This window comes from Microlunatus aurantiacus, from assembly GCF_039536605.1.
Lineage (GTDB): Bacteria > Actinomycetota > Actinomycetes > Propionibacteriales > Propionibacteriaceae > Microlunatus > Microlunatus aurantiacus.
In genome coordinates this window covers 397843-512393 of record NZ_BAAAYX010000002.1, presented here as the reverse complement: position 1 = coordinate 512393, position 114551 = coordinate 397843, and the positions used below count along the sequence as shown (strand labels likewise).

110 protein-coding genes (2 of these 110 only partly in view) are annotated in these 114551 nt (G+C 71.4%); 60 read left to right on the top strand and 50 right to left on the bottom strand.

The window, feature by feature from the left end:
* Together ABD714_RS02530 and ABD714_RS02525 are read left to right on the top strand one after the other, a co-directional pair.
* Positions 1–618, top strand: partial view of a zinc-dependent alcohol dehydrogenase gene (locus ABD714_RS02530; RefSeq protein WP_344810690.1) — the 3' portion only. 432 nt of this gene lie to the left of the window's left edge; 618 of the gene's 1050 nt are visible here — the last part of the coding sequence; its start codon lies beyond the left edge, outside the window; the stop codon is at positions 616–618.
* Entirely contained in the window at positions 615–2405 is a 1791-nt protein-coding gene (locus tag ABD714_RS02525; RefSeq protein WP_344810689.1) for a glycoside hydrolase family 36 protein, read from the top strand. Before ABD714_RS02530 ends, ABD714_RS02525 begins: the two co-directional genes overlap by 4 nt.
* Before the next feature lie 23 nt (positions 2406–2428).
* Here the strand turns inward: ABD714_RS02525 and ABD714_RS02520 are convergent, their stop codons facing one another.
* Positions 2429–3193 (bottom strand): SDR family NAD(P)-dependent oxidoreductase, encoded by a 765-nt coding sequence (locus tag ABD714_RS02520; RefSeq protein ID WP_344810688.1) that lies wholly within the window; start codon positions 3191–3193, stop codon positions 2429–2431.
* 32 nt (positions 3194–3225) lie between these two features.
* On the opposite strand from ABD714_RS02520, the gene ABD714_RS02515 reads away from it, so the two are divergent.
* Entirely contained in the window at positions 3226–5037 is a 1812-nt protein-coding gene (locus tag ABD714_RS02515) for a glycoside hydrolase family 36 protein (RefSeq protein WP_344810687.1), read from the top strand.
* Positions 5038–5048: 11 nt separating this feature from the next.
* Here the strand turns inward: ABD714_RS02515 and ABD714_RS02510 are convergent, their stop codons facing one another.
* The 6 genes from ABD714_RS02510 to ABD714_RS02485 are packed head-to-tail and all read right to left on the bottom strand — an operon-like array spanning position 5049 to position 11047.
* Positions 5049–6410, bottom strand: coding sequence for an outer membrane protein assembly factor BamB family protein (locus ABD714_RS02510; RefSeq protein WP_344810686.1), 1362 nt, complete (start codon positions 6408–6410; stop codon positions 5049–5051).
* Between the two features lie 49 nt (positions 6411–6459).
* Positions 6460–7233, bottom strand: a complete 774-nt coding sequence (locus tag ABD714_RS02505) for an SDR family oxidoreductase (protein ID WP_344810685.1) — start codon at positions 7231–7233, stop codon at positions 6460–6462.
* Positions 7230–8213 carry a transketolase family protein gene (locus tag ABD714_RS02500; protein ID WP_344810684.1) on the bottom strand — a complete coding sequence of 328 codons (984 nt, stop codon included), beginning with the start codon at positions 8211–8213 and terminating at the stop codon, positions 7230–7232. Before ABD714_RS02500 ends, ABD714_RS02505 begins: the two co-directional genes overlap by 4 nt.
* A gap of 9 nt (positions 8214–8222) precedes the next feature.
* Positions 8223–9128 carry a transketolase gene (locus ABD714_RS02495; protein ID WP_344810683.1) on the bottom strand — a complete coding sequence of 302 codons (906 nt, stop codon included), beginning with the start codon at positions 9126–9128 and terminating at the stop codon, positions 8223–8225.
* On the bottom strand, positions 9125–10123 hold the full coding sequence (locus tag ABD714_RS02490; RefSeq protein WP_344810682.1) for a sugar phosphate isomerase/epimerase family protein: 999 nt from the start codon (positions 10121–10123) through the stop codon (positions 9125–9127). The genes ABD714_RS02495 and ABD714_RS02490 overlap by 4 nt, the downstream gene beginning before the upstream one ends.
* Positions 10124–10147: 24 nt before the next feature.
* Positions 10148–11047: a nucleoside hydrolase gene (locus tag ABD714_RS02485; protein ID WP_344810681.1), complete on the bottom strand. Its 900-nt coding sequence runs from the start codon at positions 11045–11047 to the stop codon at positions 10148–10150.
* Positions 11048–11153: 106 nt separating this feature from the next.
* Between ABD714_RS02485 and ABD714_RS02480 the strand changes: the two genes are divergently transcribed.
* The 4 genes from ABD714_RS02480 (at position 11154) to ABD714_RS02465 (ending at position 14830) form a co-directional block, all read left to right on the top strand.
* On the top strand, positions 11154–12608 hold the full coding sequence (locus ABD714_RS02480) for an FGGY-family carbohydrate kinase (protein ID WP_344810680.1): 1455 nt from the start codon (positions 11154–11156) through the stop codon (positions 12606–12608).
* Between the two features lie 72 nt (positions 12609–12680).
* Positions 12681–13661, top strand: a complete 981-nt coding sequence (locus ABD714_RS02475; protein WP_344810679.1) for a sugar-binding transcriptional regulator — start codon at positions 12681–12683, stop codon at positions 13659–13661.
* Positions 13658–14149 carry a GtrA family protein gene (locus tag ABD714_RS02470; RefSeq protein ID WP_344810678.1) on the top strand — a complete coding sequence of 164 codons (492 nt, stop codon included), beginning with the start codon at positions 13658–13660 and terminating at the stop codon, positions 14147–14149. Before ABD714_RS02475 ends, ABD714_RS02470 begins: the two co-directional genes overlap by 4 nt.
* Before the next feature lie 99 nt (positions 14150–14248).
* Complete coding sequence (locus ABD714_RS02465; protein WP_344810677.1) at positions 14249–14830, top strand: DUF1349 domain-containing protein; 582 nt, start codon at positions 14249–14251, stop codon at positions 14828–14830.
* A 13-nt stretch (positions 14831–14843) separates the two neighbouring features.
* Here ABD714_RS02465 and ABD714_RS02460 read toward each other — a convergent pair whose 3' ends face one another.
* The 3 genes from ABD714_RS02460 to ABD714_RS02450 all read right to left on the bottom strand — a co-directional run bounded on the left by ABD714_RS02460 (position 14844) and on the right by ABD714_RS02450 (position 16618).
* Entirely contained in the window at positions 14844–15230 is a 387-nt protein-coding gene (locus ABD714_RS02460) for a VOC family protein (RefSeq protein WP_344810676.1), read from the bottom strand.
* A gap of 4 nt (positions 15231–15234) precedes the next feature.
* Complete coding sequence (locus ABD714_RS02455; RefSeq protein WP_344810675.1) at positions 15235–15726, bottom strand: PH domain-containing protein; 492 nt, start codon at positions 15724–15726, stop codon at positions 15235–15237.
* Between the two features lie 97 nt (positions 15727–15823).
* Positions 15824–16618 carry a biotin--[acetyl-CoA-carboxylase] ligase gene (locus ABD714_RS02450; protein WP_344810674.1) on the bottom strand — a complete coding sequence of 265 codons (795 nt, stop codon included), beginning with the start codon at positions 16616–16618 and terminating at the stop codon, positions 15824–15826.
* Positions 16619–16655: 37 nt separating this feature from the next.
* On the opposite strand from ABD714_RS02450, the gene ABD714_RS02445 reads away from it, so the two are divergent.
* The 3 genes from ABD714_RS02445 to ABD714_RS02435 are packed head-to-tail and all read left to right on the top strand — an operon-like array spanning position 16656 to position 19088.
* A complete protein-coding gene (locus ABD714_RS02445; RefSeq protein WP_344810673.1) occupies positions 16656–18227 on the top strand; it encodes an acyl-CoA carboxylase subunit beta in 1572 nt (523 codons plus the stop codon).
* A complete protein-coding gene (locus tag ABD714_RS02440) occupies positions 18224–18481 on the top strand; it encodes an acyl-CoA carboxylase subunit epsilon (RefSeq protein WP_344810672.1) in 258 nt (85 codons plus the stop codon). The genes ABD714_RS02445 and ABD714_RS02440 overlap by 4 nt, the downstream gene beginning before the upstream one ends.
* 52 nt (positions 18482–18533) lie before the next feature.
* Positions 18534–19088 carry a DUF937 domain-containing protein gene (locus ABD714_RS02435; RefSeq protein WP_344810671.1) on the top strand — a complete coding sequence of 185 codons (555 nt, stop codon included), beginning with the start codon at positions 18534–18536 and terminating at the stop codon, positions 19086–19088.
* Positions 19089–19220: 132 nt separating this feature from the next.
* Here ABD714_RS02435 and ABD714_RS02430 read toward each other — a convergent pair whose 3' ends face one another.
* On the bottom strand, positions 19221–20921 hold the full coding sequence (locus tag ABD714_RS02430) for a glycoside hydrolase family 13 protein (protein WP_344810670.1): 1701 nt from the start codon (positions 20919–20921) through the stop codon (positions 19221–19223).
* Positions 20922–20938: 17 nt separating this feature from the next.
* On the opposite strand from ABD714_RS02430, the gene ABD714_RS02425 reads away from it, so the two are divergent.
* Positions 20939–21556: a Maf family protein gene (locus ABD714_RS02425; RefSeq protein WP_344810669.1), complete on the top strand. Its 618-nt coding sequence runs from the start codon at positions 20939–20941 to the stop codon at positions 21554–21556.
* Here the strand turns inward: ABD714_RS02425 and ABD714_RS02420 are convergent.
* On the bottom strand, positions 21553–22056 hold the full coding sequence (locus ABD714_RS02420) for a hypothetical protein (RefSeq protein WP_344810668.1): 504 nt from the start codon (positions 22054–22056) through the stop codon (positions 21553–21555). The two genes, ABD714_RS02425 and ABD714_RS02420, sit on opposite strands and share 4 nt — an antisense overlap.
* 220 nt (positions 22057–22276) lie before the next feature.
* On the opposite strand from ABD714_RS02420, the gene ABD714_RS02415 reads away from it, so the two are divergent.
* Genes ABD714_RS02415 through ABD714_RS02390 form a run of 6 tightly spaced genes read left to right on the top strand, consistent with a single transcriptional unit; the run spans position 22277 to position 26413 of the window.
* A complete protein-coding gene (locus ABD714_RS02415; RefSeq protein WP_344810667.1) occupies positions 22277–23170 on the top strand; it encodes a decaprenyl-phosphate phosphoribosyltransferase in 894 nt (297 codons plus the stop codon).
* Entirely contained in the window at positions 23167–24588 is a 1422-nt protein-coding gene (dprE1, locus tag ABD714_RS02410; protein ID WP_344810666.1) for a decaprenylphosphoryl-beta-D-ribose oxidase, read from the top strand. Before ABD714_RS02415 ends, dprE1 begins: the two co-directional genes overlap by 4 nt.
* Before the next feature lie 51 nt (positions 24589–24639).
* Positions 24640–25395, top strand: a complete 756-nt coding sequence (gene dprE2, locus ABD714_RS02405) for a decaprenylphospho-beta-D-erythro-pentofuranosid-2-ulose 2-reductase (RefSeq protein WP_344810665.1) — start codon at positions 24640–24642, stop codon at positions 25393–25395.
* A 9-nt stretch (positions 25396–25404) separates the two neighbouring features.
* Entirely contained in the window at positions 25405–25689 is a 285-nt protein-coding gene (locus ABD714_RS02400; RefSeq protein WP_344810664.1) for an antibiotic biosynthesis monooxygenase family protein, read from the top strand.
* Between the two features lie 25 nt (positions 25690–25714).
* Positions 25715–25945 carry a peptide methionine sulfoxide reductase gene (locus ABD714_RS02395; protein WP_344810663.1) on the top strand — a complete coding sequence of 77 codons (231 nt, stop codon included), beginning with the start codon at positions 25715–25717 and terminating at the stop codon, positions 25943–25945.
* 3 nt (positions 25946–25948) lie between these two features.
* Positions 25949–26413: a hypothetical protein gene (locus ABD714_RS02390; RefSeq protein ID WP_344810662.1), complete on the top strand. Its 465-nt coding sequence runs from the start codon at positions 25949–25951 to the stop codon at positions 26411–26413.
* A gap of 22 nt (positions 26414–26435) precedes the next feature.
* Here the strand turns inward: ABD714_RS02390 and ABD714_RS02385 are convergent, their stop codons facing one another.
* Genes ABD714_RS02385 through ABD714_RS02375 form a run of 3 tightly spaced genes read right to left on the bottom strand, consistent with a single transcriptional unit; the run spans position 26436 to position 28733 of the window.
* Positions 26436–26966, bottom strand: a complete 531-nt coding sequence (locus ABD714_RS02385; RefSeq protein ID WP_344810661.1) for a gluconokinase — start codon at positions 26964–26966, stop codon at positions 26436–26438.
* A 29-nt stretch (positions 26967–26995) separates the two neighbouring features.
* Complete coding sequence (locus tag ABD714_RS02380; protein WP_344810660.1) at positions 26996–28177, bottom strand: acyl-CoA dehydrogenase family protein; 1182 nt, start codon at positions 28175–28177, stop codon at positions 26996–26998.
* A 1-nt stretch (position 28178) separates the two neighbouring features.
* Positions 28179–28733, bottom strand: a complete 555-nt coding sequence (locus tag ABD714_RS02375) for a DinB family protein (protein WP_344810659.1) — start codon at positions 28731–28733, stop codon at positions 28179–28181.
* A 299-nt stretch (positions 28734–29032) separates the two neighbouring features.
* Between ABD714_RS02375 and ABD714_RS02370 the strand changes: the two genes are divergently transcribed.
* From ABD714_RS02370 to ABD714_RS02350, 5 genes are all read left to right on the top strand, one after another.
* Complete coding sequence (locus tag ABD714_RS02370; protein WP_425562323.1) at positions 29033–29800, top strand: LamB/YcsF family protein; 768 nt, start codon at positions 29033–29035, stop codon at positions 29798–29800.
* Positions 29797–30408 carry a 5-oxoprolinase subunit B family protein gene (locus ABD714_RS02365; RefSeq protein ID WP_344810657.1) on the top strand — a complete coding sequence of 204 codons (612 nt, stop codon included), beginning with the start codon at positions 29797–29799 and terminating at the stop codon, positions 30406–30408. Before ABD714_RS02370 ends, ABD714_RS02365 begins: the two co-directional genes overlap by 4 nt.
* Before the next feature lies 1 nt (position 30409).
* Entirely contained in the window at positions 30410–31303 is an 894-nt protein-coding gene (locus ABD714_RS02360; RefSeq protein WP_344810656.1) for a 5-oxoprolinase subunit C family protein, read from the top strand.
* Between the two features lie 21 nt (positions 31304–31324).
* Complete coding sequence (locus ABD714_RS02355) at positions 31325–33103, top strand: acetyl/propionyl/methylcrotonyl-CoA carboxylase subunit alpha (RefSeq protein WP_344810655.1); 1779 nt, start codon at positions 31325–31327, stop codon at positions 33101–33103.
* Positions 33104–33247: 144 nt separating this feature from the next.
* The gene (locus ABD714_RS02350; protein WP_344810654.1) at positions 33248–34045 is read left to right on the top strand and encodes a hypothetical protein; all 798 of its coding nucleotides are present in this window, start codon (positions 33248–33250) and stop codon (positions 34043–34045) included.
* 45 nt (positions 34046–34090) lie between these two features.
* On the opposite strand, the gene ABD714_RS02345 is transcribed toward ABD714_RS02350, so the two are convergent.
* From ABD714_RS02345 to ABD714_RS02335, 3 genes are all read right to left on the bottom strand, one after another.
* Positions 34091–34963, bottom strand: coding sequence for a Sir2 family NAD-dependent protein deacetylase (locus ABD714_RS02345; protein WP_344810653.1), 873 nt, complete (start codon positions 34961–34963; stop codon positions 34091–34093).
* A 122-nt stretch (positions 34964–35085) separates the two neighbouring features.
* Positions 35086–35922, bottom strand: coding sequence for an alpha/beta fold hydrolase (locus ABD714_RS02340; protein ID WP_344810652.1), 837 nt, complete (start codon positions 35920–35922; stop codon positions 35086–35088).
* Between the two features lies 1 nt (position 35923).
* Complete coding sequence (locus ABD714_RS02335; protein ID WP_344810651.1) at positions 35924–37351, bottom strand: NAD(P)H-quinone dehydrogenase; 1428 nt, start codon at positions 37349–37351, stop codon at positions 35924–35926.
* Positions 37352–37411: 60 nt separating this feature from the next.
* Here ABD714_RS02335 and ABD714_RS02330 point away from each other — a divergent pair, with 60 nt between their 5' ends.
* The 10 genes from ABD714_RS02330 (at position 37412) to ABD714_RS02285 (ending at position 51468) form a co-directional block, all read left to right on the top strand.
* On the top strand, positions 37412–37852 hold the full coding sequence (locus ABD714_RS02330; protein ID WP_344810650.1) for a gamma-glutamylcyclotransferase family protein: 441 nt from the start codon (positions 37412–37414) through the stop codon (positions 37850–37852).
* Between the two features lie 46 nt (positions 37853–37898).
* Positions 37899–38705 (top strand): purine-nucleoside phosphorylase, encoded by an 807-nt coding sequence (locus tag ABD714_RS02325; RefSeq protein ID WP_344810649.1) that lies wholly within the window; start codon positions 37899–37901, stop codon positions 38703–38705.
* Positions 38702–40363: a phospho-sugar mutase gene (locus ABD714_RS02320; RefSeq protein WP_344810648.1), complete on the top strand. Its 1662-nt coding sequence runs from the start codon at positions 38702–38704 to the stop codon at positions 40361–40363. The genes ABD714_RS02325 and ABD714_RS02320 overlap by 4 nt, the downstream gene beginning before the upstream one ends.
* A 117-nt stretch (positions 40364–40480) precedes the next feature.
* Positions 40481–42724 (top strand): RNA polymerase recycling motor ATPase HelR, encoded by a 2244-nt coding sequence (gene helR, locus ABD714_RS02315; protein ID WP_344810646.1) that lies wholly within the window; start codon positions 40481–40483, stop codon positions 42722–42724.
* A 215-nt stretch (positions 42725–42939) separates the two neighbouring features.
* Positions 42940–44319 carry an L-lysine 6-transaminase gene (lat, locus tag ABD714_RS02310; protein ID WP_344810645.1) on the top strand — a complete coding sequence of 460 codons (1380 nt, stop codon included), beginning with the start codon at positions 42940–42942 and terminating at the stop codon, positions 44317–44319.
* Entirely contained in the window at positions 44316–45869 is a 1554-nt protein-coding gene (locus tag ABD714_RS02305) for an aldehyde dehydrogenase family protein (RefSeq protein WP_344810644.1), read from the top strand. The genes lat and ABD714_RS02305 overlap by 4 nt, the downstream gene beginning before the upstream one ends.
* 13 nt (positions 45870–45882) lie before the next feature.
* Entirely contained in the window at positions 45883–48069 is a 2187-nt protein-coding gene (locus tag ABD714_RS02300; RefSeq protein ID WP_344810643.1) for a dehydrogenase E1 component subunit alpha/beta, read from the top strand.
* Entirely contained in the window at positions 48066–49250 is a 1185-nt protein-coding gene (locus ABD714_RS02295) for an acyl-CoA dehydrogenase family protein (RefSeq protein ID WP_344810642.1), read from the top strand. The genes ABD714_RS02300 and ABD714_RS02295 overlap by 4 nt, the downstream gene beginning before the upstream one ends.
* A gap of 152 nt (positions 49251–49402) precedes the next feature.
* On the top strand, positions 49403–50884 hold the full coding sequence (locus tag ABD714_RS02290; protein WP_344810641.1) for an HNH endonuclease: 1482 nt from the start codon (positions 49403–49405) through the stop codon (positions 50882–50884).
* A 2-nt stretch (positions 50885–50886) separates the two neighbouring features.
* Positions 50887–51468 carry a hypothetical protein gene (locus ABD714_RS02285; RefSeq protein ID WP_344810640.1) on the top strand — a complete coding sequence of 194 codons (582 nt, stop codon included), beginning with the start codon at positions 50887–50889 and terminating at the stop codon, positions 51466–51468.
* Positions 51469–51547: 79 nt separating this feature from the next.
* Here the strand turns inward: ABD714_RS02285 and ABD714_RS02280 are convergent, their stop codons facing one another.
* Genes ABD714_RS02280 through ABD714_RS02270 form a run of 3 tightly spaced genes read right to left on the bottom strand, consistent with a single transcriptional unit; the run spans position 51548 to position 54563 of the window.
* Positions 51548–52090, bottom strand: a complete 543-nt coding sequence (locus ABD714_RS02280) for a hypothetical protein (protein ID WP_344810639.1) — start codon at positions 52088–52090, stop codon at positions 51548–51550.
* A complete protein-coding gene (metX, locus tag ABD714_RS02275; RefSeq protein WP_344810638.1) occupies positions 52087–53220 on the bottom strand; it encodes a homoserine O-acetyltransferase MetX in 1134 nt (377 codons plus the stop codon). Before metX ends, ABD714_RS02280 begins: the two co-directional genes overlap by 4 nt.
* 26 nt (positions 53221–53246) lie before the next feature.
* A complete protein-coding gene (locus ABD714_RS02270) occupies positions 53247–54563 on the bottom strand; it encodes a bifunctional o-acetylhomoserine/o-acetylserine sulfhydrylase (protein WP_344810637.1) in 1317 nt (438 codons plus the stop codon).
* Positions 54564–54694: 131 nt separating this feature from the next.
* Between ABD714_RS02270 and deoC the strand changes: the two genes are divergently transcribed.
* From deoC to ABD714_RS02235, 7 genes are all read left to right on the top strand, one after another.
* Positions 54695–55651 carry a deoxyribose-phosphate aldolase gene (gene deoC / locus ABD714_RS02265; protein ID WP_344810636.1) on the top strand — a complete coding sequence of 319 codons (957 nt, stop codon included), beginning with the start codon at positions 54695–54697 and terminating at the stop codon, positions 55649–55651.
* A gap of 60 nt (positions 55652–55711) precedes the next feature.
* Positions 55712–57193, top strand: a complete 1482-nt coding sequence (locus ABD714_RS02260) for an aldehyde dehydrogenase family protein (RefSeq protein WP_344810635.1) — start codon at positions 55712–55714, stop codon at positions 57191–57193.
* Positions 57190–58074 carry an aldehyde dehydrogenase family protein gene (locus ABD714_RS02255; RefSeq protein ID WP_344810634.1) on the top strand — a complete coding sequence of 295 codons (885 nt, stop codon included), beginning with the start codon at positions 57190–57192 and terminating at the stop codon, positions 58072–58074. Before ABD714_RS02260 ends, ABD714_RS02255 begins: the two co-directional genes overlap by 4 nt.
* Position 58075: 1 nt before the next feature.
* The gene (locus ABD714_RS02250; protein ID WP_344810633.1) at positions 58076–58699 is read left to right on the top strand and encodes a hypothetical protein; all 624 of its coding nucleotides are present in this window, start codon (positions 58076–58078) and stop codon (positions 58697–58699) included.
* Complete coding sequence (locus ABD714_RS02245; RefSeq protein ID WP_344810632.1) at positions 58696–59550, top strand: prephenate dehydratase; 855 nt, start codon at positions 58696–58698, stop codon at positions 59548–59550. Before ABD714_RS02250 ends, ABD714_RS02245 begins: the two co-directional genes overlap by 4 nt.
* A gap of 79 nt (positions 59551–59629) precedes the next feature.
* Positions 59630–61060, top strand: a complete 1431-nt coding sequence (locus ABD714_RS02240) for an APC family permease (protein WP_344810631.1) — start codon at positions 59630–59632, stop codon at positions 61058–61060.
* A gap of 2 nt (positions 61061–61062) precedes the next feature.
* Positions 61063–61527, top strand: coding sequence for a universal stress protein (locus ABD714_RS02235; protein ID WP_344810630.1), 465 nt, complete (start codon positions 61063–61065; stop codon positions 61525–61527).
* Between the two features lie 31 nt (positions 61528–61558).
* On the opposite strand, the gene ABD714_RS02230 is transcribed toward ABD714_RS02235, so the two are convergent.
* Positions 61559–63823, bottom strand: coding sequence for a discoidin domain-containing protein (locus ABD714_RS02230; protein WP_344810629.1), 2265 nt, complete (start codon positions 63821–63823; stop codon positions 61559–61561).
* Between the two features lie 83 nt (positions 63824–63906).
* Here ABD714_RS02230 and ABD714_RS02225 point away from each other — a divergent pair, with 83 nt between their 5' ends.
* Positions 63907–65043, top strand: coding sequence for a PQQ-dependent sugar dehydrogenase (locus ABD714_RS02225; protein ID WP_344810628.1), 1137 nt, complete (start codon positions 63907–63909; stop codon positions 65041–65043).
* Positions 65044–65076: 33 nt separating this feature from the next.
* On the opposite strand, the gene ABD714_RS02220 is transcribed toward ABD714_RS02225, so the two are convergent.
* Together ABD714_RS02220 and metG are read right to left on the bottom strand one after the other, a co-directional pair.
* Complete coding sequence (locus tag ABD714_RS02220) at positions 65077–66309, bottom strand: MFS transporter (protein ID WP_344811266.1); 1233 nt, start codon at positions 66307–66309, stop codon at positions 65077–65079.
* 170 nt (positions 66310–66479) lie between these two features.
* Positions 66480–68264, bottom strand: coding sequence for a methionine--tRNA ligase (metG, locus tag ABD714_RS02215; protein ID WP_344810627.1), 1785 nt, complete (start codon positions 68262–68264; stop codon positions 66480–66482).
* Positions 68265–68430: 166 nt separating this feature from the next.
* On the opposite strand from metG, the gene ABD714_RS02210 reads away from it, so the two are divergent.
* From ABD714_RS02210 to ABD714_RS02200, 3 genes are read left to right on the top strand one after another with little or no spacing between them, the layout of a single operon-like run.
* A complete protein-coding gene (locus tag ABD714_RS02210; RefSeq protein ID WP_344810626.1) occupies positions 68431–69366 on the top strand; it encodes an ABC transporter permease in 936 nt (311 codons plus the stop codon).
* Complete coding sequence (locus ABD714_RS02205; protein WP_344810625.1) at positions 69363–70310, top strand: carbohydrate ABC transporter permease; 948 nt, start codon at positions 69363–69365, stop codon at positions 70308–70310. The genes ABD714_RS02210 and ABD714_RS02205 overlap by 4 nt, the downstream gene beginning before the upstream one ends.
* Positions 70307–71920, top strand: coding sequence for a type 2 periplasmic-binding domain-containing protein (locus ABD714_RS02200; RefSeq protein ID WP_344810624.1), 1614 nt, complete (start codon positions 70307–70309; stop codon positions 71918–71920). Before ABD714_RS02205 ends, ABD714_RS02200 begins: the two co-directional genes overlap by 4 nt.
* A gap of 30 nt (positions 71921–71950) precedes the next feature.
* On the opposite strand, the gene ABD714_RS02195 is transcribed toward ABD714_RS02200, so the two are convergent.
* The 10 genes from ABD714_RS02195 to ABD714_RS02150 form a co-directional block, all read right to left on the bottom strand.
* Positions 71951–72775, bottom strand: a complete 825-nt coding sequence (locus ABD714_RS02195; RefSeq protein WP_344810623.1) for a class I SAM-dependent methyltransferase — start codon at positions 72773–72775, stop codon at positions 71951–71953.
* A 446-nt stretch (positions 72776–73221) separates the two neighbouring features.
* Complete coding sequence (cls, locus tag ABD714_RS02190) at positions 73222–73959, bottom strand: cardiolipin synthase (protein WP_344810622.1); 738 nt, start codon at positions 73957–73959, stop codon at positions 73222–73224.
* Positions 73854–74705: a PLDc N-terminal domain-containing protein gene (locus ABD714_RS02185; RefSeq protein WP_344810621.1), complete on the bottom strand. Its 852-nt coding sequence runs from the start codon at positions 74703–74705 to the stop codon at positions 73854–73856. The genes cls and ABD714_RS02185 overlap by 106 nt, the downstream gene beginning before the upstream one ends.
* The gene (locus ABD714_RS02180; RefSeq protein ID WP_344810620.1) at positions 74702–75784 is read right to left on the bottom strand and encodes an adenosine deaminase; all 1083 of its coding nucleotides are present in this window, start codon (positions 75782–75784) and stop codon (positions 74702–74704) included. The genes ABD714_RS02185 and ABD714_RS02180 overlap by 4 nt, the downstream gene beginning before the upstream one ends.
* Positions 75781–76200: a cytidine deaminase gene (locus ABD714_RS02175; RefSeq protein WP_344810619.1), complete on the bottom strand. Its 420-nt coding sequence runs from the start codon at positions 76198–76200 to the stop codon at positions 75781–75783. The genes ABD714_RS02180 and ABD714_RS02175 overlap by 4 nt, the downstream gene beginning before the upstream one ends.
* A gap of 1 nt (position 76201) precedes the next feature.
* Positions 76202–77518 (bottom strand): ABC transporter permease, encoded by a 1317-nt coding sequence (locus ABD714_RS02170; protein WP_344810618.1) that lies wholly within the window; start codon positions 77516–77518, stop codon positions 76202–76204.
* Positions 77515–78768 (bottom strand): ABC transporter permease, encoded by a 1254-nt coding sequence (locus ABD714_RS02165; RefSeq protein ID WP_425562322.1) that lies wholly within the window; start codon positions 78766–78768, stop codon positions 77515–77517. Before ABD714_RS02165 ends, ABD714_RS02170 begins: the two co-directional genes overlap by 4 nt.
* Positions 78765–80402 carry an ABC transporter ATP-binding protein gene (locus tag ABD714_RS02160; RefSeq protein WP_344810617.1) on the bottom strand — a complete coding sequence of 546 codons (1638 nt, stop codon included), beginning with the start codon at positions 80400–80402 and terminating at the stop codon, positions 78765–78767. Before ABD714_RS02160 ends, ABD714_RS02165 begins: the two co-directional genes overlap by 4 nt.
* 133 nt (positions 80403–80535) lie before the next feature.
* The gene (locus ABD714_RS02155) at positions 80536–81654 is read right to left on the bottom strand and encodes a BMP family lipoprotein (protein WP_344810616.1); all 1119 of its coding nucleotides are present in this window, start codon (positions 81652–81654) and stop codon (positions 80536–80538) included.
* Positions 81655–81810: 156 nt separating this feature from the next.
* The gene (locus tag ABD714_RS02150) at positions 81811–83034 is read right to left on the bottom strand and encodes an amidohydrolase (RefSeq protein ID WP_344810615.1); all 1224 of its coding nucleotides are present in this window, start codon (positions 83032–83034) and stop codon (positions 81811–81813) included.
* A gap of 118 nt (positions 83035–83152) precedes the next feature.
* On the opposite strand from ABD714_RS02150, the gene ABD714_RS02145 reads away from it, so the two are divergent.
* Positions 83153–84043 carry a siderophore-interacting protein gene (locus ABD714_RS02145; RefSeq protein WP_344810614.1) on the top strand — a complete coding sequence of 297 codons (891 nt, stop codon included), beginning with the start codon at positions 83153–83155 and terminating at the stop codon, positions 84041–84043.
* 91 nt (positions 84044–84134) lie between these two features.
* Here ABD714_RS02145 and ABD714_RS02140 read toward each other — a convergent pair whose 3' ends face one another.
* The 4 genes from ABD714_RS02140 to ABD714_RS02125 are packed head-to-tail and all read right to left on the bottom strand — an operon-like array spanning position 84135 to position 88545.
* Positions 84135–84917, bottom strand: a complete 783-nt coding sequence (locus ABD714_RS02140; protein ID WP_344810613.1) for a hypothetical protein — start codon at positions 84915–84917, stop codon at positions 84135–84137.
* Positions 84914–85567 (bottom strand): hypothetical protein, encoded by a 654-nt coding sequence (locus tag ABD714_RS02135; protein WP_344810612.1) that lies wholly within the window; start codon positions 85565–85567, stop codon positions 84914–84916. The genes ABD714_RS02140 and ABD714_RS02135 overlap by 4 nt, the downstream gene beginning before the upstream one ends.
* 39 nt (positions 85568–85606) lie before the next feature.
* Positions 85607–86953, bottom strand: coding sequence for a flavin monoamine oxidase family protein (locus tag ABD714_RS02130; RefSeq protein WP_344810611.1), 1347 nt, complete (start codon positions 86951–86953; stop codon positions 85607–85609).
* Positions 86954–86964: 11 nt separating this feature from the next.
* On the bottom strand, positions 86965–88545 hold the full coding sequence (locus ABD714_RS02125; RefSeq protein ID WP_344810610.1) for an acyl-CoA mutase large subunit family protein: 1581 nt from the start codon (positions 88543–88545) through the stop codon (positions 86965–86967).
* A gap of 97 nt (positions 88546–88642) precedes the next feature.
* Between ABD714_RS02125 and ABD714_RS02120 the strand changes: the two genes are divergently transcribed.
* From ABD714_RS02120 to ABD714_RS02110, 3 genes are all read left to right on the top strand, one after another.
* The gene (locus ABD714_RS02120) at positions 88643–90277 is read left to right on the top strand and encodes a sensor histidine kinase (protein ID WP_344810609.1); all 1635 of its coding nucleotides are present in this window, start codon (positions 88643–88645) and stop codon (positions 90275–90277) included.
* Positions 90262–90921 carry a response regulator transcription factor gene (locus ABD714_RS02115; protein ID WP_344810608.1) on the top strand — a complete coding sequence of 220 codons (660 nt, stop codon included), beginning with the start codon at positions 90262–90264 and terminating at the stop codon, positions 90919–90921. Before ABD714_RS02120 ends, ABD714_RS02115 begins: the two co-directional genes overlap by 16 nt.
* A gap of 84 nt (positions 90922–91005) precedes the next feature.
* On the top strand, positions 91006–91224 hold the full coding sequence (locus ABD714_RS02110) for a hypothetical protein (protein WP_344810607.1): 219 nt from the start codon (positions 91006–91008) through the stop codon (positions 91222–91224).
* Positions 91225–91255: 31 nt separating this feature from the next.
* Here ABD714_RS02110 and ABD714_RS02105 read toward each other — a convergent pair whose 3' ends face one another.
* Both ABD714_RS02105 and ABD714_RS02100 read right to left on the bottom strand, forming a co-directional pair.
* Entirely contained in the window at positions 91256–91594 is a 339-nt protein-coding gene (locus ABD714_RS02105) for a hypothetical protein (RefSeq protein WP_344810606.1), read from the bottom strand.
* Between the two features lie 114 nt (positions 91595–91708).
* Positions 91709–92932, bottom strand: a complete 1224-nt coding sequence (locus ABD714_RS02100; RefSeq protein ID WP_344810605.1) for a phosphotransferase — start codon at positions 92930–92932, stop codon at positions 91709–91711.
* 203 nt (positions 92933–93135) lie between these two features.
* Here ABD714_RS02100 and ABD714_RS02095 point away from each other — a divergent pair, with 203 nt between their 5' ends.
* Genes ABD714_RS02095 through ABD714_RS02085 form a run of 3 tightly spaced genes read left to right on the top strand, consistent with a single transcriptional unit; the run spans position 93136 to position 94699 of the window.
* Positions 93136–93723: an RNA polymerase sigma factor gene (locus ABD714_RS02095; protein ID WP_344810604.1), complete on the top strand. Its 588-nt coding sequence runs from the start codon at positions 93136–93138 to the stop codon at positions 93721–93723.
* The gene (locus tag ABD714_RS02090) at positions 93723–94259 is read left to right on the top strand and encodes a hypothetical protein (RefSeq protein WP_344810603.1); all 537 of its coding nucleotides are present in this window, start codon (positions 93723–93725) and stop codon (positions 94257–94259) included. Before ABD714_RS02095 ends, ABD714_RS02090 begins: the two co-directional genes overlap by 1 nt.
* 44 nt (positions 94260–94303) lie before the next feature.
* On the top strand, positions 94304–94699 hold the full coding sequence (locus tag ABD714_RS02085) for a VOC family protein (protein WP_344810602.1): 396 nt from the start codon (positions 94304–94306) through the stop codon (positions 94697–94699).
* Between the two features lie 43 nt (positions 94700–94742).
* On the opposite strand, the gene trpS is transcribed toward ABD714_RS02085, so the two are convergent.
* Both trpS and ABD714_RS02075 read right to left on the bottom strand, forming a co-directional pair.
* Positions 94743–95768 carry a tryptophan--tRNA ligase gene (trpS, locus tag ABD714_RS02080; RefSeq protein WP_344811264.1) on the bottom strand — a complete coding sequence of 342 codons (1026 nt, stop codon included), beginning with the start codon at positions 95766–95768 and terminating at the stop codon, positions 94743–94745.
* A 22-nt stretch (positions 95769–95790) separates the two neighbouring features.
* On the bottom strand, positions 95791–97179 hold the full coding sequence (locus ABD714_RS02075) for a hemolysin family protein (RefSeq protein WP_344810601.1): 1389 nt from the start codon (positions 97177–97179) through the stop codon (positions 95791–95793).
* An 86-nt stretch (positions 97180–97265) separates the two neighbouring features.
* Between ABD714_RS02075 and ABD714_RS02070 the strand changes: the two genes are divergently transcribed.
* Positions 97266–98450 (top strand): GNAT family N-acetyltransferase, encoded by a 1185-nt coding sequence (locus ABD714_RS02070; protein ID WP_344810600.1) that lies wholly within the window; start codon positions 97266–97268, stop codon positions 98448–98450.
* Here the strand turns inward: ABD714_RS02070 and ABD714_RS02065 are convergent.
* Positions 98403–98573 (bottom strand): hypothetical protein, encoded by a 171-nt coding sequence (locus ABD714_RS02065; protein ID WP_344810599.1) that lies wholly within the window; start codon positions 98571–98573, stop codon positions 98403–98405. The genes ABD714_RS02070 and ABD714_RS02065 overlap by 48 nt on opposite strands.
* 256 nt (positions 98574–98829) lie before the next feature.
* On the opposite strand from ABD714_RS02065, the gene ABD714_RS02060 reads away from it, so the two are divergent.
* The 3 genes from ABD714_RS02060 to ABD714_RS02050 are packed head-to-tail and all read left to right on the top strand — an operon-like array spanning position 98830 to position 103207.
* Entirely contained in the window at positions 98830–100842 is a 2013-nt protein-coding gene (locus tag ABD714_RS02060; RefSeq protein WP_344810598.1) for an aldo/keto reductase, read from the top strand.
* Between the two features lie 9 nt (positions 100843–100851).
* A complete protein-coding gene (locus ABD714_RS02055; RefSeq protein ID WP_344810597.1) occupies positions 100852–101838 on the top strand; it encodes a LacI family DNA-binding transcriptional regulator in 987 nt (328 codons plus the stop codon).
* Between the two features lie 52 nt (positions 101839–101890).
* Positions 101891–103207, top strand: coding sequence for a UDP-glucose dehydrogenase family protein (locus tag ABD714_RS02050; RefSeq protein WP_344810596.1), 1317 nt, complete (start codon positions 101891–101893; stop codon positions 103205–103207).
* A 26-nt stretch (positions 103208–103233) separates the two neighbouring features.
* Here ABD714_RS02050 and ABD714_RS02045 read toward each other — a convergent pair whose 3' ends face one another.
* The 3 genes from ABD714_RS02045 to ABD714_RS02035 form a co-directional block, all read right to left on the bottom strand.
* The gene (locus ABD714_RS02045; RefSeq protein ID WP_344810595.1) at positions 103234–103941 is read right to left on the bottom strand and encodes a ZIP family metal transporter; all 708 of its coding nucleotides are present in this window, start codon (positions 103939–103941) and stop codon (positions 103234–103236) included.
* A gap of 9 nt (positions 103942–103950) precedes the next feature.
* Positions 103951–106173: an NADP-dependent isocitrate dehydrogenase gene (locus tag ABD714_RS02040; protein WP_344810594.1), complete on the bottom strand. Its 2223-nt coding sequence runs from the start codon at positions 106171–106173 to the stop codon at positions 103951–103953.
* 125 nt (positions 106174–106298) lie between these two features.
* Positions 106299–106901 (bottom strand): uridine kinase family protein, encoded by a 603-nt coding sequence (locus ABD714_RS02035; RefSeq protein WP_344810593.1) that lies wholly within the window; start codon positions 106899–106901, stop codon positions 106299–106301.
* Between the two features lie 127 nt (positions 106902–107028).
* Between ABD714_RS02035 and ABD714_RS02030 the strand changes: the two genes are divergently transcribed.
* The 4 genes from ABD714_RS02030 (at position 107029) to ABD714_RS02015 (ending at position 110745) form a co-directional block, all read left to right on the top strand.
* Positions 107029–108015, top strand: coding sequence for a malate dehydrogenase (locus ABD714_RS02030; RefSeq protein WP_344810592.1), 987 nt, complete (start codon positions 107029–107031; stop codon positions 108013–108015).
* A 118-nt stretch (positions 108016–108133) separates the two neighbouring features.
* Positions 108134–108874, top strand: a complete 741-nt coding sequence (locus ABD714_RS02025) for a DUF4190 domain-containing protein (RefSeq protein ID WP_344810591.1) — start codon at positions 108134–108136, stop codon at positions 108872–108874.
* Between the two features lie 42 nt (positions 108875–108916).
* Positions 108917–109525: a DUF4190 domain-containing protein gene (locus ABD714_RS02020; protein ID WP_344810590.1), complete on the top strand. Its 609-nt coding sequence runs from the start codon at positions 108917–108919 to the stop codon at positions 109523–109525.
* Positions 109526–109554: 29 nt separating this feature from the next.
* Positions 109555–110745, top strand: coding sequence for a M20 metallopeptidase family protein (locus tag ABD714_RS02015; protein WP_344810589.1), 1191 nt, complete (start codon positions 109555–109557; stop codon positions 110743–110745).
* A gap of 83 nt (positions 110746–110828) precedes the next feature.
* Here the strand turns inward: ABD714_RS02015 and ABD714_RS02010 are convergent, their stop codons facing one another.
* Positions 110829–111317 (bottom strand): AAA family ATPase, encoded by a 489-nt coding sequence (locus ABD714_RS02010; RefSeq protein ID WP_344810588.1) that lies wholly within the window; start codon positions 111315–111317, stop codon positions 110829–110831.
* A 116-nt stretch (positions 111318–111433) separates the two neighbouring features.
* On the opposite strand from ABD714_RS02010, the gene ABD714_RS02005 reads away from it, so the two are divergent.
* Positions 111434–112003 carry a mycothiol transferase gene (locus ABD714_RS02005; RefSeq protein WP_344810587.1) on the top strand — a complete coding sequence of 190 codons (570 nt, stop codon included), beginning with the start codon at positions 111434–111436 and terminating at the stop codon, positions 112001–112003.
* A 20-nt stretch (positions 112004–112023) separates the two neighbouring features.
* Here ABD714_RS02005 and ABD714_RS02000 read toward each other — a convergent pair whose 3' ends face one another.
* From ABD714_RS02000 to ABD714_RS01990, 3 genes are read right to left on the bottom strand one after another with little or no spacing between them, the layout of a single operon-like run.
* Positions 112024–112395, bottom strand: a complete 372-nt coding sequence (locus tag ABD714_RS02000) for a VOC family protein (protein WP_344810586.1) — start codon at positions 112393–112395, stop codon at positions 112024–112026.
* The gene (locus ABD714_RS01995; protein WP_344810585.1) at positions 112392–113042 is read right to left on the bottom strand and encodes a Pr6Pr family membrane protein; all 651 of its coding nucleotides are present in this window, start codon (positions 113040–113042) and stop codon (positions 112392–112394) included. Before ABD714_RS01995 ends, ABD714_RS02000 begins: the two co-directional genes overlap by 4 nt.
* A complete protein-coding gene (locus ABD714_RS01990) occupies positions 113039–113953 on the bottom strand; it encodes a LysR family transcriptional regulator (RefSeq protein WP_344810584.1) in 915 nt (304 codons plus the stop codon). Before ABD714_RS01990 ends, ABD714_RS01995 begins: the two co-directional genes overlap by 4 nt.
* 106 nt (positions 113954–114059) lie before the next feature.
* Here ABD714_RS01990 and ABD714_RS01985 point away from each other — a divergent pair, with 106 nt between their 5' ends.
* On the top strand, positions 114060–114551 hold the 5' portion of the coding sequence (locus ABD714_RS01985; protein WP_344810583.1) for a DMT family transporter. The gene runs 483 nt beyond the window's last position; 492 of the gene's 975 nt are visible here — the first part of the coding sequence; its start codon is at positions 114060–114062; the stop codon falls past the right edge of the window.

Below are 114551 nucleotides of genomic sequence, written 5' to 3'. Positions count from 1 at the left end.
GCCGAACCGACCGCCTGTGCGCTCCGCGCCGTCCGTCGGACCAGCGTCGGACCGGGCGGCTCGGCCCTGGTGCTGGGGGCCGGGCCGATCGGGCTGCTGCTGCTGGAAGCTCTGCGACGAAAGGGAGTCGAGGTGCTGCTCTTCACCGAGCGGATGGACGGACGGGTGCCGGCCGGTCGTGCCAGCGGAGGCGTACGGCTGCCCGACGGCGACGACGAGCTGCTGGACCTGGTCCGGGAGCGCACCGGCGGTCACGGGGTGGACGCCGTGTTCGATGCGGTCGGCAGCAGCCAGACCCGGCAGAGCGCGGTGCAGGCGGTCCGGGCCGGCGGTGACGTGTGCCTGGTCGGGCTGCACGCGGGCGAGTCGATGCTGCCGGTGCGGAATCTGATCCGGCGCGAGGTCGCGTGCGTGACCAGCTTCGCCTACACACCCACGGACTTCGCCGATGCGGTCGCGCTGCTGCAGTCCGGTGACGTCGACTTCCACGGCGAGATCGTGCACGCCGGTCTGGAGGCCGGGCAGTCATGGTACGAGAAGCTGGTGGCCGGGCATCCCGCCGGCAAGATCGTGCTGGAGCCGAGCCCGGCCACGGTGACGGCGGGGGCGGCGCGGTGAACGACGTCTATCGCGTGCTGCCGGCCGGCACCGGCGCTGCCCCGGAGCTCGTTCGCCGAGCCGGTTCGGGGGCGACCTGGGCGACGACCGTCACGGGACCCACCGACCCGGCCGGCACCAGCCCCGACCTGATGATCATCGAGCTGCCCGCCGTCCACGCGCTGTCCGGCTTCACCAGCTCGTGGGGGTTGGAGTTCGAGCCACGGTCACTGGTGGCCGACGAGCAGGTCGTCTGGGAGGTCACCAGCGGCCGTTCCAGCAACGGCGCCCTGCCCTGGCTGGCCGCCGAGACCGACGCGGGTGTCGTCGTGGTCACCGTCCACTGGAGTGGCAACTGGCGTTTCGTCATCACCCCCGGATCCGACGGCACGCAGATCGCGGTCGGCCTCCATCCCGAGGGACAGCTGGTGATCCTGGCCGAGGACGAACAACTCCGGTTGCCCGAGGTCAGCGTCGCCGTCGGTGAGACGCCTGCCGACGCCGGGGCAGCGTTGGCCGCCTTGCTCTCCGGGCAGGTGCCCCCGTCGGCGGCCGGCCTGCTGACGGAGTGGAACCACTGGTGGCCGTACGAGGACGCCGAGATCGACGAGGCAACCTTCCTGGCCGAGGCGACGGTCGCGGCGGACCTGGGACTCGAGGTGGCCGTCCTCGACGCCGGCTGGTTCGGCCGTCCCGAGGCGAACAGTGACTGGGTCGCGGAGCGGGGCGACTGGCACCGCGTCAACACCGCCCGTTTTCCGCACGGGTTGGCCTGGTTGGCCGCGGAGACCCGCCGGCGGGGCATCGCCTTCGGCATCTGGATCGAGGCCGAGGCCATCGGCCCGGGTGCGTCGGTCGCGACCGAGCACCCGGAGATCGTCGCCCGCACGGACGACGGCCCGCTCGGCTACGTCTGTCTGGGCTCCCCCGCCGGCCGGACGCACGTGCACGATCACGTCGCCCGGCTGATCGACGAGACGGGGGCCCGCTGGATCAAGTGGGACTTCAACCTCGACCCCGGCTCGGGCTGCCGGCGCGATGATCATGGGCACCACGCCGACGACGGCCTGCTCCGGCACTACCTCGGCTTGTACGCGGTGCTGGACCGACTCGCCGCCGCCCACCCGGACACGGTCTTCGAGGCGTGCTCCTCGGGTGGTCTGCGGATCGACGCGGGCCTGGCCGCCCATGTCGACGGCTTCTTCCTCTCCGACCCCGACTGGACCGAGCACCACCTGACCTGCCTGTGGGGTGCGGCCCGGCTGCTCCCACCGCGCCAGCTGCTGCACTGGCCGCAGAGCGAGTGGCGGGGTGAGCACCGGTTCCAGAAGGTCGACTACTCCGGCACCCTGATCACCCCGGCGGCGTTCGACACCAAGATCAGGGCCGCGATGCTGCACCGCTTCGGGATCTCGGTCCGACTGACCCAGCTGCGCCCCGACCTGCGGGAACGCCTGCGACACCACCTGCGGGTCTACGAGCGGTCCGTCCGACCGCTGCTGGTCGACGGACTGCTGCGGCCGCTGACCGACCAGCCGCTGCGGGAGGAGAAGGGCCACCGGCAACCAGCCTTCCAGCTGACCTCGGGGGACGAGCACGTCGTCGCCGCCTTCCTGCTGCCGCCGCAGTGGAGCTGGGCGCCGATCCTGCCGACCGATCTCGAGCCGCAGGCCCACTACGAGGTGCGGGACCTGGACACCGACCAGCCGCTCGGGGTCAGCACCGGCGCCGACCTCTCGTCGGTCGGGCTGCCCGCACCGGGCGGGTCAGGCACCTCGGGCTGGTGGTCGGTACGGCGGCAGCGGTGATCGAGGTAGGCGCTGGGCGCCGGTCACGTGGGGTACGGGTAGCAGCGGGCCGTCGCCCCGCCGTCCACGGTGATCGCCTCGCCGTTGACGAAGGACGCCTCGTCCGACAGCAGGAAGGCCACCACCCGGGCGACCTCCACCGGTTCGATCAGCCGACGGATCGGGTGCAGATCGGCGTACTCCGCGAGCAGCGCCGCCGGGTCGTCGGCGGCGTCCAGGAAGCTCTGGGTCAACGGAGTGCGCACCGCCCCGGGGCGAACGGCCGTGCAGCGGATGCCGTGCGGTCCCTCCTCGACAGCGAGCTGGCGGGTCAGGGCGTCGATGCCGCCCTTGGTCGCGGCGTACACGAACGACTCCGGAAAGCCCACCAGGGCGTGGATGCTGGACATGTTGACGATCGAGCCCCCGTGGTCGTGCATCACCTCGGTGGCGACCGCGCAACCCAGCAGGGTGCCGACGAGGTTGACCCCGACGACGGCGGCCAGATCGGACTCGACCAGAGCGCGGGCGGTGGTCGGTCGTTCGATCCCGGCGTTGTTCACCCAACCGGTGAGGCGACCCAGCCGCTGCGCCACGTCCCGGGCCCGTTCATGATCAGCTCGCTGGGTGACGTCTCCTGGCACCGGCGCGAACCGCGGCCCCAGCTCGACGGACAGCCGCTCCAGACCGCCGCCGTCCCGGTCGAGCCCAACGACCCACCAGCCCCGCTCGACCAGGACCCGGGCGATGGCTTCGCCGATGCCGCTGGCCGCCCCCGTGACCACCACCGCCTCGTCGCGCCCGTCCACACGCCCAACCTAGTCCTCGTTCGGAGTGCCTCGTGACCCCTCTGCCACCTGATGTCGAGCTCGGGCACGCCACACCGTCCGGCGAAGCGGCCGGCTTCGTCCGGCTAACCACCGACCTACGTGATCATGGTCCGGCCGGGACCTGCCTGGCCGAGCTCCGGCTTCCCGGCCGCCAGGTCGAGGTCGAGTGGCTCTATCCGTTCTCCTGGGACAGCGCCGACCGTGGCGTGGTCACGACCACGCGGCGACTCGTACCCGGCGATCGTCTGTGTCTGCACGCCGGTCCGTACGGAACGGCTGACGCCGCAGCCCACCGCGACGGCGTCGGGATGGAGTTCCCGCCCACCGGTGACGGCCACCGCTACCGCCCGGACTCCGTGCTGCCACCGCAGCCTGACGACGACCACCAGGACACCGCCGCCTGGCTGGTCGCGCGGGTCGCCGACCGGTACGTCTGTCTGGCCTGGGAGTACAGCGGTCACCTGATCATGACCGTGGAGGTCGACACCGATCAGGTGGTGATTCGCTCCGTGCTCCCCGCCGACACCTTCGCCCCCACCGCGGAGACGCGTTCGGCGCCTGGCCCGACGGGTTGGTTGAGCATCGCGGCCGGCGATCTGGAGACCGGGGCGGCTGCGCTGCGCCAGCTGATCATCGAGGAGATGATCACTCCCCCGGATCTCTCGGACTCACCGGGACGGCCCGGTTTTCCCTGCCTGGTGGCCAACTCGTGGGGTGTCCAGGAGAACACGTCGACGACGCGGATCCTGGCCATGATGGATGCCACCGCCGCCGTCGGCGCGGAGGTGTTCGTCGTCGACAAGGGCTGGGAGCGCTCGGTCGGCGACTGGTACCCGAACGACCGGTTCCCGTCCGGGTTGCGGGCCCTGTCGCAGGAGGCTCGTCGTCGCGGGATGGGGTTCGGGGTCTGGTGCGGCTGGGGCAACGCCGATCCCCGGTCCCCCGTGGCCCTGCAGCACCCTGACTGGTTGGCCACCTCGCGAGGGCACATCCCCGTGCTCAGCTTCGACAACCACGCGCTCTGCCTGGGACACGATCCGGCCCGCGACTGGGTGCTCGCCGAGCTGAGCCGGCTGGTCACCGACGACGCCCTCGACTGGCTGCTGCACGACTTCGAGACCATCGCACGCTGCGACGCCGCACATCACACCCACGATTCCGGCGCCGGCGAGCACGCCGCCGAGGCCGCCTTCCACCACATCCTGCGCACCCTCGCCCTGCGGTTCCCCCACCTGGTGCTCGAGAACTGCTGGAACGGCGTCCGACCGCTGGATCTGGCCATGATCAGGAGCCACCACACCACGATCACCGAGGACCACTGCCGGACCCACGAGAACACCCTGGCCAAGGTCGGACTCGGCCGCCATCTGCCGCTGGACTGGCAGAGCGCCTACATGGGGGCCGACGACCGGGACGGACGGGCCCGCTTCGCCCCGTACGTGATCGGCGGCCCGTGGGTGCTGATGGACGACCCGGACACGTGGACCCAGCAGAGCCGCGCGGACCTGGCACGCGCAGCGGACGTGTTCAAGGCCTGGCGCACCGACCTCCGCACGGCGACGATCAGCCGGATCACCGCCACGCCGTCCAGTGTCGACACCGTGCTGGCCACCCTGGCCGACGGCCGCGCCCTGATGGCGATCAGCGCCCCGCCCGGCGTCCGGCAGATCGAGCTGGAGCCCGGCTTCGTCGGGACCTACGTCGTGCGGGACGAGTGGTCCGGCACCGAGAGCGGACAGGACCTCGACGGCTCGCCGTGGCTGATCGACGTGGAGCCGACCGGCGACGGTCTGATCCTCAGCCTGACCCCTTCCTCGGGCTGAACCCGCTTTGATCACCCGATCGCGTAGACGCTGAACCCCTTCCGGTCCGTACCCTGCGGATTCCCACGGTGCAGCATCACCAGGTGCCTGTCGTCCACCGCACCGACCAGGAAGCTGGGCACGGTGTCCGAGCAGTCGTGCCCGCTCCGGTCGATCGCCGCGGTGCTGCCCTCCCCCAGTCCGCCGCACCAGAGGTAGCCGCGGTGGATCCGGCCGCCGATCAGGCTCGTGTTCTCGTTGGGCGGCCGCACACTCGCCACCGGCTCGCGCTCGGGAAGGGTCAGGGTGTGAACGGGTCCGCGCTGGCCCGACACCGTCCAGGCGGCCATCGGCTGCCCGGTGGCTGACGCCCCGAGGAGGACGGCAGCCACTCCGCCGGGCAGGGGGTCGGTGAGCGAGCGGCCGGTCGCGGGATCGAGCAGATGCTGACGTTGGTTGCCGCCGTCGGGCGTCGCCACCGCGAGGATGCCGGTCCGTGCAGACTGCCAGCGGACCTTGCCCAGGCTGTCGGCGGAGCTCCATCGTCGGCGTCCGGTCTGCAGATCGAGGGCAACCACGGGGACGTACGGGTCGCGGAGGTTCCCCAAGCGGCCGGTCGGCTCCAGGGCGATCACGACGTCGCCGGCGATCGCCAGTGGCAGGAGGTCGTCCACCGACCACCGGGGTCGCCCGGTGGACGCCTCGAGCACGACGGTGCGGCAACGCTTCTCCTCGTCGGCGGTGTACTGCCCACGGATGACCAGGCCCGACCCCACGGCGATCGCCACCGACGAGTCGTCGGCCGCCACCACGACGGCGGAGTCCCCGTCCGCGTCGACCCCGCGTTCCCAGGGGACGGCCGAGGAGACCAGCTGCGACCAGCGGACTGCGCCGTCGGCGGCCGCCAGGGCCACCACGCCTCGCTCGGCAGTCGTCTCCGGATCACTCGAGCCACACGATCCGGAGCCGTTCAGGCACGGAGACCGATAGGTGATGGTGAACACCGTCGCCGCGCTGCCCGATCCGGCGACCGTGGTGCCGGCCTCGAACAGCCGCGACCCCTTCGTCGCCTTCTCCACCGCGTCCGCCACCGTCGCCTCCGACCAGAGGACCCTGCCCGAGCTCACCTCGATCGCCTGGAGCCCGGCACTGGAGCCGTTGGGTTTCAGGCCCTCGGCGAACAGGATGCCGTCGACCAAGGTGGCGTCGAGGATGTCGGTCAGCCGGGTGCGTTGCGGCGCCGACCACAGCTTCCGCAGCGTGAGTCGAGGCAGCGGCGGGTCGTCGGCCACCGGCGGACCGGAGATCGTCGGGGTCGGCTCCGGTGCCGGGTCTGACCCCAGGGCGCACCCGGTCAGCGCCGCCGCCCCCAGCCCCGCGGCCGTCAGCAACACCGATCGTCTCGTCAGGGCTCGCACCGGGACAGGCTAGACACGATCCGGCTCACCAGCAGGTGAAGCCGCCGTCCACGAGCAGATCGACGCCGGTGCAGAAGGCGGCTGCGTCGCTGAGCAGGAACACCGTCGGGCCGACGATCTCCGCGACCGTCGCCATCCGACCCAACGGGGTCTCGGCCTCGAAGGTCTTCACCTGCTCGGCCACCTCCGGTCGGGTGTTCATCGGTGTCGCGGTGTAGCCGGGACTGATCGCGTTGACCCGGATCCGCCGGTCCGACCACTCCATCGCCAGGCTCTTGGTGAGATGCACGACACCCGCCTTGGCCGCGTTGTAGTGCGCCTGCAGCAGGCCCCGGTTGGCGATCGATCCCGACATCGAGGCGATGTTGACGATCGCGCCACCACCGTGACGCAGCATCGCCCGGCCTTCGGCCTGGCAGGACAGGAACACTCCGGTCAGGTCGACGTCGACGACCCGCTGCCACTGGGCGAGCGGCATCTCCTCGGCCGGCGCCGCGTTCGCGATCCCGGCGCTGTTCACCGCCAGCGTCAGCGGACCCAGCTCGGCCTCGGTGCGGCGGACCGCTTCGCCCAGGGACTCGGGATCGGTCACGTCCGCCGGTACGGCGATCGCGCGCACCCCGGACGCCACCAGCTCCGCCAGCACCGCATCGAGTCCGGGCCCCGGCAGGTCGATGCAGGCGACGGCCGCACCCGAGCCGGCTATCCCGAGCGCGACGCCCCGCCCGATCCCGCTGGCCGCACCGGTGACCAGGGCGGTCCGCCCGTCGAGCCGGAAGTCCGGTGCCGTCGTGGTCATCGGGTCGATCCGGCGACCAGGGCCCGGGCGGCCTCGGCGATGCCTTCGGCCGACATGCCATAGCGGTCCAGCAGGAAGCCGGCGGATCCGGTGGGAGCGAACTCGGGTACGCCGAGGATGGTCATCCGCGTGGGGTGGTGCTGGACGACCGTCTCGGCCACCGCACCTCCCAGGCCGCCCGCGGTGGTCGCCTCCTCGGCGGTCACGATGCCCTTGGTCTCGCGGGCGGCCGCGATCACCGCGTCGACGTCCAGCGGCTTGACGGTGGGCATCGAGACCACCCGGACGGAGATCCCCTCGGTGGCCAGCTGCTCGGACGCGGCGATCGCCCGCCAGAGCACGGTGCCGTTGCTGATGATCGTCACGTCCTCCCCGGCCCGTACGGTGTGGGCCCGGCCCGGGACGAACTCGTAGTCGGCGTCGTAGATCTCCGGGACGGCCATCCGGGAGACGCGGATGAACGCCGGTCCGTGGGTGACTGCCGCCCAGCGCATCGCCGCGGCCGTCTCGATGGGTGAGGCCGGCACCACGATGATCATGTTGTCGATGGCCCGCAGCCAGGCGATGTCCTCGATCGAGTGGTGGGTCGGACCGAGCTCCCCGTACGCCATCCCCGGGCTCATGCCACACAGCTTGACGTTGCGGTCGGAGTAGGCGACATCGGCCTTGATCTGCTCCAGGGCGCGTCCGGTCAGGAAGCACGACGCGGCGGAGACGAAGGGGATCCGCCCGCCGTTGGCCAGACCGGCGGCGACACCGACCATGTCCTGCTCGGCGATGCCGACGTTGATCAACCGGTCGGGGAAGGCCTTCTTGAAGGCGTCCAGCTTGGAGGAGCCGACCGAGTCGTTCACCACTCCGACGATGCGGTGATCGGCCTGGGCGAGGTCGGCGAGGGTACGCACGTAGGCGTCGCGGCAGTCGAAGCGAGGCCTGTCGGCGATCGAGTCCGAGGCTGGCGGGGTGTCCGTGGTGGTCATGATCGCTCCTCAGCTGCTGGTCGACGGCGCGGCGAGGGACAGCTCGTCCAGGGCCTGGGCGAGCTGTTCCTCGTTCGGCACCTTGTGGTGCCAGGCCACGTTGTCGGCCATGAACGAGATCGGGTGACCCTTGTGGGTGTGGGCGATCACGAACGTGGGCTTGCCCGGTCGGAACGGGGCGGACGAGAGCACGTCGAGCAGCTCCCCGTGGTCGTGGCCGTTGACCTCCACCACCGCGAACCCGAAGGCCGCGGCCTTCTGGTCCAGCGGGTCGAGGTCGTTCGTCTCCCGCGTGGTCGCGCCCTGTTGCAGCCGGTTGCGGTCCACGATCACCGTCAGCGAGTCCAGCTCGTACTGCGAGGCCGCCATCATGGCCTCCCAGTTGGAGCCCTCCTGCAGCTCACCGTCGCCCGTCAGCACGTACGTCCGGCGTCTCGACACGTCGAGCTTGGCCGAGATCGCGTGGCCCACAGCGATCGGCAGCCCGTGACCCAGCGGACCGGTGTTGGCCTCGACCCCCGGCACCTTGGTTCGGTTGGGGTGCCCGTTCAGTCGGGACAGGGGCTTCAGGAAGGTGGCCAGCTCGGCCACCTCGAGGAAGCCGAATGCGACCAGCGTCGTGTAGAGCGCACCGGCCACGTGTCCCTTGGACAGGATGAAGCGGTCCCGCTCGGGATCATCCACCGCCTCCGGGGTGACGTTCAGCACCGCCCCGTAGAGCGTGGCCAAGACGTCGACGGCGGAGAAGTCCCCGCCGATGTGCCCGGCCCCGGCGTGGTGCACCAGCAACAGGTCCTGGATCCGGATCTGCCGGGCCACCTCGGCGATGTGGGCCACCTGCTCGTCCCGGGTCGCGTACGGCGACAGCCGGCCGAGCACCGGCATGGTGGCGTGCTCGGGACTCAAGGCCGTCACGAGTCCTCCCCGATCATCGAGCTGAGCAGCACCTTCTGGATCAGCTTCTGGGCGGCCAGGGCGTCGTGCCTGGCCTGGGCCGCGGCGAGGGCCTCCTCGTCGAGAGCGTCGAGCGCCCGGTGCAGGGCCTTGAGGAAGGTGATCGCCTGCTTGGCGGCCTGCACCGAGTCCTCCCGGAACGGGAACTGGTCGAGCTGCCAGACTCCCTCCCAGTTGTTGCGACGCAGGGTGTGGAAGAACTCGAAGGTCTCGACCAGGTGCACGGAGCCGACCACCATGTCGTCGTCCCAGCCCCGGAAGTTGTCGTTCACGTCGATCGCGAAGAGCTTGCCGTGGTCGATGCACAGCTGCGCCGCATCGGCCGGTGTCTCCAACCCGTACAGGGAGTGCCCGAAGTCGAGCAGCACTCCCAGGTTGTCGCACCCGGTCTGCTGGATGGCCAGCAGAGTGCGGGCGGCGTTCGGGAAGATGATCTTGTTCCGCGGCTCCCGCGGCTTGTACTCGATCACGAACCTGATGTCGGGGTGCGCGTCGCACAGCTCGCGCAGCGCGTCGACGGCCAGGTTCCACACGTCGTGGTAGTTCACCTGGAACGGGTAGTCCCACCCGTCCTGACCGAACCACAGCTTGACGTAGTCGCAGTCCAGCTCCTCGGCCAGCTCGGTCGCCTCGTTGAGTAGGGCGAGGGCCTGGGCCCGGACGGACGGGTCGGGGTTGGTGATCGAGCCCTTGATGTAGTCCTTGTTGTAGATCTCGGGCGTGATCGCGACAGCGCGGAGGTCGTTGCGGGCCAGAGCGGTCTTGACGTCGTCGAGGGTGCCGTCGAAGCCGGCGAACGGCCAGTTCAGATCGACCACGGACAGGTCGCCGACGGCGCCGGCGAGGTCGATCTGCTCGATCAGGCCCACGGGTTCCCCGTACCCCTCGGTCGCGTAGCGGTCGAGGTAGGTGGCGAAGTGCCAGATGCCTGCGCCGAAGACTGGCAGGGCGGTCATGGAAGTCCCTTCGTAGAACGACGTTCAGCTGAGTGAGACGGGCGGTTTCCCGGCGCCGAACCGGCGGAGCTTGGCGAACATGTCCTCGAGCAGGAACCGCACGTCGACAGACTCGCAGACCTGCAGGGGATGGCCCGAACCCGGGACGTAGTGCCCTTCTGCACCGAACCGGGGCGCCGGCACGGTCCGGAAGACCCCGCTCTGCGGGTACAGGAGCAGCGAGACCGCCGGCGAGTCACCCAGGGAGCGCGACTCGATCGGACCGGGGTGGTACGCGGTGTTCCACTCCTTCAGCTGGCGGATCAGGTAGTCGGCGAGCTCACTGGTGCCGGCGATCTTCTCCTCCAGCTCGGTGTAGGAGACCGACACCAACGGGTAGACGCTGCGCGGCACCTGCCACACCGTGATGCCCGAGTCGAACACCACGTTCGCGGCGGCGATGTCGTTGGAGAGGTTGAACTCCATCTTCCGCGGCAGACCGAGATCGTCGTGGCCCTCCCCGCCGATCCAGATCACCGTCACGGGCCGGTCGACGATCGCCGGATCGAGCAGGATCGCCGACGCCATGTCGGTCAACGGCCCCAGGAACGCCACGTACAACCGGTCGTCCGCAGTGGCCAGCAGGCTCTCGGCGATGATCAACCGGGCGCCGGGCGAGTCCACCGGTGTGTTTTCGTCCGCGATCGGGACGGCAGCACCGTTGGCCACGGCGACGCGTCCACTCTGATCCATCAGCTCCAGCAGCAGGTCGACCTCGTGGCGCGAGTCGATCATGCTCTGGTCGCTGCGCCAGGTGCCGAAGTGGGCCGGGATGATGCCCCGCACGTCCAGACTCGGCGAGAGCAGGGCGTGCACGATGGCGTACTGGTCGTCGCCCTCGTTCTTGGCGTCGGTGTTGATGATGGCGCGTCGGTGCGTGGCCACGTGCGAGGTCCCCGTTCGATTGCATATCCATTCGGTACTGCATATTCTCTCGGAGCAGGTCTGCTCGTCAAGCGATACCGTCCGTTGCGTCCGGAAGGAGTCAGCGATGACCCAGATCTTGGCCATCGACCAGGGCACCACCAACAGCAAGGCCGTGCTGGTCGATGACGGGGGCGGGGTGCGTGCCATCGGCTCCGCTCCGGTCGGCGTCACGCACCCCCGTCCGGGCTGGGTCGAACAGGACGCCGAGCTGCTCTGGTCCAGCGTGCTGGCCGCGATCGAGAGGTGCTTAGCCCTCGTCGACACCGCCGACCTCGACCTCGCCGGAGTGGCCCTGTCCACCCAGCGCGAGTCGGTGGTCGCGTGGGACCGGCGTACGGGTCGGCCGCTGGGCCCCGTGATCGGCTGGCAGGACGTCCGTACCGCCGCGTGGTGCCGCGACCGGACCGGACCGGACGACGACGAGCTGGTCCGCGGCCGGACCGGGCTCCGGATCGACGCGATGTTCTCGGCCCCCAAGATCGGCTGGCTGCTCCGCGAATCCGCCGTCGTCGTGAGCCCCGCCGACGTCCGCGTCGGCACCATCGACTCCTGGCTGATCTGGAAGCTGACCGGCGGCGAACGGCACGTGACCGAAGCCGGCAACGCGTCCCGCACCCTGCTCTACGACATCGTGGATCTCGCCTGGTCCCCCGCGTTGCTCGAGCTGTTCGGCATCCCGGCGGTGGTGCTGCCCCAGGTGCTGCGCTCGGACGGCGACTTCGGCGTCTGCCACTCCGTACCGGGAATCCGCGACGGTGTGCCGATCGCCGCGGTGCTCGCGGACTCGCACGCCGCCCTGTACGGGCACGGGTGCACCGAGGTCGGGACCGCCAAGGCGACCTACGGCACCGGCACCTCGGTGATGACCCCGACGGCGTCGTTCGTGGCCGGCTCCTCGCCCGTGCCGTCGACCCTGGCCTGGCTCACCGAGACGCCGACGTACGCCCGCGAGGGCAACATCCTGTCGTCCGGGGCGACGCTGGCCTGGGCGGCCCGGGTGCTGGGTGGGAGCGTGTCGGACCTGCTCGCCCGGGCCGCGACAGTGGGCGACGCCGGTGCTGTCACCCTGGTCCCGGCCTTCACCGGGCTCGGCGCCCCGCACTGGGACCGTGAGGTGCGCGGGGTGATCACCCAGCTCGACCCCGACACCGATCCGGCGCGCCTCGCCCGGGCGGCCGTCGACGCCGTGGCCCACCAGGTCTGCGACGTCGTGGAGATCATCGACGCCGAGGCTGCGACCCCGCTGGCGAGCATCCGCGCCGACGGCGGTGTGACCACCTCGGACCTGGTGATGCAGACCCAAGCCGATCTGCTCGGCCGCCCGGTCGAGGTGGCCGATCTGCCCGAGGTGTCCGCGCTCGGCGTCGCCGACCTGGCCCGCCGCCGGATCGGGGGTGCGCCGACCCCGCGGGCGACCGGCCGGGTGTTCCGGCCGACCTTCGACGACAGCACCCGCGCCGCCCGCCGGGACCACTGGCGGGAGCAGGTGCGCTGGCTTCGTTCGGCGCCACGTTCCTGAGCACCGCGTTCGCCTCGGTCCTGGAGGCGGCGACGGATAGGGTCGAGCTTCGCGAGGAGAGGGGCAGGAACCGTGGCGCAGCCGGCCGGCGTGACCCGTGCCTCCGCCGACGGGCAGGTCAGGTTGATGACCAAGATCGCGCACCTCTACCACGAGCAGCAGCTGCGGCAGAGCGAGATCGCCGGCATCCTGCACATCTCCCAGGCCAAGGTGTCCCGGCTGCTGAAGCGCGCGGGCGAGGTCGGCATCATCCGGACGGTCGTGGTCGTCTCGCAGGGCGTGCACACCGACCTGGAGCAGGCGCTGGAGGAGCGCTACGGGCTGCTCGAGGCGGTGGTCGCCGATGTCGACGGCGACGAGGCCGCCATCTCGGCCGGTCTGGGGTCGGCGGGGGCCAGCTATCTCGAGGCGATCTTGTCCGGAGGGGAGCGGATCGGGGTCTCCTCCTGGAGTCAGACGCTCCTCTCGGTCGTCGACCGGCTGCGGCCGTTGCGCACCTCGGGAGCGGACTCCGTGGTCCAGCTGGTCGGCGGTGTCGGCGTCGCGTCCGTCCAGGCGCAGGCGAACCGGCTGCTGGACGAGCTCGCCACGCTGATCGGCGCCAGTCCCACCTACGTCCCCGCTCCCGGACTCGTGGGTGGGGCCGCGATGCGCCGGAGTCTGCTCGCCGATCCCGCCATGGAGGGCGTGGCGGCCCACTGGCAGGACCTGACGATGGCACTGGTCGGCATCGGCAGCCTGCAGCCGTCCGCGCTGCTGCAGAAGAGCGGCAACGCCATCGCCCCGTCGGACCAGGACACCCTCCGGGGTCTGGGAGCGGTCGGTGACGTCTGCACCCGCTTCTTCGACGCCGCCGGTCACCTGGTGCCCTCCGACCTCGACGCACGGGTGGTCGGCATCGATCCCGACAGCTACCGACGGATCCCCCGGCGGATCGGGCTCGCCGGCGGTGAGCGCAAGCACGCGGCCATCCGCGCGGCCATCGCCGGCAACTGGGTGAACGTGGTGGTCACGGACCTGGCGACCGCCCGGGCACTCTTGGCGGACCCGTGAGCGCCGACCAGGGTGGCGTCGGTCCCCTCGACCGCCTGTGGACCAAGGTGTCCCACCTCGGTCCCGAGGCGATCAGGTTCGGCATCGTCGGGCTGACCGGGGTCGCGTGTCAGTTCGTGGTGTTCAACGTGCTGCGCTACGCCGGGCCCGGCGGACAAGGACCGCTGGAGGCGAAGCCGATCACCGCGCAGGTGATCGCCATCGGGGCGGCCACGGTGATCACCTACCTGGGCAACCGCTACTGGACCTACCACCACCGGGCCCGAGGCAACCCGGTCCGCGAGCTGCCGATCTTCCTGTTGCTGAACGGGATCGCGATCGCCATCGGCGCGGTCTGCCTCGGCTTCTCCCACTACGTCCTGGGGCTGACCTCCCCGCTGGCCGACAACATCTCGGGCAACGTGATCGGGCTCGGCCTGGGCACCCTGTTCCGGTTCTGGTCCTACCGCAAGTTCGTGTTCACCGGGGAGTCCCCGGGTGGCGGCTGACGAGAGGTCGGTCGCGGCGCGAACGAGCCCCGGCCCTCGATGGGAGTCAGAGCCTCGGTCTCGCAGGCTCGAAGGTCATCGATCATCAAGGAGAGTCGCATGAAGAAGGTCTCATGGTCGTCCGGCACCTGGACGCACGAGCCCGTTGCTGCGGTCGAACGTGAGGACGGGTTGCACGTCACGGCGAAAGAGGGCAGCGATGCCTGGCGCATCACCTCGTACGGCTTCGTCCACGACACCGAGCACGCGCTGCTCGCCCCGTTTCCGGCGGACACGGCCACCGAGGTCGCCTTCCGGCTCGATCTGACCGCACAGTTCGACCAAGCGGGTGTCTTCGTCCGGGTGGACGACGCCACCTGGACCAAGGCGGGCGTCGAGCAGAGCGACGGCCTGGCGAGCCTCGGTGCCGTCGTCACCCGCGGATCCTCGGACTGGTCGCTCGCACCGGTGCCGAGCTGGAACGGGCGCCTGGTCACGGTCAGGGCGAGTCGATCTGCCGATGCGTTGACCGTACGGGCCCGGGTCGACGACGAGCCCTGGCAGCTCGTCCGCGTCGCACCCCTGGCTCCGGACGCGGCAGCCTTCGCCGGACCGTTCTGCTGCGCCCCGACGCGCGCTGGGTTGACGGTCCACTTCACGTCCTGGCAGATGGGTGATCCCGATACGAGCCTGCACCCTTAGCACCGACCCGGGTTCAGCCCTGCATCTCCTCCACGCTCCGCAGGATGCAGAACTCGTTGCCCTCCGGGTCCGCCAGCACCACCCAGCCGCGTCCGTCGGGCAGCCGCCGATCGTCCACCTCGGTGGCGCCCAGCTCGAGCAGTCGGGCCAGCTCGGTGTCCCGGTCACCGTCGGCCGGACGCAGGTCCAGGTGCAGCCGGTTCTTGACCTGCTTGACGTCGGGAACCTCGATGAAGAGCAGCCGGGTGGCGCCGGCGGCGGAGAAGATCATGCACTCCTCGTGGCCGGGCTCGTTGGGGTCGGCGGGATCCTCGGTGTACCCGAGCACGTGCGACCACCAGACCGACTGCGCGTACGCGTCGTGGGCGTCGATGGTGAGGTGACTGAGACGGCTGACCATCCGGTCAGGATCGCACGGACGCCCCGATGAGCTCGCTCATGGTGACGTGCACGTCCTCGACGTCGGGCACGTCGTCGAGCACCACCGGTCCGGCGTCGGCCGCGGTCCGCACCCGGAGGGTCCCGCAGCCCAGCATCCGGTCGGACAGGCTGCGCTGGTAGGTCACGTCGTTCACCCGGGCCAGCGGCAGGTTGGTGCCGGACTTCTTGAGGATGCCGGACCGCGTGATCAACCGGTGGTTGGTCAGCGTGTAGGTGGTGGTCCGCCAGCGCAGGAACGGGATGACGGTCCACCAGGTCGCCAGCACTCCGGCCACCACGGCCACCGCGAACTGGCCGACGGGCCGGTAGTCGTACGGGACCAGGGCGGCGCCGGCGCCGAGGAGGGCGCCGCAGGCGATGAGGCCGGCGGCCGGCCAGAAGAGCACCTTGCCGTGGGTGCGCATGTGCATCAGCACGCGCTCGTCTGCTCCCAGCAGCTTGGCCGACAACCCCACCGCTCCATGCTGACACAGGCCGGCGATCGCGGCATCGGACCGCAGACCGACCCGGGTAGTCCCCGATCCGACCCTGGCCAGGGGGTTCGGGTAGCGCTCAGCGCAGGTGGGTGACGTCTCCGGCGGCGAAGGTCTGCACCCCGGACGGCGTCCGGACGCGCAGCCGACCCGCGGGGTCGACGGCGATCGCCTCGCCGGTGAAGCGTGCCCCGTCGCCGCCGAGGACCGTGACGGTCCGGCCGAGGGTGCCCGAGCGCGCGACGTACTCCGCCGCCAGCTCGGCGTCGAGACCGGCCTGCCAGCGGTGGTAGAGCAGAGCCAGCGTGGCCAGCACCGTCGCGATGATGTCGTTCCGGGCGAGCCGTCGGTCCGGCCGGAGCAGCGCCAACGAGGTCGCTGTCGGCACCGGCAGCTGGTCGGCGGTCAGGTGCACGTTGATGCCCAGACCCAGCACGCAGGCCGGTCCGGCGGGCCCGTCGACCCGCTCGGCCAGGATCCCGCACACCTTGGCGTCGTCGACCAGCACGTCGTTCGGCCACTTGAGCACCGCCGGCACGTCGGCGACCGCGCGCAGGCTGTCGGCGACGGCGAGCCCGGCCAGCAACGGCAACCACGTCCAGCTCGCCGGGTCCCGCTCGGGCCGCAGCAGCACCGACATGGCCACCGAGCTCCCCGCCGGGGCGGTCCAGGTGCGCCCGAGTCGGCCCCGCCCGGCCCGCTGGTGGTCGGTGACCAGCACTCTCCCCGCCGACTCGCCCCGGCGGGCCCGCGCGGCCAGGTCGGCGTTGGTGGAACCGGTGGCGGGCACCACCTCGATCGAGCGCCAGAGGGGGTCGCCGACGGTCAGCACGGCGGACAGCCGCGAGCCGTCGAGCGGGTCCGGGTAGGTCATCGCCCCAACGTAACGCTGACCCGTAGGGTGCGTGGCTATGGACGACGCCGACCTCCACACCACCGCCGGGAAGCTCGCCGACCTCCAGCGCCGAACCGACGAGGCGGTCCACGCGGGCTCGGCGGCAGCCGTCGAGCGGCAGCACGCCCGCGGCAAGCAGACCGCCCGGGAGCGGGTCGAGCTGCTCCTCGACAAGGGCTCGTTCACCGAGCTCGACGAGCTGGCCCGACACCGGTCGACGTCGTTCGGGATGGACCGGAAACGCCCGTACGGGGACGGCGTGATCACCGGCTTCGGCACCGTGGACGACCGGCCCGTCTGCGTGTTCAGCCAGGACGTCACGGTGTTCGGTGGCAGCCTCGGCCAGGTCTACGGCGAGAAGATCGTCAAGATCATCGACGTCGCCCTGAAGACCGGCTGCCCCCTGATCGGGATCAACGAGGGCGGTGGGGCGCGGATCCAGGAGGGTGTGGTGTCGCTCGGGCTGTACGGGGAGATCTTCCGCCGCAACACCCACGCGTCCGGGGTCATCCCGCAGATCTCGCTGATCATGGGCGCCGCCGCCGGCGGACACGTCTACTCCCCCGCGTTGACCGACTTCGTGGTGATGGTCGACCAGACGTCGCAGATGTTCATCACCGGCCCGGACGTGATCAAGACCGTCACCGGCGAAGACGTGACGATGGAGGAGCTGGGCGGCGGCCGGACGCACAACACCAAGTCGGGCAACTCCCACTACCTGGCCGCCGACGAGCAGGACGCCATCGACTACGTCCGCACGCTGCTGTCCTACCTGCCGCAGAACAACCTCGAGGACCCGCCCGTCTTCGACGCCACCGCCGACGCCGACACCGACGACGACCTCGCCCTGGACACCGTCATCCCGGACGCCCCGAACCAGCCGTACGACATGCACGAGGTGATCACCGCGGTGCTGGACGACGGCGAGTTCTGCGAGGTGCACCGCCTCTTCGCGCCCAACATCGTGGTCGGCTTCGGCCGGGTCGACGGCCGCAGCGTCGGTGTGGTGGCCAACCAGCCGCTGCACTTCGCCGGCTGCCTGGACATCGACGCGGCCGAGAAGGCGGCCCGGTTCGTCCGCACCTGCGACGCCTTCAACGTCCCCGTGATCACCTTCGTAGACGTGCCCGGCTTCCTGCCCGGCACCGACCAGGAGTGGAACGGGATCATCCGGCGGGGGGCGAAGCTGATCTACGCCTACGCCGAGGCCACCGTCCCGCTGGTCACGGTGATCACCCGCAAGGCGTACGGCGGGGCCTACGACGTGATGGGCTCCAAGCACCTCGGGGCCGACATCAACCTGGCCTGGCCGACCGCGCAGATCGCGGTGATGGGCGCGCAGGGAGCGGTGAACATCCTGTACCGCAAGGAGCTCGCCGACCACGACGACCCCGACAGCCGCCGGGCCGAGCTGATCACCGCGTACGACGACGAGCTGGCCAACCCCTACCTGGCGGCCGAGCGCGGCTACGTGGACGCGGTGATCATGCCGCACGAGACCAGGCTGGAGATCACCAGGGCCCTGCGGCTGCTGCGGACCAAGCGGGAGACGCTGCCGCCCAAGAAGCACGGGAACATCCCGCTGTGAGGGCCTCGGGCGCGAGGGATCCGGCGGACGCGGAGGGCGACGACGCCCCGGTGGTGCGGGTCGTCGCCGGGCACCCGACGCCGGAGGACCTGGCCGCCCTGGTGGTCGCTCTGGCTACGGTGACACCCGTGACGACCGGAGCCGGAGCGGCGGCCACGCCGTCCGGATGGGCGGATCGGAGCCGGGGACTGCGGCGAAGTCTGCGGGCCGGACCGCAGGCCTGGCGCCTGTCCGGTCGTCTGCGGGCTGAGTAGTCTGCGAGCACCGGGCCCTGGCGTGGGCCCCGACCCCCGGAAGGGCCCGACGATGAGCTCGATCGACGACATCCTCGCCACCATCCCGATGAACTCCCTGGCCAGCCAGCTGGGGGTGGACCCGGCGACCGCCGAGTCGGCCGTCCGCGAGGCCCTGCCCGCCCTGGTCGGTGGCATGCAGGCCAACGCGGCCGACCCCCGTGGCGCGGCCTCCCTGGCCGGGGCGCTGGACAACCACTCGCCCCAGCTGGTCGACGGCGGCGTGAACCTCGACGAGGTGGACACCGCCGATGGCGAGAAGATCGTCAGCCACGTGTTCGGGGAGAACAGCGGCGCCGTGGCCCAGACGCTGGGCGGCAACCTGGGCGGCAACTCCGACCTGGTGCAGAAGCTGCTGCCCATCCTGGCGCCGATCGTGCTCTCCTACCTGGCCCAGAAGCTGCGCGGCGGTGCCGCCCAGCCCGGGGCCGCCGGTGGCGGTGGGCTGAACGACCTGCTCGGGTCGATCCTGGGCGGCCTCGGCGGCGGCCAGGCGCAGGGACAGGGCCAGGGCGGTGGCGGCATCCTCGACATGCTCGGCGGACTGCTCGGCGGTGGGCGGCGCTAGTCGTCGACTCGCTGCTCACTGCGCGCTGAGGGTTCTGTCTTCCCTCCTCGAGCGCAGACGATAAAGCGTTGTCTACGCTCGTCGTCAGTCCAGACAGAACCGGCGCTACGTTCACGGCCGCTCGCGACGGAGTCAGACCTGCAGCCAGACCGCCTCGTCGACACCCAGGGTCCCGGACGCGGCGTCACCGGAGGCGATCAGCACCTGGGCGTCGGCCGGCAGCGCGTACGGGTCGGGACCGAAGTTGACCACGCAGCGGAAGCCCGGCTCCCGGGTGAACGAGAGCACACCGGGCGGCACGTCGCCGTCCCAGGCCATCGTCCCGTCGCCCAGGGCCGGGTGCTCGCGCCGGTGCGCCAGCGCCGCCCGGTAGTGGTTGAGGTGGCTGGTCGGGTCGGCGTCCTGGACCTCTTGGGTGAGGGCCGCCCAGCCCGCGGGCTGAGGCAGCCACGGCGGGGTGTCGGCGGACCCGAAACCGAACGGCGCCTCGGTCCCCGACCACGGCAGCGGCACCCGGCAACCGTCCCGACCACGGACGGTGTGTCCCGACCGCTCCCAGGTGGGGTCCTGGAGCAGCTCCTCGGGGATGTCCTCGACCTCCTCCAGACCGAGCTCGTCGCCCTGGTAGACGTACGCCCCACCCGGCAGCGCCAGCTCGAGCAGCACCGCGGCCCTGGCCCGCTTCCGGCCGAGCTCGATGTCGGTGACCCCGTCGGGGACCGAGCCGACCCCGGCGAACGAGTCCAGGTCCATCCCCTTCGGGGTGAACCGGGCACCGGTGATCGAGCGGCCGTAGCGGGTGACCACGCGGGTCGTGTCGTGGTTGGCGAGCACCCAGGTGGGCGGCGCCCCGACGGCGCCGGTGGCCCGCAGGGTCAGGTCGATCACGTTGCGCTGCGACTCCGCGGACCACTCGCACATCAGCGCGTCGAAGTTGAAGGTCGTGTGCAGCTCGTCGTCGCGGACGTACTTGGCCAGCTCCGAGGCCGGGGTCACCCACGCCTCGGACACGAAGACCCGGGCGCCGAGCTCGGAGTCGGCGTAGGAGTCGGCGACGGTCCGCCACCGGCGCAGGATGTCGTGCACGTGCGGCTGGTTCAGGTACGGGGAGCCGGTCAGCGTGTTGGTCAGCAGCTCGCCGGTCGCCGGATCGACGTCGACGTCCGGCAGACCGGCCGCCTTGGCCATGGAGTTGGCCACGTCGATCCGGAAGCCGTCGACGCCGCGGTCGAACCAGAACCGGAGGATCGAGTCGAACTCGTCCGCGACCGCCGGGTTGTCCCAGTTCCAGTCGGGTTGCTTGATGTCGAACAGGTGCAGATACCACTGCCCCGGGGTGCCGTCCGCGTCGGTGGTGCGCTCCCAGGCGCCGCCGCCGAACATCGCCGGCCAGTTGTTGGGCGGCTGCTCGCCGTCGTCCCCGAGCCCGTCCCGGAAGAGGTAGAGATCACGCTCGGCCGACCCGGGGGCCGCCGCCAGCGCGTCGACGAACCACTGGTGCTCGTCGCTGCTGTGGTTGGGGACCAGGTCGATCAGCACCCGCAGCCCCAGCTCGTGGGCTCGGGCCACGAACGTGTCGGCCTCCGCCAGGGTGCCGAACTCGGGCAGGATGCCGCGGTAGTCACTGACGTCGTAGCCTCCGTCGGCCAGCGGCGACGGGTACCAGGGGCTGACCCAGACGGCGTCGACGCCGAGGTCGGCCAGGTACTCCAGCTTGTCGATGATCCCCGGCACGTCGCCGGTCCCGTCGCCGTTCGCATCGGCGAAGGACCGCGGGTAGACCTGGTAGACGACAGCGCTGCGCCACCACTGGGAGTCATCGTCGAGAGCCATCCCCTTAACCTAGTGCGATGCGTCTGGTGCTGGCCTCCGCGTCCCCGGCCCGCCTCGCCACGCTCCGCGGCGCCGGGGTGACCCCCGCGGTGGAGGTGTCCGGGGTCGACGAGGACGCCCTCCACGCCGAGACCGTTCCCGCTCTGGTGAGCGCCCTCGCCCGCGCCAAGGCCGAGGCGGTCGCGCGCCGACGTCTCTCCGCCGACGGAGCGGTCGAGGAGGTGGTGATCGGCTGCGACTCGCTGCTCGAGCTGGACGGACAGGGCCTCGGGAAGCCGGTCGACGCCGTCGAGGCCGTCCGCCGCTGGCGGGCGATGCGCGGTCGCAGCGGGGTGCTGCACACCGGCCACCACGTCATCCGCCTGCCCGGCGGCGCCACCCGGACGGCCATCGCCTCCACCACCGTCCACTTCGCCGATCTGGACGACGCCGAGATCGAGGCTTACGTGGCCACCGGCGAGCCCCTGCTGGTCGCGGGAGCCTTCACCGTCGACGGACTCGGCGGTCCGTACGTCACCGGGATCGAGGGTGACCACCACAACGTGGTCGGCATCAGCCTGCCGCTGCTGCGGGCTCTGCTGGCCGACCTCGGGGTGTCCTGGACCACTCTGCGGGATCCCGCCGGCTCCGACTAGGCCGGACGCAGGACGATGGCCGTGGTGGTGCCCGTGCCGGTGAAGACGCCGGTCCAGCCGTGGCCCGCGAAGGCGAGGGCCTGACCCACGTCGGCGCGCGCGTCGATGGTGAAGCCACGTCCCGGCAGGGTGGCCCGGAGGTACTCCTCGACCGTCTGCGGACTCGGCCGAGCCAGCACCAGGGTGACCACGTTCGGCTGGTCGACGCTGGTCGTGAGCACGAGATCACTCGGCAGCGAGAACTCGTCCGACGGACCGTTGGCGAACCCGAGCTGCCGCAGGGTCACTCCGGACAGCGAGGTGCTGGGCGACCCGGACGGGGTGCCGCTGGACGACGGACTGGCGGCCGAGGGACTCGCAGCCGGGGGCTCGGTGGGAGCGCTCGTGACGGTGCTCGGCGGGGCGGCTGTCGGACCGCCCGGCTCGGAGGCACTGCAGGCGCTGAGACCCGCCACCGCCACCACGACCACGGCGACCAGGCGGTGACGACCCACAGACATGGCGCCCAACCTAGCCGTCCAGCAGCGGCGCCCTGGATTTCTGGACGGCTCGCCTGCCCCGCAGGCCCGAGGGGTCGAATCGATCTGAGGCGTCCGTGCGGGTGGCGGCGCACGGGGCCTGCCGCCGGGGTGCGGCCGGTGCCGTCGGCCACCCCGGCCGCTCGTGCCGACCCATCATGCTGACGCAGGGAACGGGCCGGGGCCGATACCCTTCCAGACGATGTCCGAGACCCTCGAGCGACCGGTGAGCCGGCTGCCCGCCCCCATCCGAGCGCTCCGCCCCCGCCAGTGGGTGAAGAACTTCCTCGTCGTCCTGGCCCCGCTGGCCGCCGGCTGGCTGTTCCGGCCCGAGGTGCTGCGGGGGGTGGCCCTGGCGTTCGTGGCGTTCTGCCTGGTCAGCTCCGCGGTTTACCTGCTGAACGACATCGGCGACGTCGAGGAGGACCGGCTCCACCCCCGGAAGCGGTTCCGCCCGATCGCGGCCGGTGAGCTGGGCGTCCCGGTGGCTGCGGTGATGGCGGTCGTCCTCGGTCTGGGCGGTCTGGCCCTCGGCTACCTCGTCGACAGCGCCCTGGCCGTCACGCTGGGCGTGTACGTCGTCATCCAGATCCTCTACTCCACCGTGCTCAAGCACCTGCCGGTGATCGACCTGGCCGTGGTGTCCAGCGGCTTCCTGCTCCGAGCGATCGCCGGCGGGGTGGCGGTCGGCGTGCCGCTGAGCCAGTGGTTCCTGCTGGTCGCCTCGTTCGGCTCGCTGTTCATGGTGGCCGGGAAGCGCTACTCCGAGCTGGTCTCGGTGGGCGCCGACGCGGGCACCAGGAAGTCGCTGGACCGCTACTCGGCCTCCTACCTGCGGTTCGTCTGGATCCTCGCGGCCGTGCTGGTGGTCACCGCCTACAGCCTGTGGGCCTTCGAGAACCGCTACAACCCGCCCCTCGGCGTACCGTGGACCGCGATCTCGATCGCCCCGTTCACCCTGGGCATGCTGCAGTACGCCCTGGAGGTGGACGCCGGACAGGCGGGCGAGCCGGAAGAGGTCGTCCTGCACGATCGGGTGCTACAGGGATTGGGAGTGATCTGGTTGACCACGATCTCGATCGCGGTGTTCGCATGAGTGGCGGCGAGGCCACGCAGATCCAGCCGTCGCCAGCGGTGGAGAGCCAGCTGCAGGTCCCCCAGCAGCTGGTCGAGCTGCACGGCTGGGGCCGGGCCGGCGGGAGCCGGTCCCACCTGGCGCGGATCGACACCATCGCCGGAGCCGTCTCCGCCCTGCGCAACGCCGGCACCCGCGGTGTCGTCCCCCGCGGGCTGGGCCGCTCGTACGGCGACGCCGCGCAGAACGCCGGCGGCACCACGTTGGACCTGACCCGGCTGAACAAGATCCTGCAGGTCGACGCCGAGGGTGAGGTGCCGACCGTGAGCGTTCAGTCCGGGGTCAGCATCGACGCCCTGATGAAGGCGCTGCTGCCGTTCGGTCTGTGGGTTCCCGTGCTGCCCGGCACCCGTCAGGTGACCATCGGCGGCGCGATCGCGGCCGACGTGCACGGCAAGAACCACCACACCCAGGGCAGCTTCGGCAACCACGTACGGGATCTGGACCTGCTCACCGCCGATGGCGGGATCCGCACCCTCGGTCCGGACGGAGACGACCCGGAGCTGTTCTGGGCGACCATCGGTGGGATGGGGCTGACCGGGGTGATCCTGCGGGCCACGGTCGCCGTCCAGCGCACCGAGACCGCCTACTTCAGCGTCGACACGCAGCGCTGCGACGACCTGGACTCGCTGATGGCGACGATGTCGGACGGGGACGAGAACTACACGTACTCGGTGGCCTGGTTCGACGCGGTCACCCGCGGCAAGCACCTGGGCCGGGCGGTGCTGACCCGCGGCAACAAGGCCAGGCTCTCCGACCTGCCGGCCAAGCTGCGCGCCGACCCGCTCCGCTTCACCGCCCCCGCGTTCGGCACCATCCCCGAGGTGTTCCCCAACCGGATGGTCAACCTGGCCACCGCGAAGGCGTTCAGCGCGATGTGGTTCCGCAAAGCGCCGAAGCACCGGGTCGGTGAGGTGCAGAACATCACCACCTTCTTCCACCCGCTCGACATCGTGGCCGAGTGGAACCGGCTCTACGGTCCGAACGGCTTCCTGCAGTACCAGTTCGCGGTCCCGTTCGCCGAGCACGAGACCTTCCGGCGGTGCGTCGAGATGATCGTCACCTCCGGGCACCTGTCCTGCCTCAACGTGCTCAAGCGGTTCGGTCCCGGCAACGCGGCGCCCCTGTCGTTCCCGATGCCCGGTTGGACGCTGACCGTCGACCTGCCCATCGAGGACGGCCTGGACCGGCTCTGCACGCGCCTCGACGAGCAGGTGGTGGCGGCCGGCGGCCGGTGCTACCTGGCCAAGGACTCGCGGCTGGACGCCGCCACGTTCCGGCAGATGTACCCGCGGCTGGAGGACTTCCTCGCCGTGCGGAAGCGGGTCGACCCCGGGGCGGTCTTCACCTCCGACCTGTCCCGGCGGCTGGCCCTGTGAGCTCCGGCCCGTCCCACGCCCGCCCGACCACCGACCCAGGAGCCTTGAGACATGATTGACGCCGTCGGCAACCCCCAGTCCCTGCTGCTGCTCGGGGGCACCTCCGACATCGCCCTCGCGATCGCCCGCCGGTACGCCATCGGGCGTCAGCTGCGGGTCGTGCTCGCGGCGCGGCCGACCTCGCGCCGGACCGAGTCCGCCGCCGAGCTGACCGCCCTGGGCTGTGCGGTCACCGAGGTCGATCTCGAGGCGCGCGACCCCGGATCGCACGCGGCGACCATCGACGCGGCGTTCGCGGAGGGCGACATCGACATCGCGGTGGTGGCCTTCGGGTTGCTCGGCGACCCGGAACGGGCCTGGACCGAACCCGCCGACGCGCTGGAGCTGATCGAGGTCAACTACACCGCACCGGTGCACCTCGGCGTGCTGCTGGCCAACCGGCTGCGGGCCCAGGGGCACGGCAAGATCGTGGCGCTGTCGAGCGTCGCCGGCGAGCGGGTCCGGCGCTCGAACTTCGTCTACGGCTCCACCAAGGCCGGTCTGGACGGGTTCTTCCTGGGCCTCGGCGAGGCGTTGCGCGACACCGGCGTCGGCGTGCTGGTGGTCCGCCCCGGCTTCGTCCGGTCCAAGATGACCGAGGGTCTGGACGAGGCGCCGCTGGCCGTCACCCCCGAGGACGTGGCCGACGCCGTGGTGTCGGCGGTGAAGCACCGCAAGGACCTGATCTGGGTGCCGGCGGCGATGCGGCCGGTCATGTCGGGGCTGCGCCACGTACCGCGACCGCTGTTCCGCAAGCTGCCACTCTAGGATCGCCACATGGTTCTCGAGGTGGCGATCATCGACGTGACGGACGCGGACGGGTTCGAGGCGGCGTACCGCGGGGCCCGCGACCAGCTGACCAGCACCGACGGCTGCCGCTCGGTCCGGATGACCCGCGGCGTCGAGACCCCGAAGCGGTTCGTGCTGATGGTCGAGTGGGACTCGGTCGAGGCGCACGAGCGGAACTTCCGGGAGACCGAGCGGTTCAAGGCGTGGCGCTCGGCCATCGGTCCCTACTTCGCCGAGGCGCCGCGGGTGGAGCACTTCACTGACGTCGACTGACCCCGAGCCGGACCTCGGCGGCCTCGTGGACACCCTCCCCGAGGGCTGGTCGGAGGTCAGGTACGCGGGTCGGCGCTACGGCCTGACCAAGATCACCCACACCGGTGGTCGAAGTCTGAGCGTCTGCGCCGAGCAGCTCGGGGGTGCTGACGTGATCAGCGCCAACGTCTACCGCACCGGGGCCGGTGACGTGCTCAAGCCCTGCGAGATGCCGGCGGCGAAGGTGCTGGATTTCCTTCGCGCGTTGCATCATTGACTCATGGCTCGTCTCGCCCGTGTCCTCCTCCTGGTGGCCCTGGTGGCCGGCGCAGCGCTCCTGGGGCTGGTCCCCTCAGCGGCGGGAGGGTGCGCCGGTCCCCTGATCGGACTCGGATCCACGCCGCCCCAGATGCCCGGCTCCGAAACCGCCGCCCCGGTGACCGTCGACCGGGACGCCGAGCTGTCGGTGTCCGGCCGGTGGTTCCACACCGGCTGCTCGGACACCTACGTCGGCGGCGCCTGCTCGGGGGACGGTGCCAGCCGGCCGCTGGAGACCCAGTCGCCGATGACAGGGGTCCGGCTCGAGCTGAGCCAGGGCACCAGCACGTGGCCGCTCGGGGTCGCGGACGCCACCGGAGACGACGACGTCGTGGGCTGGCAGGTCAGCATCCCCGCCGAGGCTGTGAACGGGCCGGCCACCCTGTCCGCGGCAGGCGCCCGGCTACCCGTCGTGATCACCGGCTGAGGCCGACAGTCCTCGTACGGGCTCAGGCCGGGGCGACGCCCAGCTTCGCCTCGATCTCGGCGACCTCGTTCGCCAGCGACTGGTCGACGCCGACCACTACCGAGTTCTCATCGGGTTCCAGCGCCTCCAGCGTGGCCAGCTGGGAGTCCAGCAGGCTCAGCGGCATGTAGTGGCCGGACCGCTTCGACATCTGGGCGGCGATCTCCTCGCGGGTACCGGCGAGGTGCACGAAGACCACCCCCGGTCCGCTCAGCCGGTCGCGGTAGATCCTCCGCAGCGCCGAGCAGGTGATGATGCCGGGTGTGCCGGCGTCGGTGTGCGCGCGGATCCAGGCAGCGACCTTGTCCAACCAGGGCCAGCGGTCCTCGTCGGTCAACGGCGTACCGGCCCGCATCTTCTCGACGTTCGCGGGTGGATGCAGGTCGTCACCCTCGGCCAGGTCCCAGCCGAGTCGATCGGCCAGGATCCCGGCGACGGTGGACTTGCCGGTGCCGGAGACCCCCATCACCACCAGGACGGTGGGCACGTCGTTCGCCGTCGTCTGTTCCGCCATGGGCACTCACCGTAGTGGCAGGGCCGGTCTCACTCCACCGGCAGTCCCATCCCCCGCGCGATCAGCAGCCGCTGGATCTCCGACGTGCCCTCACCGATCTCGAGCACCTTGGCATCGCGGTAGAACCGGGCCACGGGGTACTCCTCCATGAAGCCGTACCCCCCGAAGACCTGAGTGGCCAGGCGGGCGGCCGTCACGGCCGACTCGGAGGTGTAGAGCTTGGCGATCGCCGCTGCCCGCTTCAGCTCGGCCGGATCGACGTCGGTCCCGACGTGATCGTCCTTCAGCTGCGCTGCCGCGTAGACCAGCAGACCTGAGGTGTGGGCCATCACGTCCAGGTCGGCGACCATGAAGGCGACCGCCTGCTTGCGTCCGATCGGTCCGCCGAACGAGTGCCGCTCCAACGCGTAGTCGCGGGCCAGATCGCGACAGGCACGGATGGAGCCGAGGGCCAGTGCGGCGATGGCGATCCGCCCGTCGTCCAACGTGGACAGGAACTGTGCGTAGCCACGACCCCTGAGGCCGAGCAGATGATCTTCGGGCACCCGGACGTCCTCCAAGATCACCGGGTGGGTGTCGGAGGCGTGCCAGCCCAGCTTCTCGTACGCGGGCCCGATGGTGAGACCGGGCGTGCCGGCCGGGACCATGATCGTCGAGAGCTCCGGCCGGCCGTCGTCGCGCCGCCCGGTGACGGCGGTGACGGTGATCACCGACGTGATCGCCGTACCCGAGTTGGTGATGAACTGCTTGCTGCCGTTGATCACCCAGCTGCCGTCCACCAGGTCGGCCCGGGTCCGGGTGGCCGAGGCGTCCGAACCGGCCTCGGCCTCCGTCAGCCCGAACGCCGCCAGGGCCCGGCCGGCGAGCAGATCGGGCAGCCAGCGCTCCTTCTGCTCCGGTGTACCGAAGCGGGCGATCGGGTTCGCCCCGAGCCCGAGACCGGCCTCCAGCGTGATGCCGAGCGACTGGTCGACACGGCCGATCTCCTCGATGGCGATGCAGAGACTGGTGAAGTCGCCCACCCCGCCGTACGCCTCCGGCCCACCCAGAGCGAACAGTCCCAACTCACCCATCTGACGCACGGCCTCCAGCGGCAGGCCGCCGGTGGCGTTCCAGCCGGCGACGTGCGGGGCGAACCGCTCAGCGGCGAACTCCGCCACCACCGCACGGAAGTCGTCGTGCTCCTCGCTGAGCCGGTGGCGGTCCGACACGTCAGCCGAGCTCGAGGGAGGCGGCGCCGTCGGTCTGCCCGGTGACGTCCCAGAGGTGGTGGACGACATCGTGCAGGAAGTACTGGCTGAGCGTCGTCACGGTGAACTGCGAACCGTTCGAGCGGGTCCCCGTGCGGTGCTGCTGGTCGGGCCGAACCCCCCGCAGCCGGTCCACGAAGGTCAGGGCCGCAGCCTCCAGCTCGTCGGCGACCACTTCGGGATCCTGCTCGCCGTAGTGCTCCGTCCGCGCCGTCTCGTCCTGGTCCCAGTTGGCGAAGGTGGGCTCGTCCTCACCCAGGATCGAGACCAGCCGCTGGTCGAACAGCCGGTAGACGTCCCGGACGTGCGCCCCGTACTCCAGCGGGGACCAGACCGCCGGCTCGGGCCGGGACGCGACCGCCGGGTGGGAACGCAGGATGGCCACCCACTCCTCGGCGGCGACGAACGCCCGCTGGGGCACGTCGGCGACGGCGACCTCGCCCGCTGCGAACCCACACTGCTCGCAGCGTCGGTCCAGGGTCCAGGTCCAGTCCTTGGTGTCCGGCTCCGGTTCCACGAAGGTCAGGCTACCGCGCAGGCCCGCCGCCGTGGGGGCCGCCGGATCGGCCGTCCCGACACCCTTGCGCCGCGACCTCGCGGAGGAGTAGACATCTCCTACGCACCTCTTCGGAGCTGCGGGATCGGACGCCAGGACGAGGTTCGCACCCGAGGGGAGACCCGACGGCGGCACACCTGACGCTGTGCCGGAACCACCCGTCCCGACCGATCGGCCCGAGTCGTCAGGACCGTGCCAGACCGTGGGGCCTCGGGAGACTCATACTCCCCCGAGGCCCCACACCTTTCTGCGGACCGGCGATGGAGGTCACCGCCCTCCGCTGCGACAATGACGCCGTGCCCGTCGATCTGAACGCCGACCTCGGAGAGTCCTTCGGGCGTTGGCGCCTCGGCGACGACGAGGCCATGCTGACCATGATCACCAGCGCGAACGTGGCCTGCGGTTTCCATGCCGGCGACCCCGCCGGCCTGCTGCGCACCTGCCGGTCGGCGGTCCGGCGTGGTGTGGTCATCGGCGCGCAGGTCGGCTATCCCGATCTGGTCGGCTTCGGCCGTCGGTTCCTGGACATGGCGCCGGAGGATCTTGCTCCAGCGGTGGTCTACCAGATCGGCGCGCTGGACGCACTGGCCCGCACGGTCGGTGGCCGGGTCGCGTACGTGAAGCCGCACGGAGCGCTCTACAACGCCCTGGTGGACCACGAGGACCAGGCCCGGGCGGTGGTGGAGGCCGTCGCCTCGGTCGACGACCGGCTGCCCCTGCTCGGGCTGCCCGGGGCGGCGGTGCTGGAGATCGCGGAGCGTCGCGGGCTGCGCACCATCACCGAGTACTTCATCGACCGCAACTACACCCCCGACGGCCGGCTGGTCGATCGCCGACAGCCCGACGCCATGATCACCGACGCCCACCTGGCCGCCGAGCGTGCCGTCCGGGCCGCCCGAGCAGGGGCGGCCGACTCCCTGTGCCTGCACGGCGACTCCCCCGACGCGGTCGTGATGGGCCGGGCGGTGCGCGCGGGCCTGCTCGAGGCCGGGATGGACCTCGCTCCGTTCGTCGGATCCCTGCGGTGACCCGGCGGCTGCTCCCGTACGGCGAGGACGGGCTGCTGCTCGAGTGCGCCGACCTGACCGAGACGGCCGGGGTGCTGCGGGCGCTGGAGATCCTCGCGCTCCCGGAGGTGAGCGAGCTGGTGCCCGGGGCGCGGACGGTCTTCCTGCGACTCGTCCGTCCCCTGACGCCCCAGCGCCAGCGGGCACTGCTGGGTCTGGCTGCGGCACCTCCGACGGGCGACGACACCGACCGGGTCGAGATCGAGGTCCGCTACGACGGCGAGGACCTGGGTGAGGTGGCCGACCGGCTCGGTCTCACCGCCGAGGACGTGATCGCCGCGCACACCGGCCAGCGCTGGACCGTCGGTTTCTGCGGGTTCGCGCCCGGCTTCGGCTACCTCCGTGGCGAGGACGACCGGTTGCGGGTGCCCCGCCGGGTGCGCCCGCGGACGGCGGTCCCGGCCGGGTCGGTCGGTCTGGCCGACGTGTGGTCGGGGGTCTACCCCCGGCGGGGACCCGGCGGCTGGCAGCTGATCGGGACCACCGACCGTCGGCTGTGGGACCTGGACCGCGTCCCACCGGCGCTGCTGCGACCGGGGACGACGGTCCGGTTCGTCCGGGACGGCTGAGGTGCTGGTCGTCCGGCGCTGCGGCCCGCAGTCCCTGCTCGAGGACCTGGGCCGGCCCGGTCTCGCCCACCTCGGCGTCTCCGGATCGGGGGCGGCCGACCGGGCGGCGCTCCGGCTCGCCAACCGACTGGTCGGCAACCCCGAGGACGCGGTCGCCGTCGAGTGCCTGCTCGGCGGTCTGGCGGTCGAGGCCGACAGGGTGCACTGGGTCGCGGTCACCGGTGCCCCCACCGAGGTGACCGTCGACGGCACACCGACCGGCTCCCACACCCCGGTGGCGCTGCGGGCCGGTCAGACCCTGTCCATCGCCCCACCGCCGCGGGGCCTGCGCAGCTACCTGGCCGTCCGCGGCGGCATCGAGATCACCCTCACCCTGGGCAGCGGGTCCACCGACCTGCTGTCCGGTCTGGGTCCGGCCCCGTTGGCGCCCAGCACGGAGCTCCGGGTCGGCGCGGCGCGACAGCCGTTCCCGGTCACGGATCTGGCGCGGTGGGAGCCGCTGCGGACCACCTTGCGGGTGCTGCCCGGCCCCCGTCGCGACTGGTTCACCGACGAGGCCTGGCGGACGCTGCTGACCGCGGACTGGCGGGTGTCCGCCGACGCCGACCGGGTGGCGGTCCGGCTGACGGGCCCGACGCTGACAAGGGCCCGGACCGAGGAGCTGCCGTCGGAGGCGATGGTGCGGGGCGCTCTGCAGGTGCCACCGTCGGGGCTGCCGCTGGTCTTCGGGCCCGACCACCCGGTCACCGGCGGGTACCCGGTGATCGCCGTGCTGACCGCCTCCGACGCCGACCACGCCGGCCAGCTGCGGCCCGGCGACACGGTCCACTTCACCTCGGCACGCCGGTTCACCTCGGCACCCGGGCCGGCTTCCGCGCCGCCGAGATCCGGCTGAGCGCGCACTATGCTCCCGACCGTGCCCAACAGCCAACGGCGTCTGACCAAGGTCCTGGTCGCCAACCGGGGGGAGATCGCGGTCCGGGTGATCCGGGCCGCGGCCGACGCCGGGATCACCAGCGTCGCCGTCTACGCCGAGGCCGACGCCGACGGCCTGGCCGCGCGGCTGGCCGACGAGGCGTACGCGCTGGGGGGGACCACGCCGACGGACACCTATCTCGACATCGCCAAGATCCTCGCCGTGGCGGCCCGGTCCGGCGCCGACGCGGTCCACCCGGGCTACGGCTTCCTGGCCGAGAACAGCGCCTTCGCCCAGGCGGTGATCGACGCGGGTCTGACCTGGATCGGTCCGCCGCCGGCGGCCATCGAGGCCCTCGGCGACAAGGTCCGTGCCCGCCACATCGCCGAGAAGGTCGGCGCCCCGCTGGTGCCCGGCACCTCCGGGCCCGTCACGGGCGCCGACGAGATCATCGCCTTCGCCACAGCTCACGGACTGCCCGTCGCCATCAAGGCCGCGTACGGCGGGGGCGGCCGCGGGCTCAAGGTCGCGCGCACGCTGGACGAGATCCCGGCTCTGTTCGAGTCAGCGACCCGCGAGGCGGTCAGCGCCTTCGGTCGCGGCGAGTGCTTCGTGGAGCGCTACCTGGATCGCCCCCGGCACGTGGAGACCCAGTGCCTGGCCGACGCCCACGGCCACGTCGTGGTCGTGTCCACCCGCGACTGCTCGCTGCAGCGACGGCACCAGAAGCTGGTCGAGGAAGCACCCGCGCCGTTCCTGTCGCCCGACCAGGTCGACCGGCTGCACACCGCCTCCAAGGCCATCCTCGGCGAGGCGGGCTACGTGGGCGCCGGCACCTGCGAGTTCCTGGTGGGTCAGGACGGCACCATCTCCTTCCTGGAGGTGAACACCCGCCTGCAGGTCGAGCACCCGGTGTCGGAGGAGGTGTCCGGTCTCGATCTGGTCCGGGAGATGTTCCGGATCGCCGAAGGCGAACCCCTGGGCTACGACGATCCCCCGGTGCGTGGCCACGCCATCGAGTTCCGGATCAACGCCGAGGACCCAGAGCGGAGCTTCCTGCCCGCGCCGGGCACGTTGACCGCCTGGCAACCGCCGGCCGGTCCCGGGGTCCGGGTCGACGAGGGCTACCGGACCGGGATGACCGTGCCGGGGGCGTTCGACTCGCTGGTCGCCAAGATCATCGTCAGCGCCGCCGACCGGGAGACCGCGATCGCCCGCAGCCGCCGGGCCCTGGCCGAGCTGGTGGTCGAGGGCATGCCGACAGTGGTCCCGTTCCTGCGGGCGGTGCTCGATGATCCCGCCTTCACCGCCCCCGATGGTCGCCTCGGGGTGCACACCCGCTGGATCGAGACGGAGTTCGCGGGGGACCTCCCGCCGTACGCGGGCGGTTCGCCGGCGGACCAGGAGCCGGCCGAGAAGACCCGGGTCGTCGTGGAGGTCGACGGCAGGCGGCTCGAGGTGGTCCTCCCCGCCGGCCTGGGGCTGGCGCCGACCGGATCCGGTTCAGCCCGGAAACCCATCCGCCGTACGGGAACGGGCGCACGCACCACCGGGCCGTCCGGCGACGCGCTGACCTCACCCATGCAGGGCACGATCGTGGCCGTGGCCGTGGCCGAGGGTGACACCGTCGAGGTCGGTGACCTGGTCGTCGTGCTGGAGGCGATGAAGATGGAGCAGCCGCTGAACGCCCACCGGTCCGGGGTCGTCACCGGTCTGAGCGCCGAGCAGGGCGCCACAGTCACCAGCGGCGCGACGCTGTGTCGCATCGTGGACGCCTGACGGCGGCCCCGCCACGGGACCCGGACGGACGGGTCGATCCGGGACGCCCGACGCGGCTGATTCGTCGCGCGACGGCCCCAAAAACTGGGTAAGAAAGGCCCGGCGTGGTCCGGTGGCCGGGTGGGACGGGAGACACTGGAGCCCATGACTGAAGTGCTGGTCCTCCTCATCGTCGTCGCCGTGGTCGGCGGCACGCTCCTGTATCGACGCAAGGCGGTCCAGCAGCGCGAGAACCACCAGCAGGCCGAGCTGGAGAACCAGCTGTCCACCTCCAAGCGCGCCGCCGACGAGGACGTGACGAAGTTCGGCGAGGAGCTCCAGCGGCTGGACACCGACGTGGCCGGGCACCCGCTCGACGAGGCCATGCAGCAGGACTACCAGCGGGCCCTGGACGCCTACGAGAACGCGAAGATGTCGTTGGACCAGGTGCGGGTGCCGGACGAGATCAAGCACGTCACCGAGATCCTGGAGGACGGCCGCTACGCGATCGCGTGCGTCAAGGCCCGGGTCAACGACCAGCCGCTGCCGGCCAAGCGCCCGCCCTGCTTCTTCAACCCGGCTCACGGACCGTCCTCCCAGGACGTCGACTGGGCCCCGCCGGGAGGCGCTCCCCGCGCCGTGCCGGCCTGCCCGGCCGATGCCGAGCGGGTGCTGGCCGGCGCCGATCCCTACATCCGCACGGTCCAGGTCGGTGCCCAGCGGGTGCCCTACTGGCAGGGCGGCCAGGCGTACGCACCCTGGGCCCAGGGCTACTACAGCCGCTGGAACGGCAGCGACCTGCTCACCGGCGCGCTGATCGGCGGTTTCCTGTTCGGTGGTGGCGGCAACATGTTCGCCGGCATCGGGGACGGGATCGGCGACATCGGCGAGGGCATCGGCGACGGCATCGGTGGGTTGGGCGAAGGCCTGGGCGAGATGTTCGGCGACATCTTCGGCGACTGAGCAGTCGTCACTCGCTGTTCCCGACGGGCCCCCTGAGACGAGACCTCAGGTGCGCAGGGCGTCCAGCAACGGCACCAGGGTCTCGGCGCAGCCACCCTCGATCTTGACGGTGGCCAGCGAGTCGCCGCGCGTCACGCCGCGGTTCACGATCACGACGTGCCGTCCCTGCTTGGCGAGGTGGCGGACGAACCGCAGCCCCGACATCACCGTCAACGAGGACCCGAGCACCACCAGCACCTCACCGGCGTCGACCAGGTCGTAGGCGAACTCCACCCGGCGCTTCGGCACGGACTCGCCGAAGAACACCACGTCGGGCTTCAGACGACCACCACAGAGCGCGCAGGCAGCCAGCACGAAGTGGTGCCAGTCCTGCACCACCGCATCGCCGTCGGGACGGAGCTCGGCGTGCTCGACCGGCGCTTGCCCCTCCAGTCCCGGGTTGAGCTCGGTCAACCGGCGTTGGACGTCGACCCGCCGGGTGCGGTCACCGCAGTCCAGGCACACCACCCGGGCGATCTCGCCGTGCAGATCGACCACGGTCCGGCTGCCGGCCCGGGTGTGCAGACCGTCGACGTTCTGGGTGACGATCCCCATCAGACCGAACGCCTCCAGGTCGACCAGAGCCCGGTGACCGTCGTTGGGATGGGCCCGGCCCATCCGGCTCCAGCCGAGGTAGGAGCGGGCCCAGTAACGCTGCTGCGCGGCTGCGGAACCGGTGAACTCGGCGAACGTCATGGGAGTGGCCCGGACCGAGGTCGGACCCCGGTAGTCCGGGATGCCGCTGTCGGTCGAGGCGCCCGCCCCGGTCAACGCCGTCCAGGTGCGCTCCCGCAGCAGGTCCGCCAGACCGGTGATCGACTCCGGGCCCTCGGCCCAGGTGATCGGCGCGAGGTCGACCGCGCTCGCCTGCCACGCCATGCGGTTCTCCCGTCGGGGTCGAGACGCTGACAACGTGTGAGCTCAGGGTGCGTCCTGCACCCTGAACTCACACGTTGATTCTGCTCAGTCGCGCAAACCCGACGTGTCGGGTCGCTGGTGCCTCAGCTGGCCAGGAACCCGAGCAGGTGCTCGTTGACCTCGTCGGCGTGCGTCCAGAGCAGGCCGTGGGGGGCACCCTCGATCTCGGCGTACGTCGCCTCGGGCAGCAGCTCGGCGAACTTCCGGCCCGTCTTGTCGATCGGCAGGATGTGGTCGGCCGTGCCGTGCACGATCAGGGTCGGCACGCTGATCGCGTCGATGTCGGCCCGGAAGTCGGTCGGCCAGGTGAGGGGCGCGGCCGCGGCCGCGTACGCGCCACTGCTCGCGGCGACGTTCCAGCTGTTGCGGACCGCCTCCTCGCTGATCCGGCTGCCGAGGTTCTCGTCCAGGTTGTAGAAGTCGGAGAAGAAGCCGGCGAAGTACGCGTAGCGGTCCGCGAGGACGCTGTCGGAGATGCCCTGGAAGAACTCGGGCGGTCCCGCGCCGTCCGGGTGCTCGTCGGTGATCAGCAGGTACGGCTCCAGCGAGGCGAGGAACGCCGCCTTGGCCACCCGGTCGCTGCCGTAGCGGGAGAGGTAGCGGGCCACCTCCCCGGTGCCCATGGAGAAGCCGACCAGGACCACGTCGGTCAGGTCCAGGACGTCGAGGACGGTGGCCAGGTCGGCGGCGAACGTGTCGTAGTCGTAACCGACCGACGGCTGGCTGGAGCGGCCGAAGCCGCGCCGGTCGTAGGTGATCACCCGGTAGCCGGCTTGCAGCAGGGCGTGGGTCTGCTTCTCCCACGACGCCCCGTCGAGGGGGAACCCGTGGATCAGGACGACCGGCTGGCCGCTGCCCTGGTCGTTGTAGGCGAGGTCGATGTCGGCGGTGTTCTCCTGGCCGACGGTGATGAAAGGCATGTCACTCCTTGGGTACGAGGTCGTTTCCGTGCAGGTGGAGCTGGCGAGCGGCCTCGGCCAGAGAGCCCGAGACCGAGGGGTAGACGGTGAACGAACCGGCGACCTGGTCGACCGTGAGCCGCTGGGAGACGGCGATGGCCAGCGGGTAGATGAGCTCGCTGGCCCGCGGGGCGACCACCACGCCGCCCACCACGATCCCGGTCACCGGCAGGCAGAACACCTTGACGAAGCCCTCCCGCAGACCTTGCATCTTGGCCCGGGGATTGCCCTGCAGGGCCAGCTTCACCGTGGCCACCTTCGGCACCGCCACATCGGCCTGCGCCTGACTCATCCCCACGGTGGCGATCTCCGGGGCGGTGAAGACGTTGCTGGACACGATCTTGAGATCGAGCGGGGCGACGGCGTCGCCGAGCGCGTGCCACATGGCGATCCGGCCCTGCATGGCGGCCACCGAGGCGAGCATCAGCACGCCGGTGCAGTCGCCGGCCGCGTACACGCCGCGGGCCGAGGTCCGGGAGACCTTGTCGGCGACGATGAAGCCACCCCGGTCGAGGGCGACGCCGGCTTCCTCGAGACCCATCTCGGCGGTGTTCGGGATCGATCCCACCGCCAGCAGGCAGTGCGAGCCGACGATCTCGCGGCCGTCGTTCAGCCGGACGACCACGCGGTCCCCGTCCCGGGTCACCGACTCGGCCCGGCACCTCGACAGCACGGTCAGACCCCGGCGCTCGAAGACGTCCTCGAGCACCTGCGCGGCGTCGGCGTCCTCGCCCGGCAGCACCCGGTCCCGCGAGGACACCAGCACCACCTCCGCGCCCAGGGCGTCGTAGGCGCTCGCGAACTCCGCCCCGGTGACACCGGAGCCGACCACGATCAGCTTCTCCGGCAGCTCGTCGAGCGCGTACACCTGCGTCCAGGTCAGGATCCGCTCGCCGTCGGGGACCGCGTCGGGCAGCACCCGGGGGTGGGCGCCGGTGGCGATCAGGATCACGTCCGCGTCCAGCGCGACGTCCCCGTCGGCGGTCTCGGCGATCACCCGCTCCTTGCCCTCGAGCCGGCCGCGGCCCAGCAGGATCGTCACGCCCTGATCGGTCAGCCGCCGGTTGATGTCGGCCGACTGGCGACCCGCCAGCTCGAGCACCCGCTGGTTGACCGCCGCGAGGTCGACGTGCACCACGGTCTCGGCGTCGAGGGCGTCCTTGCCGCCGAACCTGATGCCGAGCTCGGTCGACTCCGCCACCCCGGTCATCACCTCCGCGGTGGCGATCAAGGTCTTGGAGGGCACGCAGTCGGTGAGCACGGCCGATCCACCCAGACCGTCGGTGTCGACCAGCGTCACCTCTCCTCCGAGCTGGCTGGCGACGAGCGCCGCCTCGTAGCCTCCGGGGCCGCCGCCGATGATGACTACACGGGTGGTCACGCGCGGCATTCTTCCACGAGGCCTCGACGGTCCCGCGGTCCGCACAGGTGGTTCGGTAGCCTCGTCGCCGTGCAGTACGCCGCGTACGGGAGCAATCTCGATCCTGACCAGATGACGTCGCGCTGCCCGCACTCCCCCTTGCGCAGCACCGGTTGGCTCACCGGGTGGCGCCTGACGTTCGGCGGCGACGGCTGGGACGGCTCCCTCCCGACGGTGGTCGAGGACCCCGAGTCCCAGGTCTACGTCGCTCTGTACGACGTCACGGAGGCTGACGAGGCGGCCCTGGACAGCTGGGAGAGCGCCGACAGCGGGCTCTACCGCAAGGTCCGGGTCCGGGTCGCGACCCTGGAGGGTGAGCTGACCGCCTGGGCCTACGTGCTGAACGACTTCGAGGGCGGCGTGCCCAGCGCCCGGACGCTGGGGATCCTGGCCGACGGGGCCGAGGCGGCGGGCGCACCGGCCGACTACGTGACCGAGCTGCGCTCCCGCTCCTGCTCCAGCGGCTGGTGACGCCGGACCGGTGTCCGCCGCGGTCCGCCGACACTAGAGTGCGGGAATGCCGTCCGCCGAGGATCCGAAGACGACCGCCACGCACGCCGCCCAGACCCTGGTGGAACGCCTGGGACTGACCCGGATCGACCTGGCCATGGTCCTCGGCTCGGGCTGGTCGGCGGCCGCCGACGACCTGGGTGAGACGCTCGGCGAGCTGGCCCTGGCCGACCTCCCCGGCTTCTCCGTCCCGGCGGTGGAGGGCCACGGAGGGACGCTGCGGGCGGTTCGCACGCCGGCCGGGAAGGTCGCCGCCGTCTTCACCGGACGGACGCACTTCTACGAGGGCCGCGGGGTCGACGCCGTGGTGCACGGGGTGCGGACCTCCGCAGCGGCCGGCGCCGAGATGATCGTGCTGACCAACGGGTGCGGCGGTCTGAACCGCGACTGGGCGCCCGGCACCCCGGTGCTGATCAGGGACCACATCAACCTGACCGGGGCGAGTCCGCTGCACGGGGCCACCTTCATCGACCTGACGGAGGCCTACTCCGCCCGGCTCCGCGCCGTCGCCCGGGAGGTCGATCCCGATCTGCCCGAAGGCGTCTACGTGCAGTTCCGCGGCCCGGCGTACGAGACACCGGCCGAGGTCCGGATGGCCGGCGTGCTCGGCGGCGACCTGGTCGGGATGTCCACCACCCTGGAGACGGTGGCCGCCCGGGAGGCCGGGCTGGAGGTGCTCGGGATCTCCCTGGTCACGAACCTGGCCGCCGGCATCTCCCCCACCCCCCTCAGCCACGCCGAGGTGATCGAGGCCGGCCTGCACGCGGGGCCGAAGCTCCGGGGTCTGCTCGCCGGTCTGGCCGCCCGCCTGTGAGCAGCACGCTCCCTGCCGGGCTCGGCGAGCAGGTCACCGCCTGGTCCGCCCAGGACCCCGACCCCGACACCCGAGGTGAGCTCGCCAGTCTGCTGGACCAGGTCGTCGCCGGCTCCGAGGCCTCCCTGACCGAGCTCTCGGACGCCTTCGCCGGGCGGCTCCAGTTCGGCACGGCCGGACTGCGGGGACCGATCGGGGCCGGGCCGAACCGGATGAACCGGGTGGTCGTCGGGCAGGCCGCGGCCGGGCTCGCCGCCTACCTGCTGGACCGGGGCCTCGGCGGCGGGACGGTGATCATCGGGCACGACGCCCGGCACAAGTCCGACGTGTTCGCCCGCGACTCCGCCGAGATCCTCGCCGCCGCGGGGTTCCGTACGCTGCTGGTGCCGGCGCCGACCCCCACCCCCGTGATCGCGTTCGGTATCCGGCACTTCGGCTGCGTGGCCGGCGTGGTGGTCACCGCGTCCCACAACCCCCCGCAGGACAACGGCTACAAGGTCTACCTGGGCGACGGGTCGCAGATCGTCCCCCCGGCCGACGGGGAGATCGCCGCGCGGATCGAGGACGTCGCCCACCGCGACCTGTCCGACGTGCCCCGCAGCGACGACTACGTGCGGTTGGGCGGCGAGCTGGTCGAGGCCTATCTCGAACGGATCGTCTCGCTGGTGCCGGACGAGGCGTCGCGCGAGCTGAGCTGGGTCTACACACCCATGCACGGGGTCGGCGGCGCGGTGGTCGCCGAGGCGGTCGTCCGCACCGGCTTCACCGGCGCGGCTGTGGTGCCGGAGCAGGCCGAACCGGACCCCGACTTCCCCACCGTCGGCTTCCCCAACCCGGAGGAACCGGGGGCGATCGACCTGGCCCTCGCCCTGGCCGCCCGGACCGGCGCCGACCTGGTGGTGGCGAACGACCCGGACGCCGATCGGTGTGCGATCGCGGTCCCGATCGACGGCGGGTGGCGGATGCTGCGCGGCGACGAGCTGGGGGCGGTGTTGGGCGACGACGCCCTGCGGCGCGGGGTGCAGGGGACGTACGCCGCCTCGGTGGTGTCCAGCTCCCTGCTGTCGGCGATGGCCACGGCGCACGGGCAGCCGTACGCGGTGACGCTGACCGGGTTCAAGTGGATCGGCCGGGTGCCCGGGCTCGCCTTCGGCTACGAGGAGGCGATCGGCTACTGCGTGGACCCCGCGGCCGTGCCGGACAAGGACGGCATCTCGGCGCTCATCCGGGTGCTCACCCTGGCCGCCGGACTCAAGGCCGAGGGCCGTACGGTGGCGGATCGACTCGACGAGATCGCGACGACGTACGGGGTGTACGAGACCGACCAGCTCTCCGTCCGGGTCGAGGACCTGACCCTGATCGCGGCGGCCATGAGCCGGCTGCGGGCCCAGCCCCCCGCCAGCTTGCTCGGGGAACCGGTGCAGGTGGTGGACCTCGCGGACGGCACCGACGAGCTGCCGCCGACCGACGGGGTGCTGCTGGCCGGTGCGCAGGTCACGGTGGTGGTCCGCCCGTCCGGGACCGAACCCAAGCTGAAGTGCTACCTGGAGGCTCGGGTGCCCCGCACGCAGGCCGTGGACCTGGTCACCGACCGGCGACGCGCCCGGGAGATGCTGACCGAGGTGCGGGCGCAGATGTCGCGGGCCCTGGGTCTGTGAGCGGCCGACCGGCCAGCCACATCCCCTCCGTTCTCAACGTATAGCGCACCCGGGGGCTTGCCGCAAGACCCCGTCGCAGCGGCACAATCCTGGCCTCGTCACTTCCAGGAGCCACGTGTGAGACCCCCGCCGACCGACATCGACTCCCCGTTCGCCCTGCCCGACCGCCTGGCCGCCAAGGCCGATCCGGAGATGATCGGTGGCGACCGCGAGCACCTGTCCACGGTGACGGCCACCCTGGCGGCCCAGATCTCCTCGCTGGGAGAACGACTCGGCGCGCTCCGGGCCTCGCCCGGCGGGGTCGGGCGGGCCGCCGCCGACCGGGACCGGGAGATCCACCGCCTGAGCTCCCGGCTGCGGCTGCTCCGACGCTTCGGCCTGGACCTCTGCCTGGGCAAGCTCGTGTACGCCGACGACACCGACCCCGTGTACATCGGTCGGATCGGCCTGAGCGACGCGGGAGGGCGGCGGTTGCTGATCGACTGGCGCGCCGACGCCGCCGAGCCGTTCTTCGCCGCCACGCACGCCCGTCCGCTCGGTCTGGCCAGCCGCCGCCGCTACCGGTGGGACCAGGGCCGGATCACCGACTACTGGGACGAGGTGTTCATCTCCGACGGTCTGGCCGGGCACGCCGCGCTGGACGACCAGTCCGCCTTCATCGCCAGTCTGGGCAGCAGCCGGTCCCCGCAGATGCGCGACGTGCTGGCCACCATCGCCACCGACCAGGACGCGATCATCAGGGCCTCGTCCCGCGGTGCGCTCGTCGTCGACGGCGGACCCGGCACCGGCAAGACCGTGGTCGCCCTGCACCGCGCCGCCTACCTGCTCTACGCCGACCCGCACGTCGACGACCGCCGGGGCGGGGTGCTGTTCGTCGGACCCCACCGCCCCTACCTGGCGTACGTGGCCGACGTGCTGCCCGGACTGGGTGAGGAAGGGGTGCAGACCTGCACGCTGCGGGACCTCGTGGGCGAGGGGGCGGTCGCCGTCGAGGAGACGGAGCCGGAGGTGGCACGGCTCAAGGCCTCCGCGCAGCTGGTGTCCGCCATCGAGCCGGCGGTCGCCCTGTACGAGGAGCCGCCGACCCGGTCGCTGACCGTCGAGACGCCCTGGGGCGAGGTCGAGATCGGTCCCGACGACTGGGCCGAGGCGTTCGCCTCCCCCGATCCGGGCCTGCCGCACAACCTCGCCCGCGACCAGGTCTGGGAGGCACTCGTGGCGACCGTGGCCGACCAGCTGGACCACGACGAGCTGGAGGACTTCTCGCCGGACGCGTTCCGCTCCGCGCTGCGGCTGGACGACGAGCTGACCGAGACCTTCACCCGGGCCTGGACGCTGATCGAGCCGACCGACCTCGTCGCCGACCTGTGGTCGGTGCCCGCGTACCTCCGCCGGTGCGCGCCCTGGCTGGGCAGCGACGAGATCGCCCGGCTGCAGCGGAGCGCTCCGGACGCCTGGACCGTCTCGGACCTGCCGCTGCTGGACGCAGCCCGACGTCGGCTCGGGGATCCCGCGACCGCGCGTCGATCCCGGCAGCGGGAGGCCGCGGTCGCCGCCGAACGTGCCTATCTGGACGACGTCATCGGCCACCTCCTCGACGCCGTCGTCGACCCCGGCGACGACCTGATCATGCTGAAGGGCGAGGACCTCCAGTCCGCGCTGGTCCACACCGACGGCCTGGCCGAGCCCGACCCCGACCTGCTGGCCGGGCCGTTCGCCCACGTCGTGGTCGACGAGGCGCAGGAGCTGACCGACGCTGAGTGGCAGATGCTGCGGCGGCGCTGTCCGTCCGGAAGCTTCACCGTCGTCGGGGACCGCGCGCAGGCCCGTCGCGGCTTCCCCGAGTCCTGGGCCGAGCGGCTGGACCGGGTCGGTCTGACCCGCATCAGCCAGGCCCGGCTGACCATCAACTACCGGACTCCCGAGGAGGTGATGGCCGAGGCCGAGCCGGTGATCAGGGCCGTGCGCCCGGACGCGAACGTGCCGACCTCCGTCCGGCGCGGTGGGATCGGCGTCCGTCACGGATCGACCGCCGAGCTCGATGCCGTCGTGGGGTCCTGGCTGGCCGAGCACCCCGACGGCATCGCGGCCGTCATCGCCGCGACGGGGGTGGCGACCGGACTCGGCGCCTCGTCGGAACGGGTTCGGCGGCTCACCCCCGAGCTGGCCAAGGGTCTGGAGTTCGACCTGGTGGTGCTGATCGAGCCGGAGACCTGGGGCGCCGGCGACCCGGGTTCCCGGCACGGGCAGGACGCGCGGGTGGTCCTGGCCGCGGTCGACACGTACGTGGCCATGACCAGGGCGACCCAGCAGCTCGTCGTCCTCCACGGCTCCGCCCCGGCTGTCGGTGCCCGGCGATAGCGTCGATCATCCGGCTGGGCCGTGATCGAGGCCGCCAAGCATCGGGTGCGTGGACCCCGTTCGACGACACCGAGAACCTGGGTCGCCCGCAGCGAGAGACCTTGACCCTGATCGACACCCAGGCTGCGAATATTGGCGCCGCTACCGAGTTTGACGCTACGATCTTCGGTATCGAAGTTCTGGCGAGTCTGCTCGCCCCGACGAGGAGGTGCCCGATGGCCGAACGTGTCCAGATCAGTCCCGACGAGGTCCACGCGTCGTTGGCGGCCCACGTGCTGACCGACGGGATGAAGCTGGTGCTGGATCTCCAGGCCAGTCGCGGCTCCCGCATCGTCGATGCCCGCTCCGGGCAGCGCTACCTGGACATGTACACGTTCTTCGCCTCGGCCCCGCTCGGGCTCAACCCGGCCGGCATCGTCGACGACCCGGCGTTCATGGCGGAGCTCGCGCAGGTCGCGGTGAACAAGCCGGCCAACCCGGACATGTACACGACCGCGTACGCGGAGTTCGTCGAGACATTCACCCGCGTGGTGGGTGACCCCGCCCTCCCCCACCTGTTCTTCGTCGAGGGCGGGGCGCTGGCGGTCGAGAACGCGCTCAAGATCGCCTTCGACTGGAAGAGCCGACAGAACGAGGCCGCCGGCCGGTCCCCCGAGCTCGGGACCAAGATCATGCACCTGACCCGGGCCTTCCACGGACGCAGCGGCTACACCATGTCGCTGACCAACACCGAACCGATCAAGACGGCCCGGTTCCCGACGTTCGACTGGCCGCGGATCGACGTACCGGCCATCACCTTCCCGATCGAGGAGCACCTGGCCGAGATCGAGGCGGCCGAGGATCACGCCTACGCACAAGCGAAAGCGGCGTTCGAGGCCCACCCGCACGACATCGCCGCCTTCATCGCCGAGCCGATCCAGGGCGAGGGTGGCGACAACCACATCCGACCCGAGTTCTTCCGGCGGATGGCGCAACTCGTCCATGATCACGACGCGTTGATGATCTTCGACGAGGTGCAGACCGGGCTCGGCACCACCGGCACCGCCTGGGCCTACCAGCAGCTCGGTGTGCAGCCCGACGTGGTCGCCTTCTCCAAGAAGGTGCAGCTCGGTGGCGTGATGGCCGGCGGCCGGGTGGACGAGGTCGCCGACAACGTGTTCGCCGTCTCCGGACGGATCAACTCCACCTGGGGCGGCGGTCTGGTCGACATGGTCCGGTCCCGCCGGATCCTGGAGATCATCGAGACCGAGGGCCTGATCGAGGCCGCGGCGGGCAAGGGCGAGCAGTTCCTGGCCGGCCTGCGCGCCGTCGCCGAGGCCCACCCCGACCGGGTCGGCAACGCCCGCGGACGGGGCCTGTTCCTGGCCCTCGACCTGGCCGAGCGGACCCTGCGCGACGAGGTGGTCGCCGATCTGCACGACCACGAGCACGTGATCGTGCTGGCCTGCGGCGAGCGGTCGCTCCGGTTCCGGCCCGCCCTCTCGGTCAGCACCGACGAGATCGACGAGGCCACCTCGGCGGTGGCCCGGTCCGTCGGCCGCGTCCTCTCCCGGCACGCCGTGCCGGTGAACACCCCACAGGAGAACAGCAAGTGAGCACCAGCCGTACGGTCACCTCGGTCGTCGACGGGCAGCCCGTCACGGGCTCGACCATGATCACCAGCAGCAACCCGGCCCGTCCCGACGAGGTCGTCGCCGAGGTCAGCCTGGCCGACGCGTCGGTCTTCCTCGGGGCGGCGGAGTCGGCCCACAAGGCCCAGGCCGGCTGGGCCGCGGTCCCGGCTCCGGTCCGCGGTCGCGCCATCGCCCAGATCGGCCGGCTGATCGAGGCCAACGCCGAGGCCCTGGCCCGGATCGTCACCGCCGAGATCGGCAAGCCGTACGCCGAGGCGCTCGGGGAGGTCCGCGAGATCGTCGACACCTGCGACTTCTTCCTGGGGGAGGGTCGGCGCCTCTACGGGCAGACCGTGCCCAGCGAGATGCCGGACAAGCAGCTGTTCACCTTCCGCAAGCCGGTCGGCACGATGGCGATCATCACGGCCGGCAACTTCCCGGTCGCGGTCCCGTCCTGGTACATCGTGCCCGCGCTGCTGGCCGGGAACACGGTGGTCTGGAAGCCGGCGGAGTACGCCGCGGCCAGCGCAGCCGCCTTCCACGAGCTGTTCGTCCGCGGTGGCGGGCTGCCGGACGGGGTGCTGAACATCGTGCACGCCGACGGAGCGGCGACCTTCGCCGGTCTGGACGAGGCTCTGGAGGCGGGCTTCGTCGACAAGGTCGGCTTCACCGGCTCGTCGGCCGTCGGGCGGGAGATCGGCGCGCTGACCGGACGCCACCTGCAGACCGCGTGCCTGGAGCTGGGCGGCAAGAACCCGCTCGTCGTGACCCCGAGCGCCGATCTCGATCTCGCCGTGGAGGGTGCGCTGTTCTCCGGCTTCGGCACCGGTGGCCAGCGCTGCACCAGCCTGGGCACGGTGATCGTGCACGCGTCGGTGCACGAGGAGTTCCTGTGCCGCTTCAACGCGGCCGTCTCCGCGGCCCGGGTGGGTGACCCGACCCAGGACGTGCTGATGGGCCCGATGCTGGACGCGAAGTTCGCCGACCGCTACGAGGAGTACCTGGACTGGCTCCAGCCGCACCACCGGCCGCAGGGCGCCGTCGGCCGGATCAGCGGCGACAACCCGCGGCACGGCTTCGTCGGCGAGGTCGGCGACGGGCTCTTCTACCACCCCGTGGTCGTCGACGGCGTCCGCCGAGGGGACCGGCTGTTCGAGGAGGAGACCTTCGGCCCGATCGTCGGCGTGACCACCTACCAGTCGCTGGCCGAGGCCATCGAGCTGGCCAACGCCCCCGGCTACGGGTTGTCGTCGGCCATCTACACCTCCGATCCGCAGGAGGCGTTCGCCTTCCGCGACGGCATCGGGGCCGGCATGGTGTCGATCAACAACTCGACCTCGGGCGCCGAGGCGCACCTGCCGTTCGGCGGCAACGGCAAGTCGGGCAACGGGTCGCGGCAGTCCGGCATCTGGGTGCTCGATCAGGTGACCCGCTGGCAGTCGGTCAACTGGGACTTCTCGGGTCGGTTGCAGAAGGCGCAGATGGACGTGGTCGAGCTCGTCCCGGAGCTGGACTTCCGGCTCGACGGCTGATCCCCTGCTACTGATGGCTCCCAGTCCTGACGAAGCACTCGACGCGCACCTGCGCGCCGCGGTCGCAGAGTTGCCCGACCCTGCGGCCGGTCGAGCGACCACGGCGCCCGACACCTCGGGGTCGGCGTGGTGGTGGGGCCTGTACGAAGCGCAGCTGCGCAGTCGGGAGCTCGACCTGGCGGCGCGCCGGCTCCAACGGCAGGGTCGTGGTTTCTACACCATCTCCTCGGCCGGGCACGAGGCGAACGCCCTGGTGGCGCTGGCCCTGCGGCCGACCGACCCGGCCCTGCTGCACTACCGCTCGGGCGGCTTCTACTGCGCCCGCGCCGCTCAGGTGCCCGGCTCGACACCGGTCCGCGATGTCCTCCACGGTCTGCTCGGGGCGGCCGACGAGCCGATCGCCGGTGGACGGCACAAGGTGTTCGGGCACGGCGAGCTGGCCATCATCCCCCAGACGTCGACCATCGCCTCGCACCTCCCCCGGGCGGTCGGCTTGGCTCTGTCCCTGTCCCGGGCGCATCGACTCGGGGTGGCGTCGGAGTGGCCGGCGGACAGCGTCGTGGTGTGCTCGTTCGGCGACGCCTCGGCGAACCACTCCACGGCGACGGGAGCGATCAACAGCGCGCTCAACGCCTCCTTCCGTGGGCTGCCCGTGCCGCTGCTGTTCCTCTGCGAGGACAACGGTCTGGGCATCTCGGTGCCGACGCCGGCCGGCTGGATCGAGCACGCGTACGGCTCGCGCCCCGGTCTGGCCTACATCGCCGTCGACGGCGCCGACCCCGAGACTGCGCGGCCCGCGATCGAGCAGGCGGTGGCGGTCGCCCGGCGGCGACGGACGCCGGTGTTCCTTCATCTCCGCACCGTGCGCTACCTCGGCCACGCCGGCAGCGACGTGGAGATCTCCTACCGCAGCCCCGCGACGGTGGAGGCCGAGCTGGCTGCCGATCCGATCCTGGGTGCCGCCCGCGCGCTGCGCCGGCGGGGGGTCCCGGTCAGCGAGCTCATGGCACGGGTCGACGGCGTCCGTGAGGAGGTCGAGGCCGCCATCGCGGCGCTGGCCGACGCTCCCCTGCTGCGATCCTCGGCCCAGGTGATGGAGCCGCTGTCCCCGCGCCGGCCCGACGAGGTCGAAGGCACCGTGGCACGATGGCGACCGCCCGAGGACCAGGTGCGACCGCGACCCGGCCGCACCCTGGCCGAGTCGATCAACGCGACCCTGGCGGAGCTGCTCGAGGCCGACTCCCGGGTCACCGTGTTCGGTGAGGACGTCGGCGCGAAGGGCGGGGTCTACGGCGTGACCCGTGGGCTGGCCCGCCGGTTCGGCCGAGCACGGGTCTTCGACACCCTCCTCGACGAGCAGTCGATCCTCGGACTCGGACTCGGCGCCGGGTTGGCGGGACTGCTGCCGATCCCGGAGATCCAGTACCTGGCCTACCTGCACAACGCCGAGGACCAGCTGCGCGGCGAGGCGGCGTCGCTGTCCTTCTTCTCCTCGGGCCGGTACCGGAACCCGCTCGTGGTGCGGATCGCGGGACTCGCGTACCAGAAGGGCTTCGGCGGGCACTTCCACAACGACAACGCCGTGGGCGTGCTGCGCGACATCCCCGGTCTGGTGGTGGCCTGCCCCAGCCGGGGGGACGACGCCGCCGCCCTGCTGCGGACCTGCGTGGCCACCGCCGCGACCGACGGAACGGTCTGCGTCATGCTGGAGCCGATCGCTCTCTACCACTCACGTGATCTGCACACCCCCGGTGACGAGGGCTGGTTGACCGTCGACGACGACCGGCACGCCCCGATCGGCCGGTCCCGCAGCCACGGCCCGCACGGGGCCGACCTGACCATGATCACCTTCGGCAACGGCGTCCGGATGAGTCTGCGGGTGGCCGAACGGCTCCGGCACCAGGGCATCACCGCCCGGGTCTGCGACCTGCGTTGGCTGGCACCGCTGCCGATCGAGGACGCCCTGGTCGAGGCCCAGCTGACCGGTCGGGTGCTGGTGGTCGACGAGACCCGGCATGATGGGGGGGTCGGCGAGGGCGTGGTCACCGGTCTGGTCGAGCACGGGTTCACCGGTCCGCTCCGGCGGGTGTCGAGCCTGAACTCCTTCGTACCGTTGGGAACCGCTGCCCAGCACGTGCTGCTGGGCGAGGATGACATCGAGAAGGCCGCCCATTTGGTGGCCGGAATGGACCGTAGATGACCGGAACCACTCCCCTGGACCTGCTCAAGATCGACCACCTGCTCTCCGACGACGAGCGTGACATCCAGGCCACGGTCCGCGAGTTCGTGGACCAGCGGGTGAAGCCGTTCGTGGCCGACTGGTACGAGCGCGGCGACATCGACCTCGGCATCGTCAAGGAGGCCGGGTCGCTGGGGCTGCTGGGGATGCACCTGACCGGCTACGGCTGCGCCGGCACCAACGCCGTCTCGTACGGTCTCGCCTGCCTGGAGCTGGAGGCCGGTGACTCAGGGGTCCGGAGCCTGGTCTCGGTGCAGGGATCACTGGCCATGTTCGCGGTCTGGCGCTGGGGCAGTGAGGAGCAGAAGCAGACCTGGCTGCCGGACCTGGCCGCCGGGGAGAAGATCGGCTGCTTCGGCCTGACCGAGGCCGACTTCGGCTCCAACCCGTCGGGGATGCGGACTCAGGCCCGGCGGGAGGGTGACGACTGGGTGCTCAACGGCACCAAGATGTGGATCACCAACGGCTCCGTCGCCGACGTCGCGGTGGTGTGGGCGAAGGCCGACGCCGACCATGATCACCCGGCCGGCATCCGCGGCTTCGTGGTCCCGACCGACACCCCCGGGTTCTCGGCCCCCAAGATCACCAAGAAGCTGTCGCTGCGGGCGTCGATCACCTCCGAGCTGGTGCTGGAGGACGTCCGGTTGCCCGCCGACGCCGTCTTCCCGGACGTGGTCGGACTCAAGGGACCCCTGTCCTGCTTGAACGAAGCCCGGTTCGGCATCGTGTTCGGCGCTCTGGGCGCAGCCCGCGACTGCCTGGAGACCGCACTCGACTACGCCGACACCCGCGAGGTCTTCGACCGGCCGCTGTCGTCGTTCCAGCTGACCCAGGCCAAGCTCGCCGACATGGCCCTGGAGCTGCAGAAGGGCTTCCTGCTGGCCCTGCACCTGGGCCGGCTGAAGGACGACGACCGGCTGGACCCGCGTCAGGTCAGTCTCGGCAAGCTGAACAGCGTCCGCGAGTCCCTGGCCATCGCGCGGGAGTGCCGGACGATCCTCGGCGCCAACGGCGTGACCCTGGAGTACCCGGTGCTGCGGCACGCCAACAACCTGGAGTCGGTGCTGACGTACGAGGGCACCTCCGAGGTCCACCAGCTGGTGATCGGCCAGGCCCTGACCGGAGTCGCCGCCTTCAGCTGACGACGTCCCGGGCGGTGGGCCGGCTACGTACCCGATCGGAGAGCCGATCGCGGTGTCGGCCTCGGTAGCGACGCCGGCCCCGGTCGCAGTGTCAGTGCCGGTCGGTAGAGTTTCGCACAGGTGATCGATTCTGGGCGAAGGGTGGTCAGGAGATGTCGGACGAGGCGCTCGACGAGTCGTCGGCGGATGCGTTGGCCGGGAAGATCTGCGCGGCCGCTTCCGTGGCGGCGCAGTCGGAGTGTCAGCTGATCGAGCTGATCGGCGAGTTCGACGCCGGTGACGCTGTCCGCTGGTGGGACGGCGTCAAGTCCCTCGCGCACTGGCTGTCCTGGGCCTGCTCCATGTCCCCCGGCACCGCTCGCGAACACGTCCGCGTCGCCCGCGCCCTGCGTCGGATGCCCACGATCCGTCAGGCGTTCCGCGAAGGCCGTCTGTCGTACTCGAAGGTCCGCGAGGCCACCCGGGTGGTCGATCTGGTCGATGACGCCGAGCTGTGCGAGCTCGCTCTCACTGCTACGGCGGCGCAGCTCGCCAGGACCGTCTCCGGCTATCGCACCGCCGCCGGCACCCGGATCCATCAGGGGCGCGACCGCGGCCTGACCTGGACCGAGCGCGAGAACGGCACCATCGACCTGCGCCTCCGGCTGCCGAAGGAGGAGGCCGCCGTGCTGCTGGCGGCGATCGCCGCCGCCCAGGACCAGTTCGGCAGCCCACCACCTACCGATGCCGACGCCGACACCGACACCGACACCGACACCGACACCGCGCCGGCTTACACCTCGGCCGATGGGATCCTCGATGTCGCCCGAGGGTTCTTGCAGACCGCTCCCGAGGACCGTTCGGGTGAGGATCGCACGCTGGTCGTCGTCCACGTGGGGCTCGACCAGCTCAGCAGCGACGGCGGCTCCGCGGTCGAACCCGTCGGAGACGTTCCCGCGGGAACGTCGTCGCTGCCACAGGCCGCCTCGCCACCCCTTCCTCCCACACCCGCCCGGCAACCGACCTGCCACGTCCAGGGGCTCAGCGGCATCGAAGCCGAGACCGCTCGCAGACTCGCCTGCGACAGCGACCTCCTCGGCGCCGTCCTCGATCGCCACCGCGGAGTCCTCGCCCTCGGCCGCACCCACCGCCTGGTCAGCCGCACCCAACGCCGCGCCCTGATCATCCGCGACCAGGCCCGCTGCCAGTTCACCGGCTGCCACCAGTCCCGTCACCTGAAAGCCCACCACCTCATCCACTGGGCCGATGGCGGCCCCACCGACTTGGACAACCTGATCCTGCTCTGCCAGTTCCACCACACGGCCGTCCACGAAGGCCAGATGACCATCCACCGAACCCACCCCGCTAGCGGACCCGGCAGCTGGGAGTTCCGGATGCCCGACGGGACACCCCACCGCGACTGGTACACCGCCGAGGGCCTGCTGAACTTCCTCACTCAGCACGCCGACCGAAACCGCGCCGAGGACCAGCACCGACAGCGGCTGAGCATGATCACCACCGTGACCGGCTTCCACCACCCCGACGCCCAACGGATCCAACCTGGCTGGCGCGGCGAACGGTACGACCGTCACGAAGCCGTCCAGGCCCTCTTCCGCATGCCTGTGCGCGCCTCCGAGAACCAGAAGGCCGCCTGAGCGTGCGCGACTTCGGACCCTGGGAGTTCCAGCTGATGCTGCTGCGTCGGATGGAGGACTTCCAACCTGGTCTGGTCCGCGATGCTCGTGCCGCGATGGGGGCCACCCGTGAGCACCAGCGCGCCGCTCACCACCGGTGGCAGCAGCTGCTGCGCTCCGCGCGCTTCGATCACGGGATCGCCGGCTACCGCGCCGCCCTGGGCCTGCCGGAGTCCGACGCGGAGCACGAGACCGCGTACGGAGCCGTCCGCGAGGTGCGCTGGCGACTTCCCTACCTGTGGCCGGACCTGCGCTGGTGCGTGCTCAGTGCACCGGACGGGACGGTGTGGCAGAGCGAGCTCGTCCAGGTCCGCGCCCGGGAGCCCATGCTGCCGTCCGCCGACCCACCACCGGAACCGTGGTCGCTGGTGGTGGCCGACGTGGCCGCGCAGCGCGTCCGCCACCGCGACGACACCATCACCAGCCGCACCGTGCTGTGGCTGCCGTCGGCTGAGGACACCGGCACCCTGCGACACACGTTCGCCTGGGGTCTGCTGCAGGAGGCTGTCATCGACGACCATCACCCACGGGAGCGTGCTGGATGAATCCCGTCCTCGGGCACGAGCCAGCACTCAGCCGACCGGCGCACCACGATCCTGCGCTCGCCACCGGTCGACGACCTCCTCAGCGATCACTGCCGGGGGCCCGGTCGTCGGTGGCCACCGCGAAGTCCTCCCACCCGGGCCGCTTCAGCAACTCGGCGAAGGCGACACTCCGGTCGCCGTACGCCCCCAGCTCGGCCCGGGCCTCCGCCGACAGCTCGGAGCCGCGGCTGCGCTCCTCCACCTCGCGGCGCAGCAGGATCCGGGCTCGTACGGTGTCGGCTCGTGCGGTCAGCCGGCAGAAGGTGAACGTCGCTCCGGGGATCGCCTGCTCGAACCGGCCACGGTCCTCGACCGTCACCACGATGCCGGACACCACCAGCCGGCGGGCGCCTGCAGCGGCGAAGCCTGCCCACACGGCGGCCAAGTTGTGCGCCACCAGCGCGGCCTGGTCGGCGGGCGCCGGTGAACAGAAGCCCAGGTAGTCCGTGTCCACGTACGCCACCGGCTCCCCCGCCGCACCCCCCGCCGCCGCCGCCTGGGCCAGGATCGCGTACGCCTCCCAGCCCACGGCGGACTTGCCGACGGCGTCGGCGCCGTAGAGCCAGAGCACCTGTCCCGTCACGGCAGCCGCCCGGTCCGCACCGGAGCCTCGTCCAGCAGACCGGCGACCAGCCCGGCCACCGCGTCGACCTCGATCAGGAAGCCGTCGTGACCGTGGTCGGAGTGGATGATCACCAGCGGGTCGGCTCCGGTGATGCCGGCGGCGAGCCGCTCGCTCTGAGCCACCGGATAGAGGCGGTCGGAGCCGATGCCGGCGACCACCGTCCTGGCGGTCACCCGGGCCAGCGCCGCCTCGATCCCACCCCGATCGCGTCCGACGTCGTGACTGTTCATGGCGTCGGTCAAGATCACGTACGAGCCGGCGTCGAAGCGGCCGACCAGCTTGTCCCCGTGATGGTCGAGATAGCTCTCGACCGCGTACCGTCCACCCGCGGAGACCGCTTCGCCGGCCTGGTCCGAGCGACCGAAGCGGACCGCGAGCTCGTCGGCCGAGCGGTAGGTGATGTGGGCGATCTGCCGCGCCACCGCCAGCCCGGCGACCGGCCCCGACCTGCGGCCGTCACCAGCACCTCGAGCGAAATCCCCACCCGCCCAGGCGGGGTCAGCGGTGATCGCGCGCACTTGCGCATGACACCAGGCGATCTGATCGGCCGACGCCGCCGGCGTGGTGGCCAGCAGCATCAGCCGCTCGACCCGCTCCGGCGCCGTGACCGCCCACTCGACCGCCCGCATGCCACCCGCCGAGCCGCCGAGCACCAGGGCCCAGGAGTCGATGCCCAGGACGTCCGCCAGGGCGATCTCGGCGGTCACCTGGTCGCGGGTGGTCAGCCGTGGGAACCGCGAACCCCAGGGCTCCCCGTCCGGCGCAGCCGAGGCCGGCCCGGTCGAGCCCTGGCACCCGCCGAGGATGTTCGGCGCCACCACGAACCAGCGATCGGTGTCCAGCGCCTGCCCCGGTCCGATCAGGTGACCCCACCATCCCGGGGTCGGGTGGCCGGGACCGGCCGCACCCACGACGTGGCTGTCCCCGGTGAGGGCGTGCAGCACCAGCACCGCGTTGTCGCGGTCCGGCGACAGCTCACCCCAGGTCTCGTACGCGAGCCGGACCCCCGGCAGCGCGCCCTCGGACCACGTCGTGGTGGACCACTCCAGCGGCACGGCCCCCAGGCCGGCGAACCGGCGGTTGCCCACCGGGTCGCCGGGTTGCCAGGCGGGAATCAGGCCTCCTTGGCGGCCCGGAACCCAGCGTCCAGATCGGCCAGGATGTCGTCGACGTTCTCGATCCCGACGGCCAGCCGGACCAGGCCGGGCGTCACCCCGGTCGACCGCTGCTCGGCCTCGCTGAGCTGGCTGTGGGTGGTCGAGGCCGGGTGGATCACCAGGGAGCGCACGTCACCGATGTTGGCCACGTGGCTGTGCAGCTCGAGAGCGTTGACGAACCGCTTGCCGGCCTCCAGCCCACCGACGATCTCGAAGGCGAGCACGGCCCCGGCGCCGAGCGGGGCGTACTTCTGACCCAGCTCGTACCAGCGGCTGGTGGGCAGACCGGCGTACGCGACGCTCTCCACCTCGTCGCGAGCGGCCAGCCACTCGGCGACCCGGGTCGCGTTGGCGACGTGCCGCTCCATCCGCAGGCTGAGGGTCTCGATGCCCTGGGCCAGCAGGAACGAGTTGAACGGCGACGCGGCCGGCCCCAGATCGCGGAGCAGCTGGACCCGGGCCTTGAGGATGAAAGCGAGGTTCGCCCCGAGGGCGCTGCCCACACCCAGGTCGGGGGCGTAGCGCAGACCGTGGTAGCTGGGGTCCGGTTCGTTGAACTGCGGGAACCTCTCCGGATCCGCGGCGAAGTCGAACCGGCCGGCGTCGATGATCGCGCCGCCGATCGAGGTGCCGTGCCCACCGAGGTACTTGGTCGTCGAGTGCACGACCACGTCGGCCCCCCACTCCAGCGGCCGGATCAGGTACGGGGTGGCCACCGTGTTGTCGACGATCAGCGGCACCCCGACCTCGTGGGCCAGCTTCGCGACGTTCTCGATGTCGAGGATGTCCTGCTTGGGGTTGGAGATGGTCTCGCCGAAGAACGCCTTGGTGTTGGGCCGGACAGCCGACCGCCAGGACTCGAGGTCATCGGGGTCCTCGACGAACGAGACCTCGATCCCCAGCTTCGGGAACGAGTAGTGCAGGAGGTTGTAGGTGCCGCCGTAGAGGCTCGGGCTGGCGACGATGTGGGAGCCGGTCTCGGCAACGTTCAGCAGGGCCAGCAGCTCGGCCGACTGACCGGAGGCGGTCAGCAGACCGCCGACGCCGCCCTCGAGCGAGGCGAGTCGCTTCTCCACCACGTCGTTGGTCGGGTTCATGATCCGGCTGTAGATGTTGCCGAACTCCTTCAGGGCGAAGAGGTTCGCGGCGTGGTCGGTGTCGTTGAACACGTACGACGTGGTCTGGTAGATCGGCAGCGCCCGGGCCCCGGTGGCGGAGTCCGGCTCCTGGCCGGCGTGGATCTGACGGGTCTCGAAGGACCAACTCTGGCTCATGGACGCCAACGTAGCCGTGCACCCCGGGCATTGCCCAGTGTCTCAGTAGACAATCAGCTCCTGCCGGCCGGCGTACGAATGCAGGCCCCGCGGAGGCTGTGCGATCGGGTCGGGCTGCCTAAGATCGAGCCATGACATCGACGGTCCCCCTCCCGGCCCACCTGGAGGACGCGGTCCGCTCCGAGACGTCGCTGCGGCGCTTCCTGGAGGGTCTTCCGGGGGTCGACCCGGTCGGTGTCGAGCAGCGGGCGGCGGCCCTGGCCACCCGGTCGATCAAGAAGTCGGCCAAGCTCGCCGCCATCGACCTCGCCATCTCGATGGTGGACCTGACCACGCTCGAGGGCGCCGACACCGAGGGCAAGGTCCGCAACCTGTGCCTCAAGGCGATGCTGCCCGATCCCGAGTTCCCCGACGTGCCGCGGACCGCGGCCGTGTGCGTCTATCCCGATCTGGCCGCGACGGCGGTGGAGACGGTGCGCGGCAGCGGGGTCAAGGTGGCGGCCGTGGCCACCGCGTTCCCGTCCGGCCGCTCCAGCGTCGAGGTGAAGCTGGCCGACACCCGGATGGCCGTGCAGGCCGGGGCCGACGAGATCGACATGGTCATCGACCGCGGTGCCTACCTGGCCGGCCGGTACGGCGTGGTGTTCGACCAGATCCAGCAGGTCAAGGCCGCTTGCGGGAACGCGCGGCTCAAGGTGATCTTGGAGACCGGTGAGCTGGCCACGTACGACAACGTCCGGCGGGCCTCCTGGCTGGCCCTGCTGGCCGGCGGGGACTTCATCAAGACCTCCACCGGCAAGGTCGCTCCGGCCGCCACCCTCCCGGTCACCCACGTGATGCTGCAGGCCGTCCGCGACTGGCGGGACCAGACCGGCGAGCAGCGCGCGGTCAAGCCGGCCGGCGGCATCAAGACGACCAAGGACGCGATCCGCTACCTGGTGGCGGTGCACGAGGTCGCCGGCCCGGAGTGGCTGGATCCGTACTGGTTCCGGTTCGGTGCCTCCTCGGTGCTGAACGACCTGCTGATGCAGCGCCGCACCCAGCTGTCCGGGCACTACTCGGGCTCCGACTACGTGACAGTCGACTGATGCCCTATTACGCAGAGACGGACTGAGGAACATGGCCACCGACCGTAGGAAGGACCGTTGATGGACTGGGAGTACGCCCCCGCGCCCGAGTCGGCGGCCATCGGCGCGATCAAGGACCGCTATCTGCCGTTCATCGACGGCACCTTCGTCGAGGGCGGCGGAGACGACCTGATCACGCACAGCCCCGGCACCGCCGAGCAGCTGTCCACCGTCTCGACCGTGAACGACGCCGACGTCGATCGGGCGGTGACCGCGGCCCGGCGCGCGTACGAGAAGGTCTGGGCTCCGATGTCCGGCGCGGAGCGCGGCAAGTACCTGTTCCGGATCGCCCGCGGCATCGCCGAGCGGTCCCGGGAGCTGGCCGTGGTGGAGACCCTCGACAACGGCAAGCCGATCAAGGAGACCCGCGACTTCGACGTGCCGACGGCGGCGCAGCACTTCTTCTACCACGCGGGCTGGGCCGACAAGCTGCAGCACCTGGGGCTCGGCGCGTACCCGCGGCCGCTCGGTGTGGCCGGTCAGGTGATCCCCTGGAACTTCCCGCTGCTGATGGCCGCCTGGAAGATCGCGCCGGCGCTGGCCGCCGGCAACACGGTGGTGATCAAGCCGGCCGAGACGACACCGCTGTCGCTGCTGGTGCTGGCCGAGGTGATCGCCGACGCCGACCTGCCGCCGGGCGTGGTCAACATCGTGCCCGGAGCAGGTGACGTCGGCTCGACCCTGGTCAACCACCCGGGCCTGGACAAGGTCGCCTTCACCGGTTCCACCGGTGTCGGTCGCTCCATCCAGCAGAGCCTGGCCGGGACCGGTCGCAAGCTCACCCTGGAGCTGGGCGGCAAGGGCGCCAACATCGTCTTCGCCGACGCTGCCCTGGACCAGGCGGTCGAGGGCATCGTCAACGGCATCTTCTTCAACGCCGGCCAGGTCTGCTGCGCCGGCTCCCGGCTGCTGGTCCAGGAGTCGGTCGCCGACGAGCTGCTGGCCAAGCTGCGGGCCCGGGTCGAGACCCTCCGGGTCGGTGACCCGATGGACAAGAACACCGACGTCGGCGCGATCAACTCCGCCCGCCAGCTGGAGCGGATCACCACGCTGACCCAGGCGGGACGGGACGAGGGCGCCGACGTGTGGTCGGCGTCCTGCCCACTGCCCGAGCGCGGCTGGTACTTCCCGCCCACGCTGATCACCGCGGCCAGCGCGTCGATGCGGGTGGCCCGCGACGAGATCTTCGGCCCGGTGCTGACGGTCCTGACGTTCCGCACGCCCGACGAGGCGCTGGCCAAGGCCAACAACACCCCGTACGGGCTGTCGGCCGGCGTCTGGACCGAGAAGGGTTCCCGGGCCATGGGCATGGCCGCGGGGCTGCGGGCCGGGGTGGTGTGGGACAACACGTTCAACCGCTTCGACCCGGCCGCCTCCTTCGGTGGCTACGGCGAGTCCGGCTTCGGCCGCGAGGGCGGGCCGTCCGGGATGGCGGCCTACCTGGACACCGACGACGAACCCGTGCTCGCTCCCAGCCGCCGCGAGAGGAAGGGTCGCCGATGAGCCACCTGGCCGTGCCCAAGACGTACAAGCTCTATCTCGGGGGGAAGTTCCCGCGCTCGGAGTCCGGACGCACCTACCAGCTCCGGGACGCCGACGGGAAGCTGCTGGCCAACGCTGCCCGGGCCTCCCGCAAGGACGCCCGGGACGCCGTGGTCGCCGCCCGCAAGGGCTTCGCCGCCTGGTCCGGGGCCACGCCCTACAACCGCGGCCAGGTGCTCTACCGGATCGCGGAGATGCTGGACGGTCGCCGGGCCGAGTTCGTCGAGCTCCTGACCCGGGGCGGGGCCGACGAGGGGGCGGCCGGCGCCGAGGTCGACGCCGCGGTGGACCGGCTCGTGCACTACGCAGGTTGGACCGACAAGCTGCCGGCCGTGTTCGGCTCCAGCAACCCGATCTCGGGGCCCTACTTCTCCTACTCCGCTCCCGAGCCCACCGGTGTGGTCGCGGCGCTCGCCCCCACCGGCGCGCCGCTGCTGGGACTGGTCTCGGTGATCGCGCCGATCCTGGCCGGCGGCAACGCCTGCGTGGTGGTCGCGGCCGAACCGGATGCCTACGTGGCCGTCACCTTCGGCGAGGTGCTGGCCACCTCCGACCTCCCCGGCGGGGTGGTCAACCTGCTGACCGGCTCGAGCGCGGAGATCGCCCCGCACCTGGCCGCGCACGCCGACGTGGACGCCCTCGATCTGACCGGGGCGGACGGCGAGTCGGGCGACGAGCTCGAGCGCGCCGCCGCCGGCACCATCAAACGGGTCTACCGGCCGAAGGGGACGCCCGACTTCGCCGCGGCGCCCGGCACGGGCCGGTTGCGGGCGTTCCTGGAGATCAAGACCGTCTGGCACCCGGTCGGCGCCCTGTCGCTCGCGGGCGGCTCCGCCTACTGAGGTGACAGTTCCGCACTCCCCCGGTGCCACCCACCGGGCGCAGGTCGTGCTGCTCGCCGGGCCGTCGGGCAGCGGCAAGTCGCGGGTGGCCGCGCTGTCGTCCTGCCCGCAGCTCCGGCTGGACGACTTCTACCTCGACCTCGACCACCCGGGGCTCCCGCGCACGCTGGGCATCGTCGACTGGGACGACATCGCGAGCTGGGACGCCGACGGCGCCCTGGCAGCCATCGTCGCGCTGTGCAGCACGGGCGAGGCGCGGGTGCCGACGTACGACATCGCCAGCAGCCGACGGACCGGCCGGCACGCGCTGGATCTGGAGGGGGCGGGTTGCGTCGTGGCGGAGGGCCTGTTCGCCGCCGACCTGGTGGCCGCCTGCCGCCGGGCCGGGGTGCTGGGTGACGCGCTCTACCTGGACCGGCCCCGGCTGCTGACCATGCTGCTGCGGTTCGGCCGCGACGTGCGCGAGCACCGCAAGCCGGTCGGGGTGCTGCTGCGCCGCGGCGTGGCGCTCTACCGCGCCGAGCCGGCGATCCGCGCCCGGGCGCTGGCCCTCGGCTGCCGACCGGTCAGCCTGCGGGAAGCCCTGCGCGTGGTCGAGGCGAGGATGCACACTAGGTCCTCGTGAGTGAACCCCAGCAGCACCGGATCGCCTACCAGGGCGAACCGGGTGCCAACTCCCACATCGTCTGCGTGCAGCACTACCCCGACGCCGAGGCGCTGCCCTGCGCGTCGTTCGAGGACGTGTTCGCCGCGGTGGACACCGGCGCGGCGGACCTGGCCCTGATCCCGATCGACAACTCGATCGCGGGTCGGGTGGCCGACATCCACCACTTCCTGCCCGGTTCGGGGTTGCACATCATCGCCGAGCACTTCCTGCGGATCCGCTTCCACCTGATGGGGGTGCCCGGCACCACCCTGGAGACGATCAAGACGGTGCACAGTCACGTGCACGCCCTCGGTCAGTGCCGCAAGATCATCGCCGAGCACCACTGGCGGCCGTTGATCGCCGGCGACACCGCCGGCGCGGCCCGCGAGATCGTGGAGGCCAACGACGTGACCCAGGCCTCGATCTCGCCGCCGCTGGCCGCGGAGATCTACGGCCTGGAGGTGCTGGCCCGCGACATCGAGGACGAGGAGCACAACACCACCAGGTTCGTGCTGCTGTCGCCGGAGTTCGTGCAGGCGCCGGCGGGCAACGGCCCGGTGGTGACGTCGTTCATCTTCAACGTCCGCAACCTGCCGGCCGCCCTCTACAAGGCGCTCGGCGGCTTCGCCACCAACGGCGTCAACATGACCAAGCTGGAGTCGTACATGGTGGACGGCCAGTTCACCGCCACCCAGTTCCTGGCCGAGGTCGACGGCCACCCCGACGACCTCGGGCTGAGCCGGGCCCTGGAGGAGCTGACCTTCTTCACCACCGAGGTGAAGGTGCTCGGCGTCTACCCGGCCGATCCGTTCCGCCTGAGGCCGTCCTGAGACGTTTGCTAGGTTGAGGGCTCGCTGGTCCGCCCGACACCTCGACCCCACCGCCTTCGCGGGGAGCAAGCAGGTAGCCATGACGACCGCTAGTCACATCGCCGAAGCCGATTCGCCCAAGAGCGAGCTCAAACGCTCGATCACCGGCCGGCTGCTCTTCTTCTACGTGCTCGGCGATGTCCTCGGTTCCGGCATCTACGTGTTGATCGGCGCGGTGGCTGCCGCCGTGGGGGGTGCCTTCTGGATCGCCTTCGCCGTCGGTGTCACGGTGGCCGCCATCACCGGGCTCGCCTACGCCGAGCTGGTGACCAAGTACCCCCAGGCGGCCGGCGCCGCCCTCTACGTGAACAAGGCGTTCCGCAAGCCGATCCTGACGTTCTTGATCACCATCTGCATGCTGTCGGCGAGCTTCGCCGCCTCGGGATCCCTGGCCAGCGGTTTTGCCCGCTACTTCGGCCAGCTCTTCCCGCTCCCCCCGCCGCTGCTCGTCACCATCCTCTTCGTCCTCGCGCTCACCGCCATCAACTACATCGGCATCACCGAGTCGGTGGTGGCGAACATGATCATGACGATCGTCGAGGTGTCGGGCCTGGCCATCGTGATGCTGATCGGGATCATCTACGTCTTCCAGGGCAACGCCGACTGGGGCGCGCTGACCGAGTTCAGCGCCGAGGGCAACCCGATCTTCGCCATCGTCGCCGGGGTCGCGCTCGCCTTCTTCGCCATGACCGGCTTCGAGAACGCGGCGAACGTCGCCGAGGAGACCATCAACCCGTCGAAGACGTTCCCGCGGGCGCTGATCGGCGGCATGGTCGCGGCCGGCGTCATCTACGTCATCGTGGCGATCAGCGCCGCCCTCGTGGTCCCGGTGGACACGCTGGCCGCTGCTCCGGCGGCCCTGCTCGAGGTGGTCCGGGCCGGGATCCTGCCGGTCCCGGTCGGCGTCATGATCATCCTGTTCGCCCTGATCGCGATGACGGCAATCACCAACACCACCCTGGTCGCGGTGGTCACCCAGTCGCGGATCCTGTACGGGATGTCGCGGGAGAACATCTTCCCGAAGATGTTCCGCAAGCTGCACTCCACGCGGCGCAGCCCGTGGGTCGCCCTCATCTTCCAGGGCATCGTGGTCGCAGTTCTTCTCTCCGTGGGCGCTCTGGTGAAGCTGGTCAACCCGGAGCTCGACATCGTCGCCACGCTGGCCAACGTGACTGTCGTGTTCCTGCTCTTCATCTACGCCCTGGTCATCGTGTCAGCCCTCAAGCTGCGCGGCACCGAGGAGCGACCGGACACCTACCGGGCCAACACACCACTGCTCTACGTCGGCATCGTCGGCAACGTCGTGCTGCTCGCGTACGTCATCATCGACGACCCGTCGTCCCTGCTCTGGGTGGCCGGGCTGCTGGCGGTCGGCTTCCTGCTCTACCTGTGGGAGTACTTCAGCAAGAAGCGGCACGGCGGCAGCGTGGGACTGCCCGACGCCGACGACATGGACGACATGGAGGTCTGATCATGCAGGTCATCGTCGCCACCGACGGGTCGAAGGCGTCTCTCTCGGCCGCTCAGCAGTTCAAGTCGTTCGCGGACCCGGACAAGATCACGGAGGTCGTGATCGTCGCCGTGGTCAGCCCGCTGGCCGTGGTGCCGTTCGAGAACGAGCTGTCCCACCGAACTCCTCCCGGCTCCGTGGACGAGGCCGTCAACCTGAGCTTCGAGGCCGAGGCGCGCGGAGCGACGGCCTCGCTGATGGCCGAGTTCGAGGGATGGGGCCCCGCCGTCAGCCGGCGCCTGCGCAGTGGTTCGCCGGCCTCGGAGATCATCAAGGTCGCCGAGGAGCTTCCCGCCGACCTGATCGTGGTCGCCGCCGGAGCTCGCGGTCTCACCGCCACCATCCTGATCGGCAGCACGGCACAGAAGCTGCAGCACTCCGCACCGTGCCCGGTGCTGGTCGGACGGCGAGCACTGCACCAGAAGTAGGTACCGGCCCGTCGTCTGACTGACCCCGCAGCTATCCGCCCATCACCACGAAGGTGGCCGCCGCGGTCGGCGGCAGCCGGTAGGCGTACCCGAAGCCGGTCACCGGCCAGGGGACGTTCTGGGTCCGGCGACCGTCGTTGTAGTAGCCGATCACCCGGGACCCGTCGGCCAGGGTGGCGCTGTCGCGGACCAGGTCCCGGCCGACCGGACCCGGGCTGCTGGTGTGGTCAGCCCGCCGCAGCACCAGCTCGGCGATCGACCACCAGCTGCCCGAGGTGGTCCCGCTGGAGATCCGGACGTAGCGGGCCGTGGTCGCGGGCAGGGCGATGATCATCTCGCCCGTCCGACCGGGTCCGCGGGCCACCGACCGCCAGCTCGCGTTGTCGTCGGACACCTGGACGACGTACGAGCGCAGGTAGTCACCGGTGCTGGCGCCGACGTCGAGCGACACCTCGGAGAACGTCTGCGCCGACCCGAGGTCCACGGTCAGGCTCATGTCGGTGTCCTGGCCCTCGCCGGAGCTCCAGCGGGTCGCGGGATCCCCGTCGCTGAGGTTGGCCAGCGGGTCGTCGGGCGTGGGCGTGACCCCGGCGGCGGTCACCGTCCAGGCCGACCGGTCCAGATCGGTGGCGGTGCCGGAGCGCCGCAGCTCGGCGCCGTACGGCAGCGCGTACGCCAGCCACTGCTCACGCAGCTTCACGTGGCTCATCGCGGCGATCACGTCCGGTCCCACGCTGGCCGTCAGCCGACCGCTCGGGGTGCCCTGCGGACCGCGTCCGTAGTCGAGGTCCACCCAGCCCAGGTCGCCCGCCGGTGCGAGCCGGTCCGGGGCCCGGAAGCGGTACGTCGCCGCCGCGCCGGGAGCCAGGGTGGCGCGCACGTGGCGGTCGCCGACGCCGAGGTCGAAGGTCTGGCTCTGGTGACCCTGGTTGTGGGCCACCACGACCAGGGAGCCGTCATGGTTCCGGTAGGCCACGTTGCTCACCGGCGACCCGGCCGGTTGCGAGGAGCCGATCCGGACCGCACCCGGGGCGACGAACCGGCTCGCGTGGGCCAGCGCCCAGTACTCCAGGTTCTTGGTCACCGTGCCGTCGTCGTTCACCGTGACCACACCCCGACAGGTCGTGCAGCCACCGATGAACGGGCCGTTGCGCTGATCGAGGGCGAGGTTCCACAAGATCACCGACTGACCCCAGTGGCGGGGCACCCCGATGACGGAGTCCATGGTGAGGTCGAACGCCCGGTCGACGGTGCCCTGCCACTCCCCGCCCGAGCACTCGGTCAGGAACGCCTGCGCGTGCGGGTAGTTGTTGTGCGACACCGACTGGGCCGACACCTGGCCGCCGTAGCAGTGCCAGGCAGTGCCGGGGACGTAGCGAGCGGCTCGCTGGTCGTGGTAGATCGCCTCCGGGTAGTCGGTGATGTCCCAGTTGTGGTCGTAGCCCAGGATCGTGGTGTCGTCGAGCCCGGCCCGGTCCAGCGCAGGTCCGAGGTGGCGGCCCAGGAAGCGCGCCGCCTGGTCGGGCATCACCCCCATGCCCGGGTAGTCCGCGGGCTCGTACAGCGGCTCGTTCTGCAGCGACACGTAGTCGGTGGGGATGCCTGCCTTCGCGTACGCCCGCACGAACTTCACGAAGTACTGGGCGTACGCCCTCTCGTACTTCTGCCGCAGCGACCCCTGGACCAGGGAGTCGGTGTCCTTCATCCAGCCCGGCGCGCTCCACGGGCTGGCCATGAAGGTAAGCCGCGGGTTGAGGGCGTACGCCTCCCGCAGCCGGGGCAGGACGTACGCGCGGTCGTGGGCGATGCTGAAGTCGGACAGGTCGCGGTCGGTCCTGCCAGCCGGCTGGTCGTCGTAGGAGTAGGCCTCGCCCACCGCGAAGTCGGACGCCCCCATCGGCTGGCGCAGCATCGACAGGCCGATGCCGTCGGTGGTGGAGAACAGGTCGGTCATGGTCGCTCGGCGGGTCCTGGCCGGCAGCTGGGACAGCGCGTACGCCGAGGAGTCGGTCATCGAGGCACCGAACCCGGTCATCGTCTGGTAGCGCCGCGTCGGGTCGATCCGGATCGCGTCGTCACCGACGGAGCCACGCTCCCACCGCAGCCGGGACTGGCGTGCCAGCCGCTGGTCGGTGTTCAGGTCGGTGACCCAGGAGTCGACGCCGGTGCTCCACCCGGGGGTGGGGGCCGCCACCGCCGGCGCGGGAACCACCCCCAGCGCGAGCAGAACCGCCAGCCCGAGACCGGTGAGGCCGCCGGCGGCTCGTCGTCGGCCGACAGCATGATGACGGGCCACGGAATCCTCGCTTCGCTGCGTGTTTCCGGTCGCCGGGGTTAGGCTGTTCCCGGCTCGGGGCCGTACGAAATCTGGAGACCGTCATGCTACGACGCCCCTTCCGCGCCGTCCTCACCACCGCCCTGGTCACCGCCGTCGTCGCGTCGGCGCTCACGGCCTCCGCACCCACCGCCGAAGCCGCGGCTCCGAAGGTGTCCGTCACCAAGGTGGCCGGCAACCTGGCGATCCCGTGGGACGTCACGTTCATCGGCGGCCTGATGCTCTTTGACCAGCGCGCCGGCGGGATCTGGTCCAAGTGGCCGTCGTCGCCGCCCCAGCGGGTCGCGATGGCGCTGCCGAAGCCGTTCGTGAACAGCGAGTCCGGCATGCTCGGGCTGGTCGCCGATCCGAAGGCGCCGACGAACAAGTACTTCTACACCTGCATGGCCGTGGCCAACAGCAACGGCACCCGCAAGGACGTCGAGGTCTGGAAGTGGCGGCTGACGACCAGCACGACGGCCGTCAAGGTCAAGACCCTGGTCACCGGCATCCCGCTGTCGTCCGGCCGGCACTCCGGGTGCCGGCTGCGGTTCCGCTCCTCGAGCATGCTCTACATCGGCACCGGCGACGCGGCCGTCGGCACCATCCCCCAGAACCTGACGTCACTGGGCGGCAAGGTGCTGCGGATCCGCAGCGACGGATCCATCCCGACGTCGAACCCCTTCTACAGCAAGGGCGGCTACGCGCGGTACGTCTGGACGTACGGGCACCGCAACGTGCAGGGTCTGGCGTTCCGGTCGAGCGACAACCTGCTCTACAGCGCCGAGCACGGCCCCTCCCGCGATGACGAGGTGAACCGCATCCTCACGGGGCGGAACTACGGGTGGTCCCCGACCGGGACCTACTACAACGAGAACCGTCCGATGACCGACAAGACCCGCTTCCCCAAGGCGTACAGCGCGAAGTGGCGCTCCGGGTCACCGACCGTCGCCACCAGCGGGGCGACCTTCCTGTCCGGCAGCCGGTGGCAGTCGTGGAACGGGAAGCTGCTGGTGGCCAAGCTGAAGGGCAAGGGCGTGATGGTGTTCCACGTCTCGGCCTCGGGCAAGACCACGCTGTCGCAGACCATCCTCACCGGCTACGGGCGGATCCGCACGGTCCAGCAGGGTCCGGACGGCTCGCTCTACTTCACCACCTCGAACGGCACGAACGACGGGATCTACAAGGTGACCCCGCGCTGACCGGCTCGGTGCGCTGCGGCACGCACGGGTAGCTCAGGCGTCGGCGGCGGTCAGGGCCGCAGCCTCGTCGAGGGGCTCCTCGCTCAGGTGGGTGTCGATCCGGGCGAGGTGGCCGCGGCCGACCCAGAGGACCCCGGCCGCGACCAGCAGACCGGCGCAGCCGATCCAGTACGGCGCGCCGTAGCCGAGCACGCCGGCGATCACCCCGGCCAGCGCCGGTGCGGCCGCACCGCCGACGAAGCGCACGCCGGAGTAGGTGGAGGAGGCGACGGTCCGCGGCAGGTCGGTGGCTTCCATCACGGACTCGGTGAGCACGGTGTTCATCACGCCGAGGAACAGACCGCCGACCACGATGCCGATGATCAGGACGGTCAGGTTCGCGACCTCGACGGCCAGCACCGCCATCACCACGGCCAGGGTCCCGAGCATCGCGTAGAGAGTGCGCCAACGACCGAACCGCCTGGTCAGCACGGGGGCGACGAAGACCGAGGTGACGGCCAGGGCGAGGCCCCACCCGCAGAAGATCATCCCGAGCTCGTGCGCGCCGAAGTCGGCGACGCCGGCAGCAGCGGCTGCGGCCTCCAGCGGGAACGGGCTCCAGGCCAGCAGGCTGAAGAACCCGAAGTTGTAGAACAGGGCGGCCAGACCCAGGGTGAGCAGCGCCGGGTGCCGGAGAGCCCGGAACGTCGCGGTCACGGCGACCGGCTCGGGTCGGCTCGTCTGCCCGCCGAGCAGGATCGTCAGAGCGATCAGGGCGATCGCCATCAGCACGGCGGTGCCGAAGAACGGGCCGCGCCAGGAGATGCTGCCGAGCGCGCCGCCGAGCAGCGGTCCCACCGCGATGCCCAGCCCGAGGGCGGCCTCGTACAAGATCACCGCGCTGTTCGCCCCACCGCTGGCCGCACCCACGATGGTGGCCAGCGCTGTGGAGATGAACAACGCGTTGCCCAGTCCCCACCCGGCGCGGAAGCCGATGATCATGCCGACCGAGTCCGAGGCCCCGGCCAGGGCGGCGAAGACCACGATCAGACCGAGTCCGGCCAGCAGCGTCTTCTTGGCCCCGATCCGGCTGGAGACGAAGCTGGTGAAGAACATGGCGAACCCGGTCACCAGCAGGTAGCTGGTGAACAGCAGCATCGTCTGTGCCGCCGTCGCCCCGAGGTCGGCGCTGATCGCGGGCAGGATCGGGTCGACCAGACCGATGCCCATGAAGGCGATCACGCAGGCGAACGCGACGGCCCAGACGGCCTTCGGCTGCCGGAGCAGGGACGGGGATGCGGCGGGCGCGGACACGAGCAGGACCTCCAACGGTCATTTACATAGTTTGACTATGTAAATAGTAGCAGAGCGCCTACGACGACCACGCCGGTCACCGGTGCGACGAGGGTCTTGGGTCGGACCCGGACCGGGCGAGACCCCGGGACCCGCTCGCGAGATCAGGTCAGGCGAGCGAAGTCCGGTCCGGTCTCCCCCAGCTTGTCGTCCAGCTTGGCGAACAGCGGCGACGGCTTGGCCAGCGGCGTGCCGGGTCGGATGGGGACGGACTCCCAGCTGGCCTGCTCACCGGCGTAGTCCCCCATCAGCACGGGGTAGTCCGGGCCGCCCTCCTCCGACACCGTACGGATCTCCGGCTGCGCCGCCCACACCCCGGACCCGCCGAGAGCCTCGTGCACCTTCTGCGAAGCGTGCGGCAGGAAGGGGGTGAGCAGCGTGTTGGCGTCGGAGACGACCTGCAGGGCGGTGTGCAGCACCGTGTCCCGGCGGGCCGGGTCGTCCTTGAGCTTCCACGGCTCGTTGTCGGAGATGTACTTGTTGGCCGAGCCCACCACCTTCATCGCCTCGCCGATCGCCTGCTTGAACCGGCTGCGCCGCAGCAGGGCGCCGATGGAGTCGAACGCCCCCCGCGAGGCCGCCATCAGGGCGTGGTCGACGTCGCGCAGGTCGAGCGCCTCGGGGACGGCGCCCACGTTCTTGTGGGCCATGGACACCGAGCGGTTGACCAGGTTGCCCCACTCGTTGGCCAGCTCGAAGTTGTTGCGCCGGACGAACTCGTCCCAGGTGAAGTCGCTGTCCTGGTTCTCCGGGCCGGCGACAGCGATGAAGTAGCGCAGGGCGTCGGGCCCGAACTCGTCGAGGAAGTCGCCGACGTAGATGACCTGCCCGCGGGAGGTGGAGAACTTGGAGCCGCTCATGGTGAGGAACTCGCTGGAGACGACCTCGTCGGGCAGCCGCAGCTCCCCCAGCGGTCCGACCCGGCCGCCGTGGTCGCCCTGGCCGTTGTGGCCGAGGAGCATGCCCGGCCAGATCACGGAGTGGAAGACGATGTTGTCCTTGCCCATGAAGTAGTAGCTGAGGGCCTCCGGGTCCTCCCACCACTTCCGCCAGGCCTCCGGGTCGCCGGTGCGCCGAGCCCACTCCACCGAGGCCGAGAGGTAGCCGATCACCGCGTCGAACCAGACGTAGAGCCGCTTCATCGGCTGGTCGGACCAGCCGTCCAGGGGGATGGGCACGCCCCAGTCCAGATCGCGGGTGATGGCCCGCGGCTTGAGGTCGTCGAGCAGGTTCTGGCTGAACTTGAGCACGTTGGGGCGCCAGTCCGTGCGCGCCGACAGCCAGCTGCCCAGCGAACCGGCCAGGGCCGGCAGGTCGAGGAAGAAGTGCTCGGTCTCGACGAACTTCGGGGTCTCCCCGTTGATCCGGCTGCGCGGGTTGATCAGGTCGATCGGGTCGAGCTGGTTGCCGCAGTTGTCGCACTGGTCACCGCGCGCGCCGTCGAAACCGCAGATCGGGCAAGTGCCCTCGATGTAGCGGTCCGGGAGCGTCCGACCGGTGGACGGCGAGACCGCACCCTTGGTGACCTTCGGCACGACGTAGCCGTTGTCGTACAGACCCTTGAAGACGTCCTGCACCACCCGGTAGTGGTTCCGGGTGACCGTCCGGGTGAACAGGTCGTACGACAGCCCGAGACCCTGCAGGTCACCGGCGATCACCCGGTTGTACTTGTCGGCCAGCTCGCGGGTCGTGAGCCCCTCGCGCTCCGCCTGCACCGAGATGGGGGTGCCGTGCTCGTCGGTGCCGGAGACCATCAGCACGTCGTGGCCGCTCATCCGCATGAACCGGGAGAAGACGTCGGAGGGGACACCGAAACCGGAGACGTGACCGATGTGGCGCGGGCCGTTGGCGTACGGCCACGCGACAGCGGTCAGGATGCGCGAGCTCATATCGACCACCCTAGTGCGGCGAGCCGGGTCGCGAACCGTGATATCGAGCCGTCGGAGCGACCCCCGACCGCCCGGCCCGGCCGGCGCCGACGGCCCCCGCTGCCGAGCTCTTGCGTTTACAACGTAAAGTCCCCCCGTACCGGCCGCCGACGGAGACGAGACCCACGTGAGCACCAGCCTGACCCGATCGCGGTCGAGCACCGCGGCTCGGTGGCGACGTGATCGCGTCCTGATCTTGATGGCGGTCCCGGGGATCGCCGCTCTGCTGGCCTTCCACTACCTGCCGCTGCTGGGCAACGTGATCGCCTTCCAGGACTACCAGCCCTTCCTCGGCATCGGGGGCAGCGCGTGGACGGGCCTGGAGAACTTCGCGGTGATCGTCAACGGCGATCCCGACTTCCTCAACGCGGTCCGCAACACGTTGATCCTGACCCTGGTCCAGGTGATCTTCGTCTTCCCGATCCCGATCGTGCTGGCGTTGATGCTGAACAGCCTGCTGTCGGAGCGGATGCGCCGGATCGTGCAGAACGTGCTCTACCTGCCGCACTTCCTGTCGTGGGTCGTCGTGGTGGCGATCTTCCAGCAGCTGCTCGGCGGCAGCGGGCTCCTCAACAGCTTCCTGCTGGCCCGCGGCGCCGAGCCGCTGGACATCATCTCCAACCCCGACGTCTTCATCGGGCTGCTCACCTCGCAGGTGATCTGGAAGGACTCCGGCTGGGCCACGATCCTGTTCCTGGCCGCGCTGTCCCAGGTCGACCAGAGCCTGTACGAGGCGTCCGCGATCGACGGCGCCAGCCGGATCCGACAGCTCTGGCACGTCAGCCTGCCCGCACTCAAGGGCGTGATCATCCTGCTGCTGATCCTGCGTCTCGGCGACTCGTTGAACGTCGGCTTCGAGCAGATCATCCTGCAGCAGCAGGCGGTGGGACTGGAGGCCAGTGAGGTGATCGACACCTACGTGTTCAACTTCGGCATCCTGGGCAGCAACTGGGGCACGGCGGCGGCCGTCGGTCTGGTCAAGGGACTGATCGCGACCGTGCTGGTCATCGCCGCCAACAAGGTGGCGCACATCTTCGGCGAGGACGGCGTGTACCGCTCATGACCGAGACGACGACGATCGCTCCCGCACCGGACTCCGCTCCCGCGAGACGGCGCCACCGTGGCCGAGGCGGCCGGACCAACCGACCGGGTCTGCCCGAGTCGCTGCTCAAGCTCATCGTGCTCGGGCTGGCCACCCTGGCCGTGGTGGTGCCGTTCGTCGGCATCGTCTCGACCAGCCTGTCCAGTCGGGAGCACCTCGATGCCTCCGGCGGCTTCGTGCTATGGCCCGACGCCCCGACGCTGGCGGCCTACCGGACCGTCCTGTCCGGTGGCGTGGTCACCACCGCACTGCTGGTCAGCATCGGCGTCACCCTGGTCGGCACGGTGCTCAGCGTGCTGGTCAGCGCGATGCTCGCGTACGGGCTCAGCCGGCCCGGCAGTCTCGGTTCCCGTCCCGCCCTGCTGATCGTGCTGCTCAGCCTGCTGTTCAGCCCCGGCATCATCCCGCTCTACCTGACGGTGCGCGGCTTCGGCCTGATCGACACCTTCGCGGCGCTGATCCTGCCGGGCGTGGTGAGCGCCTTCAACGTCATCGTGCTGCGGTCCTTCTTCCTCAACATCCCGGCCGAGATCATGGACAGCGCGAAGGTGGACGGAGCCGGCGACTGGCAGATCTTCACCCGGATCGTCGCCCCGCTGTCCAAGGCCGTGCTCGCGGTGATCGGTCTGTTCTACGCCGTCGGCTACTGGAACTCCTTCTTCAACGCGCTCATCTACCTGAACGACCAGTCCCGCTGGCCGCTGCCGCTGGTGCTGCGGACGTACGTGCTGAACAACACCCAGCTGTCCGCCGCGGACGTGGCCGCAGGTGCCGAGGCCCTGCCCGCCCAGCCCGCCCTGCAGATGGCCATGCTGCTGATCGCGATCATCCCGATCCTGGTGGTCTACCCGTTCCTGCAGCGCCACTTCACCAAGGGCGTCATCACCGGGGCGGTGAAGGGATGAGGCGGCGCAGCTTCCTCGGCCTGGCCGGGGGCCTCAGCGCGGCCGCCGTCGGCCTGACCCCGCTCGCCGGGTGCTCGAGTCGGCCCCCGGCGCTGGACGCCACCGGTCCGCCGGTGGCCGGCCCGACCTACCGGGCCCGCACCGACCTCCCGAAGCCGGTGATCGCGGGCACCGCGGACGGGACCATCCCCAGCACCTACCTGCGGTATCCCGAGCGTCCGGTGACCACCGTCGCGGGGACACCGGGCGACGGCCGCCCGGTCTCGATCCTGACCCAGACCTTCTCGCCGATCCCGCCGGCGGTGCAGGACAACCCCGTCTGGTCGAACCTCAACGCCGCGTTGGGCTCGCCGCTGCAGATCCAGATCGTTCCCCAGGCCGACTACAAGATCAAGTTCGCCACCGTGGTCGCCGGCGACTCGCTGCCCGACCTGTTCTTCGCCTCCCCCGACTTCCCGCGGATGCCCGAGCTGATGGCCGCCCGGGCCGTCGACCTGTCCGACCACCTGTCCGGCCGGGCTGTGCTCGACTACCCGAACCTGGCCAACCTGCCGACCGCCTGCTGGGACGTCGGTCGCTTCAACGGCCGGCTCTACGGTCTGCCCTCGCCGCGCGGGGCCATGCAGAGCGGGATCCTGCTGCGCCGCGACGACCTGCTGGCCCGCCGCGGCATCACCGGCGAGCTGTCCGACTTCAGCGACCTGGCCGGCATCTGCGCCGAGGTCAACGACCCCCGCGCCGGGGTCTGGGCGCTGGCCGCGGTGCCGCTGCAGTTCATCCGCAACATGCTCTCCATCCCCAACTTCTGGCGCTTCGACGGCACCACCATGCAGAGCTGGTGGACGGCTCCGGAGCAGGAGCAGGCGCTGGAGGCGGGTCGCAAGCTGTTCGCCGACGGACTGGTCAACCCCGACGCCTTCGCCGCTCCCAACAAGAAGACCTGGTTCTCCACCGGCAAGGCCTACTTCACCGACGACGCGTTCGCCTCCTGGCCGCAGTACTACGCCGGCGTGGAGGACGAGGGCTTCGCGATGAGCGGGTGCACCATCCCCGCCTTCGACGGCGGCGGCTCCGGCAAGCTGTGGCTGAGCTTCCCGTCGTACGGTTTCGCGGCCGTCGGCCAGCACGCGGCCGACCGGGTGGAGACCCTGCTCAAGATCGCCGACTACCTGGCCGCGCCCTTCGGCAGCGCCGAGTACCTGACGGTCCGCTACGGCCGGGACGGCGGGGACTACGAGCTGACCGACGGCAACCCGGCGCCGATCGGCACGACCGGTGCGGCGAGCCAGCTCGGGGTGAAGTACGTGACCGACGCCCCGATCGTGAACTTCGTGCCGGGCCGTCCCGAGGCCGCGCGCCAGCTGGACGCGCTGCTCCGCCGGCTGGTGCCCGACGCCCTGGCCAACGACGCGGTGTACCTCTACTCGCGTACCGTGGCCGACCGGTTCGCCGGCTCCCAGACCCGGTTCAGCAGCCTGGAGAACGACATCCTCCAGGGTCGGCGACCGGTCAGCGACTGGCGGGCGGAGGCCGACTCCTGGCAGTCCCGCTACGGCGCCCAGATGAGCGCTGAGCTGACCGAGGCGTACCACGCCGCGGGTCGGGGCTGACGTCTCTCGGGGCCCGTTCGCCGGTGGCGCTCAGGCGGGCTTGACCGCCTGCAGGGTGTAGGTCAGCGGCATCCGGTCGGGTCGCTCGGGCAGCCGGAACTCCCCGTCCCCGCCGGCGACCATGTCCGGCATGGCCTGCCACGGCACGCTGCGGTGCTCCTCGAAACCGGTGATGGTCAGCCCCGCGGCGAGCACGGCGGAGAGGATCTCGCCGATGCCGTGGTTCCACTCCGCCGAGCGGGTGTGCGTCAACGCGGTCTCGGTGCTGACGTACGTGCCCGGCTCGTCCCACAGGGTCGGCTCCGAGCGCTCGAAGTACGGGAAGTCGATGACCAGCGAACCGTCCATCCGGTCCTGGTCGGCCGCCCACAGCACCGGGTGCCCCTCGCGGATGAAGAACCGACCTCCGGGCTTCAGCAGACCGGCGATCACCTCCGCCCAGCGCGCCACGTCGGGGAGCCAGCACAGCACGCCGATCCCGGTGTAGACGAGGTCGTACGCCTCCGCGCCCAGCACCTCGACCGCGTCGTACACGTCGGCGACGTGGTACTCGATCGGCGTCCGGGTGGCGGCGGCCAGGGCTCGCGCCTGCTCGACCGAGGCGGTCGAGAAGTCCAGCCCGGTCATGGTCGCGCCGAGCCGGGCCAGGGAGAGCGTGTCGGTCCCGATGTGGCACTGCAGATGGGCTCCGCGGAGCCCGGTCAGGTCGCCCAGCCGGGGCCGGTCGAACCGCACCACGTCGGACAGGTGACGGGGATCGGCGGCCAGCCGCTCGACCGCGTAGTCGGGCGAGGCCGCGTGCGCGGGCGCTCGTTCGTCCCACAGGGCCCGGTTCAGCGCGAGGTACTCGTCCACGGGACGACCCTAGGGGAGACCGAGACCCAGGCGGCTCTTGTCCAAGCGTGCCGGACCCCTCCGTCGGCGAACATTCCGTCACTCGACGACTTCCGCTGCGCCGACGGCCGGACGTGGGCGAACATTCCGTCACCCGACGGCTCCTGCCACACCCCGATCCGTACGAAGCGGACACTCCGTCGAATGACGGAATGTTCGAAGTGCCGGACCCCCGGGACCCGGAAAACCCGACCACGGACGGGCAACCCGGCACGCCCCACCCGCACGGCCCCGAAAACCCGACCACGGACGAGCAACCCGGCACGCCACACCCGCACGGCCCCGAAAACCCGACCACGGACGAGCAACCCGGCACCCGCAACCCGCACGGACCCGGGAAACCCGACCCCGGACGGGCAACCCGCGGCCTACCTCGCACTCAGCCCGCCACGGACAGAGGCACGGACCTACAACAGCGGCGAGACCAGGCGGGAGGTGCTCTCCTTGATCGCCCACAGGTAGCGGTTCCCGAACGCGGTGGTCCGGTCGAACGGGGTGCACAGAGTGAGGTCGTCGAGGTAGATGTCGCGCAGCCGGGCGCCCAGGTCGGCGTCGTAGAAGAACGCGTTGACCTCGAAGTTCAGCCGGAAGCTGCGGTAGTCCATGTTGGCGGTGCCGACCGAACCCATCTCGTGGTCCACCAGCACCGTCTTGGCGTGCAGGAAGCCGTTGCGGTAGATGGAGATCCGGGCTCCGGCCTGGGCCAGCTCGTCGGCGTAGCTGAGCGTCGCCGGGTAGACCAGCAGGTGGTCGGGCTTGTCGGGGATCATCAGCCGGACGTCCAGGCCGGAGCGGGCGGCGATCTTGAGCGCGTCGAGGACGGCGAAGTCGGGCATGAAGTAGGGCGACTGGATCCAGACCGACCGCTGCGCGGAGTCGATCATCTTGATGTAGCCGAACTTGATCCGCTCCCACTCCGAGTCCGGACCGCTGGCGGCGATCTGCAGCGCCACCCGGCCCGGCGCCTCCGCCGGCTCGACGAAGTAGCCCTCCCGCCAGCGAACCCGGTCGGCGGGTGCCGCCGCGGCGTTCCAGTCGGTCAGCAGCCGCTGCTGGATGGACGACACCGCGGTCCCGGTGACCCGCAGGTGGGTGTCGCGCCAGTAGCCGAACTTGGGGTTCTCCCCGAGGTACTCGTCGCCCACGTTGAAGCCGCCGATGTAGCGGACCGGCCGTCGATCACCACCAGCTTGCGGTGGGTGCGGTTGTTCACCCGCAGGTTGATCAGCGGCACCCGGCTGGCGAAGAACACCGCCACCTTGCCTCCGGCGGCACGGAGCTCGGCGGTGTCGGACCTCGAGATCGTCCGGCCGCCGAGCGCGTCCCAGAACAGCAGCACCTCCACGCCGGCCCGGGCCCGGTCGGTGAGGGCCGCGATGATCCGCTTGCCCAGGTTGTCGCCCCGGAAGATGTAGTAGTAGACGTGCACGTGGTCGGTCGCGGCGTGGATGTCGGCGATCAGCCGGTCGAACTTCTCCCGCCCGTCGTGGAAGACCTCCACCCGGTTGTCCTCGCTCAGCCGGGCACCGTCGTCACTGACCAGCAGCTCCACCACCGGCGAGTTGCGGCGGGCGGCGTCGTTGCTGGGCACGAGGGTGCCGCTGACCAGGGCCCAGCTCTGCTCGAAGGTCAGCTCGGTGTAGTCGATGCCGGCGCCCTCGAGCTTGGCGAAGATCTTGTCCCGGGTCAGCCGGCGACCGACGAAGACCCAGAGCAGGAAGCCGAGCACGGGGATGAAGAACATCACCAGGATCCACGCCCACAACGAGCTCGGCTCGCGGCGCTCGCGGAACATGGTGATGATCGCCAGCACGATGTTGACCAGCAGGACGACGGTGATCACGGAGGTGGCGATCGAGGCGGCGTCGCCGGTCAGCGTCTCCCAGCTCACCCGGCGCCGAGGGCCGCGAAGCCCGGCTTGATCACGTCCTCGATCAGCCGCAGCCGCACGTCGAACGGGTAGAAGGCGCTCTTGGCCGCGTTGATGGTGAACCAGCGCACGTCGTCGAGGGTGTAGTCGAACGCGTCGCAGAGCTCCGCGAACTCCTGGGACAACGTGGTCCTGCTCATCAGCTGGTTGTCGCTGTTGACCGTCACCCGGAAGCGGAGCTGGCGGAGCAGACCGATCGGGTGCTCGGCGATGGAGGACGCCGCCCCGGTGTGCACGTTCGAGGAGGGGCACATCTCCAGCGGGATCCGTTGGTCCCGGATGTAGGCGGCCAGATCGCCCAGCTTGGGCCTGCCGTCCGGACCGAGGGTGATGTCGTCGATGATCCGCACGCCGTGGCCGAGCCGGTTGGCCCCGCAGATCTGCACCGCCTCCCAGATCGACGGCAGCCCGAAGGCCTCCCCCGCGTGGATGGTGAAGAACGCGTTGTTGCGCTTCAGGTAGTCGAAGGCGTCCAGGTAGCGGGTGGGCGGGTAGCCGGCTTCGGCGCCGGCGATGTCGAAGCCGGCCACCCCCGCGTCCCGGTAGTCGATGGCCAGCGTGGCGATCTCCCGCGAGGGCCGGTTGTGCCGCATGGCCGTGAGCAGCTGCCGGACCACGATCGGGTGCCCGGCGGCGGCCGACGCGGCCATTCCCTCGGTCAACCCGTCCCGGACGGCCTCCACCGCCTGCGCCGGGGTGAGACCACCTTCGACGTGCTGCTCGGGGGCCCAGCGGGTCTCGCCGTAGACGACGCCGTCGGCGGCCAGGTCCTCGACGAACTCCCGGGCCACCCGCCGCAGGTTGTCTGCGCTCTGCATCACCGCGATCGTGTGCACGAAGGTCGACAGATAGCGCTCCAGCGGACCGGAGCTGGCGGCGTCGTGGATCCAGGTGGCGAGCCCGTCGGCGTCGGTCACCGGCAGCTCGTGGCCGATCTCGGCGGCCAGGTCGATGATCGTCTGAGGTCGCAGACCGCCGTCGAGGTGATCGTGCAGCGAGACCTTGGGGGCGGCGCGGAGGACGTCGAGTGACACGCTCACGCCTTCTCCTTCCGTACGTGGTCGAGATCGTCGGCGCCGAAGGCCAGCGGCAGCACTTCCTCCATCCGCCGGATGCCCTTGGGTGTGTCGACCAAGAGGTTGGGGCCGCCATGTTCCCACAGCAGCTGGCGGCAGCGACCGCACGGCATCAGCCGCTCCCCCAGCCGGTTGCTGCAGGTGAACGCGACCAGCCGCCCGCCGCCCCCCGCGTGCAGGGCCGAGACCAGCCCGCACTCGGCGCACAGGGTGACCCCGTAGGCGGCGTTCTCCACGTTGCAGCCGACGATGATGCGGCCGTCGTCGACGATGGCCGCCGCCCCCACCGGGAACGAGGAGTACGGCGCGTACGCCCGGGCGGTGATGGCGCGCGCCACCTTGCGCAGACCCTCCCAGTCGATCGGCGGCGTCGAGGTCATCTCAGCTCTTCTCGTAGGGGATGCCGTCGGCGGCCGGTGCCCGGACCCGGCCGACGAGTCCGGCCACGGCGATGATGGTGGCCACGTACGGCAGGATCAGCAGGAACTGGCTGGGCATCGGGGTGCTGAGCGTCTGCAGCTGGGACGCCATCTGGGTGACGAAGCCGAAGAACAGCGCCATCAGGGCGGCCAGCCCCGGGTGCCACCGGCCCATGATCAGCGCGGCCAGGGCGATGAAGCCGTTGCCCACGGTGAACTCCTTGCTGAACGAGCCGGTGGAGGCCAGCGTGAAGAAGGAGCCGCCGAGCCCGGCCAGCACACCGCCGGCCAGCACCGCGGACCAGCGGACGCCGCGGACGCTGATGCCCACGGTGTCGGCAGCCTCGGGGTGCTCACCGACCGAGCGGACCCGCAGTCCCCAGGACGTCTTGAACAGCACCAGCCAGACCACGAGCACCGCGAGGCCGGCCAGGTACGCCAGGATGTTCTGGTTGAACAGGACCTTGCCGAAGAAGGGGATGTCGGACAGCAGCGGGATCGGGATGGTCTCCAGGACCGGGGCGTTGTTGTACTCCGCGGACGCCGGCTGCACCAGCTGGTCGAACAGGAACCCGGTGACCCCGACCGCCAGCAGGTTGAGCACCACCCCGAGCACGACCTGGTTGACCAGGTAGTTGATCGAGAACAGGGCCAGCAGGGCGGCCATGGCCACCCCGGCCACCACCGCGGCGAGCAGGGCCAGCGGCACCGACTGGGTGATGCTGCCGACGATCGCGGCGGCGAACGCGGAGGCCAGGAACTGGCCCTCGATCGACACGTTCACCACCCCGGCCCGCTCGCAGAGCACGCCACACAGGGCACCAAGGACCAGGGGCGTGGCCAGCGACAGGGTGCCGGCGAACTGGTTGCTGACCGGGAAGGGCAGATCCCGGCCGGCCGCGGCCCAGGTGAGGAAGCCGACCACCAGCGCGAGCCCGGCGACGGTGCCCGCCAGCGCCGGCCAGCGACCGGCGAGTCGCCCGGACAGGAAACCGACGGCGGCGGCCAGCAGCAGCAGCGCGCAGACCAGCACCGTCACCACGCCGGGCAGCGCGACGGTGGGCAGCTGGACCTCGTCGAAGGCGTCGGACAGGGCGAACCGCGCCAGCCCGGTGGTGGACGGCAGCAGGACCAGCAGCACCACCCCGACGACGGCGATCAGCACCCCGGTGGACAGCCGCTGGCGGCGCTTCTCGGCCGACTCCACGTACTGCAGGTCCGTCCCCGCGGCACGAGCCGGCGGGGTGGTCGTCGTTGTGGACGGGTCGGGGCGGCTCACGCCAGGCCTCCCTCGGTGGTGGGTCCGACCGGTCGGACCTTGCGGGTCCGGACGAACGGGATGATCTTGGTGATCAGCGCGGGGGCGGCCACGAACAGCACGATCAGGGCCTGCAGCACGGTGGTCAGCGTCAGCGGGGTCTGCGCGATGCTCTGCATGGCGAGACCGCCGGCGTGCAGGGCGCCGAAGAGCAGTCCGGCGAGGACGGTGCCGAGCGGCTTGGAGCGTCCCAGCAGGGCCACGGTGATCGCGTCGAAGCCGATCGAGCCGACGATGCCGGCCGACAGCGGCACCGGCACCCCGGAGGCGCTCGGACCGAGTGCGGCCTGCACCCCGGCCAGACCGGCCAGCGCTCCGGCCAGGGTCATGGTGATGATGGTGGTGGTACCGACACTCATGCCGGCCGTAGCCGCAGCGTTCGGGTTCGCCCCCACCGCCTTGATCGCAAAGCCGATGGTCGAGCGGTCCAGGATCCACCAGACCGCGGCGGCAGCGACCAGCGCCACCACGAAGCCGATGTGCAGCTGGCTGCCGGCCAGCCGCGGGAAGGTCGCGTTCCAGTCGATGATCGGCGAGATGGGGTCGGTGCGGCCGGGGCGCTGGAACGCCGTGGTGGTGAGGAAGAAGGCCAGCAGACCGGCGGCGATGTAGTTCATCATGATCGTCACGATCACCTCGTGCGCGCCGGTGCGGGCCTTGAGCCAGCCGACGATGCCGCCCCAGATGCCGCCGCCGACCACGCCCGCCAGGATCGCCACCAGCAGGTGCAGCACGGGGGGCAGGTGCAGGGTGAAGCCGACGTAGGCGGCCAGGATGGCGCCCCAGATCGCCTGTCCCTGGGCGCCGATGTTGAACAGCCCGGCCCGGAACGCGAGCCCCACGCCGAGCCCGGCGCAGATCAGGGGCGCAGCCTGGGCCGTGGTCTCGGTGATCGCCTGCCAGCTGCCCAGCGAACCGGTCATCAGAGCGCCGTAGGCGCTGCTGACCTTGTCCCAGCTGGCCGCCAGCGCGTCGGACGGCCGGGCGAAGAAGTACGCGAAGGTGGACCGGACGTCGGTGTCGGAGACGATCATCAGGAACGCCCCCACGAGGAAGGCCAGGATGATCGCGGCCACCGTGGTGATCACGTCCACCCAGGGGATCCGCCGGCCCCGGGATCGGGTCCGGTCCGCCGACCTCGCCGGCGGAGGAGCCGTGGGCACCCCGGATGGCCCGGCCCCCGGCCGCTCCGGTGGCCTCGTCTCACTCATGTCCCGACCTCTCGCTCGGCGGCGTCCTTGTCCAGGGCCGCGTCCTCCTCCGAGGACGTGGTCACCGAGGCGGCGGCCAGCGCCTCCTCGGTCGGCACCCCGGCCATCATCAGACCGAGCACCTCCCGCGACGTGCTCGGCGGCACGGTGCCGACGAGCCGGCCCCGGTACATCACAGCGACCCGGTCGGCCAGGGCGACCACCTCGTCCAGCTCGGTGGAGACGATCACCACGGCGGTGCCCCGGTCGCGCTCGGTGACCAGGCGCCGGTGGAGGAACTCGATGGCGCCCACGTCGACCCCCCGGGTGGGCTGGCTGGCGATCAGCGCGGACAGCGGGCGGGACAGCTCGCGGGCCAGCACGACCTTCTGCTGGTTGCCGCCGGACAGCGAGGTCACCGGGTCGTCGACCGACTGCGTACGGATGTCGAACTCGGCCACCCGGTCCTCGGCGTTGCGCCGGATCGCGGCCAGATCCAGGGCCGGACCCTTCGCGTACGGGGGCTCGTCGAAGTGGTTGAGGACGAGGTTCTCGGCCACCGAGAAGGAACCCACGAAGCCGTCGTGCTTGCGGTCCTCCGGGACGTAGCCCAGGCCGTCGGCGATGCTCTGCTTCGGGGTGTGCCGGGTGATCGAGCGACCGTCGAGGGTGACGGTGCCCTGGCTGATCGGGATCAGGCCGAGCAGCGCCTCCACCAGCTCGGTCTGTCCGTTGCCCTGCACCCCGGCGATGCAGACGATCTCCCCGCCCGAGACCTCCAGGTCCAGCCCGTCCACCACCAGGGCTCCCGCCCCGTTGGCCACCGAGACCCCCGACAGCACCAGGCGGGGGTCCGCACTGGTCGACGGCGGTTCCTTGTCGACCCGCAGGTTGACCGCCCGCCCCACCATCAGCTCGGCCAGCTGGGCCTCGGAGTCGGACGGCTGGGCGGTGCCGACGACCTTGCCCCGGCGGATGACGGTGATCTTGTCCGCGATCGCCCGCACCTCGCGCAGCTTGTGGGTGATGAAGACGATCGCCTTGCCCTCGTCGCGCAGGGACCGCATGACCGCGATCAGCTCGTCGATCTCCTGCGGGGTGAGCACCGCCGTGGGCTCGTCGAAGATCAGGTAGGTGGCGTCGTTGGCCAGCGCCTTCAAGATCTCCACCCGCTGCTGGACGCCGACGGGGAGGTCCTCGATCAGCGCGTCGGGATCGACGGCCAGCCGGTAGCGGTTCGACAGCTCGCGGACCGTGGCGCGGGCCTGGCGCATGTTCAGCACGCCGCCGGTGGTCTGCTCCCGCCCGAGGATGAGGTTCTCGGCCACGGAGAACACCTCGACCAGCATGAAGTGCTGGTGCACCATGCCGATCCCGGCCCCCATCGCCTCCTTCGGCGTCCGCGAGGTGTGCGGCCGCCCGTCGATGGTGATCTCCCCCTCGTCGGGCTGCAGCATCCCGTAGAGGACGTTCATCAGGGTGGACTTGCCGGCGCCGTTCTCCCCCAGCAGGCAGTGGATCTCGCCGGGGCGGATGTCGAGGTCGATGTGGTCGTTGGCAACCAGGGACCCGAAGCGCTTGGTGATCCCGCGGAGCCGGAGCCCCCGGCGCTCGGACTCGGGTTCAGGGGTGTCCGACTCGGGTGCGACGGTCACGGACGAGTCCTCCTTCACAGGCTGCTCGCGGGTCTGGACCCGATCCTCGCAGGAGTGGGCGGTAAAGGCGACGAAGGGAGACCCTGGCGGGTCTCCCTTCGTCGGTGCTGGCGATCAGGTGCTCACCGGTCGATCAGGTGGTGGGCTGGGACTTCGACTCGATCGTGATCTTGCCGGAGACGATGTCGGCCTTGAGTGCGTCGAGCTCGGTCTTCATCTCGGCCGGCACCTTGGCGTCGAAGTCGTTGAACGGGGAGAGCCCGGTGCCCTCGTTCTCCAGCGTCCCGACGAACGGTTCGCTCGAGAACGAGTCGTCCTGCGCGGCCTTGATCGCGTCGAACACGGCGACGTCCATGCCCTTGTAGACGCTGGTCATGATGTTGGCGCAGTAGTTCGGGGCGCTGACGCAGCCGTCGGTGTCCACCCAGATGGCGTTCACCTTGCCGTTGCTGGCCTTGGCCGTCTGCAGCGCACCCTCACCGGCCGGACCGGCCACCGGGAAGATGATGTCGGCGCCCTGGCTGGTCAGGCCCTGGGCCGCACGCCCGCCGCCCTTGACGTCCTCGAACGGCTTGTCCGACTGAACGAAGGTGCCGTCCTGCTTCTCGGCGTTCCAGCCGAGCACCGAGACGTTCTTGCCCTTCTGCTTGTTGTAGTAGGCGACGCCCTGGGCGTAGCCGTCCATGAAGATCGTCACGGTCGGGATGTTCAGGCCACCGAAGGTGCCGACCTTGCCGGTCTGGGACATGCCCGCCGCGAAGTAGCCGGCCAGGAAGCTGGACTGGGCGGTGTTGAACACCAGCGGCTTCAGGTTGGTCACGCCGGCGAACTTGGCGTCGTTGGAGTCGACGATGGCGAACTTGATGTCGGGGTTCTTCTTGGCCGCGGCCAGGGTGTCGTCGGCCAGCAGGAAGCCGACGGTCACGATGATGTTGCACTTGGCGTCGACCATCGACTGGATGTTCTTGGCGAAGTCGGCAGTGGTGGCGGACTCGACCTCGCCGGTGGCGATGCCGAGCTGGTCCTTGGCGTCGGTCAGGCCCTTGTAGGAGGTCTGGTTGAACGACTTGTCGTCGAAGCCACCGGAGTCGGAGACCATGCAGCCCTTGAAGTCACCCGTGGCGGCGCTGGTGCCGCCACTCGGAGCGGCGGAGGAGCCACTGCCCTCGGTGCCCGGCGCCTGCGCACAGCCCGCGAGGGCCAGGGTCGTGGCGGCAGCAGCGGCACACAACCCCAGGAACGTCTTCTTCACTCAGATCTCCTCGACAAGATGGGACGAGACATTCTGCTGTCCCGCGAACTCGTGACCGCACGCATCGTCGGTCCGGCCTTGATTCTCACAGACTCTAACCGGACCCTCAGGGATTGCTGCGATTCCGCGTAACGATCTGGGAAATTCGGCGCGCAGTCACTCCGCGGCGGACTCCGCCGGGCGGCTGCTCACCGCGGCCAGGGCGGCGACCCCGACCCGGATGCACTCCTCGTCCACGTCGAAGGTGGGTTGGTGGATGTCCGCGGCCGCCGGCTGCCCGACCGGCCGGACCCCGAGCCGGGCCATCGCCCCCGGCACCTGACGCAGCATCCACGCGAAGTCCTCGCCGCCCAGCGACTGCTCGGTGACCGTCACGCCGTGCGGACCGAGCACCCCGCCGGCGGCCGCGGTCAGCCGTGCGACACCGAGCTCGTGGTTGACCGCCGGTGGCACCCCGGCGGTGACCGAGACCTCGACACCGACCCCGAAGGGCTGCACGATCTGGCTGACCAGCTCCGGGATCAGCCGCTGTGCGGTCCGCCAGCCGTTCTCGTCCAGCGCGCGCAGCGTGCCCTCGATCACCCCGACCTGCGGGATGGCGTTGGCCACCGACCCGGCGTGGATCCGTCCCCACATCATCGACAGCCCGCTGCGCGGGTCGACCCGACGGGAGAGCAGCAGCTGGGTCTCGGTGGCCAGGGCCCCCAGGGCTCCGACCAGGTCGGCGGTCAGGTGCGGCCGCGACGTGTGCCCGCCGCTGCCGGTGACGGTGACGGTGACCTGGTCCACCGCCGAGGTGATGGGGCCGACCCGGAGCGCGATCTGCCCGACGTCGGTGCGGGGGTCGCAGTGCAACGCGTACACCTCGCTCAGGCCGTCCAGCACCCCGCAGGCGATGGCGTCGACCGCGCCGCCGGGGCTGGTCTCCTCGGCCGGTTGGAAGATCAGCCGGACGCCGCGGCGCAGCTGGCCCTCCTCGCGCAGCCGGGCCAGCACCAGACCGGCGCCCAGCACCACCGACGTGTGCACGTCGTGGCCGCAGGCGTGGCAGACACCGTCGGTGACCGACCGGTAGGGCACGTTCTTGCCGTCCTGGATCGGCAGCGCGTCCAGGTCCGCCCGGAGCCCGACCAGGTCGTCGGGGCCCACGCCGTCGGGGAGGATGTCGCAGACCGCGCCGGTGCCGGTGCGCAGCACCTCGGCGTGGAGACCTGCGCGAGCCAGCGTGTCCACCACGAGCTGGGTGGTCCGGTACTCCTCGTGGCCGATCTCGGGGTGGGCGTGGAGGTCGCGACGGAGGGCGACCAGATCGCCGTACAGCCGATCGGTCTCCGACCTGATCAGCCCGAGCCGTGAGCTTGTGGACGTCTGCACCTGCACGGCGCCAGTTTCTCACTGCGGCGGAGGCGATCGCGCCGATGTTCACCGTCAGGTGGAGCAAGGGTAGGCTCGCCTTAGCAAGATCGAGCACCCCCGTCTCTCTCAGGAAAGGCCACTCGTGGGCTACTACGCCGACTACTTCCGCGCCGACGTGCGGGAGGTGAGCGCGTTGACCCCGAACATGGTCCGGATCGTCTTCGGCGGCGAGGACCTCCGCCGCTTCGTGAGCAGCGGCGACCCCGACGAGCGACTGGTGGTGGTGCTCCCCCGACCGGGTGAGCGCGAGGCACCGGCACCCGTCCGACAAGCCGACGGCACTCTCGACTACCCGGCCGACGACGAGCCGGAGATGCGCAGCTACACGGTGCGACGGGTCGATGCCGGGACCGGCGAGCTGGTCATCGACTTCGTCCGCCACGAAGGCGGCGCCGCCGCCGGCTGGGCGATCCAGGCGCGCGTCGGCGACGTCGTCCAGCTCAGTCCGGCCAGCGGCTGGTACGCCCCACCGGGTGACGCCGCCTGGCAGCTGCTGCTGGCCGACATGACCGCCCTGCCCGCCCTCGGTCGCATCCTGGAGGAGCTCCCCGCCGGTCGGCGCGCGATCGTCCTGGCCGAGGTGACCGAGCCCGGCGATCAGCAGGAGATCGAGACCGCCGCCGACGTGACGTACACCTGGCTGGCCGGGAGCGGCAACGGTCACGGGCCGAGCCGGTTGTTCGCGGCCCTGCGCGAGCTCGAGCTGCCGGCCGGACCGGGCTACCTCTGGTTCGCCGGTGAGGCGGCGGAGTCGCGGGCGGTCCGCACGTACGTCCGTCGCGAGCTGGGCTGGCCCACCGACCGCTTCACCGTCCTCGGCTACTGGCGGAGGGACAAGGAGCGCTGGATGGCCCGCTACGAGCAGGTGGGTGAGGGCCTGGAGAAGGTGTACGAGAGCGCCGTGGCCTCAGGGCTCTCGCAGGGTGACGCCCTCGACGTCTACGAGGAGGCCCTGGAGAAGGCCGGTCTCTGACCACTCTCGGGCCATGAGTGAAGCAGGGGGCTTCAGAACGCCGCAGTGAAGGGCTCCGCTTCAGTCGCGACCCGCTCTTTCGCCGAGCGAGTCAGCCGGACGCCGCCAGGGCGACCAGCCCCACCGTGCTCAACGCGACCAGCCAGCTGGCGAAGCTGCCCACCAGGAAGTACTCGGTGACGTCGCTGGCGCCGCCGTAGCCGGGATCGCCGGCGCGCGGCACCCGGAGCTCGGGGAACCGCAGCAGGGACTTCGCGGCCACCACCACCGCAGCGCCGGTGAGACTGCCCCCGACACCGAGCCCGAGGATGAGCAGCCGCTCCATCGGACCGAGGATCCGTCCGCCGCGCAGGGTCTTCTCGTTGTCGCTGGCGGGCACCCCGACCAGGTCCAGCAGCAGCCGCACGATCACGTTGGCGGTCGAGATCTGGACCACCAGGGCCGCCAGGACCAGCAGCACCCGCTCCGCGGGCAGGTGGGCCAGCCCGGAGCGGTCGAGCCCGGCCAGCAGGAACGACGCGCGTCCGGCCGCGGGTCCGGCCAGCAGCAGCGCCAGCACCCCGAGCAGGAGCGACGCGTACGCCAGCCCGGCCGCACGCGCGGGCGTCAGGGCGGCCGGCCACCGAGTCGTCGCGACCCCGCCGAAGCGGGCCACGGCCACGGCCGAGCCGACGACCCAACCGGCGATCCCGAGGGTGGCGGCGATCCAGGCGAGCCAGCCCGCCCCCTCCGGACCGACCAGCACGGCGGCCAGCAACGACAGCGCCGTCCCGAGCGCAGCCACCAGCAGCACCGGCCGTCGACCGAGTCGCTGCCGGGCCCGGACGACGTCCAGCCCGCCCACCAGCACCAGCCAGAGCGCGAGCGCGGTCACCGCGGCGGAGCCGGGACAGCGGGATCGGAGGTGTCGACGAGCATGCGCTGAGCATCGCGGACGGCACTGACACCCTTGGCGAAGGCCTGGGAGACGGCGGAGTCGCTGACCTGCTCCTCCGCCGCGATCTCGTGCTGGCTGGCTCCCGCGAGGGACCGGCGCAGCATCCGGCGGGAACGGTCGTTGAGCCGGTCGACGAGCGCGTCGCGGGTGACCAGGAAGGCGTTGACCCACGGGGCCGGGCCCGCGACGGACGGGGCGTGGCGGTCGTCGTAGGCGGTGCGGCGCGCGCGGGCGGCCGGCTCGTCGAGGAGGGCCAGGGCAGCGCGCGCACTCCACCAGGCCTCGCCGTCCTGGAGCATCGGGGTCTTGGCGGCGTCGAAGACCTCCCGCCCACCCACGCCGATGCCGCAGCGGGCGTCCATCGGCGCCGGCAGGTGCAGCCGGACCAGCAGGGCGGCCAGCGTCGCGGCCCCGAGGTCGGCGTACACCCCCTGGAACTCGTCGCCCACCGTCGGCTCCAGCCGGTCCACCGGCGGGACCACCGCGCTCGCGGCGCGGAGGGCGGCCGCCAGGTCCGCCTGAGCCGCCGAACGCGACGCCGAACGCCGTGAACCCACCAGGTCGCCGATCAGCACGTAGACGGTCATCTCTGAAGCCTAGATCTTAACTTCAGCAAAGTGAAGCTCTCAGCTGAACTGATCGGGCAACGGTGTCTCCCAGAGGGCCTCGATCGGCAGCTCACGGTCCAGGATCGTCCCGGCCGCCCGGTGGCCCGACAGCAGGGCGGCGGTGACGGTGGCCGGGTCCTCGGTCCAGGTGGCCTCGCCGGCCAGGTGCAGCACCCCGCCCACCGGAGTGGCCAGCAGGTCGTGGTCCTCCGGCCGGGCGCCGACGGCCAGGTACGCGTACGAGCCCCGCGCGTACGGGTCGGCCTGCCAGTGGGTGACGTGCACCTGCACGGGAGCCTCGACGGCGTCCCCGTAGAGGCGCCGGAGCTGGGTCAGTACGGAGGCGGCCACCCGGTCGTCGTCCCAGTGGCGGATCTCCCGCGCGCACGGACCGGCCGCGAAGGTGAGCAGCGTCGGCTCGCCGTGCAGGTCGGTGAGGTCGTACCAGGAGTGCCACCACGCCCCCTCGGGTCCCTGCTGCCGGATCGCGTAGACGTCCTCGTCCCAGAACCGGCGACCGAAGCGCAGGACGACCTTCTCGAACGCGTTCATCTCGAGGCCGTCCACGGCTCCGGCGAGCGGCTCAGGAAGGGCCGGACGGATGGTCAGGTCCCCGGACTTCAGCACCCCGATCGGCACGGTCAGGACGGCACGATCCGCGCTGACGGTGGCCAGGTCGGTGACCACCGTGACCCCCTCGACGGACCAGCTGACCTGTCGGACCACGTGCTCGAGGCGGACGTCGAGACCCACCGCGAGGTGCCCGGCGAGCTGGTCGTAGCCGTCGGGGAACACCACCTCGTCGCCCGCCACGGCGTCGTCGTCCAGGCCGTGGGCGTCGAGGTCGGTGATCCAGACGCCGTACTGCTCCTCGGTGCGGTGACGGTGGTGCTCGCGCACCCGCTCCGCCCGCTCGGTGTCCCAGTCCTGCCGGGCCAGCGTGGCCTCGACCGCCTCGGCGTACGAGGTGCCCGGTGCGGCCGCGGTGACCGCGCGGGCCAGGTCCTCGTCGAAGCGGTGCAGGTCGTCGACGTAGCGCTGGGCGGTCGCCGCGTCGAGCCGCCGGCCGGTCGGGTCGTAGTAGGCGATCGGGCGGCTGTCGGGCTGGAACGCCCCGACGGTGAACTCGACCGTGCGCAGACCGAAGGCCCCGGCCGCCGCCGCCAGCGGGCTGTCGTCGACGCCGTGGATCCAGGAAGCGCCGAGGTCGGTCACCCGACCGTCGGCGCGGTCGGTCCAGGTGCGGCCACCGATCCGGTCACGGGCCTCGAGCACCACGACCCGCTGCCCCGCCTGCGCCAGCAACCGGGCGGCCGTCAGCCCGGCCACTCCCGCCCCCACCACCACGGTGTCGTACTCGGCCATGCGCACCCCCCTCAGAAGCGTTCCGTCGGCTGATGAGTCCCCCAGACCGCGCGGAGGGCGTCGCAGACCTCTCCGACCGTGGCCCGGGCGGCCAGCGCCGACCGCAGCGGCACCAGCACGTTGTCCGTGCCCGCCGCCGCCGCCGAGACCGCGGCCAGGCCGGCGGCCACGGCCGACTGGTCCCGCTCGGCCCGCAGCCGGGCCAACCGCCCGGTCTGCTCCGCCTCGATGGCCGGGTCGACCCGCAGCGGCTCGTACGGCTCCTCCTCGGCCAGCTGGTAGCGGTTCACCCCCACCACGACCCGCTCGCCGCTGTCCACCCCGCGGGTGACGTCGTACGCCGACCGCTCGATCTCGCTCTTCTGGTAGCCCTCCTCGATGGCGGCGACCGCCCCGCCCCGGTCGGCGACCTCGCCCATCAGCCGCTCGATCTCGGCCTGCAGGTCATCGGTCAGCGACTCGACCACGTACGAGCCGGCGAACGGGTCGACGGTGGCGGTGACGTCGGTCTCGTAGGCCAGCACCTGCTGGGTCCGCAGGGCCAGCCGCGCCGACGTCGCCGTCGGCAGCGCGATGGCCTCGTCGAAGGAGTTGGTGTGCAGCGACTGGGTCCCCCCGAGCACCGCGGCCAGGGCCTGGACCGTGACCCGGACCAGGTTCACCTCAGGCTGCTGGGCGGTCAGCTGCACGCCGGCGGTCTGCGTGTGGAAGCGCAGCATCGCCGACTTCGGGTCCTTGGCCCCGAACCGCTCCGTCATGATCGTGGCCCAGATCCGCCGGGCCGCGCGGAACTTGGCCACCTCCTCCAGCAGGGTCGTGCGGGACACGAAGAAGAACGACAGCCGTGGGCCCACGTCGTCGACCGTCAGCCCGGCCGCCAGCGCCGCCTCGACGTACGCGATCCCGTCGGCGAGGGTGAAGGCGACCTCCTGCGCCGGCGTCGCCCCGGCCTCGGCCATGTGGTAGCCGGAGATGGAGATCGTGTTCCACCGGGGGGTGTGCTCCCGGCACCACGCGAAGGTGTCGCTGACCAGGCGCAACGAGGGGCCGGGCGGGTAGATGTAGGTGCCCCGCGCGATGTACTCCTTCAGGATGTCGTTCTGGATGGTGCCGGTCAGCGCCGAGAGGTCCACCCCCTGCTCCTCGGCCACCAGCGTGTAGAGGAGGAGCAAGACCGCGGCCGGGGCGTTGATGGTCATGGAGGTGGACACCTCCCCCAGCGGGATCCCGGCGAACAGGGTCCGCATGTCCTCGATCGAGTCGATCGCCACCCCGACCTTGCCGACCTCGCCGCCGGCCAGCGGGGCGTCGGAGTCCATGCCCATCTGCGTGGGCAGGTCGAAGGCGACCGACAACCCGGTGGTGCCGTGCCCGATCAGCTCCAGGTAGCGGGCGTTGGACTCCGCAGCGGTGCCGAAACCGGCGTACTGCCGCATCGTCCACCCTCGCGCGGTGTACATGGTCGGGTAGACCCCCCGGGTGTACGGGAACTCCCCCGGCTCCCCCAGGGCGGTGGCGGGGTCGAAGCCGTTCAGGGCGGCCGGCCCGTAGACCGGCTCGAACGGAGTGCCCGACTCGGTCTGACCTCGCATCGTCGTCCTTCCATCGCCCGCCCCCCTGCGGGGTTGATGAGAGCATTCTCACCGGCGGCTCCCCGTGACCCGTACCGGACTCGGGCATGCTTGTCCGATGACCGCCGACCGCACCCGGGACCGCGCCGGTCGTCCGACCCGGTCATCGCGGCGTCCCGTGCCCTGGCGCCCGCTCTCGGTCCGCGCCCGCATCCTCACCGCCGTGCTGGTCACCACCGCCCTCGGCATGCTCGGGGCGGGTGGGGTCTCCTACCTGATCGCCCGCGAGCAGACGCTGGACAACATCCGCAACTCGTTGCTGCAGGAGAACGAGGAGATCAACACCGTCGCCACCCTGGCCGGACGGGGTGAGACCGGGCGCACCATCACCGGTCCAGGCGACGTGCTGTGGCTTGCGATCAAGAGCTCGGTCCCCGATCCCGACGAGGCCATCATCGGTCTGGTCAACGGTCAGGTCGAGTGGGTGCCCAGCTCGGAGGAGCCGAGCCAGAAGTCGCTGGAGAACGATCCCGAGCTGATCGCCGCCGCGGCCGCGGTGCGTCCCGGCGCGCCGGTCCAGCTGCAGCGCCTCTCCACCGCCGGCCACCCCGACATCGCCTTCATGTCCGTCCCCGTGCAGGTCAAGGGCTCCCCCGACCTCGGGCACTACGTGGCCGCGGTCGACGTCCGCCTCGCCTTCCAGCCGATCATCCGCACCCACCTGACGTACGCCGGGGTGGCTCTGGTGGCCCTGGTCGCCATCGGCATCGTCGGCTACCAGGTGGCCGGCAAGCTGCTGTCCCCGCTCCGGTCCCTGCGGAGCACCGCCCAGCGGATCACCGAGACCGACCTCAGCGACCGGATCCCCGTGGACGAGCTGGCCGGCGACGAGGTCGGCGACCTCGGCCGGACGATGAACTCCATGCTCGACCGGCTGTCGGCCTCCTTCGACAACCAGCGGCGCCTGCTGGACGACGCCGGCCACGAGCTCAAGACCCCGATCACCATCGTCCGCGGGCACCTGGAGCTGGTCGACCCGAACGACCCGGCCGACGTGATCGAGACCCGCGACCTGGCGATCGAGGAGCTCGACCGGATGCGCCGGCTGGTGGACGAGATCCTGATGCTGGCCAAGGCCCGCCGGCCCGACTTCGTGCAGCCGGAGCCGGTGGTGGTCGCCGACCTGCTGGCCGGCGTGCTGGACAAGGTGATCGCCCTGGGCGACCGACGCTGGCTGATCGAGTCGACCAGCAACGAGGTGGTGCAGCTCGACCCGCAGCGGATCACCCAGGCCCTGATCCAGCTGGTGGCGAACGCACTCAAGTTCACCGAACCGGGCTCGGTGGTGGCCCTCGGGGGGCGGATCTACGGTCCGGAGGTGCGACTCTGGGTGCGTGACGAGGGCATCGGCATCCACGCCGAGGACCGCAGCCGCATCTTCGAGCGCTTCGGTCGTGGCTCGGACCCGATCGGCACCCAACCGCCCGGGACCGACGACGGCGCCGGACTGGGACTGGCCATCGTGGACGCGATCGCCCAGGCCCACCACGGCCGGGTGGCTCTGTCCTCCGAGGTCGGGGTCGGCTCCGCCTTCACCCTCTGCCTCCCCCGCACGGGCCGGTCGATCGACCACGACGAGCCGGTCGCCGGGTCCGACCCACCACCCGGGTCGACGCGGCCCGCCGCCGCCGCCGACGCAACAACCCCCGACGACGCGACAACCAGGGAGACCGTGACGTGGCCGCCATCTTGATCGCCGAGGACGAGCCGCGGATCGCCGCCTTCGTCGAGAAGGGGCTGCGCGCCGCCGGACTGTCCACCACCGTGGCGAGGACGGGCCCGGACGCCCTGGACTACGCCTGCACCAACGAGTTCGACCTGATGGTGCTGGACATCGGTCTGCCGCAGCTGGACGGCTTCGCCGTCCTGGAGGCCCTCCGCGGGCAGGGCTCGACCATGCCGGTGATCATCTTGACCGCCCGGGACTCCGTCACCGACACGGTGGCCGGGCTGGAGGGCGGCGCCGACGACTACATGGCCAAGCCGTTCCGGTTCGAGGAGCTGCTGGCCCGGGTCCGGATCCGGCTGCGGGACACGACGCCGGCCCAGACCGTGGTGCTCGGCCACGGCGAGCTCAGCCTGGACCTGCGCACCCGGGTGGTCACCGTGGCCGGCAAGCCGGTCGAGCTGTCGGCCCGGGAGTTCACCTTGATGGAGACGTTCCTGCGGCACCCCAACCAGGTGCTGAGTCGCGAGCAGCTGCTCTCCCGGGTGTGGGGCTACGACTTCGATCCCGGCTCCAACGTCGTCGACGTCTACGTGCGCTACCTGCGCAACAAGATCGGCAGCGACCGGATCGCGACCGTGCGCGGAGCGGGCTACCGGCTGTCCGTCTAGGACCGGATCGCCCGCCCGGCCGGACCGCGTTGTCTGTCGGCTGTCCGTGGTCCAGGTGCCGGCGACGACCCGACACTTGGGGTCGTGACGACCTTCGCCTGCCGGCTCGGCCGGCATGACTGGGCCACCGAGATGAGGCGGTTCGACGACGTCGAGGCGGCCCGACCGGTCGACGTCTGCCGACGCTGTGGGAAGTCGCGGTCCGCCGGCCAGTTCGACTTCGGCCGAGGCAGCGCCGGCGACACCGGTGCCGGACGCGGCGCGCCCGACCTGGGCGGCGACGCCGGGATGGGTGGGTTCTAGCCGCACCCCGGAACGAGCCGCCGGCACAGGATCACTCAGGGGTGTCCGGCGACTTCGGCGACGTGGGGCTGATCGGACTGGCGGCCGAGACGGTCTTCTTCCCCGCGGGTTCACTCTTCTTGCTCGGCTTCGCGGTGGGACCGGGTGTCGCGGTCGCCGCGGACGCGGTCGCGGTCCGACCCGGAGTGGTGGCCGCAGGTGTGGGGGTGCCCCGGGCCGCCTTGGCCCGGTTGGCCGCCTCGGCGTCGACCACCAGTCCTCGGTGTTCCGGCTCGGCATCGAGAGTGGGCGAACCGTAGACGGCGGCGACCGGGCTGATCACGAGGGCCGCGGCACCGCCGGCGACGATCCACTTCGTACGGGTGCGCATGCCCGCCAGCCAACCCCCCGCGGATGAGGCGCCCGGGAGACGACGATGAGAGACCTCTCATCGTGGCGGCGACGCCGGCAGCAGCCCCGGCGGGTCCGCGCGAGACCGACGACGTCAGCCCGCGCTGCGGACCAACCGCTCGGCGGCGTCGACGATCTGCTCGGTCTCGGCCTCCCAGTGCGGCTCCTGACCCCGGTAGGGGCCGGTGGCGAGCGACACGACGACCCCCGCGGCCCGCAGGCGCAGCTCGACCGGATCGACGCGGGCGTCGAAGACCGGCATCCAGGTCCGCACCAGCTGCGACACGCGGGCGGCCTGGACGGTGCTCATCCGCTGCACCGTGGACAGGTGCGCGACCAGGCAGGCCAGGTCGTCGGCCCGCCGGCCCGGCCCGACCGTGTCGATGTCCAGCAGCCCGGTGACCCGTCCGTCGGCGACGAACAGCTGCCCTTCGTGGAAGTCGCCGTGGGTCGGCTCGCTGCCCGGCCCGATGCCGGCCAACCCACCCCTGACCTGGGTGACCAGCCACTGCAGGCGGCTCTCCAGCGGAGGCAGGGCCGCGGCCACCATCGCCGCGTACTGGTCGATCGCGTCGGTCCACGGGTTGCGGCGCGGCAGGGTGGCGACCTCCCGTGGCATCGCGTCCAGCAGACCCACCAGCTGCTCGGCCGTGCACGGCGGCTGGGGATCGAAGATGGCCTGGGCCAGCGGCCGACCAGGGAGCTGCGGGAGCACCAGCAGGCAGTCGTCGGTGGCGGCGGCCACCTGCGGCGCCGGCAGGCCGGCCCCCAGCAGCAGCTGGTGGCGGCGGAGCGTCGGCTCGAACAGCTTCTGCCGCAGCACCTTGATGTAGAACACCGTGCGGCGGCCGTCGATCGGCACCGTCGCCCGCAGGACGGCGCGGCGGCGCGGTCGGTAGCCGATCATCTCCAGCTCGACCTGGTCGGTCTCCACCAGCTCGGGCGTGATCTCGTACGCATGCAGCAGGGCGGCCACCTGCTCGGGGTAGGCCGCCCGGACCAGTCCGGGCAGGTCAGGGTCGCGCGGGTAGAGCCAGACGGCGACCTCACGCTGCCCGTCGGCGAAGATCACGGCGCGCTCGTCGGTCTCGGTCCGCCCACCGACCCGGACACTGGCGCCGAGCAGCTCGTTGCGGCGACCGAACGGCCAGTCCACCACCGCCGTGTAGGTCGCGGTGGTGGAACGCTGCGGGTGCGCGTCGACATGGTCCAGCTGCCAGCTGAGCAGGGAGCCGCCGCCGTGGTCGACCGCGGCACGCAGCAGCTCCTCCACGTCCGTCGAGGTCAACAGCACGGAGCCGTCGGGATCGGGGTTCACGGTCGGGCTCCTCCAGCGGCCGTTCGGGTCGGTCAAGCGGTCGGACGATCCTCGCACGTCGGGGGCTGGATGTATCAGAGCGAGCCGAGCACACTCATCGAAGAGACATGAGCCAGAAGCCGAGGTCCCCGCGTCAGCAGCCCCACCCGCCGGCGTCCGACCAGCCCGGTGACCGAAGCCGGTCCGACGAACGGAGCCCCTCGATGCCCGGAAAGCTGGAGGACGGACTGGCCACGCGCGCCGGTCGGCTCTTCGCGGCCTACCGCGCCGGCGACGAGGCCGTGATGGCCGACCTGGTCCGTACGCTCACTCCGATCCTCTGGCACACCGTCCGGGGGGTCCGCCTGGACGCGGCGGCGGCGGAGGACGTGCTGCAGACGGTCTGGCTCACCCTCGTCCGCAAGGCGGACACCATCAGCGAGCCCCAGGCCGTGCTGCAGTGGATGGTGGTGACCACCCGCCGGGAGGCCTGGCGGGTGGCCAAGGCCGCCAACCGGGTCCGGCCGGAGGACTTCGAGTCCGCCATCGGTCAGGACCAGGCGCCCAGCGCCGAGTCGGTGGAGGACGACGTCTGCGCCGCCGACGCGCAGTCGCGGCTGTGGCAGCACGTCCAGCAGCTGCCGGAACGGTGCCAGACCCTGCTGCGGGTGATCGCGTTCGCCGATCGTCCCGACTACGCCGAGCTGGCACGTTCCCTGGGGATGCCGCAAGGCAGCATCGGGCCCACCCGTGGCCGGTGCCTGGCGAAGCTCCGGCTCGCCCTCGCCGCCGATCCTGCCTGGGAGGCATGATGAGCAACCACGACCACCGACCCGCCGACCCCGCGGTCGACGAGACCGAGCTCACCCTGGCCGCCGAGGCTCTGACCGATGACGACGAGGCCCTCCTGGCCGCGCTCCGGGCCTGCTACGAGGACCTGGACCCCGTCCCCGACGGGCTGGTCGAGCGGATCCAGTTCGAGATCACCCTGGACGCCCTGCACACCGAGGTGGCCACGCTCACCTCGCTCGACCTGGCGGACAGCGGCGCCCGCAGCGCGTCCACCGAGTCGATCCGGACCGTCACGTTCACGGCCGAGTCGGTGACCACGATGGTCACCATCAGCCCGCAGCCGGACGGCACCGTACGGGTGGACGGCTGGGTCGCCCCGGGCGCCGGGTTGCTGGTGGAGGTGCTGCTGGCCGACGGGGCCCACCGGACCCACGCCGACGAGGACGGGCGGTTCGTGATCGAGGACCTGCCGGCCGGGCTGGCGAAGTTCGCCCTGCACACGACCGAGGCCGACGGCTCGCCGCACACGGTGGTCAGCCCGACCATCGAGCTGTAGACCGTCGACCCCCGTCGCTCATCGGTCCCTGTAGAACTGGGAGCATGGAGCGACCCCGGCTGCAGCTCACCTCGATCACCGTCGGCACCGACGACCCGCACGGTCTGGCCGCGTTCTACCGCGAGCTGCTGGGCTGGCGGGTGACCGGGGACGACCCACCCGTCGGCGACGACCCCGGCTGGGCCCAGCTGAAGCCGCCGGACGGGGAACCGGGGCCGACCCTGAACCTGGAGGGCGAACGCCGGTTCGTCCGACCCGTCTGGCCGTCGGCCGACGGCGGGCAGAACGCCACCCAGCACCTGGACATCTGGGTGCAGGACCTCGAGGCCGCCACGGCGTGGGCGGTCTCGGTCGGCGCGGTTCTCGCCGACGTCCAGCCGCAGGACGACGTCCGGGTGCTGTTCGACCCGAGCGGGCACCCGTTCTGCCTGTTCCTCTGACCACCGGCCCGTTCGGGCTCCGTCACGCCGGCGGCACCCGACCTCAGCGGGCCGGCAGCAGACCCACCTTGGCGTACACGTCCGCCACGGTCTTGGCTGCGACGTCGCGGGCCCGGGCCGCACCGTCGGCCAGGATCGCCTCCAGCTCGCCCCGCTCCCCCAGCAGCTCGAGGGTCCGGTCCCGGAACGGGGTGGCGAAAGCGGACACGGCGTCGGCCACGGCGCCCTTCAGATCGCCGTAACCGCGGCCGGCGAAGTCGGCGACCAGCTGCTCGACCGGGGTTCCGGTCAGCGCGCTCAGGATGGTCAGCAGGTTGGAGACACCCGGCTTGGCCACCTCGTCGAAGGTGATGGTCCGGTCGGAGTCGGTGACCGCGGACTTGATCTTCTTCACGTTGACCCGGGGCTCGTCCAGCAGGTTGATCAGCCCGGCGGGTGAGACCGCCGACTTGCTCATCTTCGCCGTGGGGTCGGCGAGGTCCTGGATCTTGCCGACGGCGGCGATGATGTGCGGTTCCGGGACGGTGAAGGTCTGGCCGTAGCGGGCGTTGAAGCGGACGGCCAGGTCGCGGGTCAGCTCCAGGTGCTGCCGCTGGTCCTCGCCCACCGGCACCTTGTCGGCCTGGTACAGCAGGATGTCGGCGGCCATCAGGATGGGGTAGGTGAACAGCCCGACGTTGGCCGCGTCGGCGCCGGCCTTGGCGGCCTTGTCCTTGAACTGGGTCATCCGGTTGGCCTGGCCGAACCCGGTCAGGCAGCTGAGCACCCAGGCCAGCTGGGTGTGCTCGGGGACGTGGGACTGGATGAACACCACGGACCGCTGCGGGTCGATCCCGGCGGCCAGCAGCTGGGCGGCGCCGAGCAGGGTCTGCTCCCGCCGCAGTGCCGGGTCCTGGTCCAGGGTCAGCGCGTGCAGGTCGGCGATCCCGTAGAACGCCTCGAAGTCGTCCTGCATCGGCACCCACTGCCGCAGCGCCCCGAGGTAGTTCCCCAGGTGCAGCGAGTCGGACGTCGACTGGGCCAGGGAGAGCGCGCGGGGACGGTGGGCGTCGGAGGACATGGCCGCCATTGTTCCACGCACGCCGGCGGGATCAGCGGGTTCTCGTCGCACCGGCCGGCGGCTCGGCCACCGCCCCGTCGGCGGTGGCGGCAGTCTCGGTCGGGACCCGCTTCACCTCCAGCCGGGCGGCCCGGCGACCGTCCAGCTCGGTCACCGTCAGCTCCAGCCGGACGGTCTCGTCGTCGTCCTCCCCCGGCTGCACCGCGTCGACCTCGATCCTGGCCTGCGCGGTCGGCAGCTGCCCCCGGGCGGCCATGAAGAACCCGGCGACGGTGTCGTACGGCCCGTCGGCCAGCACGAACCCGGTCTGCTCGGTGAAGTCGTCCAGGGTGCTCAGCCCGTCCACCTCGAAGGTGTCGGGCCGCGACTGGTGCGAGGCGGGGACGACCACGTCGTACTCGTCGGTGATGTCGCCGACCAGCTCCTCGACCAGGTCCTCCATGGTGACGATGCCCGCGGTGCCGCCGTACTCGTCCAGCACGATCGCCAGGTGGCAGCTCTCCCGGCGCATGTCCGACAGCGCCCGGAGCACCCGCACGGTGTCGGGCAGGCTGACCACGGGACGGACCAGGTCCGAGACGGGCGTGGACCGGTTGCTCACCTCGGGGTCGAGCAGGTCGCGGACGTGGACGAAGCCGATGATGTCGTCGGCCGAGTCGCCCATCACCGGGTAGCGCGAGTGCGGGGCCTGCAGCACCTCGCGGACGGCCTTGTACGCCGGCATGTCGCCGGGCAGGAAGTCGACCTCGGTCCGCGGCAGCATCACCTCGCGCAGACCGCGGGCCCCGGCGTCGAAGACGTCGTCCACGATCCGGCGCTCCTCGTCGCCGAGGGTCGAGGAGCCGCTGACCAGGGCCCTGATCTCCTCGTCGGTGACCTCCTCACGACCGGCGTTGGGGTCGCCCCCGAGGATGCGGACGACGACGTCGGTGGACACGCCCAGCAACCAGATCACCGGACGGGCGAGCTTGGCGATGAAGTCGACGGTGGGCGCCAGCGCCAGCGCGTAGGCCTCGGACCGCTGCAGAGCCAGACGCTTGGCGGTGAGCTCGCCGAGCACGATGGAGACGTAGCTGATGATCGCGGTGATGATGACCAGGGCGATGGTGTCGGCCACCGTGGCCGGGAGACCGGTGAACCAGCGCTGCAGCGCGGGGCTGAGGGCGGCGGCCAACGTCGCCCCGCCGAACGCGGCCGACAGGAAGCCGGCCAGGGTGACCCCGATCTGCACGGCGGACAGGAAGCGGTTGGGGTTCTCGTTCAGGCGGGCGACGGTGCGGCCGCGGGATCCCCGGTGGGCCAGCTGCTTGACCTGGCTGTCACGGAGGGACACCAGAGCCATCTCGGCCCCGGCGAACACCCCGCCCACGCAGATGAACAGCAGGATGAGAACGGCGTTGAGGACCAGCTCGGACGTCATCGTCGGGTCGTCACGGTGGCGGGGGAGCTGGGAGTCACCTCCGCAATCGTAGTGAACTCTGCCGACGGGTCCGCTTGGATGGACACATGTCCGCCGACGGTCTGTTCCCCGACGTGGTCCCGGTGCTCGTCGACCCGGCTGCCGGCGTGCTGCTGCGGGCCCACCGGGAGTCCGACGTGCCGGGCATCGTCGCGCAGTGCCGCGATCCCGAGACGATCCGGTGGACCACCGTGCCCACTCCGGCCGGCGGCTACGGCGAGGACGAGGCCCGCGCCTTCCTGGAGGTGATCCCGTTCGGTTGGGAGGGCGGCGGCCCGTACGTCTGGGCGATCGAGCTGCTGGCGGTCGACGGCCACCCGGCGGTGCCGTTCGCCGGGAGCATCGACCTGCAACCCCGCGAGCCCGGTGTCGTCGAGGTCGGCTTCGGGCTGCATCCGGCCGCTCGTGGTCGTCGGGCCATGACGGCGGCCCTGCGGCTGGTTCGCGACCACGGGTTCGACCTGCTGGGGATGCGGGCGATCCGTTGGAAGGCTGCGGTGGGCAACTGGGCCTCACGGCGTACGGCGACGGCGGCCGGGTTCCGCTTCGACGGCTCCGCCCGCTGCCTGCTGTCCCACCGCGGCGAGCTGCTGGACGGCTGGCAGGCCACCATCACCGCCGACGACCCGCGGGTGGACCTCTCCTGGCCGTCGCCCCCGGTCCTGACCGGAGACCGGACCACCCTGCGACCCTTCCGCGACGCCGACGCCGGTCGGGTGGTGGGGGCCTGCGGTGACGCCGAGACCGCCCACTGGCTGGTCTCGCTGCCTCAGCCGTACGGGATCGCCGACGCGCACCGGCACCTGGAGGGCGTGCGGGAGATGGCGGCGCAGCGCACCGGCTGGGCCTGGTGCGTGGCCGACACCGAGGACCGCTGCGTCGGCTCGGTCAGCCTGGAGGGGTTCGGCGGGTACGCGCGCCGGCTGGAGATCGGCTACTGGGCGCACCCGGACGCACGGGGACGCGGGCTGGTGGCCGAGGCGGTGCGGCTGGTCACCGCGAAGGTGGCGGCCGACGACCTGGCCGACTCCGTGATCATCCGCTGCGCGGCCGGCAACCACGCCTCGCGGCGCGTCGCGGAGGCCGCCGGCTACGTGCGCAACGGAGTCCAGCCGGCCAGCGAGCCGCTGGGTGACGGCACGCTGGACGACCTCGTCCTCTACACCCGAGAGCCTGGGCAACCGTCAGCCCTTCAGCGCCCCGGCGGCGATGGTGGCGATGAAGTGCCGTGAGCCGATGATGACGACGCCGATCGGCGGGACCACGCTGGTCACCGCGCCGGCCATGATCATCCCGTGGTCGGTGGCGTAGACCGAGCTGAGGGTGGCCAGGGCGGTCTGCAGCGTCTGGGTCACCTTCCGTCGACGATGACGATCGGAACCCCTGAGGTACGTGAGCGTTCACGGATGGGAGCCAGACGACCATCGGGATCGAGCCGCCGCCAATCCTCTGCTCCGAGCAGGACGCCGTTTCTCCCTGTGCACACACGACATCAGGGGCAGTCCGGTCCTTGACCGCGGGCATCAGCAGCCTCTAGTGTCGAGACGGGCTGGTGAACGTTCACGGCCACGCCCCTTCCCTCCAGCCTGTCTCCCCGAAGGGAACCGTGTGATGTCCTCACCCGCCGTGCCACCCGTCCGCTGGGCCGTCCTCGGACCCGGTTCGATCGCCCGCCGGTTCGTGTCGCAGCTGCCCGGCTGCCCCGGTGCCAGCCTGGTGTCCATCGGCAGCTCCGACCCGGAGCGGGCCGCCCGGTTCGCCACCGAGCAGGTCCCCGGCCAGTCGGTGCGCACCGGGTCGTACGAGGACGTCCTGGCCGACCCGGAGGTGGACGCGGTCTACCTCTCGACCGTGCACACCACCCACCCGCAGCTGGCCATCGCCGCACTCGAGGCCGGCAAGCACGTGCTCTGCGAGAAGCCGTTGGGGGCCAACCACGCCGCGGTGATGGCCATGGCCGAGGTGGCGCGCCGCTCCGGCCGGGTGCTGCTGGAGGCGTACATGTACCGCTTCCACCCCCAGACGCAGAAGGTGCTGGAGCTGGTCGCCGCCGGGGCGGTCGGTGAGGTGGCGCACGTGGACGCGTCCTTCGCCTTCCGAGCCGGCGAGCGGTCCGGACGGCTGTTCGACCCCAGCACCGCCGGGGGCGGCATCCTGGACGTCGGCGGCTACCCGGTCTCCTACGCCCGCGCGATCTTCGGCGCGGCCGACGGTCGCCCCGTGCTGGAGCCGACGGCGGTCTCCGCCCGCGGCTCGCTGGGTCCGACCGGGGTCGACGAGTGGGCGGTCGCCGACCTCACCTTCGCCGGCGGCCGGACCGCTTCGGTGCGCACCGGTGTCCGGCTGGCCGACCCGACCACCGTCACCGTCTACGGCTCCCGGGGCACGATCCACCTGAGCGACCCGTGGACGCTCGGCACCGATCAGCGGATCGTGGTCAGCACCACCGACGACGAGCAGGTGATCGAGTTCAGCGGCGACCTGCCGTACGCGTTGGAGGCCGAGGGCCTGGCCCGGGCCACCGCCGGAGAGCGCCCAGGCACCGTGCCGCAGATGAGCCTGGCCGACTCGCTCGGCAACGCCGCCGTGCTGGACGGCTGGCGCGAGCAGATCGGTCTGCGCTACCCGTTCGAGGCCGACGACAGCTACCTGCCGACCGTCTCCGGGCGACCGCTGGCGGTCCGCGACGACGCCGTGATGCCGTACGGCAAGATCGACGGGCTCGACCTGCCGGTGTCCCGGCTGGTGATGGGCTGCGACAACCAGCAGACCCTGGCCCACGCGTCGGCGATGTTCGACCACTTCTTCGCCGCCGGTGGCAACGCCTTCGACACCGGCTACATCTACGGCGGCGGGCTGCAGGAGCGGCTGCTCGGTCGCTGGATCGCCAACCGCGGGATCCGTGACCAGGTGGCGATCCTGGTCAAGGGCGCCCACACCCCGCACTGCGACCCGGACTCGATCAGCCGGCAGCTGACCGAGTCGCTCGAGCGCCTGGGCACCGACCACGCCGATCTCTACCTGATGCACCGGGACGATCCCGAGGTCGGGGTCGAGGAGTTCGTCGACGTGCTCGACGCCGAGGTCCGCAGCGGCCGCATCCGGGTCTTCGGTGGCTCCAACTGGACCCCGGCCCGCCTCGACGCGGCGAACGCGTACGCCGCACGGACCGGCAAGCAGGGCTTCTCGGTGCTCAGCAACCACTTCGGCCTGGCCGAGGCGTACGACGTCCCGTGGGCCGGCTGCGAGCACGTGACCGACCCCGCCTCGAAGCAGTGGCTGACCGAACGGCAGATCCCGCTGTTCCCCTGGTCCTCGCAGGCACGAGGCTTCTTCACCGGCCGGGCCCGGCCCGACGACCGCAGCGACGCCGAGCTGGTGCGCTGCTACTACAGCGACGACAACTTCGAGCGGCTCCGGCGGGCCAGTGAGCTGGGTGAGTCGCTGGGGGTGGCGGCGACGGCGGTCGCGCTCGCCTTCGTGCTGCACCAGCCGTTCCCCACCTTCCCGCTGATCGGTCCTCGCAGCATCGCCGAGACGGCGTCCTCGATGGCCGGTCTGGCCGTCGAGCTCAGCCCGGAGCAGGTGGCCTGGCTGGGTCTGCGCCGCGAGCAGCGGCCCTAGGCCGGCGGGATGCAGCGGGCGGCCACCATCCACGACGTCGCCGCGGCCGCCGGGGTGTCGCGGCAGACGGTGACCCGGGCGATGAACGCCATGCCCGGGATCAACGTCGACACCCGCGAGCGGGTGCTGGCAGCCGCCCGTGAGCTCAGCTATCGACCGTCGCGCTTCGGCCGGGGTCTGGTCAAGGCCGACCACCGGATGCTCGGTCTGGTGCTGGACGACCTCACCAACCCGTTCTACCCGCAGCTGGCCTCGGCCGTCACCGGGGCGGCGGGCCGCGCGGGCTGGAACGTGGTGCTCACCGACGCCACCCACGCCGTCGACCGGGAGGCGCTGCTGGCCGACCTGTCCCGGCAGGTCGACGCGGTGATCGGCTATCTGTGGCTCGACCCGTCGGTGCAGGCCCGGCTCTTCGCCGGCGTGCCCGTGGTGGAGATCGACCCGATCCGACGGCAGCCGCTGAACGGGGCGGTCACCTTCGACCTGCGACCGGCGATGCGCGATCTCGTCCGCCACCTCACCGCGCACGACGTACGCCGACCGTTGATGGTCGACCAGGCCCGCCCCGGCGAACGCTCGGGCCGGGCCAAGGTCTTCGCCTCCGAGCTGGAGCGCGTCGGACTGGGTGGCGACCACGTCAGCATCGCCACCGGGTCCACGGCGGGCGATCTGGCCGCCATCGGGGCCGCGCTGGACGCCCACACCGACGCCGACGTCGTCCTGGTCTACAACGACCTCCTGGCCCTCGGCGTGCTCGGGGCGCTGCGCCACAGGGGTCGCCGGGCGCCCGACGACGTGCGCGTGGTCGGCATCGACGGACTCAGCATCGGCGAGCTGGTCGCTCCCCGCCTGACGACGCTGGCCCTGGACATGGCCGAGGTCGGCCGCTCCGCCACCGAGCTGGTGCTGGGCATGCGGGCCGGTGAGCTGCCGCTCACCGGCGCCGCGGTACGCCGCAAGGTCCGCCACCGGCTGCTGCTCCGCGACTCGGCCTGACCTCGTCTCGCGCCGCACCGCCGAACCGGACCGCGGATGAGAGGGTGGGGCGATGACTTTGCGGGTGAGTGTCATCGGCACCGGTTATCTCGGAGCCACGCACGCGGCCGGTATGGCCGAGGTCGGGCACCGGGTGATCGGCATCGACGTCGACCCCGTGCGGATCGCCGTCCTGGCCGCCGGCCGCTCGCCCATCTACGAGGACGGTCTGGAGCCGCTGCTGGTCCGGCACACCCGGAGCGGCCGGCTGCGGTTCACCACCGACTACCGCGAGATCGCGGACTGGGCCGACGTGCACTTCCTCGCCCTGGGCACCCCGGCCGGACCCGGCGGAGCCGCCGACCTGCGCCAGCTGGAGGCGGCGATCGACAGCCTGGCCCCGATGCTGACCAAGCCGACCCTGGTGGTGGGCAAGTCGACGGTCCCGGTCGGCACCGCGCTGCAGCTGCAGGAGCGGCTGCGCGCGCTCGCTCCGGCCGGCGACCGGGTCGAGCTCGCCTGGAACCCCGAGTTCCTGCGGGAGGGGTTCGCGGTCGAGGACACCCTCCGGCCCGACCGCCTGGTGTTCGGCGTGCAGAGCACCGCCGCCCTGGACCTGCTCGAGCAGGTGTACGCCATCCCCCTCACCGAGGCCACCCCGGTGGTCCGCTGCGACCTGGCCACCGCCGAGCTGATCAAGACCGCGGCGAACGCCTTCCTGGCCACCAAGATCAGCTTCATCAACTCGATGGCCCAGATGTGCCAGGCGGCCGGAGGCGACGTCGTGCTGCTGGCCGACGCACTCGGCTACGACAAGCGGATCGGACGGGAGTTCCTGAACGCCGGTCTGGGTTTCGGGGGCGGCTGCCTGCCCAAGGACATCCGGGCGCTGGCCGTGCGGGCCACCGAGCTCGAGGTCGACGTGCTGGCCCAGCTGATCGAGGCGGTGGAGGCCATCAACGAGGGACAGCGCGCCGAGCTGGCCGAGCTGACCGTCGAGCAGCTCGGGGGTGACGTGACCGGGGCCCGGATCGCCGTCCTCGGCGCCGCCTTCAAGCCGGGCACCGACGACACCCGCAACTCTCCCGCCCTCACCGTGGCGAACCGGCTGCACGCCGCCGGTGCCCGCGTGGTCATCTACGATCCGCAGGCCGAGCTCGCACCCAAGGCCGACTTCACCCAGGTCGCGACGGTGGACGAGGCCGTGACCGGCGCGGAGATCGTGCTGCACCTGACCGAGTGGCCGGAGTTCCGCTCCCTCGACCCCGTCGCCCTGGGCGCGCTGGCCACGAACAAGATCATCATCGACGGCCGGCTGAAGCTGCACGCGCCCACCTGGCGCGACGCCGGCTGGAAGGTCGTCCAGATCGGTCGCGCCACGTCGCTGTAGGCCGGACGCGCACTCGACGACCTCGGTCAGCCCAGCACGGACAGACCGGCTCCGACGGCGAACCCCAGCACGGTGAGCAGCCCGGCGATCTCGCCGGCCTTCTCCCGGGCCTCCGGGATCATCGAGTCGACCAGCATGACCAGCAGCGCGCCCGCGGCGAAGCCGTCGACGACGCCGGAGAAGCCCGGACCGGCGACCTGCGCCGCCCCGTAGCCGCCGATCGTCGCGAGCGCGCAGGCGACCGACACCGCGAGCCACAGCCCGAGGACCACCCGTCGCGACCGTCCGGCCTTCAGCAGGTCGCTCGCCGAGCCGATGCCCTCGGGCAGGTTCGAGACGAAGATCGCCACCAGCAGGGCGATGCTGACGCCCTCACCGGACGCGATGCCGATGCCGAGCACCGCCTGCTCGGGCACCCCGTCCAGAAGGGCACCGAGGGCCAGCGGCAGCCCGGCGGTTCCGCCGCCACCGCGCCGACCGATCCGCTCGAGCGCGCGGGTTGCCAGGTAGAAGCTCAGGGCTCCCACCGCCAGCCCGATGGCAACCGGCAAGGGGCCGGCCGTACGGGTGCCCTCCTCGCTCAGCTCGAAGGCGACGCTGGAGATCAGCGCACCGGCGCCGAACGCCAGCACGCCGCCGATCACCCGGTCGGACCACCGACGTCCGAGGGCGAGCAGGGCGCCGAGCGTGAGCGAGGACGCCGCGACGACGCCCCAGAGCAGCGCGCCGAGCACCTCGTCAGGTCAGAGAGCTGCGAGGGCCGAGGTGAACGTGGCCGACGGGCGCATCACGGCCGTCGCCAGCTCGTCGTCGGGGCGGTAGTAGCCGCCGATGTCGACCGGCGAGCCCTGCACGGCCAGCAGCTCGTCGGTGATCACCGTCTCCTGCTCCCGCAGCTTCGCCGCGAGGGCGCCGAAGTCGGCCGCCAGCTCGGCGTCCTCGGTCTGAGCGGCGAGCTCCTCGGCCCAGAACAGGGCCAGGTAGAAGTGCGAGCCGCGGTTGTCGATCGAGCCGACCCGGCGGGCCGGCGACTTGTTCTCGTCCAGGAACGTGCCCGTCGCCCGGTCCAGGGTGTCGGCCAGCACCTGCGCCCGCTTGTTGTTCGTGGTCTGGGCCAGGTGCTCCAGCGAGACCGCCAGCGCCAGGAACTCGCCCAGGCTGTCCCAACGAAGGTAGTTCTCCTTGACCAGCTGCTGCACGTGCTTGGGCGCCGAACCTCCGGCGCCGGTCTCGAACAGACCGCCGCCGTTGATCAACGGCACCACCGACAGCATCTTGGCCGAAGTGCCGAGCTCGAGGATCGGGAACAGGTCGGTCAGGTAGTCGCGGAGCACGTTGCCGGTCACCGAGATGGTGTCCTCACCCCGCCGGATCCGCTCCAGCGAGAAGGCGATCGCCTGCTCCGGCGCCAGGATCGAGATCTCCAGCCCGGTGGTGTCGTGCTCGGGCAGCGTCTCGTTGATGAGGGCGATCAGGTTGGCGTCGTGGGCCCGCGTCTCGTCCAGCCAGAACACCGCCGGCAGGCCGGTCGCCCGCGCACGGCTGACGGCCAGCTTGATCCAGTCCCGGATCGGGACGTCCTTGGTCTGGCACATCCGCCAGATGTCGCCCGGCTCCACCTGGTGCTCGAGCACGACCGTGCCGGCGGAGTCGGTGACCTTGACGGTGCCGGCCGCGGCGATCTCGAACGTCTTGTCGTGCGAGCCGTACTCCTCCGCCGCCTGGGCCATCAGGCCGACGTTGGAGACCGACCCCATGGTCGACGGGTCGTACGCACCGTGGGCCCGGCAGTCGTCGAGGACGACCTGGTAGATCCCGGCGTACGAGGAGTCTGGCAGCACCGCCAGGGTGTCGGCCTCCTGGCCGTCCGGTCCCCACATGTGGCCGGAGGTCCGGATCATGGCCGGCATCGAGGCGTCCACGATCACGTCCGACGGCACGTGCAGGTTGGTGATGCCGCGGTCGGAGTCGACCATGGCGAGCGCCGGACCCTCGGCCAGACCGCGGTCGATGGCGGCCTTGATCTCGGCCCCCTCCGGCAGCGCGTCGAGCCCGGCCAGGATGCCGCCGAGACCGTCGTTGGGCGACAGACCGGCAGCGGCCAGGGTCGCGCCGTACGTGGCGAACACCTCCGGCAGGAACGCCTTGACCGCGTGCCCGAAGATGATCGGGTCGGAGACCTTCATCATGGTCGCCTTGAGGTGGACCGACAGCAACACGTCCTCGCCCTTGGCCCGGGCGATCTGCTCGGTCAGGAAGGCCTGCAGGGCGGCCACCCGCATCACGGTGGAGTCGACGACCTCGCCGGCCAGCACCGGCACCGACGCGCGCAGCACCGTCTCGGCACCGGCCGCGTCGACCAGGCTGATCTTCAGCGTCGTGTCGGCCGGGATCACCACGGACTTCTCGTTGCTGCGGAAGTCGTCGGCGGTCATGTGCGCGACGTTCGTCTTGGAGTCGCTGCTCCAGGCCCCCATCGAGTGCGGGTGCTTGCGCGCGTAGTTCTTCACCGACAGCGGGGCCCGACGGTCCGAGTTGCCTTCCCGGAGCACCGGGTTGACCGCGGAGCCCTTGACCTTGTCGTAGCGGGAGCGGACCGAGCGGGCGTCGTCGTCCTGCGGGTCATCGGGGTAGTCGGGCAGGTCGAAACCCTGCTGCTGCAGCTCGCGGATCGCGGCCTTGAGCTGGGGGATCGACGCGGAGATGTTGGGCAGCTTGATGATGTTGGCCTCGGGCGTCTTGGCCAGCTCACCGAGCTCGCCCAGCGCGTCGGCGACCTGCTGGTCCTCACGCAGCCGCTCCGGGAACTGGGAGAGGATGCGACCGGCCAGGGAGATGTCGCGGCTCTGCACGTCCACCCCCGCCTTGGCGGCGTACGCGGCGATGACCGGCAGCAGGGAGTACGTCGCCAGCAGCGGCGCCTCATCGGTTCGGGTATAGACGATCCGGGCGGACGGCTGGACCATGCGGCAACTCCTTGGCCTGGGGGAACGGACTCGGCGCGTACCCGATCGGAGGACCGGGGCGACCGTCTTTCTTGACATCAAGATATCGCGGGCGTGACCGGTTGGCCCACCGTCAGCGCCGCGGTTCAGTCTGCCCGAGCGCTCGGGGCCGGGTCCACCGGCCCTGCTGACCGGCTCTCCGGCGACGCAGGCTCGGGCACGTGGACGAGGTCGACCCGGTCCCACGGCCGCTGGTCGGCGGCGTACGCCTCTTCCATCGGGATCCAGTCGTCAGCCCACCGCTGCGCCAGGGCGGGACCGTCGCGATCGGCGATCCGGGCGCGCCGCAGCGCGACCGGTGCCTCGATCCAGACGGTGAAGTCCCACGGCACCGGCAGCCGGACGTCGGTCGCCGAGACGCCCTCCACGATCACGGGGACCCCCGCCGGCACCTCGTGCCACTCCGCGCCGACGTCGTGGGTGAAGTCCCAGCGCTGGTAGAGAGCCGGGCGACCGGCCAGCAGCGGCTCCACCACCTGGCGGACGAACCGGTCCCGGTCCCAGCCGGGGAGGTCGGGGCGGGCGAAGTCGTCGTTGTGGATCACCACGGCCCCGGTCAACGCAGCGGCGATCCGGGCGGCCAGGGTCGTCTTGCCGGCGGCACCGAACCCGTCGACACCGACCCAGCGGGTGCCGGTCAGACCGGCCAGGGCGGCGACCACGGCCGCCACCGGATCCGTCGTGGGCACCGTCGTCCCTCCCCCCGCCGAGACACCTCGACCGCGGACTCACCGTGCCGGGATCGGTCGGACCTTGCTAGCGTCACCCTACGAGAGCCGGTCGCCGGCGACAGTCGATGAGTTCCGAGGAGATCGCGTGAGCACACCCGTCAAGGTCGCCGTCACCGGGGCCGCCGGGCAGATCGGTTACAGCCTGCTGTTCCGGATCGCCAGCGGTTCGCTGCTGGGACCGGACACCCCGGTCCAGCTGCGGTTGCTGGAGATCACCCCGGCGCTCAAGGCGCTCGAGGGCGTGGTGATGGAGCTGGACGACTGCGCGTTCCCGCTGCTGTCGGGAGTGGAGATCGGCGACGACGCGAACGTCGTCTTCGACGGCGCCAACATCGCCCTGCTGGTCGGCGCCCGGCCGCGCAGCAAGGGCATGGAGCGCGGCGACCTGCTGGAGGCCAACGGGGCCATCTTCAAGCCCCAGGGGGCGGCGCTCAACGCCCACGCCGCAGACGACATCAAGGTGCTGGTGACCGGCAACCCGGCCAACACCAACGCTCTGATCGCCAAGAGCAACGCGCCCGACATCCCCGCCGAGCGGTTCAACGCCCTGACCAGGTTGGACCACAACCGGGCCCTGGCCCAGCTCGCGGCCAAGACCGGGACGACGGTCAACGACATCCGGCACCTGACGATCTGGGGCAACCACTCCGCCACCCAGTACCCCGACGTCTTCCACGCGGAGGTGAACGGCCAGAACGCCTCCGAGCTCGTCGACCAGGCCTGGCTCGAGTCGACCTTCATCCCCACCGTGCAGCAGCGCGGGGCGGCGATCATCGAGGCCCGGGGCGCCAGCTCCGCCGCGAGCGCGGCCAATGCCACGGTCGACCACATGCGGGACTGGGTGCTCGGCACCCCCGAGGGTGACTGGGTGTCCATGTCGGTCCCCTCCGACGGGTCGTACGGGATCGCCGAGGGCATCATCACGAGCTTCCCGTGCACCACCTCCGGGGGTGACTACAGCATCGTCCAGGGACTGGAGATCAACGAGTTCTCCCAGGCCAGGATCGACGCCAGCGTCGCTGAGCTCCAGGAGGAGCGCGAGGCAGTGCGCTCGCTCGGCCTGGTCGACTGACCCGGACGGAGCGGGTCTTCGGGGTCGTTCCGCGTGGACGGCCCCGGATGGCACCCGGGTTAGGGAACACTGGGTGCCATGACTGACAGTGGCGGCGGACAGCGCGACGAGCGGCCCGGTGACCGCCCCGAGTTCGGCCCCGGGGTCCAGGTCCGGCGACGCCTACACGCCCTCCGCATCCTGGGAGTCCAGCCGGGGCAGCAGCTGGGAGAACGCCACCCCGTACGAGAGCCCCTGGGCTCCGCCGCACTCCTCCGCGACAGCGGCTTCGGGAACGTCTGCGGTCGAGCAGCCCGGCGCCGAGGACGGTCCCTGGCCGAGCTACCCGGAACCCGATCCGCAGGACCCCGGTCCGTCAGCACCGCCGTACGGCGGTGTGCAGGGCTACGGCTCACCCACCGCCTACGGCCAGCCCCCCGGCTATCCCCCGCCGCCCGACCAGTCGAGCTACCCCCAGACCCCGGCCTACGGCCAGCAGCCCGACTACGGACAGCAAGCCGGATACGGCCAGCAACCCGCGTACGGCCAGCAACCTGCGTACGGTCAGCAACCCGGGTACGGGGTGAATCCCTACCAGCAGCCGGGCTACGGCGGCTACGTCCTGCCGAACCACCCGCAGGCGACCACGGCCCTGATCCTCGGCATCGTCGGTCTGGCCCTGTGCCCGTTCGTCGGCATCGGAGGTTTCGTCCTCGGTGGGCGGGCCCGACGCGAGATCGACGCCTCGCCGGGCCAGTGGGCCGGCCGGGGCGTCGCCACCGCCGGCTGGGTGCTCGGCATCATCTCGATCGTCTACGCCGCCCTCGTGCTGGTGTACGTCGTCGTCCTCGGCATCGGCGTGGCCGTCAGCGGCAGCTGAACCGAACACCCCACCCTCCCACCAGACAAAGGAAGAACCCTCGTGAGCGACAACAACCCGAACCAGCCGCAGGATCCGAACCGGCAGTCCTGGGACCCGAACCAGCCGAGCGATCCCGGCCAGTCCCACGATCCCGGCCAGTCCTACGATCCCGGCCAGTCCTACGGCTCCGCCCAGTCCTACGGGTCCGCTCCGTCGCCGGAACCCACCCAGCAGTACGGCTCCACCCAGTCCTACGGCTCGGCCCAGTCGTACGACTCGGCGTCGTCCTACGGCTCCGCGTCCTCCTACGGGTCGGCGTCGGAGGTGCCGGGCGGCTACCAGCAGCAGGGCTACCCGCCGGCCAACCAGTCCGGCTACGTCGTGGCGCAGCCGTACGGTGCCCTGCCCGAGCACCCCCAGGGCACCACCATCCTGGTGCTCGGCATCGTCGGTCTGTTCGTGACGATCTGTGCCCCGATCGCCTGGTACATGGGCAGCAAGGCCCAGAAGGAGATCGCGGCGTCCGGCGTCCGCTACGCCAACGAGCAGAACATCGCCATCGGCAAGATGATCGGCATGGTGCTCACCATCCTGGCGATCATCGGCCTCGTGGTGGCCATCATCTTCATCATCATCGCGGTCGTCGCCGGCGTCGCGAGCGGTTCCTGAGGTCGGGACGGACGGGACGGTCGGCCGTCGTGACGCCCGGTTTCGACGACGACCTGGTGGTCCTGCGGCGACGGCTGCACCAGGTCCCGGAGGTGGGTCTCGACCTGCCCGAGACCCAGGCGATCGTGCTGGCGGCGCTGGCCGGCACCGAGCTCGAGATCACGACCGGCACGTCGGTCTCCTCGGTGGTCGCGGTGCTGCGCGGCACCGCCCCCGACCACACGGGCCGCGTGGTGCTGCTGCGCGGCGACATGGACGGGCTGCCGGTGGTCGAGGCCAGCGGGGAGCAGTTCGCCGCGACGGGCGACACCATGCACGCCTGCGGTCACGACCTGCACACCGCCGGACTGGTCGGTGCGGCCCGGCTGCTCACCCAGCGACGCGCGGAGCTCCGCGGCGACGTGGTCTTCATGTTCCAGCCCGGCGAAGAGGGGTGGGACGGTGCCGGCGCGATGATCGCGGAGGGTGTGCTGGACGCGGCCGGTCGCCGAGCGGATGCCGCGTACGGGTTGCACGTGTTCGCCAACATGCTCCCGCTGGGCGTGGTCAGCAGTCGTCCCGGTCCGCTGATGGCGGCGTCCTCGGGGCTCTACGTCACGGTCCGCGGGGCGGGCGGGCACGGGTCCCGACCGCACGCCGCGGCTGACCCGATCGTGGTCGCGGCGGAGATCGTCACCGCGCTGCAGACGATGGTCACCCGGCAGTTCGATCTGTTCGACCCCGTGGTCATCACCGTCGGCACCTTCCACGCCGGCACCCGGCGCAACATCATCCCCGAGACCGCCACCTTCGAGGCGACCGTGCGGACGCTGTCGCCGGAGCACCTGAACGCCGTCGAGCAGGCGTCGGTGCAGCTGGCCGAGCAGATCGCGGCCGCCCACGGTTGCCGGGCCGAGGCGCGGTTCGAGCGGGAGTACCCCCTGACCGTCAACGACGGTGAGGCCACCGCCTTCGCGCTGGAGGTGGCCACGGACCTGTTCGGCCCGGACCGCCTCCACCGGCTGGCCAACCCGCTGATGGGGTCCGAGGACTTCAGCCGGGTCCTGGCCGAGGTGCCGGGCTGCTACCTGTTCGTCGGTGCCTGCCCCGGTGACCCGAACGCCTCACCCGGCAACCACGCCCCCGGGGCCCGGTTCGACGACAGCGTGCTGGGCGACTGCGCCCGGCTGCTGGCCGAGCTGGCGGTCCGTGATCTCGCCGCGGGTGGCGTCGGCGGCTGACCGGCCGTCCGATCCGCCGTCCGCCGCCGGGGCCGGGGGCCGTGCGGAAGCACGTCCCCGCCGGAGCACGGCGGTCCGGCGTCTCATCCGACCAACCGCAGGATCTCGTCGACGACGTGCTCGAGCGGGGCCGTCGCGTCGATGACGATCCCGGTGGCCGGGAGGTCCCGACGGGTGCGGTGCAGCTCGGCCACGAACCGTCGCTGCTCCTCCGTGCCGCCGAACTCGTCCGCCGGGCGGGCGGTCAGCCTCCGGTTCAGCGTGTCGGTGTCGACGTCCAGCACGAAGACGCCGTCGAACAGGTGCAGGAACCGGGAGTGGTTGCGCGAACCGCCGCAGAAGTACGTCACCGGCCGGCTCCGGTCGGCGACCAGGGCCTCCACCCGGTCGACGCGCCAGACATGGTGCTCGTGGCGGGCGCCCGCCGTCGGCTCCCCGGTGACGGGATCGCCTTGGTAGGCCAGCTCGGTGTCGCCGTTGACCGCGTGGTGGCCGCGCAGCTGGAGCTCACGGCAGACCGACGTCTTGCCCGTGCCCGAGACGCCCTCGATCAGGTAGTTCCTGTGACCCACCAGGGCAGGCTACGAGAGGTCCCGCACCGTCCGCCGTCCCGTCCGTGGGCCCACGGCGTACCCGGCGGTGCTCACGGCTGGGCGCGCGACGAGGGATCGCCCGTAGTCTCGGCGTCATGGGTGAGCCGACCTTTCCCGAGCCGCCGCTGGCGGGCACCGAGACCGAGACCCTGCTGGGTTCTCTCGAACGCCAGCGGGCCACCTTCCGGTGGAAGGTGGCCGACCTCGATGCCCGGGGCCTGTCCCTTCGTGTCGGTGCTTCCGAGCTCACGTTGGGGCGGCTGCTGAAGCACCTGGCCTACCTGGAGGATCTGAACTTCCACCGCGATCTGGGGGGTGGTCCGCTCCCGTCTCCGTGGTCGGACCGTGCCGCCGACACCGTCAGCACCTGGGCGTTCGCCTCCGCCGATCTCGACCCACCGGCGACGTTGTACGAACTGTGGCAGGACGCGGTGACCCGCTCACGGTCGGCCGTGGCCCAGGCCCTGACGCGGGGCGGGCCAGGACTGACCTTCCCGGTCCGCGGTCAGAGCGTCACGGTGCGCCGGCTCCTGGTGGACATGATCGAGGAGTACGGCCGGCACACCGGACACGCGGACCTGCTCCGCGAGGCGGTGGACGGACGCGTCGGCGAGGATCCACCCGGGAGACCCCACCCCTACCGCCACGACGCTCCTCCCGGCTGATGAAGGTGGCGATCCTCCGGTCACTCGGGCCGGTGGCAGACCGCCTCCACGTTGTTGCCGTCGGGGTCGCGGACGAAGGCGCCATAGTACGTCGGGTGGTACTCCGGCCAGACGCGGGGCTCGTGCAGCACCTCCGCCCCGAGGGCGGTGGCTGCGGCGAAGAAGGCCCGCACACTCGCCCGGTCCGGTGCCGTGAAGGCGATGTGAGACTCCCGGAACCCCTCGCCGGAGTTGAGCTCCCCGACCCAGAAGTCGGGGTGGGACTCGGTCCCGAAGCCGATGGCCACACCGAAGTCCATCTGCCGGGAGCAGCCGAGCGGAGCCAGGGCGGCGTCGTAGAACGCGGCGCTGGCGGCCAGGTCGGTGCACTGGATGCCGAAGTGATCGATCATGGCGCGATCGTGGCACGCGGCACCGACAGCACCCGGTCCAGGCGCCAGCACGCCGTGCTCAGCCCCGCGAGCAGCACGGCGATGGCCCCGCACGTGAGGGCCACGGGAGCGGCACCTCGCGCCGACACGTCCAGGAAGGGGTACGGGTACCAGCCGGTGAGGCCACCGGCGACCAGGGTGCAGACCAGCCACGCGACGGGCCAGACCATCGACCGGGCCACCGTCGGCGCCGTGATCCGCGGTCGGGGACCGAAGGCCAGCCAGCCCAGCACGGTCAGCGCCGGCGCCGCCACGTGCACCAGGACGTCACCGACCGCCTCTCCACCGGTCAGGGTGGACAGCGGTCGGAGCAGGAACCAGTGCACCAGCCCGGTGACGGTGATCATCACCAGGGAGGCGAGGCGCAGCACCCGCCAGATCGGGCCGTCGTGCCCCGGGTCGCGTACCAGGGGCAGCACGGTCGCGATCACCACCAGGTTGGACTGGATGGTGAAGTAGCCGACGAAGTGCCACAGCCGCACGGGCAGCGGGAACGTCTCGGTGGTCACCGTCGACGTCCCGGCGACCGTGACGGCCAGCTGGATCAGGACACCGACCAGGGCGACCGTCACCGTCGCCGCCGCCCAACCACGGACCAGCGACCTCATCGGGCACCAGCGAGGGTCGCACCACTGCCCGCCGGCGCCGGGGCGGCGGCGGCCCGCGACCCGAGGCGGACCAGCTCGGCCAGCACCGTCCGCACCGCCGGGGTGTCGGCCACCCCGTCGCGGACCAGTGCGAAGATCGAGCGGACCGGCGTGGGGCTCACCACCGGGACGGCGACCACGCCGTCCGGCAGCTGCCGGGCCCCCAGCTGGGGCAGCACCGTCAGACCGATGCCCGCGGCCACGAACGCCATCGCGGTCGGGTAGTCGTGGGCCTCGACGTGGAACGGCGGGCTGAAGCCGGCCGCGTGGCAGGCCTCCACCAGGTTGCGGCGACACCAGCCCCGCGCGAAGTCGTTGTCCACCCAGCGGTCGGCGGCGAGCTCGACGAGGTCGATCTCCGACCGGCCCGCCGACGGGTGCCCGACCGGCAGCACCGCCACGTACGGGTCGTCGAGCAGGTGCTGGACCACCAGGCCGGGCCGGTGGATCGCGCCCTGCTCGACCGCTATCTGGAGATCCGGGCGCTCGGCCGGGTCGGTCGGCACGTCCTCGCGCAGCGCGAGGTCCAGCCGGACCGCCGGGAACTCCCGCATCATGGTCGCGACCACCGTGGGCATCCAGGCCGAGCCGACCGACGCGAAGTAGGCGATGGACAGCGCACCGGTGCGGCCGGCCCGCAGGTCGCCGACCACGGACTCGACCTCGCCCAGCCGGGACAGGACCCCGTCGATCTCGACGGCCAGCGCGCGACCGGCCGCGGTGGGCTCGATCCCCCGGCCAACCCGTGAGATCAGGGCCAGCCCGGTCTCGCGCTGCAGCGCGGTCACGTGCTGACTCACGGCCGAGGGGGTGTAGCCGAGGTTGGTGGCCGCGGCCTGGATCGAGCCGCTGGCCACGACGGACCGGAACACGCGAAGACGGTGGACATCGAGCACGGTGCTGACACTACAGTCAGACTGAACAAAGATGAAGGAGACGTTGCTTGTGCTTACGTCTCCAGACGGTCAGGCTGAGCCCATGAGCTCCGACCTCGCCCTGGACGCCGACCTCGTCCCCGCCGGGCCGACCCGGCGCGAACGTCGCTGGCTCCCCCTCGCCGCGGCGGGGGTGACGATGGTGCTGTGGGCCTCGGCCTTCGTGGTGATCCGGGCCCTCAGCGGCGCAGTCAGCCCCGGCCCGCTGGCCCTCGGCCGGTTGCTCGTCGGGTCCGTGGTGCTGACCGCCGTCGCCCTGCTGCGGCCCGGTCGCGGCCCGGTCCGGATCCCCCGCGGCCGACCGCTCGTGCTGATCGTCGCGTACGGGGTCCTGTGGTTCGGCGTCTACACGATCGCCGTCAACGCGGCCGGCCGCTACCTGGACGCCGGCACCAGCGCGATGCTGGTCAACCTCGCTCCGGTGATCGTCGCGGTGCTGGCCGGGATCTTCCTCGGTGAGGGTTTCCCGCGCCAGCTGATGGTCGGGCTGCTGATCGCCTTCGCGGGCGTGGTGATCATCGCCTCGGCCTCACGC

Coding starts and splice junctions, on each gene's coding strand:
- ABD714_RS02505 (WP_344810685.1), bottom strand. CDS start 7,233: ATGACCACGACGGCACCGGACTTCCGGCTCGACGGGCGGACCGCCCTG.
- ABD714_RS02500 (WP_344810684.1), bottom strand. CDS start 8,213: ATGACCACCACGGACACCCCGCCAGCCTCGGACTCGATCGCCGACAGG.
- ABD714_RS02490 (WP_344810682.1), bottom strand. CDS start 10,123: ATGACCGCCCTGCCAGTCTTCGGCGCAGGCATCTGGCACTTCGCCACC.
- ABD714_RS02480 (WP_344810680.1), top strand. CDS start 11,154: ATGACCCAGATCTTGGCCATCGACCAGGGCACCACCAACAGCAAGGCC.
- ABD714_RS02465 (WP_344810677.1), top strand. CDS start 14,249: ATGAAGAAGGTCTCATGGTCGTCCGGCACCTGGACGCACGAGCCCGTT.
- ABD714_RS02460 (WP_344810676.1), bottom strand. CDS start 15,230: ATGGTCAGCCGTCTCAGTCACCTCACCATCGACGCCCACGACGCGTAC.
- ABD714_RS02450 (WP_344810674.1), bottom strand. CDS start 16,618: ATGACCTACCCGGACCCGCTCGACGGCTCGCGGCTGTCCGCCGTGCTG.
- ABD714_RS02445 (WP_344810673.1), top strand. CDS start 16,656: ATGGACGACGCCGACCTCCACACCACCGCCGGGAAGCTCGCCGACCTC.
- ABD714_RS02435 (WP_344810671.1), top strand. CDS start 18,534: ATGAGCTCGATCGACGACATCCTCGCCACCATCCCGATGAACTCCCTG.
- ABD714_RS02430 (WP_344810670.1), bottom strand. CDS start 20,921: ATGGCTCTCGACGATGACTCCCAGTGGTGGCGCAGCGCTGTCGTCTAC.
- ABD714_RS02425 (WP_344810669.1), top strand. CDS start 20,939: ATGCGTCTGGTGCTGGCCTCCGCGTCCCCGGCCCGCCTCGCCACGCTC.
- ABD714_RS02420 (WP_344810668.1), bottom strand. CDS start 22,056: ATGTCTGTGGGTCGTCACCGCCTGGTCGCCGTGGTCGTGGTGGCGGTG.
- ABD714_RS02415 (WP_344810667.1), top strand. CDS start 22,277: ATGTCCGAGACCCTCGAGCGACCGGTGAGCCGGCTGCCCGCCCCCATC.
- dprE1 (WP_344810666.1), top strand. CDS start 23,167: ATGAGTGGCGGCGAGGCCACGCAGATCCAGCCGTCGCCAGCGGTGGAG.
- dprE2 (WP_344810665.1), top strand. CDS start 24,640: ATGATTGACGCCGTCGGCAACCCCCAGTCCCTGCTGCTGCTCGGGGGC.
- ABD714_RS02400 (WP_344810664.1), top strand. CDS start 25,405: ATGGTTCTCGAGGTGGCGATCATCGACGTGACGGACGCGGACGGGTTC.
- ABD714_RS02390 (WP_344810662.1), top strand. CDS start 25,949: ATGGCTCGTCTCGCCCGTGTCCTCCTCCTGGTGGCCCTGGTGGCCGGC.
- ABD714_RS02385 (WP_344810661.1), bottom strand. CDS start 26,966: ATGGCGGAACAGACGACGGCGAACGACGTGCCCACCGTCCTGGTGGTG.
- ABD714_RS02370 (WP_425562323.1), top strand. CDS start 29,033: ATGGAGGTCACCGCCCTCCGCTGCGACAATGACGCCGTGCCCGTCGAT.
- ABD714_RS02350 (WP_344810654.1), top strand. CDS start 33,248: ATGACTGAAGTGCTGGTCCTCCTCATCGTCGTCGCCGTGGTCGGCGGC.
- ABD714_RS02345 (WP_344810653.1), bottom strand. CDS start 34,963: ATGGCGTGGCAGGCGAGCGCGGTCGACCTCGCGCCGATCACCTGGGCC.
- ABD714_RS02340 (WP_344810652.1), bottom strand. CDS start 35,922: ATGCCTTTCATCACCGTCGGCCAGGAGAACACCGCCGACATCGACCTC.
- ABD714_RS02335 (WP_344810651.1), bottom strand. CDS start 37,351: ATGCCGCGCGTGACCACCCGTGTAGTCATCATCGGCGGCGGCCCCGGA.
- ABD714_RS02325 (WP_344810649.1), top strand. CDS start 37,899: ATGCCGTCCGCCGAGGATCCGAAGACGACCGCCACGCACGCCGCCCAG.
- lat (WP_344810645.1), top strand. CDS start 42,940: ATGGCCGAACGTGTCCAGATCAGTCCCGACGAGGTCCACGCGTCGTTG.
- ABD714_RS02300 (WP_344810643.1), top strand. CDS start 45,883: ATGGCTCCCAGTCCTGACGAAGCACTCGACGCGCACCTGCGCGCCGCG.
- ABD714_RS02295 (WP_344810642.1), top strand. CDS start 48,066: ATGACCGGAACCACTCCCCTGGACCTGCTCAAGATCGACCACCTGCTC.
- ABD714_RS02290 (WP_344810641.1), top strand. CDS start 49,403: ATGTCGGACGAGGCGCTCGACGAGTCGTCGGCGGATGCGTTGGCCGGG.
- ABD714_RS02270 (WP_344810637.1), bottom strand. CDS start 54,563: ATGAGCCAGAGTTGGTCCTTCGAGACCCGTCAGATCCACGCCGGCCAG.
- deoC (WP_344810636.1), top strand. CDS start 54,695: ATGACATCGACGGTCCCCCTCCCGGCCCACCTGGAGGACGCGGTCCGC.
- ABD714_RS02260 (WP_344810635.1), top strand. CDS start 55,712: ATGGACTGGGAGTACGCCCCCGCGCCCGAGTCGGCGGCCATCGGCGCG.
- ABD714_RS02255 (WP_344810634.1), top strand. CDS start 57,190: ATGAGCCACCTGGCCGTGCCCAAGACGTACAAGCTCTATCTCGGGGGG.
- ABD714_RS02240 (WP_344810631.1), top strand. CDS start 59,630: ATGACGACCGCTAGTCACATCGCCGAAGCCGATTCGCCCAAGAGCGAG.
- ABD714_RS02235 (WP_344810630.1), top strand. CDS start 61,063: ATGCAGGTCATCGTCGCCACCGACGGGTCGAAGGCGTCTCTCTCGGCC.
- ABD714_RS02225 (WP_344810628.1), top strand. CDS start 63,907: ATGCTACGACGCCCCTTCCGCGCCGTCCTCACCACCGCCCTGGTCACC.
- metG (WP_344810627.1), bottom strand. CDS start 68,264: ATGAGCTCGCGCATCCTGACCGCTGTCGCGTGGCCGTACGCCAACGGC.
- ABD714_RS02205 (WP_344810625.1), top strand. CDS start 69,363: ATGACCGAGACGACGACGATCGCTCCCGCACCGGACTCCGCTCCCGCG.
- ABD714_RS02200 (WP_344810624.1), top strand. CDS start 70,307: ATGAGGCGGCGCAGCTTCCTCGGCCTGGCCGGGGGCCTCAGCGCGGCC.
- ABD714_RS02175 (WP_344810619.1), bottom strand. CDS start 76,200: ATGACCTCGACGCCGCCGATCGACTGGGAGGGTCTGCGCAAGGTGGCG.
- ABD714_RS02165 (WP_425562322.1), bottom strand. CDS start 78,768: ATGAGTGAGACGAGGCCACCGGAGCGGCCGGGGGCCGGGCCATCCGGG.
- ABD714_RS02135 (WP_344810612.1), bottom strand. CDS start 85,567: ATGACCGTCTACGTGCTGATCGGCGACCTGGTGGGTTCACGGCGTTCG.
- ABD714_RS02130 (WP_344810611.1), bottom strand. CDS start 86,953: ATGGCCGAGTACGACACCGTGGTGGTGGGGGCGGGAGTGGCCGGGCTG.
- ABD714_RS02125 (WP_344810610.1), bottom strand. CDS start 88,545: ATGCGAGGTCAGACCGAGTCGGGCACTCCGTTCGAGCCGGTCTACGGG.
- ABD714_RS02120 (WP_344810609.1), top strand. CDS start 88,643: ATGACCGCCGACCGCACCCGGGACCGCGCCGGTCGTCCGACCCGGTCA.
- ABD714_RS02105 (WP_344810606.1), bottom strand. CDS start 91,594: ATGCGCACCCGTACGAAGTGGATCGTCGCCGGCGGTGCCGCGGCCCTC.
- ABD714_RS02095 (WP_344810604.1), top strand. CDS start 93,136: ATGCCCGGAAAGCTGGAGGACGGACTGGCCACGCGCGCCGGTCGGCTC.
- ABD714_RS02090 (WP_344810603.1), top strand. CDS start 93,723: ATGAGCAACCACGACCACCGACCCGCCGACCCCGCGGTCGACGAGACC.
- ABD714_RS02085 (WP_344810602.1), top strand. CDS start 94,304: ATGGAGCGACCCCGGCTGCAGCTCACCTCGATCACCGTCGGCACCGAC.
- trpS (WP_344811264.1), bottom strand. CDS start 95,768: ATGGCGGCCATGTCCTCCGACGCCCACCGTCCCCGCGCGCTCTCCCTG.
- ABD714_RS02075 (WP_344810601.1), bottom strand. CDS start 97,179: ATGACGTCCGAGCTGGTCCTCAACGCCGTTCTCATCCTGCTGTTCATC.
- ABD714_RS02070 (WP_344810600.1), top strand. CDS start 97,266: ATGTCCGCCGACGGTCTGTTCCCCGACGTGGTCCCGGTGCTCGTCGAC.
- ABD714_RS02060 (WP_344810598.1), top strand. CDS start 98,830: ATGTCCTCACCCGCCGTGCCACCCGTCCGCTGGGCCGTCCTCGGACCC.
- ABD714_RS02055 (WP_344810597.1), top strand. CDS start 100,852: ATGCAGCGGGCGGCCACCATCCACGACGTCGCCGCGGCCGCCGGGGTG.
- ABD714_RS02050 (WP_344810596.1), top strand. CDS start 101,891: ATGACTTTGCGGGTGAGTGTCATCGGCACCGGTTATCTCGGAGCCACG.
- ABD714_RS02040 (WP_344810594.1), bottom strand. CDS start 106,173: ATGGTCCAGCCGTCCGCCCGGATCGTCTATACCCGAACCGATGAGGCG.
- ABD714_RS02005 (WP_344810587.1), top strand. CDS start 111,434: ATGGGTGAGCCGACCTTTCCCGAGCCGCCGCTGGCGGGCACCGAGACC.
- ABD714_RS02000 (WP_344810586.1), bottom strand. CDS start 112,395: ATGATCGATCACTTCGGCATCCAGTGCACCGACCTGGCCGCCAGCGCC.
- ABD714_RS01995 (WP_344810585.1), bottom strand. CDS start 113,042: ATGAGGTCGCTGGTCCGTGGTTGGGCGGCGGCGACGGTGACGGTCGCC.